This window comes from Sinorhizobium prairiense (assembly GCF_029201645.2).
Taxonomy (GTDB): Bacteria; Pseudomonadota; Alphaproteobacteria; order Rhizobiales; family Rhizobiaceae; genus Sinorhizobium; species Sinorhizobium meliloti_A.
Genome location: NZ_CP104131.1, coordinates 2,978,464 through 3,075,000 on the forward strand (window position 1 = coordinate 2,978,464; position 96,537 = coordinate 3,075,000).

85 protein-coding genes, 1 tRNA gene, 2 rRNA genes and 7 pseudogenes (2 of these 95 cut by a window edge) are annotated in these 96,537 nt (G+C 63.2%); 44 read left to right on the forward strand and 51 right to left on the reverse strand.

Translation table 11 applies throughout. The annotated features are described in order from the left end of the window. On the reverse strand, nt 1-459 hold the 5' portion of the coding sequence (locus N0Q91_RS17100) for an adenosine kinase (RefSeq protein ID WP_275597009.1). It extends 534 nt beyond the left edge of the window; 459 of the gene's 993 nt are visible here — the first part of the coding sequence; it begins with the start codon at nt 457-459; its stop codon lies beyond the left edge, outside the window. 138 nt (nt 460-597) lie between these two features. Beyond that, complete coding sequence (locus N0Q91_RS17105) at nt 598-1,023, reverse strand: VOC family protein (RefSeq protein WP_275597010.1); 426 nt, start codon at nt 1,021-1,023, stop codon at nt 598-600. Between the two features lie 67 nt (nt 1,024-1,090). Here N0Q91_RS17105 and N0Q91_RS17110 point away from each other — a divergent pair, with 67 nt between their 5' ends. Further along, complete coding sequence (locus tag N0Q91_RS17110) at nt 1,091-1,684, forward strand: TetR family transcriptional regulator (RefSeq protein ID WP_018093798.1); 594 nt, start codon at nt 1,091-1,093, stop codon at nt 1,682-1,684. Here the strand turns inward: N0Q91_RS17110 and nth are convergent. Continuing rightward, a complete protein-coding gene (nth, locus tag N0Q91_RS17115) occupies nt 1,678-2,451 on the reverse strand; it encodes an endonuclease III (RefSeq protein WP_275597011.1) in 774 nt (257 codons plus the stop codon). The genes N0Q91_RS17110 and nth overlap by 7 nt on opposite strands. A 22-nt stretch (nt 2,452-2,473) precedes the next feature. Here nth and N0Q91_RS17120 point away from each other — a divergent pair, with 22 nt between their 5' ends. Together N0Q91_RS17120 and N0Q91_RS17125 are read left to right on the forward strand one after the other, a co-directional pair. Next, nucleotides 2,474-2,971, forward strand: a complete 498-nt coding sequence (locus N0Q91_RS17120; protein WP_100669902.1) for a DUF2244 domain-containing protein — start codon at nt 2,474-2,476, stop codon at nt 2,969-2,971. A 72-nt stretch (nt 2,972-3,043) separates the two neighbouring features. Continuing rightward, nucleotides 3,044-3,916, forward strand: a complete 873-nt coding sequence (locus tag N0Q91_RS17125) for a methylated-DNA--[protein]-cysteine S-methyltransferase (protein WP_100669903.1) — start codon at nt 3,044-3,046, stop codon at nt 3,914-3,916. Between the two features lie 106 nt (nt 3,917-4,022). Here N0Q91_RS17125 and N0Q91_RS17130 read toward each other — a convergent pair whose 3' ends face one another. From N0Q91_RS17130 to mepA, 6 genes are all read right to left on the reverse strand, one after another. Beyond that, entirely contained in the window at nt 4,023-4,658 is a 636-nt protein-coding gene (locus tag N0Q91_RS17130; RefSeq protein WP_018093794.1) for a 2,3-bisphosphoglycerate-dependent phosphoglycerate mutase, read from the reverse strand. Between the two features lie 30 nt (nt 4,659-4,688). After that, the gene (gene dapB, locus N0Q91_RS17135; protein WP_275597012.1) at nt 4,689-5,507 is read right to left on the reverse strand and encodes a 4-hydroxy-tetrahydrodipicolinate reductase; all 819 of its coding nucleotides are present in this window, start codon (nt 5,505-5,507) and stop codon (nt 4,689-4,691) included. 16 nt (nt 5,508-5,523) lie between these two features. Continuing rightward, nucleotides 5,524-7,329, reverse strand: a complete 1,806-nt coding sequence (locus tag N0Q91_RS17140) for an ABC transporter ATP-binding protein (protein WP_100669905.1) — start codon at nt 7,327-7,329, stop codon at nt 5,524-5,526. 108 nt (nt 7,330-7,437) lie between these two features. Then, the gene (locus tag N0Q91_RS17145; protein ID WP_275597013.1) at nt 7,438-8,457 is read right to left on the reverse strand and encodes a glucokinase; all 1,020 of its coding nucleotides are present in this window, start codon (nt 8,455-8,457) and stop codon (nt 7,438-7,440) included. A 47-nt stretch (nt 8,458-8,504) separates the two neighbouring features. Further along, complete coding sequence (locus N0Q91_RS17150; RefSeq protein ID WP_275597014.1) at nt 8,505-8,885, reverse strand: methylglyoxal synthase; 381 nt, start codon at nt 8,883-8,885, stop codon at nt 8,505-8,507. Nucleotides 8,886-8,997: 112 nt separating this feature from the next. Then, nucleotides 8,998-10,065 (reverse strand): penicillin-insensitive murein endopeptidase, encoded by a 1,068-nt coding sequence (gene mepA / locus N0Q91_RS17155; RefSeq protein WP_100670053.1) that lies wholly within the window; start codon nt 10,063-10,065, stop codon nt 8,998-9,000. A 193-nt stretch (nt 10,066-10,258) separates the two neighbouring features. Between mepA and N0Q91_RS17160 the strand changes: the two genes are divergently transcribed. The 5 genes from N0Q91_RS17160 (at nt 10,259) to N0Q91_RS17180 (ending at nt 17,111) form a co-directional block, all read left to right on the forward strand. After that, nucleotides 10,259-12,109 carry an extracellular solute-binding protein gene (locus N0Q91_RS17160; protein ID WP_100669908.1) on the forward strand — a complete coding sequence of 617 codons (1,851 nt, stop codon included), beginning with the start codon at nt 10,259-10,261 and terminating at the stop codon, nt 12,107-12,109. A gap of 179 nt (nt 12,110-12,288) precedes the next feature. Next, nucleotides 12,289-13,371 (forward strand): microcin C ABC transporter permease YejB, encoded by a 1,083-nt coding sequence (locus N0Q91_RS17165; RefSeq protein WP_275597015.1) that lies wholly within the window; start codon nt 12,289-12,291, stop codon nt 13,369-13,371. Next, nucleotides 13,371-14,504, forward strand: coding sequence for an ABC transporter permease (locus N0Q91_RS17170; protein WP_275597016.1), 1,134 nt, complete (start codon nt 13,371-13,373; stop codon nt 14,502-14,504). The genes N0Q91_RS17165 and N0Q91_RS17170 overlap by 1 nt, the downstream gene beginning before the upstream one ends. An 8-nt stretch (nt 14,505-14,512) precedes the next feature. After that, complete coding sequence (locus N0Q91_RS17175) at nt 14,513-16,141, forward strand: ABC transporter ATP-binding protein (RefSeq protein ID WP_275597017.1); 1,629 nt, start codon at nt 14,513-14,515, stop codon at nt 16,139-16,141. 10 nt (nt 16,142-16,151) lie between these two features. Further along, a complete protein-coding gene (locus tag N0Q91_RS17180; RefSeq protein WP_275597018.1) occupies nt 16,152-17,111 on the forward strand; it encodes a 2-hydroxyacid dehydrogenase in 960 nt (319 codons plus the stop codon). Nucleotides 17,112-17,304: 193 nt separating this feature from the next. Here N0Q91_RS17180 and N0Q91_RS17185 read toward each other — a convergent pair. The 3 genes and pseudogenes from N0Q91_RS17185 to N0Q91_RS17195 form a co-directional block, all read right to left on the reverse strand. Continuing rightward, a pseudogene (locus N0Q91_RS17185) lies at nt 17,305-18,158 on the reverse strand (C40 family peptidase). An 8-nt stretch (nt 18,159-18,166) separates the two neighbouring features. Beyond that, nucleotides 18,167-18,511, reverse strand: coding sequence for a MarR family transcriptional regulator (locus N0Q91_RS17190; protein ID WP_275597019.1), 345 nt, complete (start codon nt 18,509-18,511; stop codon nt 18,167-18,169). An 88-nt stretch (nt 18,512-18,599) separates the two neighbouring features. After that, the gene (locus tag N0Q91_RS17195) at nt 18,600-19,991 is read right to left on the reverse strand and encodes a leucyl aminopeptidase family protein (RefSeq protein ID WP_275597020.1); all 1,392 of its coding nucleotides are present in this window, start codon (nt 19,989-19,991) and stop codon (nt 18,600-18,602) included. Between the two features lie 131 nt (nt 19,992-20,122). On the opposite strand from N0Q91_RS17195, the gene N0Q91_RS17200 reads away from it, so the two are divergent. Further along, nucleotides 20,123-20,947, forward strand: coding sequence for a tetratricopeptide repeat protein (locus N0Q91_RS17200; RefSeq protein WP_275597021.1), 825 nt, complete (start codon nt 20,123-20,125; stop codon nt 20,945-20,947). Between the two features lie 185 nt (nt 20,948-21,132). Here N0Q91_RS17200 and N0Q91_RS17205 read toward each other — a convergent pair whose 3' ends face one another. From N0Q91_RS17205 to N0Q91_RS17245, 9 genes are all read right to left on the reverse strand, one after another. Next, nucleotides 21,133-22,140, reverse strand: a complete 1,008-nt coding sequence (locus N0Q91_RS17205) for a type II secretion system F family protein (protein ID WP_275597022.1) — start codon at nt 22,138-22,140, stop codon at nt 21,133-21,135. A 7-nt stretch (nt 22,141-22,147) separates the two neighbouring features. Further along, nucleotides 22,148-23,158 carry a type II secretion system F family protein gene (locus N0Q91_RS17210; protein WP_275597023.1) on the reverse strand — a complete coding sequence of 337 codons (1,011 nt, stop codon included), beginning with the start codon at nt 23,156-23,158 and terminating at the stop codon, nt 22,148-22,150. A 48-nt stretch (nt 23,159-23,206) separates the two neighbouring features. After that, complete coding sequence (locus N0Q91_RS17215) at nt 23,207-24,673, reverse strand: TadA family conjugal transfer-associated ATPase (RefSeq protein WP_275597024.1); 1,467 nt, start codon at nt 24,671-24,673, stop codon at nt 23,207-23,209. Between the two features lie 62 nt (nt 24,674-24,735). Then, entirely contained in the window at nt 24,736-26,022 is a 1,287-nt protein-coding gene (locus N0Q91_RS17220; protein ID WP_275597025.1) for a CpaE/TadZ family protein, read from the reverse strand. Nucleotides 26,023-26,044: 22 nt separating this feature from the next. After that, complete coding sequence (locus tag N0Q91_RS17225; RefSeq protein ID WP_275597026.1) at nt 26,045-26,725, reverse strand: CpaD family pilus assembly protein; 681 nt, start codon at nt 26,723-26,725, stop codon at nt 26,045-26,047. Between the two features lie 55 nt (nt 26,726-26,780). Further along, a complete protein-coding gene (locus N0Q91_RS17230; RefSeq protein ID WP_275597027.1) occupies nt 26,781-28,316 on the reverse strand; it encodes a type II and III secretion system protein family protein in 1,536 nt (511 codons plus the stop codon). A 13-nt stretch (nt 28,317-28,329) separates the two neighbouring features. Further along, nucleotides 28,330-29,139: a Flp pilus assembly protein CpaB gene (gene cpaB / locus N0Q91_RS17235; RefSeq protein WP_275597028.1), complete on the reverse strand. Its 810-nt coding sequence runs from the start codon at nt 29,137-29,139 to the stop codon at nt 28,330-28,332. 126 nt (nt 29,140-29,265) lie between these two features. Further along, nucleotides 29,266-29,778, reverse strand: a complete 513-nt coding sequence (locus N0Q91_RS17240; RefSeq protein ID WP_275597029.1) for an A24 family peptidase — start codon at nt 29,776-29,778, stop codon at nt 29,266-29,268. A 96-nt stretch (nt 29,779-29,874) separates the two neighbouring features. Continuing rightward, complete coding sequence (locus N0Q91_RS17245; protein WP_275597030.1) at nt 29,875-30,087, reverse strand: Flp family type IVb pilin; 213 nt, start codon at nt 30,085-30,087, stop codon at nt 29,875-29,877. 251 nt (nt 30,088-30,338) lie between these two features. Between N0Q91_RS17245 and N0Q91_RS17250 the strand changes: the two genes are divergently transcribed. The 6 genes from N0Q91_RS17250 (at nt 30,339) to upp (ending at nt 35,307) form a co-directional block, all read left to right on the forward strand. Continuing rightward, entirely contained in the window at nt 30,339-30,755 is a 417-nt protein-coding gene (locus tag N0Q91_RS17250) for a pilus assembly protein N-terminal domain-containing protein (protein WP_100669922.1), read from the forward strand. A 243-nt stretch (nt 30,756-30,998) separates the two neighbouring features. Beyond that, nucleotides 30,999-31,613: a TadE/TadG family type IV pilus assembly protein gene (locus N0Q91_RS17255; RefSeq protein WP_275597031.1), complete on the forward strand. Its 615-nt coding sequence runs from the start codon at nt 30,999-31,001 to the stop codon at nt 31,611-31,613. A 7-nt stretch (nt 31,614-31,620) separates the two neighbouring features. Further along, on the forward strand, nt 31,621-32,205 hold the full coding sequence (locus N0Q91_RS17260) for a TadE/TadG family type IV pilus assembly protein (protein ID WP_275597032.1): 585 nt from the start codon (nt 31,621-31,623) through the stop codon (nt 32,203-32,205). Nucleotides 32,206-32,375: 170 nt separating this feature from the next. Beyond that, entirely contained in the window at nt 32,376-33,596 is a 1,221-nt protein-coding gene (locus tag N0Q91_RS17265; RefSeq protein ID WP_275597033.1) for a phosphopentomutase, read from the forward strand. Further along, complete coding sequence (locus N0Q91_RS17270) at nt 33,593-34,567, forward strand: adenosine deaminase (protein WP_275597034.1); 975 nt, start codon at nt 33,593-33,595, stop codon at nt 34,565-34,567. Before N0Q91_RS17265 ends, N0Q91_RS17270 begins: the two co-directional genes overlap by 4 nt. A 110-nt stretch (nt 34,568-34,677) precedes the next feature. Beyond that, nucleotides 34,678-35,307, forward strand: a complete 630-nt coding sequence (gene upp, locus N0Q91_RS17275) for a uracil phosphoribosyltransferase (protein ID WP_018093764.1) — start codon at nt 34,678-34,680, stop codon at nt 35,305-35,307. Between the two features lie 103 nt (nt 35,308-35,410). On the opposite strand, the gene deoA is transcribed toward upp, so the two are convergent. From deoA to N0Q91_RS17340, 13 genes and pseudogenes are all read right to left on the reverse strand, one after another. Beyond that, a complete protein-coding gene (deoA, locus tag N0Q91_RS17280) occupies nt 35,411-36,727 on the reverse strand; it encodes a thymidine phosphorylase (RefSeq protein WP_275597035.1) in 1,317 nt (438 codons plus the stop codon). Nucleotides 36,728-36,733: 6 nt separating this feature from the next. Continuing rightward, nucleotides 36,734-37,531 carry a purine-nucleoside phosphorylase gene (locus N0Q91_RS17285; RefSeq protein ID WP_275597036.1) on the reverse strand — a complete coding sequence of 266 codons (798 nt, stop codon included), beginning with the start codon at nt 37,529-37,531 and terminating at the stop codon, nt 36,734-36,736. Next, on the reverse strand, nt 37,528-37,923 hold the full coding sequence (locus N0Q91_RS17290; protein ID WP_003536146.1) for a cytidine deaminase: 396 nt from the start codon (nt 37,921-37,923) through the stop codon (nt 37,528-37,530). The genes N0Q91_RS17285 and N0Q91_RS17290 overlap by 4 nt, the downstream gene beginning before the upstream one ends. 2 nt (nt 37,924-37,925) lie before the next feature. Continuing rightward, nucleotides 37,926-38,897 (reverse strand): ABC transporter permease, encoded by a 972-nt coding sequence (locus N0Q91_RS17295; protein ID WP_018093761.1) that lies wholly within the window; start codon nt 38,895-38,897, stop codon nt 37,926-37,928. 1 nt (nt 38,898) lies between these two features. Then, nucleotides 38,899-40,032, reverse strand: coding sequence for an ABC transporter permease (locus N0Q91_RS17300; protein WP_127708786.1), 1,134 nt, complete (start codon nt 40,030-40,032; stop codon nt 38,899-38,901). Further along, nucleotides 40,029-41,564 (reverse strand): ABC transporter ATP-binding protein, encoded by a 1,536-nt coding sequence (locus tag N0Q91_RS17305; protein WP_275597037.1) that lies wholly within the window; start codon nt 41,562-41,564, stop codon nt 40,029-40,031. The genes N0Q91_RS17300 and N0Q91_RS17305 overlap by 4 nt, the downstream gene beginning before the upstream one ends. 275 nt (nt 41,565-41,839) lie before the next feature. Further along, nucleotides 41,840-44,059: a heavy metal translocating P-type ATPase gene (locus tag N0Q91_RS17310; RefSeq protein ID WP_275597038.1), complete on the reverse strand. Its 2,220-nt coding sequence runs from the start codon at nt 44,057-44,059 to the stop codon at nt 41,840-41,842. Between the two features lie 53 nt (nt 44,060-44,112). Then, nucleotides 44,113-45,420 carry a Gfo/Idh/MocA family protein gene (locus tag N0Q91_RS17315; RefSeq protein ID WP_275597039.1) on the reverse strand — a complete coding sequence of 436 codons (1,308 nt, stop codon included), beginning with the start codon at nt 45,418-45,420 and terminating at the stop codon, nt 44,113-44,115. An 87-nt stretch (nt 45,421-45,507) separates the two neighbouring features. Next, nucleotides 45,508-46,332 (reverse strand): sugar phosphate isomerase/epimerase family protein, encoded by an 825-nt coding sequence (locus tag N0Q91_RS17320; RefSeq protein WP_275597040.1) that lies wholly within the window; start codon nt 46,330-46,332, stop codon nt 45,508-45,510. Nucleotides 46,333-46,349: 17 nt separating this feature from the next. Beyond that, nucleotides 46,350-47,765, reverse strand: a complete 1,416-nt coding sequence (locus N0Q91_RS17325; RefSeq protein ID WP_275597041.1) for an enolase C-terminal domain-like protein — start codon at nt 47,763-47,765, stop codon at nt 46,350-46,352. A gap of 9 nt (nt 47,766-47,774) precedes the next feature. Then, on the reverse strand, nt 47,775-48,938 hold the full coding sequence (locus N0Q91_RS17330; RefSeq protein WP_275597042.1) for a dihydrodipicolinate synthase family protein: 1,164 nt from the start codon (nt 48,936-48,938) through the stop codon (nt 47,775-47,777). Between the two features lie 3 nt (nt 48,939-48,941). Next, nucleotides 48,942-50,089, reverse strand: a pseudogene (locus N0Q91_RS17335) (Gfo/Idh/MocA family protein). A gap of 122 nt (nt 50,090-50,211) precedes the next feature. Then, a complete protein-coding gene (locus N0Q91_RS17340) occupies nt 50,212-50,889 on the reverse strand; it encodes a TetR/AcrR family transcriptional regulator (protein WP_275597043.1) in 678 nt (225 codons plus the stop codon). A gap of 193 nt (nt 50,890-51,082) precedes the next feature. On the opposite strand from N0Q91_RS17340, the gene N0Q91_RS17345 reads away from it, so the two are divergent. The 7 genes from N0Q91_RS17345 to N0Q91_RS17375 are packed head-to-tail and all read left to right on the forward strand — an operon-like array spanning nt 51,083 to nt 58,067. Next, nucleotides 51,083-52,366 (forward strand): ABC transporter substrate-binding protein, encoded by a 1,284-nt coding sequence (locus tag N0Q91_RS17345; protein WP_275597044.1) that lies wholly within the window; start codon nt 51,083-51,085, stop codon nt 52,364-52,366. 5 nt (nt 52,367-52,371) lie between these two features. Beyond that, a complete protein-coding gene (locus N0Q91_RS17350) occupies nt 52,372-53,328 on the forward strand; it encodes a carbohydrate ABC transporter permease (protein ID WP_018093750.1) in 957 nt (318 codons plus the stop codon). Further along, nucleotides 53,321-54,208 carry a carbohydrate ABC transporter permease gene (locus N0Q91_RS17355; protein ID WP_100669939.1) on the forward strand — a complete coding sequence of 296 codons (888 nt, stop codon included), beginning with the start codon at nt 53,321-53,323 and terminating at the stop codon, nt 54,206-54,208. The genes N0Q91_RS17350 and N0Q91_RS17355 overlap by 8 nt, the downstream gene beginning before the upstream one ends. Nucleotides 54,209-54,230: 22 nt before the next feature. Next, nucleotides 54,231-55,247, forward strand: coding sequence for a Gfo/Idh/MocA family protein (locus N0Q91_RS17360; RefSeq protein WP_275597045.1), 1,017 nt, complete (start codon nt 54,231-54,233; stop codon nt 55,245-55,247). Nucleotide 55,248: 1 nt separating this feature from the next. Then, nucleotides 55,249-56,322: a Gfo/Idh/MocA family protein gene (locus N0Q91_RS17365; protein WP_275597046.1), complete on the forward strand. Its 1,074-nt coding sequence runs from the start codon at nt 55,249-55,251 to the stop codon at nt 56,320-56,322. Between the two features lie 24 nt (nt 56,323-56,346). Further along, nucleotides 56,347-57,429 (forward strand): ABC transporter ATP-binding protein, encoded by a 1,083-nt coding sequence (locus N0Q91_RS17370; protein WP_275597047.1) that lies wholly within the window; start codon nt 56,347-56,349, stop codon nt 57,427-57,429. Further along, the gene (locus N0Q91_RS17375; protein ID WP_275597048.1) at nt 57,426-58,067 is read left to right on the forward strand and encodes a glutathione S-transferase family protein; all 642 of its coding nucleotides are present in this window, start codon (nt 57,426-57,428) and stop codon (nt 58,065-58,067) included. Before N0Q91_RS17370 ends, N0Q91_RS17375 begins: the two co-directional genes overlap by 4 nt. 20 nt (nt 58,068-58,087) lie before the next feature. On the opposite strand, the gene N0Q91_RS17380 is transcribed toward N0Q91_RS17375, so the two are convergent. Then, nucleotides 58,088-58,972 carry an SMP-30/gluconolactonase/LRE family protein gene (locus N0Q91_RS17380; protein WP_275597049.1) on the reverse strand — a complete coding sequence of 295 codons (885 nt, stop codon included), beginning with the start codon at nt 58,970-58,972 and terminating at the stop codon, nt 58,088-58,090. Nucleotides 58,973-59,130: 158 nt separating this feature from the next. Here N0Q91_RS17380 and N0Q91_RS17385 point away from each other — a divergent pair, with 158 nt between their 5' ends. After that, complete coding sequence (locus N0Q91_RS17385; RefSeq protein ID WP_157813651.1) at nt 59,131-59,277, forward strand: hypothetical protein; 147 nt, start codon at nt 59,131-59,133, stop codon at nt 59,275-59,277. A gap of 5 nt (nt 59,278-59,282) precedes the next feature. On the opposite strand, the gene N0Q91_RS17390 is transcribed toward N0Q91_RS17385, so the two are convergent. Then, nucleotides 59,283-60,005: a FadR/GntR family transcriptional regulator gene (locus tag N0Q91_RS17390; RefSeq protein WP_100669944.1), complete on the reverse strand. Its 723-nt coding sequence runs from the start codon at nt 60,003-60,005 to the stop codon at nt 59,283-59,285. 77 nt (nt 60,006-60,082) lie between these two features. On the opposite strand from N0Q91_RS17390, the gene araD reads away from it, so the two are divergent. The 3 genes and pseudogenes from araD (at nt 60,083) to N0Q91_RS17405 (ending at nt 65,252) form a co-directional block, all read left to right on the forward strand. Then, the gene (araD, locus tag N0Q91_RS17395) at nt 60,083-61,807 is read left to right on the forward strand and encodes an L-arabinonate dehydratase (RefSeq protein WP_275597050.1); all 1,725 of its coding nucleotides are present in this window, start codon (nt 60,083-60,085) and stop codon (nt 61,805-61,807) included. A 63-nt stretch (nt 61,808-61,870) separates the two neighbouring features. After that, complete coding sequence (locus N0Q91_RS17400; RefSeq protein ID WP_275597051.1) at nt 61,871-62,656, forward strand: NAD-dependent epimerase/dehydratase family protein; 786 nt, start codon at nt 61,871-61,873, stop codon at nt 62,654-62,656. Between the two features lie 143 nt (nt 62,657-62,799). Beyond that, a pseudogene (locus N0Q91_RS17405) lies at nt 62,800-65,252 on the forward strand (phosphoketolase family protein). A gap of 128 nt (nt 65,253-65,380) precedes the next feature. Here N0Q91_RS17405 and purU read toward each other — a convergent pair. Further along, entirely contained in the window at nt 65,381-66,265 is an 885-nt protein-coding gene (purU, locus tag N0Q91_RS17410) for a formyltetrahydrofolate deformylase (protein ID WP_275598148.1), read from the reverse strand. Nucleotides 66,266-66,460: 195 nt separating this feature from the next. Beyond that, nucleotides 66,461-67,195 (reverse strand): helix-turn-helix domain-containing protein, encoded by a 735-nt coding sequence (locus tag N0Q91_RS17415; protein WP_275597052.1) that lies wholly within the window; start codon nt 67,193-67,195, stop codon nt 66,461-66,463. A gap of 388 nt (nt 67,196-67,583) precedes the next feature. On the opposite strand from N0Q91_RS17415, the gene N0Q91_RS17420 reads away from it, so the two are divergent. From N0Q91_RS17420 to N0Q91_RS17445, 6 genes and pseudogenes are all read left to right on the forward strand, one after another. Then, entirely contained in the window at nt 67,584-67,901 is a 318-nt protein-coding gene (locus N0Q91_RS17420; RefSeq protein WP_100669949.1) for a hypothetical protein, read from the forward strand. Nucleotides 67,902-67,909: 8 nt separating this feature from the next. After that, the gene (locus tag N0Q91_RS17425; RefSeq protein WP_100669950.1) at nt 67,910-68,293 is read left to right on the forward strand and encodes a hypothetical protein; all 384 of its coding nucleotides are present in this window, start codon (nt 67,910-67,912) and stop codon (nt 68,291-68,293) included. 13 nt (nt 68,294-68,306) lie between these two features. After that, a complete protein-coding gene (locus N0Q91_RS17430; protein ID WP_003532521.1) occupies nt 68,307-68,468 on the forward strand; it encodes a hypothetical protein in 162 nt (53 codons plus the stop codon). 14 nt (nt 68,469-68,482) lie between these two features. Then, nucleotides 68,483-69,880, forward strand: coding sequence for an APC family permease (locus N0Q91_RS17435; RefSeq protein WP_018099594.1), 1,398 nt, complete (start codon nt 68,483-68,485; stop codon nt 69,878-69,880). A 139-nt stretch (nt 69,881-70,019) separates the two neighbouring features. Further along, nucleotides 70,020-70,761: pseudogene (locus N0Q91_RS17440) on the forward strand (hypothetical protein); the annotation flags it as partial. Between the two features lie 27 nt (nt 70,762-70,788). Then, the gene (locus N0Q91_RS17445; RefSeq protein WP_100669952.1) at nt 70,789-71,052 is read left to right on the forward strand and encodes a hypothetical protein; all 264 of its coding nucleotides are present in this window, start codon (nt 70,789-70,791) and stop codon (nt 71,050-71,052) included. A 113-nt stretch (nt 71,053-71,165) separates the two neighbouring features. On the opposite strand, the gene glnT is transcribed toward N0Q91_RS17445, so the two are convergent. From glnT to N0Q91_RS17470, 5 genes are all read right to left on the reverse strand, one after another. Further along, nucleotides 71,166-72,473 (reverse strand): type III glutamate--ammonia ligase, encoded by a 1,308-nt coding sequence (glnT, locus tag N0Q91_RS17450; protein ID WP_018099595.1) that lies wholly within the window; start codon nt 72,471-72,473, stop codon nt 71,166-71,168. An 81-nt stretch (nt 72,474-72,554) separates the two neighbouring features. After that, nucleotides 72,555-73,883 (reverse strand): FMN-binding glutamate synthase family protein, encoded by a 1,329-nt coding sequence (locus N0Q91_RS17455; protein WP_018099596.1) that lies wholly within the window; start codon nt 73,881-73,883, stop codon nt 72,555-72,557. A gap of 14 nt (nt 73,884-73,897) precedes the next feature. Then, the gene (locus N0Q91_RS17460) at nt 73,898-74,584 is read right to left on the reverse strand and encodes a GltB/FmdC/FwdC-like GXGXG domain-containing protein (RefSeq protein ID WP_018099597.1); all 687 of its coding nucleotides are present in this window, start codon (nt 74,582-74,584) and stop codon (nt 73,898-73,900) included. 36 nt (nt 74,585-74,620) lie between these two features. Next, nucleotides 74,621-75,526, reverse strand: coding sequence for a class II glutamine amidotransferase (locus tag N0Q91_RS17465; RefSeq protein WP_018099598.1), 906 nt, complete (start codon nt 75,524-75,526; stop codon nt 74,621-74,623). Nucleotides 75,527-75,633: 107 nt separating this feature from the next. After that, entirely contained in the window at nt 75,634-76,608 is a 975-nt protein-coding gene (locus N0Q91_RS17470) for a GlxA family transcriptional regulator (RefSeq protein WP_275597054.1), read from the reverse strand. A 93-nt stretch (nt 76,609-76,701) separates the two neighbouring features. On the opposite strand from N0Q91_RS17470, the gene N0Q91_RS17475 reads away from it, so the two are divergent. From N0Q91_RS17475 to folD, 5 genes and pseudogenes are all read left to right on the forward strand, one after another. After that, nucleotides 76,702-77,952, forward strand: a complete 1,251-nt coding sequence (locus N0Q91_RS17475) for a sarcosine oxidase subunit beta (protein ID WP_275597055.1) — start codon at nt 76,702-76,704, stop codon at nt 77,950-77,952. Nucleotides 77,953-77,977: 25 nt separating this feature from the next. Then, nucleotides 77,978-78,256: a sarcosine oxidase subunit delta family protein gene (locus N0Q91_RS17480; RefSeq protein WP_100669955.1), complete on the forward strand. Its 279-nt coding sequence runs from the start codon at nt 77,978-77,980 to the stop codon at nt 78,254-78,256. Further along, on the forward strand, nt 78,253-81,216 hold the full coding sequence (locus N0Q91_RS17485; protein ID WP_275597056.1) for a sarcosine oxidase subunit alpha: 2,964 nt from the start codon (nt 78,253-78,255) through the stop codon (nt 81,214-81,216). The genes N0Q91_RS17480 and N0Q91_RS17485 overlap by 4 nt, the downstream gene beginning before the upstream one ends. Beyond that, nucleotides 81,209-81,742 carry a sarcosine oxidase subunit gamma family protein gene (locus N0Q91_RS17490; protein ID WP_275597057.1) on the forward strand — a complete coding sequence of 178 codons (534 nt, stop codon included), beginning with the start codon at nt 81,209-81,211 and terminating at the stop codon, nt 81,740-81,742. Before N0Q91_RS17485 ends, N0Q91_RS17490 begins: the two co-directional genes overlap by 8 nt. Before the next feature lie 22 nt (nt 81,743-81,764). Then, nucleotides 81,765-82,684: pseudogene (gene folD / locus N0Q91_RS17495) on the forward strand (bifunctional methylenetetrahydrofolate dehydrogenase/methenyltetrahydrofolate cyclohydrolase FolD). Nucleotides 82,685-82,796: 112 nt separating this feature from the next. On the opposite strand, the gene N0Q91_RS17500 reads toward folD, so the two are convergent. Together N0Q91_RS17500 and N0Q91_RS17505 are read right to left on the reverse strand one after the other, a co-directional pair. Beyond that, complete coding sequence (locus N0Q91_RS17500) at nt 82,797-84,347, reverse strand: arylsulfatase (protein ID WP_375341882.1); 1,551 nt, start codon at nt 84,345-84,347, stop codon at nt 82,797-82,799. Between the two features lie 367 nt (nt 84,348-84,714). Beyond that, a complete protein-coding gene (locus N0Q91_RS17505) occupies nt 84,715-85,011 on the reverse strand; it encodes a hypothetical protein (protein WP_345774910.1) in 297 nt (98 codons plus the stop codon). 280 nt (nt 85,012-85,291) lie between these two features. Here N0Q91_RS17505 and N0Q91_RS17510 point away from each other — a divergent pair, with 280 nt between their 5' ends. Beyond that, nucleotides 85,292-86,443 carry a CBS domain-containing protein gene (locus tag N0Q91_RS17510; protein ID WP_275597058.1) on the forward strand — a complete coding sequence of 384 codons (1,152 nt, stop codon included), beginning with the start codon at nt 85,292-85,294 and terminating at the stop codon, nt 86,441-86,443. 46 nt (nt 86,444-86,489) lie between these two features. Here the strand turns inward: N0Q91_RS17510 and N0Q91_RS17515 are convergent, their stop codons facing one another. Beyond that, nucleotides 86,490-86,846: a cupin domain-containing protein gene (locus N0Q91_RS17515; RefSeq protein ID WP_100669962.1), complete on the reverse strand. Its 357-nt coding sequence runs from the start codon at nt 86,844-86,846 to the stop codon at nt 86,490-86,492. Nucleotides 86,847-86,920: 74 nt separating this feature from the next. After that, nucleotides 86,921-87,772: a LysR family transcriptional regulator gene (locus N0Q91_RS17520; RefSeq protein WP_275597059.1), complete on the reverse strand. Its 852-nt coding sequence runs from the start codon at nt 87,770-87,772 to the stop codon at nt 86,921-86,923. A gap of 205 nt (nt 87,773-87,977) precedes the next feature. On the opposite strand from N0Q91_RS17520, the gene metB reads away from it, so the two are divergent. The 5 genes and pseudogenes from metB (at nt 87,978) to N0Q91_RS17545 (ending at nt 91,681) form a co-directional block, all read left to right on the forward strand. Continuing rightward, nucleotides 87,978-89,141 (forward strand): cystathionine gamma-synthase, encoded by a 1,164-nt coding sequence (gene metB, locus N0Q91_RS17525; protein WP_275597060.1) that lies wholly within the window; start codon nt 87,978-87,980, stop codon nt 89,139-89,141. A gap of 29 nt (nt 89,142-89,170) precedes the next feature. Next, on the forward strand, nt 89,171-89,848 hold the full coding sequence (locus N0Q91_RS17530; RefSeq protein WP_275597061.1) for a 5-formyltetrahydrofolate cyclo-ligase: 678 nt from the start codon (nt 89,171-89,173) through the stop codon (nt 89,846-89,848). A gap of 75 nt (nt 89,849-89,923) precedes the next feature. After that, nucleotides 89,924-90,555 (forward strand): annotated as a pseudogene (locus tag N0Q91_RS17535) (hypothetical protein). After that, complete coding sequence (locus N0Q91_RS17540; RefSeq protein WP_275597062.1) at nt 90,552-91,145, forward strand: hypothetical protein; 594 nt, start codon at nt 90,552-90,554, stop codon at nt 91,143-91,145. Before N0Q91_RS17535 ends, N0Q91_RS17540 begins: the two are co-directional and overlap by 4 nt. Then, nucleotides 91,142-91,681: a hypothetical protein gene (locus tag N0Q91_RS17545; RefSeq protein WP_275597063.1), complete on the forward strand. Its 540-nt coding sequence runs from the start codon at nt 91,142-91,144 to the stop codon at nt 91,679-91,681. The genes N0Q91_RS17540 and N0Q91_RS17545 overlap by 4 nt, the downstream gene beginning before the upstream one ends. On the opposite strand, the gene N0Q91_RS17550 is transcribed toward N0Q91_RS17545, so the two are convergent. Further along, nucleotides 91,632-92,948 (reverse strand): hypothetical protein, encoded by a 1,317-nt coding sequence (locus N0Q91_RS17550; RefSeq protein WP_275597064.1) that lies wholly within the window; start codon nt 92,946-92,948, stop codon nt 91,632-91,634. The two genes, N0Q91_RS17545 and N0Q91_RS17550, sit on opposite strands and share 50 nt — an antisense overlap. 64 nt (nt 92,949-93,012) lie before the next feature. Here N0Q91_RS17550 and N0Q91_RS17555 point away from each other — a divergent pair. Next, nucleotides 93,013-93,144, forward strand: a pseudogene (locus tag N0Q91_RS17555) (sugar-binding transcriptional regulator); the annotation flags it as partial. Nucleotides 93,145-93,257: 113 nt separating this feature from the next. Here the strand turns inward: N0Q91_RS17555 and N0Q91_RS17560 are convergent. The 3 genes from N0Q91_RS17560 to N0Q91_RS17570 form a co-directional block, all read right to left on the reverse strand. Continuing rightward, nucleotides 93,258-93,334, reverse strand: a tRNA-Met gene (locus N0Q91_RS17560). A 129-nt stretch (nt 93,335-93,463) separates the two neighbouring features. Beyond that, nucleotides 93,464-93,578, reverse strand: a 5S ribosomal RNA gene (rrf, locus tag N0Q91_RS17565). A 243-nt stretch (nt 93,579-93,821) separates the two neighbouring features. After that, nucleotides 93,822-96,537 (reverse strand): 23S ribosomal RNA (locus N0Q91_RS17570); it runs 147 nt beyond the window's last position.

The window sequence follows — 96,537 nt, forward strand, 5'->3', positions numbered from 1 at the left end:
GGTGACCTTCGACTGGGCGACGACGTCGTCCTCGACGTCCTCCGGGCCGAGCTCGACGCAGGCGCCGAGATAGGTGTTCATCGAGCGCTCGCCGTCCTCGGTCACGAAAATCATCGAGCGGGCCGTCGGGGGATGGCCGTCGAGCGGCTTCGTCTGAAAATGGACGCCCTGCGCGCGGATATCATGGGTGAAGATTTCGCCGAGCTGGTCGTCGGCGACCTTGCCGAAATAGGCGGCGCGGCCGCCGAGGCTCGCGACGCCTGCCGCCGTATTGCCGGCGCTGCCGCCGGAGGCTTCGAGCGCCGGTCCCATTCTCGAATAGAGCAGTTCGGCGCGATCGGCATTGATGAGGTTCATCGCGCCCTTGATGATGCCGTTTTCTTCGAGAAAGCTGTCATCGCAGCGCGCAATGATATCGACGATCGCGTTGCCGATCGTCAGAACGTCGTATTTTGCCATGAACTCCGTCCGGGTTTCCTTGGTGACCGGTGTTCGTTAATAGCGGTTTTCCGGCCATTTGGAAGACGCAACAGCGTTATGCGCTTCTTCAAATGCGGGAAGGCTCCCGCATGCGGCGGAATTCGGAGATGCCGACGATCACGTCGGCAGCGCCTTTGCGTCATAGGCGGCGGCGAACTCGGCGCTTGGCGGGATCGGTTTAATGATGTCGATCATCACGCCGTTCGGATCGGCCGTGATGAAATGACGCTGGCCGAAGTCTTCGTCGCAGATCGGCTTGAGGATGGGCAGGCCCGCGTCACGCATCGTGGCATAGAGCCGATCGGGATCTTCCACCTCGAAATTCAGGAGCAGGCCCTGCACCGGCGCCCGGTGCCGTTCGGGCACCGTCTCATGACGGTAATCGAGCACCGCGAGCGTCACATGTTCGTTTTCGGTCGACTGGAGGTGCATGTACCAATCGCTCACGAAAAGCGCCTCGAAGCCTAGATGCCTGACGTAGAAATCCGCCGTCTGCCGAACGTCCTGCGTCATGATCACCGGATAATAGCTTGTCGATCTCATCTTTCCCTCCGTTTTCCAATCACATACAATCTGCATGTATCCGCTCAATAACATACAGGCTGCATGTATGCAACAGAAAGAACCAAGACGCTCCAACCGGGAACGCTCCGATGCAACCCGCACGGCGATCCTTGATGCCGCACGCGCGCTCTTCGTCTCCAGAGGCTACGCCGAAACGGCGACGCCGGACATCGTTGCCGCAGCCGGGCTCACGCGCGGCGCGCTCTATCACCACTTCGAGGACAAGAAGGCGCTGTTTCGGGCGATCGTCGAACGGGAAGCACGTGACGTCGCGGCGACGATCGAGCAATTGGCCGGTGCTCCCCTCCCGCCCCGTGAGGCACTCCTTGCAGGAGCGGCGGGCTATTTCGACGCCATGGCCGTTCCGGGCAGGGTACGCCTGCTGTTGCTCGACGGGCCGGCCGTGCTGGGCGTCACCGAAATGGCGGCTCTCGACGCCGCCCATGGCGGCAGAACGCTGGAGGAAGGCCTCGCTGCCGCCATGGCTCCGCACCGTCTGGAGGAGAAGACGGTCAAGGCGATGGCATTCCTGTTATCGGCCGCCTTCGACCGCGCTGCGCTCGAGATCGATGCGGGCGCCGCACGGGCCGACTATGCCTACGCCATCGACAGGCTGATCGATCGCCTGATCGCTCAATGAGCGGCGAGCGAGATCGCTTGCGGCGGCAATTCCACGAGCGGGGCCGGGATGTCGCAGGTCTTTTCCGGCGATTTGCAGAGGTCCGCTATCACGCAGCGCTCGCATTCCGGCCGGCGCGCCTTGCAGACGTAGCGGCCATGCAGGATCAGCCAGTGATGGGCGTGGAGCAGATAGTGGTCGGGGATCACCCGCAGGAGGTGGGCCTCCACCTCGTCCGGCGTCTTGCCCGGGGCAAGGCGGATACGGTTGGCGATGCGGAAGATATGGGTGTCGACGGCCATCGTCGGCTGACCGAAGGCCATGGAGAGCACGACATTGGCGGTCTTTCGCCCGACGCCGGGCAGCGTCACGAGCTCCTCGCGCGTGCGCGGCACCTCGCCGCCGAAGTCGGTGATGAGCTTCTCGGAGAGAGCGATGACGTTTTTCGCCTTGTTGCGGTAGAGGCCGATCGTCTTGATATAATCGCGAACCCGTTCCTCGCCGAGCGCCAGCATCTTTTCCGGTGTATCGGCGACAGCGAAGAGCTGCCGGGTCGCCTTGTTGACGCCGGCATCCGTCGCCTGCGCCGAGAGAGCGACCGCCACGACGAGCGTGAACGGATTGACGTGCTCGAGCTCGCCCTTCGGTTCTGGACGCTGCACCGAAAATCGGCGGAAGATTTCCTCGACTTCCGCCCTGCGGTAGGCACTGCGCGGCCCCGTGCGGCGCGTTGTCGCTTTCGCCGGCTTCGGCGCTTGTGGTGGCGATTTGAGCTTCACGTTTTTCATGCTGCATCTATAGTCAAGGGTCATGATCAAAGGCAACGCTGCGCCAAACATCGATGACGAGCCGATCTTTGCGGCCGAACTCACCCCCTACCGCTCGCTGGGACATAGGGGCCTCAAGATTTTCCTGATGATCGCCGGCATCATGAGCCTGATGCACATCGTCGTGTTTCTGGTCATCGGCGCCTGGCCGGTCGTCTTTTTCTTCGGCCTCGATTTCATCCTGCTCTTCGGTGCCTTCTGGCTCAACTACCACACTGCGCGGGCCCGCGAGGAGGTCAGCGTTTCGCGCACCGACGTGTCGGTCAGGAAGTTCGCGCCCTCGGGAAGGATGATCGAGCACCGCTTCAACACCTTCTGGGCGCGCTTCAGCATCAAGCGTCATCAGGAGATCGGCATCGTGTCGATGAAGATCAGTGGCGGCGGCCGGCAGACCGATATCGGCTCCTTCCTCAACCGCGACGACCGCGAAACCTTCGCCGTCGCCTTCGCCCGGGCGCTGGCGACCGCCAGGTCGCGCTGAGCCGGTGGGCCGACAAGAATCGGGTGGTTATAGCATCGCCTGCATGATTATCTGTGGGACAAGGAGATGATCATGAACGTCGTTACATCCATTCCCACCGACATCACCCCGGAAGGCACCGACTACGACACGGTCAGGCGTGTGATCGCGATGCTGACCGAAGACTATCGCGAGCAGCCCTCGCTCGAGTCGCTCGCCCGGCACCTCGGCCAGTCGCCGACACAGCTCCAGAAGGTCTTCACCCGTTGGGCCGGGCTTTCGCCGAAGGCCTTCCTGCAGGCGGTCACCCTCGATCATGCCAAGCGGCTCCTGCGCCAGGAAGACATGCCCTTGCTCGAGACCAGCATCGAGGTCGGTCTGTCAGGTCCGAGCCGGCTGCACGATCTTTTCGTCACCCATGAGGCCATGTCGCCCGGCGAGTGGAAGGCGCGCGGCGCCGGCCTCACCATCCGCTACGGCTTTCACCCCTCGCCCTTCGGCACAGCCCTGGTGATGGTGACCGACCGCGGCCTCGCCGGCCTTGCCTTCGCCGATTCGGGCGAGGAGCGCGCGAGCTTCGAAGACATGGCCGCCCGGTGGCCGAACGCCGCCTATGTCGAGGACAGCGCGGCGACGGCGCGCTATGCGGCACGCATTTTCGACCCCGACCGCTGGTGCGCGGAAGAGCCGCTCCGGATTTTCCTGATCGGTTCGGATTTCCAGATCCGCGTATGGCAGACCCTGCTGCAGATTCCGCTCGGCAAGGCCACGACCTATTCCAAGATCGCCGAAAACCTCGGCCAGCCGACGGCCTCGCGTGCGGTCGGCGCCGCGGTGGGGCGCAACCCGATCTCCTTCGTCGTCCCCTGCCACCGTGCGCTCGGCAAGACCGGCGATCTCACCGGCTATCACTGGGGCCTGACGCGCAAGCGCGCGATCCTCGGCTGGGAGGCCGGGAAGGCTTGAAGGGAGCATTCCTGGTATGATGGGGTAGGAAACAGGCCCCTCCCAAACCCCTGCCCCTTGTGGCGAGGGGTTCGGGAGGGGTTAAAACCCCTGCCATCAAGCGCCCTCAATGCGCCCCGGACATATCCCCGAGCACTTCCTTCGAAGCGACCGTCGAATCCGCGTTCAGCTTGTAGACCATCGGCACTCCGGTCGCGAGATTGAGCTTGAGGATCTGCTCCTTGGTCAGCTTGTCCAGCACCATGACGAGGGAGCGTAGCGAGTTGCCATGGGCGGCGACGAGCACCTTCTCGCCCGAAAGCACGCGCGGCAGGATATCGGTCAGATAATAGGGCCAGACGCGGGCGCCGGTGTCGCGCAGGCTCTCGCCGCCGGGCGGCGGCACGTCGTAGGAGCGGCGCCAGATATGGACCTGTTCTTCGCCCCATTTCGCCCGGGCATCGTCCTTGTTGAGACCGGAGAGGTCGCCGTAGTCGCGCTCGTTCAAGGCTTGGTCGCGGACCGTTTCGAGCGACGACTGGCCGACGGCGTCGAGGACGAGCTGGCAGGTACGCTGGGCCCGGATGAGGACGGAGGTGAATGCGATGTCGAACTTGATGCCGTAATCGGCAAGCGCCTTGCCGCCGGCCTTTGCCTCCTCGATGCCGAGCTCGGTGAGGTCGGGATCGCGCCAGCCGGTGAAGAGGTTCTTCAGGTTCCAGTCGCTCTGGCCGTGCCGGACAAGGACGAGGGTGCCGCTCATTTCGATTTCCTCATTGTGAACTATCGGATGTCAGTCGAGCCCGAGAACGTCGAGCATTGAGTAAAGGCCGGGCTTTTGGCTCCGGCCCCAGAGGGCGGCAGCGACGGCGCCGCGGGCGAAGATGGAGCGGTCGGTCGCGCTGTGCGAAAGCGTGACAATCTCACCCTCTCCGGCAATCACAACCGAGTGCTCGCCGATGACGGAGCCGCCGCGAAGCGTCGCAAAACCGATTGACCCTTCGGGCCGCGCACCGGTGTGGCCGTCGCGGACCCGCACGGAGTGATCCGCAAGACCGATTCCGCGCCCCTTGGCCGCCGCTTCGCCAAGAAGCAGCGCTGTGCCCGAGGGCGCATCGACCTTGTGCTTGTGGTGCATTTCGAGGATCTCTATGTCCCAACCCCGGGCCGGAAGCGCGCGCGCCGCCTTTTCCGTAAGCACGCCGAGAAGGTTGACGCCGAGGCTCATATTGCCCGACTTGACGACGCGGGCATGACGGGCGGCGGCGCGGATCTTCGCCTCGTCATCCGCCGAGCAGCCGGTCGTGCCGATCACGTGGACGATGCGTGCCTGCGCTGCGAGGCCGGCGAATTCCACCGTGGCGGCGGGGGCCGTGAAGTCGAGGACGCCCTCGGCCTCGACGAAGGCCTCGAGCGGCTTGTCGGTAACGGCGACCCCCATCGGGCCGACACCGGCAAGCTCGCCGGCATCCCGGCCGATAACGGGCGATCCGGTCCGCCCGATCGCGGCATGAAGGCTCACCCCGGCCGTCTCGTGAATGATCCGGATCAATGTCTGGCCCATACGGCCGGCCGCGCCGACCACAACGAGCTTCATGTCCGTTTCGTTCATCTGAAAATCCCTTGTGCTACAGAATCTGGGCCTCGGCGACCGTATCCGCTCCGCTGCCCTGGAGATTGTGGAGGCGAGCGTAAAGACCGTCCGGACGCCGCGCAAGCTCCTCATGGGAGCCCTCCTCGACGACGGTGCCCTCCTTCATGACGACGATCTTGTCGGCGTTGACGACGGTGGAAAGCCTGTGCGCGATGACGATGACGGTGCGGCCGCTCATCGCCTCTTCGAGTGCCTTCTGGACGGCCGCTTCCGACTCGGTGTCGAGCGCCGATGTCGCCTCGTCCAGCAGCAGGACGGGCGCGTTGCGGACGAGCGCGCGGGCGATCGACAGGCGCTGACGCTGGCCGCCGGAAAGCGTCACGCCATGCTCGCCGACGGGCGTATCGTAGCCCTGCGGCTGCGCCAGAATGAAATCATGCGCATAGGCCAGCCGCGCCGCTTCCTCGATCTCGGCATCGGTCGCATCGGGCCGGCCGTAGCGGATGTTGTCGCGGATCGAGCCTTCGAAGAGATAGGGCTGCTGCGAGACATAGGCGAGGCCGGCCCGAAGCGATTGCTTGGTGACGCCGGCGATATTCTGGCCGTCGATCAGGATCTCGCCGGACATCGGATCGTAGAAGCGCGGGATCAGGCTGATGATCGTCGACTTGCCGGCGCCCGAGGGGCCGACGAGAGCGGTGGTCTTCCCGCCCTCCGCACGGAAGCTGACGCCTTTGAGTATCTCGTCGCCGGTGCCATAGGCGAAGCGCACGTCGCGCAATTCGACGGTAGCCTCGCCGAGCCTCAGCTCGGTGGCGTCCGGACGGTCGCGCTGGTGCGGCACCGTATCGAGAATCTCGTAAATCATGCGGGCATTGACGGCCGCGCGTTCCAGCGAAACCTGCAGGCGCGCGAGACGGCGAGCCGGATCATAGGCCATGAGCAGGGCGGTGACGAAGGCGAAGAACGCTCCGGGCGGCACGTTGTGATAGATCGTGCGGAAGGCCGCATAGGCAAGCACGCTGGAGATCGCCAGTCCCGCGAAGGTCTCGGTCATCGGCGCCGTGCGCTCGCTCAGGCGCGCGATGCGGTTTGCCCGGTTCTCGGCACGATCGATGATCGACTCGACCTTGCGCCGCAATTCGTTCTCCATCGTGAAGGCCTTGACGATGGTGATGCCCTGGATGGTCTCCTGCATGGCGCCGAGAACCCGGCTGTTGACCTCGACGGCTTCGCGCGTCGCCAGGCGCAGGCGCCTGGAAATGTAGCGGAGCCCGAGGAGCAATGGCGGCGCGACGAAGAAGACGATCAGCGACAGGAGCCAGTCCTTGCTGAACATGACCACGACCAGGCCGATCAGCGTCAGGAGGTCGCGGGCGACGGACGTGACCGTCATGTTGAGCACGTCGCGGATGCCGCTGACGTTCTGGCTGACTTTGGCGGCGAGCTGGGCCGAGCGGTGCTCGTGGAAATAGCCGACGCTGAGCGCCATCAGATGCGCATAAAGCCGGCGCTGATACCGCGCCACGATGTTGTTGCCGATCTTGGACAGGGCGACCGCCTGCCCGTAGGTCGCAAGCCCCCTGAGGACGAAGGCGGCGAAGATCGCACCGCAGATCAGGAGCACGATGTCGGCGCGCCTGTTGGCGAAAGCCTCGTTGACGACCGCCTCCATGATCCAGGCGGTGAAGCCGGTCGTCGCCGCCACCACGACAAGGCATGCGATTGCGAAAGCATAGCCACGAATGTGGTCGCGGCCGTTCTCGGCGATGACGCGCCTGAGGATTCCCGTGATCGTTTCGGAATCGACTGCGCGCTTGTTTCTATCCTTGGCGTTCAATAAGCCCGTCTTCCCTGAGCCCGCTCGCGTACCGCACCCCGGCATCGCTTTCGGGGGCTCTATAGTGCTTTGCTGCCGTTTTGGCGAGTCTCTGCGCCGGGCGCAGCGTCACCTTCTCCAGCGGCGTCCCTCCATTGCAACACCGAAGTCCCTCGGCGTGCGGGCAAAGGCCGCGAGGCCGGAGAGCGCCGCCATGGGGTGAATGACGGCGAAGGTCGGAATCGTCCGCATCAACGCCGAATGCGGCGCCTTGTCCTCGAAGGCCGCGCGAAATTCGGGTTTCGTCAGTGCCGGCAGTATCTTCTGCGAAATGCCGCCGGCAAGGAACACCCCGCCGCGCGCCATGAAGATCAGCGCCATGTCGCCGGCAACGCGCCCGAGATAGGTCGCGAAGAGCGACACGGTTTCGACCGCCGCCGCATCGGCGCCGGACAGGGCGCTCGTCGTCACGGCCGCCTGATCCGCAAGAACCGCTTCCTCGCCATTGGCCGCGCAGACCGCGCGATAGAGATTCATGATGCCGCGGCCGCACAGGATCTGCTCGCCGGCCATACGTCCCTCGATCGGTTCGAGGAAGGGCCAGATCCGGAAGTCGCGCTCCGTTCGGGGGCCAATATCGACATGACCGCCCTCGCCGGGCACGGGTATCCAGGTATGCTGCGCATAGACCAGTCCAGCGACGCCCAGACCGGTTCCCGGGCCGAGCACGACGCGCGAATGGAAGGGCCGGACGGCGCCGCCGCCAATCTGAACGACATCCTGATCGGCCGGCGCGGCAATGGCGAGCGCCTGGGCCTCGAAGTCGTTGATGACCAGCACGTCCTCCAGTCCGAGGCTGGCCAGCATGTCCTTCGGGCGAATCACCCAGCCGGCATTCGTCAGCGGTATCTCGTCGCCCTTGATCGGCCCGGCTACGGCGAGGATCGCCGAGCGCGGCTGGACGGAGGTCTTGTCGAGGATGCTTTTCTGCATCGCCTCCTCGATCGTGGCGAAATCGCCCGTTCTGATCGGGGCAAGCTGCTTCGGTTCGCCGTAGGCGTCGATGAGCAATGCGAACCGGGCATTGGTGCCGCCGATGTCGCCGATCAGGATCGGGAAGGGAAAGCTGAGTTCACTCGCATTGGGCATGGCAGAGGTCCGTCCTGATCGCGGCGTGAATGTCCGGGGTTTATGTATCAGTTGCGCCTGAAGTCGATCAACTGCTCGGCAGTCGCGCGGTTGAGCGCCATAGGGATGTCATAGACGATCGCGAGCCGCATCAGTGCCTTGACGTCGACGTCGTGCGGCATGGCCGTCAACGGATCGACGAAGAAGATCAGGCAGTCCACGTCCCCCGTGGCGATCAGCGCGCCGATCTGCTGGTCGCCGCCGAGCGGACCGCTCTTCAACCGGACGATGTCGAGCGCCGGACACACGTCGAGGACACGTGCGCCGGTCGTCCCCGTGGCGACGATCTTCCACTTGGAGAGGACCGCCTCGTTCGCCTTGGCAAAAGACGCGAGGTCATCCTTCTTCTGATCATGGGCGATCAGGGCGAGACATTTCCGATCTGCCATGCGAGAGCCCCCCGGCAAGGTTCATGGCGCACAGATGCAGCAGGCACACTCATGCGAACCGATTTAAATCGATTGAACGCCTATACATGAGCATCGGCAAATTGCAATGGCGCTACTGCAGGCCCGGCCGCGGCAAGGGTACGGGAATGTTCGCGGGCAACCCTTCGCCTGCCGCGCTGATTACGGCCTCTATGCTGGTCGCGGCAGCCGGAATGGCGGCAGGAGCACGATAGGCCGTTCCGTAGGTCGCCTCCTGTTCCGAAGCGGGTGCCGGACCGTTCAGCACGAGGGCGCAGGCCTTCGGCAGATCGGCGAGAGTCGCGAATTTCGGCTTCTGCGGCTTCGCGGCCGGCTTTTGGGTCGGCTTTGCCCAGGGCTCGTCCGTGAACCACCAGGCGAGCGACTTGTCGCAGCCGTCACCCGCCGGAACCACGGCCTGGTCCTTGCAGCCCTTGGAGCCTTCAGGGCATTTGATCCGGATGTGGAAATGATAGTCGTGGCCGTAGATCGGCCGGACCTTGCCGAGCGCCGAGCGGTCGCCCTTCCAGGTTTCACATAGCTTTTTCTTGATGGCCGGGTTGACGAAGACCCGCTCGACCTGCGGATAGCTCGCCGCCATCATGATCAGCCGGGCGTGAGAGGGTGTCCAGATGGAGGGATCGACCGTCAGAAACTTGCTCTTGTCGAGCATGGACGTCGCGGAAATCGTCTCCCGCTCCTGGTAGCTCAGCGTCCGCTGCGGCATCGGCGTCAACCAGATATCCGCATCGAGCCCGATCTGATGCGAAGCGTGACCCGAAAGCATGGGTCCGCCGCGCGGCTGCGAGATGTCGCCGAGCAGAAGGCCGGGCCAGCCGATCTTCTCGACGGCATCGTGGGAGAAGCGCTCGATCAGAGCGATCATCGCGGGATGCCCCCAGCGGCGGTTTCGCGACAGGCGCATCGCTTGCCAAGTCGGGCCGTCGGTGGGGATGGCGACCCCGCCGGCAAGGCAGCCCTTGGAGTAGAAGCCGAACGAAGCCGGCGCCGCCTGCATCGGCAAGTCCTTGGCGCCGAAGAGTTCCTTGGCCGGGGGAGCGTCGTTTGCAGCCGCCTCGGCGGAGACGAGGCTCACCCCCATGATCAGAGCCAGGACGGTCGAACCGCAGCGCCGAAGCGCAGCCCGCGCATCAAATCTCATTCCATTCCCCATGATCTTGCAGCGGAAGCCGCCGACCTCTCCTATCCTGATTCGCCGCAGTTGCATCAAGCTTGCGACTCACCGGGATGTGACCGAAGAAATCAGCCTGTTTTTTGGCAGGTCCTGTCAATCGCCCTGATTTCGCCTATTCTCATCGGGAGGATCAGCGGTAACTAAAGGAGAAACGGCTGGCATGCTGGATTTTGGCGGTACTGTAAGAACGAACCTCGTGGCCGCATGTCTGGCAATCTCCTTCCTACTGCCGCAAACCGGACACGCGCAGGAACCAACCTGGCATCACGGCCTGTCGCTCGTCGACAAGCTCAAATATGCGCCCGGCTTCGAGCATTTCAGCTATGTAAACCCCGACGCACCAAAGGGCGGCGACGTCAGGCTTTCGCAAGCGGGCACCTTCGATACCTTCAATCCGCTTCTCGTCAAAGGGGAAGTCGCTGTCGGGCTGGGGCTCGTCTTCGACACGCTCCTGAAGTCGGCCGACGATGAAATTTCCACCGCCTACGGACTTCTCGCGGAAGGCGTATCCTTCCCCGACGATATCTCCTCGGCAACCTTCCGTCTGCGGCAGGAAGCGAAATGGGCCGACGGAAAGCCCGTCACGCCCGAAGACGTCGTCTTCAGCTTCGAACGGGCTAAGGAATTGAATCCGCTCTACCAGAGCTACTACCGGCACGTGGTTGCGGCGGAGAAAACCGGCGACCGCGACGTCACCTTCCGTTTCGACGAAAAGAACAACCACGAACTGCCGCTCATTCTGGGGCAGATTCTGGTTGTGCCGAAGCACTGGTGGGAAGGCACGGGAGCGGACGGCAAGCCGCGCGACATATCACGGACGACACTGGAACCGGTCATGGGTTCCGGTCCCTATCGCATCGCATCCTTCTCTCCCGGCAGCACGATCCGCTATGAACGGCGGCCGGACTATTGGGGCGCCTCGCTCAACGTCAATGTCGGCCAGAACAATTTCGACTCGATCACCTATTCCTTTTTCGGCGATCGCGATGTCGAATTCGAAGCCTTCCGCTCCGGCAACGTCGACTACTGGGTCGAAAATCAGGCCGTGCGCTGGGTGACCGGCTTCGATTTTCCGGCCGCGAAGGAAGGAAAGGTAAAGCGCGAGGAAGTGCCTAACCCCTTCCGCGCGACTGGCGTGATGCAGGCCATGGTCCCCAACATGCGTCGCAAGCCCTTCGACGACGAGAGGGTACGGCAGGCCCTGAACTATGCGCTGGACTTCGAAGAGTTAAATCGCACCGTTTTCTTCAACCAGTATCAGCGCGTCGACAGCTTTTTCTTCGGTACCGAACTTGCCTCCTCCGGGCTGCCGCAAGGCAAGGAACTCGAAATCCTGAACGAGGTGAAAGACCTCGTTCCGCCGGAAGTGTTCACCACTCCCTATGCAAACCCTGTAAACGGCACGCCACAGCAGGCGCGCGCCAACCTGCGCAAGGCGATCGAACTCCTGAAGCAGGCCGGTTTCGAGCTCAAGGGCAATCGCATGGTCGATACGGCAACGGGCCGGCCCTTTTCCTTCGAGATCCTTTTGAGCAGTCCCGCACTGGAGCGCGCTGCCCTGCCCTACGCCCAGAACCTCAGAAAAATCGGCATCGAGGCGCGCGTACGCACGGTCGATGCCTCGCAATATACAAATCGTGAGCGGACCTTCGACTACGATATGACCTGGCAGGTCTGGGGCCAGACCCTGAGCCCGGGCAACGAGCAGGCCGACTATTGGGGATCCAGCGCCGCCTCGCGCGAAGGCTCGCGAAACTATGCAGGCATCGCCGACCCGGGCGTCGACAAGTTGATCCAACGCGTGATCTTCGCCGAGGACCGGGAAACGCTCGTCGCTGCCACCAAAGCGCTTGATCGCGTGCTCCTCGCGCACAACTACGTCGTACCGCTTTATTACAAGCTCAAGGCGAACATCGCCTATTGGGACAAGTTCGAGCGCCCCGCGGAACTACCGAAATACTCCATCGGCTTCCCCGACGTATGGTGGTTCAAGAGTGCCGTCGGCAAATGAAGCACTTGCGCTCGGGGCTCCGGTCGATTCCAAATGCGAATACCGAATCACTCAAATACGGAAACGAGCCGGCGGATTCGACCACGCCAGGGAGTTGGGCCATTGAGACGACATAAACGGCAAGCCAGAGCCTCGCGGATCGCGACGATCGGCGGCGCCACTCTGCCGAGGTTCGCCTGATGGGTGCCTATATCCTGCGCCGGCTTCTGCTGATGATCCCGACGATCGTCGGCATCATGGCAATCTCCTTCGCCGTGGTGCAGTTCGCGCCGGGCGGGCCGGTGGAGCAGGTGATCTCCGACCTCACCAACGCGGCCGGCTCCGACAGGCTTTCCGGCAATGCCGGCGACCTCGTGCCCAGCGGCGGTGGCGACGGCGGGCAGTATCGCGGGGCGCAAGGGCTCGATCCCGATTTCATCGCCAAGCTCGAAAAGCAGTTCGGCTTCGACAAGCCGCCGCTCGAGCGCTTCGTCACGATGATGTGGGACTATATCCGCTTCGACTTCGGCGAGAGCTTCTTCCGCAATACGCCGGTCATCGACCTCATCATCCAGAAAATGCCGGTTTCGATCTCGCTCGGGGTCTGGATCCTGATCTTTTCCTATGCGATCTCGATCCCGCTCGGCATCAGGAAGGCGGTCTCCGACGGTTCCACCTTCGACGTCTGGACCTCCGGCATCATCATCGTCGGCTATGCGGTGCCGAGTTTCCTCTTCGGCATTCTCCTGATCGTGCTTTTTGCGGGCGGATCCTTCTTCGACTGGTTCCCCCTGCGCGGCCTCGTCTCCGACAATTTCGACCAGCTTCCCTGGTACGAGAAGATCCTCGATTATTTCTGGCACATGACGCTGCCGCTGATCACGCTTCTGCTCTCCGCCTTCGCGACCACGACACTGCTGACCAAGAATTCCTTCATCGACGAGATCAAGAAACAATATGTGACGACGGCGCGGGCCAAGGGCCTGACCGAGCGGCGCGTTCTCTACGGCCATGTGTTCCGCAATGCGATGCTGATCATCATTGCGGGCTTTCCCGGCGCCTTCATCTCCGCCTTCTTCACCGGGTCGCTGCTCATCGAATACATATTCTCGCTCGATGGGCTGGGGCGGCTCGGCTACGACGCGGTCGTAAAACGCGACTATCCCATCGTCTTCGCGACCCTCTTCATCTATTCGCTGATGGGCCTTGTCGTCAGCCTCGTCTCGGACCTCATCTACACCTGGGTCGACCCGCGCATCGATTTCGAGCGGAGGGACGTCTGATGAGCACCGCTACCGACTATGCCGGCGCGCCGGAAAAGGGCTGGCTCACGCCGATCGGGCGCCGCCGCTGGCAGAATTTCAAGGCCAACCGCCGCGGCTACTGGTCTCTCTGGCTCTTCCTTCTCCTCTTCGGCCTCAGCCTGTTTGCGGAATTCATCGCCAACGACAAGCCGATCCTCGCCTCCTACAAGGGCGAGATCCTGGTCCCGGTGCTGATCGATTATCCGGAAGAGAAATTCGGCGGCTTCCTCGCCGAGACCGACTATCGGTCCGACTTCGTCCGCGACGAGATCGAGGCGAACGGCTGGATGGTCTGGCCGCCGATCCGCTATTCCTACCAGACGGTCAACTCCAGCATCCCCCATTCGGCGCCGACGCCCCCTTTCTGGCTGATGAGCGAAGAAGAGCGCTGCTCCGCCTATCCGCAAGGGGCCGACGACCCCGGATGCATAGCCGGCAACCTGAACTGGCTCGGCACCGACGACCAGGCCCGCGACGTGATGGCGCGGATGATCTACGGTTTTCGCATCTCGGTCCTATTCGGTCTCGCGCTGACCATCGCCTCGGCGGTGATTGGGGTTTCGGCCGGTGCCGTGCAGGGTTATTTCGGCGGCTGGACCGATCTGCTCATGCAGCGCTTCATCGAGATCTGGTCGTCGATGCCGGTGCTCTACATCCTGCTCATCATCGCCGCCATCCTGCCGCCGGGCTTCTTCATCCTGCTCGGCATCATGCTGCTCTTTTCCTGGGTCGGCTTCGTCGGCGTCGTCAGGGCCGAATTCCTGCGCGCCCGCAATTTCGAATATGTCAACGCGGCGCGCGCGCTCGGCGTCGGCAACGGCACCATCATGTACCGTCACCTGCTGCCGAACGCGATGGTGGCGACGCTCACCTTCCTGCCCTTCATTCTTTCGGGCTCGATCACCACGCTCACCTCGCTCGACTTTCTCGGCTTCGGCATGCCTCCGGGTTCCCCGTCGCTCGGCGAGATGATCGCGCAGGGCAAGTCCAACCTGCAGGCGCCGTGGCTGGGGCTGACCGCCTTCTTCGCCATGTCGATCATGCTGTCGCTTTTGATCTTCGTCGGCGAGGCGACGCGCGACGCCTTCGACCCGAGAAAGACGTTCCGGTGAGCGCGACGATGACAGATACCCTCCTTTCCGTGCGCGACCTCTCCGTCGCCTTCCACCAGGGCGGCGAAACCTCGCTTGCTGTCGACCGCATCTCCTTCGACATCAGGCGCGGCGAGACCGTGGCGCTGGTCGGAGAGTCCGGCTCCGGCAAATCCGTCTCCGCCAACTCGATCCTGAAGCTCCTGCCCTATCCCGCCGCAAGCCATCCGAGCGGCGAAATCCTCTTCAACGGGAAGGACCTCCTGAAGGCGAGCGACGACGAGCTCAGGCATGTCCGCGGCAACGACGTCACCATGATCTTCCAGGAGCCGATGACATCGCTCAATCCGCTGCACACAATCGAGCAGCAGATCGGCGAAATCCTGGATATCCATCAGCAACTCAAGGGTGCGGCCGCCCGCGCGAGAACGCTGGAGCTCCTCGAGCAGGTCGGCATTCGCGAAGCGGAGAAGCGGCTCGGCGCCTACCCGCATCAGCTTTCGGGCGGCCAGCGCCAGCGCGTGATGATAGCCATGGCTCTCGCCAACCGGCCGGAGCTCTTGATCGCCGACGAGCCGACGACGGCGCTCGACGTCACGGTGCAGGCGCAGATTCTCGAGCTTTTGAAGTCGCTCAAGGACGAGCACGGCATGTCCATGCTGTTCATCACCCACGACCTCGGCATCGTCCGCAAGATCGCCGATCGGGTCTGCGTCATGACCAAGGGCAAGATCGTCGAGACCGGACCGACCGCCGAGATCTTCGCCAATCCGCAGCACGCCTATACCCGCCACCTGCTTGCCTCCGAGCCGCGGGGCGAACCGCCCCCCTCGGACGCCTCCAGGCCGATCGTGATCGAAGCCAAGGACATGAAAGTCTGGTTTCCCATCAAGGCGGGCTTCCTGCGCCGGGTGGTCGACCACGTCAAGGCGGTGGACGGCATCGACCTGACGCTCCGCGCCGGCCAGACGCTGGGCGTGGTCGGCGAGTCCGGTTCCGGCAAGACGACGCTTGGCCTTGCGCTGACGCGACTGATCTCGTCCAAGGGCCGCATCGCCTTCGTCGGGGAAGACATCGACGCCTACAGTTTCCGCGAGATGCGGCCGCTCAGAAACCGAATGCAGGTGGTGTTTCAGGACCCTTACGGATCGCTGAGCCCGCGCATGTCGATCGCCGATATTATCGGCGAGGGTTTGAAGATCCACGAGAAGGCGCTGACGGACAGCGAGCGCGATCAGCGCGTCGCCGCAGCACTGGAAGAGGTCGGCCTCGATCCCGCGACGCGCTGGCGCTATCCGCACGAATTTTCCGGCGGCCAGCGCCAGCGCATCGCGATCGCGCGGGCGATGGTGCTGAAACCACAGTTCGTCATGCTCGACGAGCCGACCTCCGCCCTCGACATGAGCGTGCAGGCCCAGGTGGTCGATCTCCTGCGCGATCTCCAGCGCAAGCACAATCTCGCCTATCTCTTCATCAGCCATGACCTCAGGGTCGTGCGCGCGCTCGCGAACGAGGTGATCGTCATGCGGCTCGGCAAGGTCGTGGAACAGGGACCCGCCGAGCGCATCTTCGAGGCGCCGGCGGAAGATTATACCAAGGCGCTGATGGCCGCCGCCTTCAACCTCGAAGCGGTCAATCTCGCCGCCATTCATCAGTAGAGTTGCGTCCATGTCCGCCAAAAGCCCCGTAATCGTCGACCTGAAATTCATCCCCGAGGAGGTCGAAGCCGCCCTTGCGGGCGCCTTTCCCGGCCGCGAGGTGATCGATCTCGCCGACCCGGCGCATCAGGGGCGTGATCTCTCCGGCATCGACTATGCGGTAGTCTGGAAATCCGCGCCGGACCTCTTCTCCCGCGCACCCGACCTCAAGGTGGTCTTTTCCGGCGGCGCCGGCGTCGACCACGTGCTGACGCTGCCGGGCCTGCCGGACGTGCCCCTGGTGCGCTTCGTCGACCGGACGCTGACGACGCGGATGAGCGAGTGGGTGGTGATGCAGTGCCTCCTGCATCTTCGCCAGCACCGCGCCTACGAGGCGCTGGCGAAGAAGCACGAATGGCGCGACCTCAGCCAGCCGGAAGCAGCCGAGGTGACGGTCGGCATCATGGGCATGGGCGTGCTCGGTCAGGACTCCGCCCGCAAGCTCGCCGTGATGGGCTTCAAGGTGATCGGCTGGTCGCGAAGCAAACGGGTGGTCGAGGGTGTAGAGACCTACGACGCCGCCGGACTGGACGCATTTCTCGGCAGGACGGATTTTCTCGTCGGCCTGCTGCCGCTGACGCCGGATACCAAGGGTATCTTCAACGCCACCCTCTTCGCCAAGCTCAGCCGGAAGGGGCCGTTCGGAGCGCCCGTTTTCATCAATGCCGGCCGTGGCGGCAGTCAGGTCGAGGCCGACATTCTGGACTGCCTCGATTCCGGTGTTCTCGAAGGCGCATCGCTCGACGTCTTCGAACAGGAGCCGCTCTCCCCGGAAAGCCGCTTCTGGGACATGCCGGATGTCTATGTGACGCCGCATGTCGCCGCTTCGTCCGACGTCAGGGCGCTCTTTGTGCATGTGGAGCACCAGATCGCGCGCTTCGAGCGCGGGCTGCCCCTCGAGCATGTGGTGGATAAGGTAGCCGGCTATTGATTGCGCGGCGCAGCGACCGCCGCTCAGCCTAACACTCTCCCCGCGTGCGGGGAGAGGGGACGTGCGCCACGGCGCGCCTGTGGAGATGGTGCGAAGGTGAACCCGCGATTCCCTTCTCCCCGCCTGCGGGGAGAAGGTGCCGGCAGGCGGATGAGGGGCGGCCGCGACTCAAGAAAGCCGCAAAATCCGGGGATCAGGGCCGCCGGTATCCCGTCGGCTGCGCATAGAGCCACGCGATGCGCCGGATGGCGTCTTCGAGACCTTCGCGCGCCACCGTCATCGTGTGTCCGTTGGCATGCACCAGGGTCTTCTCGTCTTCCATGATCGCCACATGGCCCTTCCAGAAGACGAGGTCGCCGCGCGTGAGATCCTCGTGTTCGATGGGGCGGCCGAGACCGCTTGCCTGCATGTCGGAATCGCGCGGCGCATTGCGCCCCGCCATCTGCATCGCGAGTTGCACGAGGCCGGAACAGTCTATGCCGAAGCCGGAGCGGCCGCCCCAGAGATAGGGCGTTTCGAGAAAGCGGGTCGCGATTGCGACATAATCATCGGTAAGCGCGCCGGTTGCGGGGATGCAGTGATCGGCGACGATCGCCAGCCCGCCATCCAGCAGAAAATAGCGCGTGCCGCGCGTCTCGGCCTCACCGGCGACGGCGATCCGGCTTCCCATGGAAAGGGCAAAGGCCTGGGAAAGCGCAGATCCGCGCCGCGATAGACGAAGGTCCTCGGCACCGCCACGAGGTGCGTCGCCGGCGCTTGCGGGGGCTGCACGACATCCTCCGGTACGTAGCCGACATAACCGTCGAGATCGGACTTCACCCACGCCCATCCGTCGGCGACGTCGAGCACGCGCACCGTCTCGCCATAGAGAAGCTCTGTATCGGTCCCGCAGCCGGCCTCCGGCCTCGCCCGCAGCGGCGTCACCGGCACGGATACGGCCGCCGGCGTTCCATCCACGAAGCGCTTTGCCTCGACCATGCCGCGCAGGCGTTCCTCCGCGAGATCCTCGCGATAGGCATTCAGGCGGCGGTCGAGGACCTCGGACATGGATAAGCTCACATTTTCCGGCCCTGATCGATGATCAGATCGCCGAATTTTTCAAGATAAAGCGCGCCCTCGACGGTGCGCTTGATGATGACGTTGCGCCTGTCGCGCTCGTCGCTGATCCGGTCGACGAGGCCGAGCGCACCCATGGTGTCGAGCGCGCGCGTGATCACCGGCTTCGTCACCCCGAGCGCCGCGGCGAGGCCGCGCACCGTATGGGGCGGCGGCACGAGATAAATCTGTAACAGGATCGCCATCTGGCGCAAGGTCAGATCGCGGCTGTCGACGCGCACCTGTTCGAGCGACACGGCATGCCAGAGCCCCAGCGCCTGAGAAGGGGTAAGTTCGACCGGCAAAGGAAACTCCTGCGTGGATCACCTGTCCGGGAGCATAGCCGGCGATCGTTACGCAAGCGTTTCTTTTGTGGCTCGATCGCGCGAACGGCTACCCCGCTATCCTGCCGATGTGATGGTAAAGCGCTCGGATCGCCTGAGCTTCACCGCCGATCGGCGAATGCGGGCGCTCGGACTGTGCCCAGCCGAAGATGTCGAAATGGACCCAGCTTTTCGCGTTCGTCACGAAACGCTTGAGGAACAGCGCCGCCGTGATCGAGCCGGCCATGCCGCCCGAGGGGGCGTTGGTGAGATCGGCGATGCGGGCGGAAACATCCTTGTCATAGCCCCTGTAGAGCGGCATCCGCCAGACCGGATCGTCCACGGCCAGGCTCGCTTCGGCAAGATCATGGGCGAGGTCATCGTCGTCGGTGAAGAAGGGCGGCAGGTCCGGCCCCAGCGCCACGCGGGCGGCGCCCGTCAGGGTCGCCATGTCGATGACGAGGTCCGTCTTCTCCTCGTCCGCATAGGCGAGAGCATCGGCGAGGATCAGCCGTCCCTCCGCGTCGGTGTTGTCGATCTGCACTGTCAGACCCTTGCGGCTCTTGTAGATGTCGCCGGGACGGAAGGCATTCGCCGAGATCGAATTCTCGACCACGGGAATGATCACGCGCAGATCCACCTTGAGCTTTGCATCCATGATCATCAGCGCAAGGCCCATGACGTTCGCAGCGCCGCCCATGTCCTTCTTCATGAGCAGCATCGAGGACGCCGGTTTGATGTCCAGCCCGCCGGTGTCGAAGCAGACGCCCTTGCCGACGAGCGTCACCTGCCGGTGGCCCTTCCTGCCCCAGCGCATTTCAAGCAGCCGCGGCGCTTCGGCGCTGGCGCGGCCGACCGTGTGGACGAGCGGGAAGTTCTCGGTCAGCAGGGCTTCGCCGGAAATCACCGAGACGTCGGCCTTGTAATGGGCGGCCAGCGCCCGGAATGCGGCTTCCAGCGCTTCCGGTCCCATATCGTTGGTCGGCGTGTTGATCAGGTCGCGCGCCAGGAAAACGCCGGCGAGCTGCCGCTTGATATCGGTCGCATCCGAATCGGCCGGAATGAGCAGCGTCGGCGCGTCCGTCTTCGCCGGTTTGTAGCGCTCGAAACGGTAGGACCCGAGGCCGTAGCCGAGAGCCAGCCGATTGGCGGTGAGCGGCGCCGTTTCGATGTGCCATTTGCCAGCCGGGAGCGCCCGGGCGAGCTTGCCGGTCAGGAAGGGCGTGTCTGACGGGTTGGCGCCGAGCCCGAACAGCGCGCCTCCGAGATGACCATCCGCCGAGGGGATGAGCAGCACCGCGCCGGATTCCGCCTTGAAGCCGGCCTTCTTCGCCCAATCGAGCGCGATCGGATCGATGCTCCCCGTCTCGATATGCGCGGGCGTCACCGCAAAGATCGGCAGCGTCTTGCCGTTGCTGGTGTTGAACGGCGATGGCCGCTCGATGAACTGATAGGGAGCCATTGGAATCCTCGACTGGCGGATGCGAACAGGTGCGATTAACGCTCCGTTAGGGTTAACAGATTATTGCTGGAGTGAAAGTTGCGCCGCTTTTGTCTGGAGTTCCGGTGCAGGACTGGATGGCTGGGGCTTCGATGACGATGCAAGACACTTTCTCCCTATCCCTGTGCCGCCTCGCAACGGGGGTTGCCGTTGCGATGGTGGCGCTGTCGCTCTCCGCCTGCGCCGGACAACAGGGCAGGAAGGAGCTGACGACCGGATCGATCCCGAAGCTCACGAGGCCGGTGCAGTCGATGAACGCGACCGAACTCGCTGCCGCCGCCGAACGCATCGGCAAGGCCTATGAGCGCAATCCGAAGGACCGGGAGGCCGGGCTCAACTACGCCAATCTCCTGCGCATGACGGGCCGCAACGAACAGGCGCTTGCCGTCATGCAACAGGTGGCGATCTACCATCCGGCGGATCGCGAGGTGCTCGGAGCCTACGGCAAGGCCCAGGCCGCGGCGGGTCAGCTGGAACAGGCGCTCGCAACGATCAGCCGGGCCCAGACGCCGGACCGGCCCGACTGGAAGCTGAAATCCGCGGAAGGCGCCATCCTCGACCAGCTCGGCCGTTCCGGCGAGGCACGGCTGCGCTACCGCGAGGCCCTGGACCTCAAGCCCAACGAGCCTTCGGTTCTCTCCAATCTGGGCATGTCCTATCTGCTCTCGAAGGATCTGCGGACGGCCGAGACCTACCTCAAATCCGCGGCGAGCCAACCGGATGCCGGCAGCAGCGTGCGCCAGAACCTCGCGCTTGCCGTCGGCCTGCAGGGCCGCTTCCAGGAAGCGGAAGCCATCGCCCGCCAGGAACTGACAGCCGAGCAGGCGGAGGCCAACGTCGCCTATCTTCGCTCCATGCTGTCTCAGCAGGGCGCGTGGAAGCAGCTGGCAAAGGCGGATGCGGCGAAGGCGGATTGAAGGTTGACCGGCCGGCACCGCCGCCCGCCAGGGTGGCGGCACGCGCCCCTCATCCCGCTGCCGCGACCTTCTCCCCGCAGGCGGGAGAAGGGATATGCCGCCTTCTCCACTCCCCTCTCTGCGCGGGGAGAGGGGCTAGGGTGGGCAGTACAGCCCGTAAAGGCGGCAGTCCCTTTCAAGGGCGGTTAAACCACCTTTGCCTTTCCATCCTGAAACTTGTCCGCCACCTGTATCCCGGCGGGGCCGAGGATGACGGCGACGAGGACCGGCAGGAAGAACAGGATCATCGGCACCGTCAGCTTCGGCGGCAGTGCGGCCGCCTTTTTCTCGGCGGCGGTCATGCGCTGGTCGCGGCTCTCCTGCGCCAGAACGCGCAGCGCCTGAGCGACGGGCGTGCCGTAGCGGTCGGCCTGGATCAGCGCCTGCGTCACCGATTTCACCTCATCGAGACCCGTGCGCAGGCCGAGATTTTCGAGCGCGATGCGCCTTTCGGGCAGGAAGGAGAGTTCCGCGGTCGTCAGCACCAGTTCCTCCGCCAGCGGCTGCGACTGCACCGCTATCTCGTCGGCGACGCGGCGCATGGCGAGTTCCATCGAGACGCCGGACTCGACGCAGATGAGCAGGAGATCGAGCGCATCCGGCCAGGCGCGGCGAATCGACTGCTGGCGCTTGGAGATCGCATTGGCGATGAAGATGTTCGGCGCGTAGAAGCCGACATAGGCGAATCCGATGGCGAAGGACACCGTGACCATGATCGGCTTGTCGGCGAAATTTCCGAGCACGAAAATATAGAGAACCGCAACGGTCAGAAACAGGAACGGCAGGCAGAAGCGGGCGAAGAGGAAGGTGTTGAGCGCGTTCTGCGAGCGATAGCCGGCCGTCTTCAGGCGGTTGACGGTGTTGTCGTCCACCAGAGCCTTTCTGAGGTTCAGCCGCTCGACGATCTCCCGGACCGAGGTGTTGTGCTGTGCCCTGAGGCTTGCCCTGCCGGTGGTCGCCTCGGCATTGAGCCGGGCGCGCTCGCGGGCGCGAATCTGCTCCCGTTCGGTGGCGACCGACTTCATCCGCTTCGTGAGGTCTCCCCGCTCGAGCAAGGGCGCCACGAGCGAATAGAACGTGGCGAGCACGGCCATCGAGACGAGCGCCGCGACGATGATGTTCAGATCGGTAAGCGTCTCTATCCAGCCGGCCACGGGATCCTCAGATGTCGAAGTTGATCATGTTGCGCATCACCCAGATACCGATGCTCATCCAAACGGCGGAAGCGCCCATGATGATGTGGCCGCGCGGGTCGGTGAAGAGAATCATCATGTAGTCCGGTGAAGTCAGATAGACGAGGGTTGCGACGATGAAGGGCAGCGCGCCGATGATGCAGGCGGACGCCTTGGCCTCCATCGACAGCGCGCTGACCTTCGCCTTCATCTTCCTGCGTTCGCGCAGGACCTTGGAGAGGTTGCCGAGCGCCTCGGACAGATTGCCGCCCGCCTGCGCCTGAATGGCGATGACGATCGCGAAGAAGTTCACTTCCGGCAGCGGGATGCTGTGAATCATGCGGGCGCAGGCTTCGGGAACGTTGAGACCCACCTGCTGGGACTCGACGACACGGCGGAATTCGGTCCTGACCGGCTCCTGCCCGTCGCTCGCGATCAGCCGCAAGGCGTCGTTCAGCGGCAGCCCCGACTTGATCGACCGGACCATGACATCGAGCGAATTCGGAAACTCGTCGAGAAACTTTCTGCAACGGCGTTTGACCATCGAGCCGACGATCCACCGCGGCAGGCCGGCCGCGCCTATCACGCCGACGCCTGCGGCAATGATCAGTCCGGCCCCTCCCAGGAGGACGACAAGGAAGGCGAACAACCCGAAAAGCGCACTGAACAGATAGAACTGAGCGATCGATATCGAAAGACCGGCCTGCAGCAGGCGCTTCTTCATCGAAGGCGCCGCATTGGCGGATTTTTCCTGCTGCTTCTTCTCGAGGTCCTTCAGCGAATCCTGAACGGATTTGCGACGCTTCGACATCTCGTTGACGCGGTCGCGCGCCGCCTTGATCTTGGTGCGGTCCGTCTCCGAGGCGCTGACCCGGCGCAGGCGGCCCTCCGCCTTTTTCTCGGTCTCGAGACGGGGATAGAGCACACCATAGGCGAGTGCTGCTGCCGCCAGGGCGACGAGGCCGGCCAGTCCCAGGACGGTGATGTCTATGCCGAACATCGCTCGGTCTGTCCTTTACTCGGAGCGGCGGGACCGCAGCCGTTTCGCCTATTGCTTTTCCATCGCGTCGAGGGTCGCAGCGAGCCGCTTGTCCTCGTTGAAGTAACGGGCCCGGTCCCAGAAATGCGGCCGGCCGATGCCGGTGGAGACGTGGCGACCGACGATGCGGCCATTGGCGTCCTCGCCGTCGATCTCGTAGCGCATCAGGTCCTGGGTGATGATCACGTCGCCTTCCATGCCGGTGACTTCGGTGATGTGGGTGATCCGGCGCGATCCGTCACGCAGGCGCGAGGCCTGGATGATCACGTCCACCGAGCCGGAGATGATCTCGCGAACGGTCCTGGCCGGCAGGGTATAGCCACCCATGGCGATCATCGATTCCATGCGGCTCAGGCATTCGCGCGGGGTATTTGCGTGGATCGTTCCCATCGAACCGTCATGGCCGGTGTTCATCGCCTGCAGCAGGTCGAAGACTTCCGGGCCGCGCACTTCACCGACGATGATGCGCTCCGGGCGCATGCGCAGGCAGTTCTTCACGAGGTCGCGCATGGTGATCTCGCCCTCGCCCTCGATGTTCGGCGGGCGCGTCTCGAGCCGGACGACATGGGGCTGCTGCAGTTGCAATTCGGCAGAGTCCTCGCAGGTAATGATCCGCTCGGTGCTGTCGATATAGCGCGTCAGGCAGTTGAGCAGCGTCGTCTTGCCGGAGCCGGTGCCGCCGGAAATGACGATGTTGCAGCGGACGCGGCCGATGATCTGCAGCAGGACGGCGGCCTCGGGCGTGATCGATCCGAAGCGCACCAGCTGCTCCAGCGTCAGCTTGTCCTTCTTGAACTTGCGGATGGTGAGCGCCGTTCCGTCGATCGCGAGCGGCGGCGCGATGACGTTGACGCGTGACCCGTCCGGCAGACGCGCATCGCAGATCGGGCTCGATTCGTCGACGCGGCGGCCTACCTGGCTGACGATGCGCTGGCAGATCGACAGCAGTTGCCCGTTGTCGCGGAACCGGATCTCCGATTCCTCGACCTTGCCGCCCACTTCGATGAAGGTTTGCCCGGCGCCGTTGACCATGATGTCGGCGATGTCGTCGCGCGCGAGCAATGGTTCCAGCGGTCCGTAGCCGAGCACGTCGTTGCAGATGTCGTCGAGCAGTTCCTCCTGCTCGGAGATCGACATCGCGAAGTTCTTGATGGTGATGATATCGTTGACGATGTCGCGGATTTCCTCCCGGGCGCTCTCGATATCGAGCTTGGAGAGCTGCGACAGATCGATCGTATCGATCAGCGCGGAGAAGACCTGCGATTTCGTGTCGTAATAATCTTCCGCCCTCGGCGCTCGGCGCCGCTGAGGCGGCGCCGCCGCTTGCGGGCGGGATGGCGCAGCGATCGTTTCGCCGAGAACGGGCGCGGCGGAACGCTCCACCGGCACCAGCTGGACCGCGGGCATCGGGGGCGCAGGCGAGAAGCCGCGCGCACCACCCTTGCCAGAACCTTCATTTCCGCGTTTGCCAAACATCAGTTCATTCCAGTTGCTTCATCGATCCCCGCCCCTTCGGGTGCGGGATCGGAAATAGTCCGCTACCGCCTGCCGAGCTTCGCCAGAACCTTGCCGAGGCCGCCCCGTCTGGCCTTCTTCACGGTGGTGCGCCCGGTCAAGAGGTGGGACAGCTGCGAGAAGGTCTCGGCGGCCGGCGACTTCCGGTCGATCTCCGCGATCATGCGTCCGCTGTTGGAGGCATTGCCGAAGAGGGCCGCATCGAACGGAATGATCGCTGCGGCTTCGATCTCCAGCGACGCGCAGAACTCATCGGGAGCGATCTCCGGACGCTTGGGCACGCCCACCTGGTTGAGCACGAGATGCGGTGTCTTGTCGTTCGGCCTCAACTTCTTCAAGGCATCGAGCAGGTTCTTCGCGTTTCTGAGGCTTGCCAGGTCCGGGGCGGCGGTGATGACCACCTCGTCGGCCGCGGAAAGCACAGAGCGGGTCCAGTCGGTCCAGCCATGCGGCAGGTCCAGAACGGATACGGGCGCGCTGCGCTGGAGGACTTCCAGGATCGGCTGAAACGCACCCGTCTCGAAGTCATAGGCGCGGTCGAGCATGGAGGGGGCGGCGAGCAGCGACAGATGATCGGAGCATCTGGTCAGGAGCCGGTCGAGAAAGACCTCGTCCAGCCGATCCGGTGCGAATACGGCCTCGGCGATCCCCTGCGGGGGGTCCTGATCGAAGTCGATATTGGCGGTTCCGTAGGGCAGATCGAGATCGGCAAGGATCGTCTCGGTCGAGAAAAGATTGGAAATGCCCCAGGCGCAATTATGGGCGATGACCGACGAGCCGCAGCCGCCCTTCGCGCCGATGAAGGCAAGGCTGCGTCCGAGCGGCTCCGCCTCCGGATCCACGAAGATCGCCGAGACGGCGCTCAGCATATCCGCCATCCCGACCGGCGCGACCATATATTCGGAAATGCCGTTGCGGATCAGCTCGCGATAGAGAGCGATGTCGTTATGGCGGCCGATGACGATGACCTTGGTGCTCGGATCGCAGACCTCCGCGAGCGGCGCCAGCTCCGAAAGCAGCGAGCCGGTCTCGGCCGCGGTTTCGAGAATGATCAGATTGGGCGTCGAGACGCTGGTAAAAGTGGTCGCGGCGGCGGCGATGCCGCCACCGGTGATGCGAAGGCTGACCTTCGCCATGCGGCGGTCCTGGCCGCAACGCTCCATGAGCCGCTGCACCGCTTCGCTCTCGCAGAAGGCGTGAATCGAGATGCGCGGCAGGGGCCGGAGCTGCTCGAGGTCGCCGGGGCGCGACCCGTCCGCGGGCCAATCGCCGGCAGCGCCGCTTTCGATCGTGTATTCAATCGCGTTCATCGCTTTTCCTCGAAGGCCCGTTTCAGTTGAAGACGATCGTGGTTCCGCCGTCGCCCTTTTCCGTCCCGCGCCAGCTGTCGATCACCTGGCCCCGCTGCTCAGCGTCGATCGGCGACATCTGGCGCGGGCCGACGAGATCCGTCGGATTGGCGATCTGAGCGGCGAGATTGGACTGGGTGGCACAGCCGAAATTGTAGTAGTTGCGGTTTTCCAGCGTATTCAGCGCCAGATCTTCCGGCCACGCACCGCAGGGTGCGGTCTGCGCCGTTATCGCGACATAGCTCAGGCGGATCGGTGCGGCATCGCCCGTCACCGAGGCATCATAGGTGGTTTCGATCATCTTCTTCGGTGACACGCCGCCCGCTGCCAGCACGCGACGGATATCCTTACGGACGATCTGCGCGGCATGGCCGTTCACCGATCCGCGCGGCAGCATGATCTGGATGACGCCGCTCGACGCATTCCGATATTCGGCGGCAAAGCCGCGGATGACGTCGCGGGTCCCCTGGGTGAGCCGCGTGTCGCCCGAGGCGACGGGAATGTCGATCGTCCGCTCGCCCTCGGTCAGCACGATCGGGTGGCGAGTGCGGTAATCGTCCGGAAGAGCACCGGTCGCGAGCCTGTCCTTGTTGGCGCAGCCAGCCAGCAGCAGGCCGACGAGCGCCCCCAGGGCCAGGCGATACGGAAAGCGGTTCAGGGCCATCGGAGGCTGCCTTTCGGGACTGTTTCGAGCTGCTCTTCGCTTCTTCATGGCCGGCCTATTTGTAGATGAAGCCGACATTGCCGTGATAGCGGCCGGCCGGCGGCTGAGCCTCGGGGCGTCCATAGATCCGGTTGACGCGGCCGAGGAAAAAGCTTTCGAGATCGTTCGCCGGATTGAAGTTGTCGTCCGGGCGCGAGATCGCGCTGCGGGCAACCGGCCGGACGAGGTAGGGCGTGGCGATGATGACGAGTTCCGTCTCGCTGCGCTGGAAATCCTTGCTGCGGAAGAGCGTGCCGAGGATCGGGATCTTCGATGCGGCGGGCAGGCCCGACATCGCCTGGCGGATATTGTCCTGGACGAGGCCGGCGATCACGATCGAGCCGCCGGACGGCAGCTCGACGCTGGTCGAGGCCTCGCGCCGGCGGATGCCGAGGAAGGTGTTGCCGGGGATGCTGGCCATCCCATTCCCGGTGACCACCGAACCTTCATAGGTAGGCTCGGAAACATCCGTTTCGATCTGCAGGCTGATACGGCCGGGACCAAGAACCACAGGCTTGAAATTTAGCCGAATGCCGTATTCAACGTCATTCACTTCGCGTGAGACGGTTGGTTCCCCCGTCTCCTCGTCCGCCGAAACCTCCTGCACGCCGGCAAGTCGGAACTCGCCGCCGACATAGAACTTCGCCTCCTGGCCTGAAATGGCCGTAAGGCTCGGCTCGGCCAGGGTGCGCATGACGCCGGCCTGTTCCATCGCGTTGATATAGCTCGAAATGGTTGTGGGACCGATCGAACCCTTGATGAGGGCGTTCGTGCCGACGGCGATGGCGTCGCCGAGGTTGGCCGGATTACGGAAGGTAATGCCGCTTTCGCCGTCGGAGACGCGGCCGTTGAAGCCGAGCTGCTTCAGTACCTGGCGGCTGACCTCGGCGACGGTCACCTTCAGCGTCACCTGATCGTCGCCCTCGATCGTCAGCAGATTGACGATCTGCGAGTTCTGCCGGTCCTCGGCGAAGATATCCGCGTCGCCGTTATTGCCCTGCGCGGTGATGTTGCGCGTGGTCGCCTCGCCGCCTTTCAGGAAAGCGCGTGCGAGATCGACGGCCCTGGTCGAGTCGAGCGGCGTGCGGACCGTGCCTGTCAGCACCACGTTGTCCGAGATGATTTCGACATTGATATCCGCATCGGGAATGAAGCGACGCAAATTGGATTCGAGACCGGCGACGTCGCGCTCGACGGCGACCTCCAGGCTGACGATCTCCTCGCCGCCCGGTCCGAAGACGAAGATGTTCGTCTGGCCGACGGACTTGCCGAAAAGATAGATGCGGCGCGAGGTGCGGGTGATCGCGTCGGCGAGCGACGGGTCGGCGACAAGGATGTCGTGGGCGTCGCTCGGCAGGTCCACGACGACCGCCTTGTTGAGGCCGAGATTGATGGTCTTGCGGGCGCCGGGGCCGCTATCGACGATCCTCACCACCGAGGAGGAGGCGGCCTCGGCGGCCGGGAGGGTCGGCAGCGCCATGCCCGAAAAGGTCAGGCAGAAGGAAAGGCCGGCTGCGACAGACGCCCGAAACTTTTTTGCGATCGGTTTCACCTTGCGCCCCGCCTCACTTCTGGTTCTGGAGGGCCACACCGTCGCCCTTGACGATGGAGCCCGACTTGATGACCTGAATGCTCGGCCGGCCGTCGCCGTTGAGAAGGTAGTCGGCAGCCGTGGTGTCGGGCTCCTGCGCGTCGGCGACGCTGCGCAGTGCCAGCGAGATGCGGTCCGCCATCTGCTGCGCAACCGTCATGACCTTCGATTGATCCGGCGTCAGCTCCAGCGTCGCGGTCGTACCGACGACCGCTTTGGAGCCGTCTTCCTTCTCCTCGATCTGCTGGTCGATCGCCAGCACGCGGACGTTGCTCAGCACCGTTTCGGTCAGATAGAAATCGCCGTCGGACTTGCGCACCATGATCACGTCGACACGATCGTTCGGCAGGATGAAGCCGCCCGCCCCGGTCGCAACCGTGATCTCCGTGGCGACGGCTCGCTTTCCGGCGGGCAGCAACGACGACATGATCCGGTTCGATGCGTCGGCGATCTTTTCCTGGCGGACCGGCTCGCCGGTGAAGATCGGCAGGCGGACGACCGCGCCGGCAAGATCTTCGACGGCGGCGGGACGGTTCTCCTCCGTTATCATGCCCTCGGCGACACCATCCTTCGGCCAGGCCTTCCAATGGATGGAATCGGCACCGAGACGGGAGCCGACCGGCAGGCTCTTGCCGGCGACCAGCACGTTGATGGTCGGTGCCTGCTCGATGACGGGTTCCGCCGTCTGCGGGGCGGGCGCGCGGGTGAGCTTCATCGCCAACAGCCCGGCCAAGGCAGCCGAGCCGACGGCCACCGCCAGAATGATAATGCGCACCGGTTTCATGATCGCCCCAACCCCCAAGAATTGCCCGGGATCAGGTTGATCAGGAATTGGTGTAATTATGGTTAATGCAATGCTTATGCAGATGGTTAACGGAAGGCTACACCTCCGTCCCGCGCCGAACGCGCGTCAGGGGAGTTGCACGAAGGCTGCCTGCATGAGCGGCGAAGAGGGATAGGCGGCGAACCCGCCGAGGGCTATGGCGATGCCATAGGGGATTTTCTTCGCAGTCAGCAATAGACGCGGAACCGGGATGCGAGCGGCAAGAAGCAAGTTCTCTTGACGGCGCAAGAGCAGGACGAGCAGTGTCAACAGCCCGCCGAAAACCGAGACATACAAAAGGAAGGCAGCGAGCGAGGCGTCGAAACCGAACCAGATGGCACTGGCAGTCAAGAGTTTCGCGTCCCCACCGCCCAGCACGTTTGCAGTAAAGAGACAAAAGCAGACGGCGAAGACAGCAGCCGCCGCGGCGATATGAAGGCCGATCTGCACAAGATCAAAGCCCACAAGGGAGCCTATCAGAAGAAATGAGACAAAGAGGACCGCCGAAACGCGATTGGGGATTGTCATCGTAAGCAAATCTGAGAACGCCGCTAGTGTCAGACAAAATGGAAAAAGCACTAAGATGGCTGCGTCGATCATCCAGGTTCCCTCTCGTCTTCGTTTAGCTTCCGCTCGGCTTGGGCAAAGAGAAGGCCGCCTTCAGGCGAAGGCGGCCGATAGACTCGTGGGCTTCGATTAGCCCCCGGTTGCCGGAGGAGTCGCCGGAGGAGTTGCGCTACCGGTATACTTAAGCTCCTTGGAGATATTTTCGAATTGCGTGTTAAGCTTACCACCGAGCGCGCTCGCGCCGCTGATCAGCGCCACCGAGATCAGAGCTGCGATCAGGCCGTATTCGATTGCGGTTGCGCCGGACTCGTCCTTCATCAGGCGTGCAAAAATGGTCTTCATGACTATTCTCCTCAAACTTCACTTGTTGTTCAGCACGTCCGTCAAACTGTTGCCGTTGATCGGATACCCTGAATTTAGCGGGGGCTAATTGCTTTCCGCTTAAGGAAACCGGTTATCGTGAGGTTAAAGGAAACTCGCTTTTTCCTGGGTAAATGTGCGGAAAATGGATGCCTTAAATTGCGCCGCATCGGCGTAACCATTCATTCACCAAAAGGCGCCAAGATGCGGCAGATAGACCGTCAGGACGCGCCATGAACACGCCCTCAGCGACCCCACGGGCCGCACTGCTTGCAACGACTGCATTTCTGGCGATCGCCGCACCGGGCGGCGCCCGCGCGGCTGAAGAAATGATGCGCGTCTATATGGACCACGCCCGCGTGCTGAAGCTCGACCGGCCCGTCAGCAAGGTGATCATCGGCAATGCGGAGGTTGCCGACGCGACCGTAGCGGATGCGAAGACCATCGTGCTGACCGGGCGCAATTTCGGCACCACCAATCTCGTCATTCTCGACCAGGACGGCAACGCCATGGTCGACGAGCGCATCCTGGTATCGATCGACGAGGGCAACACGGTGCGCGTCTATAAACAGACCGTCCGCACCGTTCTCTCCTGCACGCCCAATTGCGAGCGTGCGGAACGGCAGGCTTCCGCTTCGAGCGGCAATTAAGACCGGGAAATTCGCCCTGCCCTCACCCTAACCCTTCCCCGCGTGCGGGGAGAGGGGACTTGAGCCGCAAAGCGAGCCGCTTGCCCCTTCTCCCCGCATGCGGGGAGAAGGTCGCGGCAGCGGGTTGAGGGGCCGTTCCGCCCTCAGCTTCAGAACCACTAAAATTCTCCGGGTCCTCGAAAACGAATCTTCAACAGTCGCCATGTATTTTGCGCCAACCAGTTGACATGATGGAACGGCGCGATGTCGATCGACGAGAAAGCATCCACTCCCCGGGCTCGCTCCCCGCGCGGCCTGTTCCGGCGCTTCATCGGCGACCGGAAAGGTGCGACGGCGATCGAATTCGCGATCCTTGCACTGCCCTTCTTCATCGTCGTCTTCGCCTCGATCGAGACATTCGTCGCTTTTGCCGGGGAGCAATTGCTGGCCAATGCGACCGATACGCTGGCGCGGAAAATCCGCACGGGTGAAATCACTACCGATACCGGCAAGCCCGGCTTCACGACAGAAACCCAGTTCCGCCAGGCCTTCTGCGAGGAAATCGCGATCATGATGACCTGCTCGGCGACCGAGGCGACGCAAGCCTCGAAACTCTATCTCGACGTCCGCAAGCTTCCCGCCGATCTCAGTGTCTTTCCGGAAGCGGTGCCGCGGATCGGCTCCGATCTCGACACCAGCGGCTTTACTTTCGCCCCCGGCGGCCCGAACGACTACACCATGGTACGCGCCTATTACCGCTGGACCGTGATCACCGATCTCGTTCGTCCCCTGGTGACCAAGCTCAGACCCGCCGGCGACAGCATGCCTCGCGATTATCTGATGGTCTCGACCGCCACCTTCCGCAACGAAAACTATTGAGGCCGCCATGGAACGCCTTCCTGCATGCAAACGGCAGCTGTGGGGGGTCTTCCACGGACTGTTGCGGGACCGGCGCGGCGCCGGGGCCGTGGAATTCGCCATTGTCGCGCCGCTTCTGATCGCGGCCTATATCGGCGCTTTCGAGCTTTCGCTCGGCTTCACCGTGGCGCGCAAGGTCGGGCGGGCCTCGAGCGCGGTGAGCGACATCGTCACCCAGGAGCAGCAGGTGAACAAGGCGTTTCTGGACGACATGCGAAACGTCGCAAAAAACATGCTGGTGCCCTATGACGGCTCCGACTACGACCTCAAGATCACCGGTATCCAGGTGAACGGCACGACCGAAGGCAAGGTCGCCTGGTCCCGGGGCTGGTCGGACGCGAGCGACGGTGCGACGGTCCCCTATGCGGTCAATTCCGTGGTCAGCGTTCCGGCGGATCTCGACGCGGTGAATGCCTTCGTCGTGCGCACCGAACTCGTCGTCAACCACCAGATTTCCCTGTTCGGCTCGGACGCCGGCGGCACGATCCCGCTCTCCCGGACCTCCTACTACCGCCAGCGCTTCGGCACGACCATCAACTGCACCGATTGCTGAGGCTTCCCTCCCGGCACCCACGCGGGGTGGGTCCTGGGCGGCATGCATCAATTGCAATGGACAAGGCGGCGCGCTATTTCTGCCGGATTGTGCGGCGACGGCCGCGAAAATCTTAATGGCACCGGCTCGCCGCTTATCGCGCTCGCGCTCGGGATCAGTCAGGGTGTTTCATGGCGCGTGCGTTCCTTTTCGTCCTCGATTCCTTCGGCATCGGCAATGCGCCGGACGCAGAGGCTTTCGGCGATCTCGGCGCCGATACGCTCGGACATATCGCGGAATTCTGCGCGGCGGGAGCGGCCGACCGGGCGGGTCTCCGGGAAGGGCCGCTTCATCTGCCCAACATGTCCGCGCTCGGCCTCATGCATGCGGCACGGCTCGCGACCGGGCGGCTGCCCGCCGGCATGGCGCTGCCGGAACGCGTCTACGGGATCTACGGCGCGGCAAGCGAAGTCTCGCGCGGCAAGGACACGCCGTCCGGTCATTGGGAAATCGCCGGCACGCCGGTGACCTTCGACTGGGGCTATTTTCCGGCCGAAGGCGACGCCTTCCCTCCCGAACTGGTGGAAGCGATCTGTCGCGAGGGCGATGTGCCCGGCATTCTCGGCAATTGCCATGCTTCGGGTACCGACATCATCGCCCGCCACGGCGAAGAGCATATGCGGAGCGGCAAGCCGATCTGCTACACCTCGTCCGATTCCGTCTTCCAGATCGCCGCGCATGAACAGACCTTCGGGCTGGAGCGCCTGCTGAACCTCTGCGAGGTCGTCCGCCGGCTCGTCGACGACTACAATATCGGCCGCGTCATCGCACGGCCCTTCGTCGGCAGCGACCCGGGCAACTTCACGCGAACGGGCAACCGTCGAGACTATTCGGTGCCGCCGCCCGAACCGACCGTTCTCGACCGGCTGCAGGAGGCCGGACGCACGGTGCACGCGATCGGCAAGATCGGCGACATCTTCGCCCACCAGGGTGTGACCAGGCTCACCAAGGCCAACGGCAACATGGCCCTCTTCGACGCCAGTCTGGAAGCCATCGAAGAGGCCGAAGACGGGGCGCTCGTCTTCACCAATTTCGTCGACTTCGACATGCTCTACGGACATCGCCGCGACGTGCCCGGCTATGCCGCCGCGCTGGAAGCCTTCGATGCACGCCTGCCCGATCTCGACCGCCGGCTGAAACCCGGCGACATGGTGATCCTGACCGCCGACCATGGCTGCGATCCGACCTGGCGCGGCACCGACCACACGCGCGAGCGCGTGCCGGTGCTGATGTTCGGCCCGACGCTTCGCAGCCGCTCCTTCGGCATCGCCGACAGCTTCGCCCATATCGGCGAAACCGTCGCAAGACATCTCGGCATTGGCGCCGGCCCACATGGGAGAAGCCTCCTTTGACCGCTCATCTGAAGAAAGCCGAACTGCATTGCCATATCGAGGGCGCGACGCCGCCTGAACTGGCGCTGAGGCAGGCGCGCAAATACGGCGTCGACACCAGCGCGATCATCCGCGACAGGGCCTATGTCTGGGAGGATTTCACCAGCTTCGTAAGGTGCTACGACGCCGTCGCCTCGCTGTTTCGCACCGAAGGCGATTATGCGCTTCTCGCCGAGACCTATCTGACGGAGCTTGCCGAAGCGGGTACGATCTACAGCGAAATCATCGTCTCGCCCGACCACGGCGAAACGATCGGGCTCGGCGCCGACGCCTATATCGAGGGCCTCGCCGCCGGCATGGAGGCGGCGAAGGCGAAGACCGGCATCGAATCGCGCATGCTGATCACCGGCATCCGCCATTTCGGTCCCGACTCCGTCATCAGGACCGCCGAATATGCAGCGATGCGCCGGCATCCGCTCGTGACCGGCTTCAATCTGGCCGGCGAGGAGCGCATGCACAGCGTCGCGGAATTCTCCCGCGCCTTCGACACCGTCCGCGATGCCGGCCTCGGCCTCACCATCCACGCCGGCGAACTTTCCGGCGCCTTCAGCGTGCGTGATGCGCTGGACCATGTCCGCCCGGCCCGGATCAGCCACGGGGTCCGGGCGATCGAGGACGGCGATCTCGTGAAGCGCCTTGCCGACGAGGGCGTCGTGCTCGAAGTCTGTCCCGGATCGAATGTCGCGCTTCAGGTGTTCCCGGATTTTGCCTCGCATCCCCTTAGGCGGCTTTACGAAGCCGGCGTCCGCGTGACGCTCAATTCCGACGATCCTCCCTTCTTCCACACGTCGCTCGCGCAGGAATACGAAATCGCCTTCCACGCGATGGGCTTCTCCGACAGCGAGATCGACCGGATGACGAAGACCGCGATTGAAGCCGCCTTCGTGGACGAGCCGACGCGGGAGAGGTTGCTGGCCGCGTTGCATGTCTAGTTGCGCGGATGAGCGGGCCTAGCTGCACAACTTCCACCTACACTCTTGCGGCCCCCGCCCTTTCCATGGAAAAGAGGGTGGATAGCCAATTTTCGCGGGGAAGATGAGCCATGGACGGCGTAACGGTGATCGGTCATCCGCTGGTGCAGCACAAGCTGACCATCATGCGCAAGAAGGAAACGTCGACTGCGGGCTTCCGCCGGCTGCTCAAGGAAATCTCGACGCTGCTCTGCTATGAGGTCACGCGCGATCTGGAGCTGACGACCGAACGGATCGAGACGCCTCTCGTGGAAACCGACGCGCCGGTGCTCGAGGGCAAGAAGCTCGTCTTCGCTTCCATCCTGCGCGCCGGCAACGGCCTGCTCGAGGGCATGCTCGAACTGGTACCCTCGGCGCGCGTTGCGCATATCGGCGTCTACCGGGACCACGAGACTCTGCAGGCGGTCGAATATTTCTTCAAGGCGCCGGACAACATCAACGAGCGCCTCGTCATCGTCGTCGACCCGATGCTCGCCACCGGCAATTCCTCGATCGCGGCCATCGAGAAGCTCAAGGAGCGCGGTGCGCGGAACATCCGCTTCCTCTGCCTCCTTGCCGCTCCGGAGGGTATTCGCAACTTCCAGGGCGCCCATCCGGACGTTCCGATCTTCACCGCCTCGATCGACAGCCATCTCAACGAGAAGGGCTATATCGTGCCGGGCCTCGGCGATGCGGGCGACCGCATGTACGGAACGAAGTAGGGCTGTCGGCCTGTCGTCCTGCCGCTTCGGAAAACGGCGCCGCATCTCGTCAACGAGTCCGATAAGGTGCGGGATGCGGGCGGAAAACCGCGCACGCTTTTCCTCATCCCGCTCTCAGCTTCGAAACGACCACCGGCCGTTGCGCCGGCTCCTCGTCCGCGATCGCATAGAGCGTGGCAACCCGCTTTGCGATCGCCTCGGCCTGGCTTCGGTCGGCAGCATGGACGAAGGCGATCGGCTCGCCCTTTTCGACTTTCGTCCCGAGCGGTCGCAGGCCGGTAAAACCGACGCGATGATCGATCCGGTCATCCGGGCGGGTGCGCCCGCCGCCGAGTGCGATGACCGACATTCCCAATTCGCGCGTCTCGCAGGACGCCAGATAGCCGTTCCGGCCCGCCGGCACGGCAAGGACCGCGGGCGCCCCGGCAAGATAGGCGCCCGGGCGATCCACGAAATCGGCAGGTCCGCCGAGCCGCCGGATCATGAGGCCGAAACGCTCCATCGCCTCCCCGCTCTCCAGGACGCGCCGCGCCATGGCTTCGGCTTCGGCTTCATGCGCCGCAATACCCGCTGCAACGAGCATTTCCCCAGCCAGGGCCATCACGACCTGATCGAGGCGGGTTCCCGCTTTCTCGCCACGCAGATAGGCCAGGCAGCTCTCTATTTCGAGCGCGTTGCCGGCCGCGTCGGCCAGTGGCTCGTTCATGTCGGTGATCAGCGCAGAGGTGCGCACGCCCGCGCCATTGGCGACCTCGACCAGCGAACGCGCCAGGACTTCGGTTTCGGCGGGATCCGTCATGAAGGAGCCATTGCCGAGCTTGACGTCGAGGACCAGCGACCCGAGCCCTGCGGCGAGCTTTTTCGAAAGGATCGATGCGGTGATCAGCGGCACCGAATCGACGGTGGCCGTCACGTCGCGGATCGCATAGAGGCGCTTGTCGGCCGGCGCGAGATCGGCGGTCTGGCCGATGATGGCGCAGCCGACCTCATCGACCACCAGCCGAAAGAGCTCGGGCGATGGCTGGATGTCATAGCCGGGAATCGATTCGAGCTTGTCGAGCGTCCCGCCGGTGTGGCCGAGCCCCCTGCCCGAAATCATCGGCACGGCCGCACCGCAGGCGGCGACGATCGGTGCCAGCATCAGCGAGACATTGTCGCCGACGCCGCCCGTCGAGTGCTTGTCGACGATGGGACGTGCGAGATCGCTCCAGTCGAGCGTTTCCCCGGAATCGCGCATCGCCAGCGTCAGCGCCACGCATTCGTCGCGATTCATCCCGGAAAACCAGACCGCCATGGCGAAGGCGGCCGCCTGCCCTTCCGAGACCGAGCCATCGGTCACACCCGCGATGAAACCGGCGATATCCGCCGGATCAAGCCGATCGCCGTCCCTTTTCTTTCGTATGATTTCCTGCGGAAGCATGGCCGTTCAGCCTTCGCTCGCGATCATCTCTTTCAGGATTGCCGCCAGCCGCGTGCCGCCGAGCGGTGCCATTTGCTTGGTTTCTTCATGGCTGAGTTCCGCCCCGGTCATGCCGGCGGCAAAATTGGTGACGACGGAGGCGGCGGCGACCTTCAGTCCGAAGAACCGGGCGAGAATGACCTCCGGCACCGTGGACATGCCGACCGCATCGGCACCGAGGATACGGGCCATGCGGATTTCGGCCGGCGTCTCGAAGCTCGGCCCGGAGAACCACATATAGACGCCGCGCGCGAGCGGGATGCCGAGGCGTTCGGCGGCCTCCTCCATCCCTATCGCCAGCGCCGCGTCATAGGCATTCGTCATGCCGACGAAGCGCTCGTCGCTTTCGACGCCGATCAGCGGATTGGCGCCGGCAAAGGTGATGTGATCGGCAATGCGCATGACCGAGCCCGGCGGCATGTCTTCGCGTAGCGAACCGGCGGAATTGGTGAGGATCAGGTTCTCGACGCCGATCCGCTTCAGCGTCTCGATCGGCACGCGCATGGCACTGGCGTCGCCGCGTTCGTAATAATGGGCACGGCCGGAAAGCACGGCGACGGGAGTGTTGCCGATCCTGCCCGCCACGAACTCGCCGGCATGGCCGGAAACGCCGCTCACCGGAAAGCCCGGAATCTCCGCATAGGGGATGCGCAGCGGCTCCGCCACCGAGTCGACGAGCGAGCCGAGGCCGGAACCGAGCACGATCCCGTAGCGGGGCGCAAGCGCTCCGAGCTTGCCCCCGAGGAAGTCCGCCGCCGCCGTCATCCGAGAATCTCCGTCTCGAAGCTGTGCGGCAGCAGGTCGGAGAGCGCCAGCGTCTTCCTGATCCCCGTTTCGTCGCAAAGATAGATGCGGGTGCTCGCGCCGGAAAATTCCGCAAGCCGCTGACGGCAGCCGCCGCAGGGCGGGCAGAGCGCGAGTTTCTCGGCCACCACCGCGACCTCCGTGATCTTGCGCTGGCCGGCCATTACCATATGGCTGATCGCCGTCGTCTCGGCGCACCAGCCCTCCGGAAAGGACAGGTTCTCGATGTTTGCGCCCGTATAGATCCTGCCGTCCTCGGCGCGAATGGCGGCGCCGACCGGAAACTTGGAATAGGGCGCATGCGCCTTCGCCATGGCTTCACGCGCCGCGACAAAGAGTTCGTCCTTGGACATGATTAGCGCTCCTTCACATAGGGTACGCCGCCCGCCTTCGGCGGAATGGCCTTGCCGATGAAGCCGGCAAGCAGGATGACGGTGAGGATATAGGGCAGGGCCTGCATGAGCTGCACCGGAACCTGGCCGATAAGCGGCAAGGGCGTGCCCTGCAGACGGATCGCGAGCGCATCGAGGAAGCCGAAGAGCAGGCAGGCGAACATGACGTTGAGCGGCCGCCATTTGGCGAAGATCAGCGCCGCAAGCGCGATATAGCCCTTACCCGCCGTCATGCCCTTGACGAAGCCCGCCGTCATCGCCAGCGAAAGATAGGCGCCGGCAAAGCCGCAGAGAATGCCGCAGCAGATGACAGCCCGGTATCTGAGCCAGATCACCGAGATACCAGCGGTATCGACCGCGCCCGGATTCTCGCCGACGGCGCGCAGCCTCAGGCCGAAGCGGGTGCGGTAGAGAATCCACCAGCTGATGGGCACCATGGCGAAGGCGAGATAGGTGAGCAGGAAATGGCCGGACAGGAGGTCCGCATAGACCGGCCCGAGGACGGGAATTTCGCGGATCATGTCCGCGTCGGGGAAGTTGATCGTCTGGAACCGCGCGCCTTCGGCGAGCGCCGGCGTGCGGCCGCCTTGCCGGAACCAGGCCTCTCCCAGGATCACGGTGGAACCGGCAACGATGAAGTTGATCGCCACACCCGAGACGATCTGGTTACCGCGCTGGGTGATCGAAGCATAGCCGTGGACGAGCGACAGGGCCACGGAAACGAGGATCGCCGCAACGAGCCCCACCCAGACGGACTGCGTGACGGCTGCCGCCGCCCCGGCGGCAAAGGCCGCACCGAGCATCTTGCCCTCCAGGCCGATGTCGAAGACGCCGGCGCGCTCGGTGAACAGGCCGGCAAGGGCTGCGAAGACCAGCGGCACGGAGACGCGGATCGTCGATTCCAGGAGCACGACGAGAACGTGGAAGAAGTCCATTTCAGGCTCCCTTGGTCTGCACGACGGCGGCCGCGCGCTGGCCGCGCATCGCGAAGGCGCGCGTGATCGCCGGGCGGAACATGTTCTCGAGCGCCCCGGCAAAGAGGATCACGAGACCCTGGATGATGACGATCATGTCCCGGGAGATCGAAGGCATCTCGAAGGCGATCTCGGCGCCGCCCTGGTAGAGCACGCCGAAAAGGATCGCGGCGGGAATGATGCCGCCCGGATGCGAGCGCCCCATCAACGCGACCGCGATGCCGACGAAGCCGGCGCCTTGCACGAAATCCAGCTGCATGCGGAACTGCTCGCCCATGATCGGGTTCAGCGCCATCATGCCGGCAAGGCCGCCTGATATCATCATGGCGACGACGGTGATGCGGCTTTCGCTGATACCGGCATAGCGCGCGGCAGACGGGCTATGGCCCATGGTGCGCATCTCGTAGCCGAGCCTGGTGCGCCAGATCAGCACCCAGACCGCGAAGGCGGCCGCCAGCGCCAGGAGGAACGAGATGTTGAACGGCGCCGTGCCGATATTGAGGCCGAAGATCGACAGCAGCCAGTCGAGCTTCGGCAATTGCCCGCCTTCGGCGAAGGTGCGCGTCTGCGGCGCCATCGAGCCGAGCGGCTTCAGCACGCGTGTCAGCAGATAGACCATCAGGCTGGAGGCGATGAAATTGAACATGATGGTGGTGATGACGATATGGCTGCCGCGTTTGGCCTGCAGCCAGCCGGGCAGGAACGCCCAGAGCGCGCCGAAGAAGGCGGAGCCGACGATGGCGAGCGGGAAGACCACGTACCAGGGCATAGTCTGGTCGAGCCAGAGGCAGGCGAGCGCCACGCCGATGCCGCCGACATAGGCCTGGCCCTCGCCGCCGATGTTGAAAAGACCGGCATGAAAGGCGACCGCCACCGCGAGCCCGGTGAAGATGAAGGTCGTCGCATAATAGAGCGTGAAGCCGATATATTCGCCGCGGCCGAAGGCGCCGTTGATGAGATGATAGGCGGCTTCGAGCGGGTTTTCGCCGACGAGGAGAACGACGAGGCCGGCGACGAGGAAGGCGACGGCAAGATTGATCAGCGGGATGAGGCCATATTCCACCCATACCGGGAGTTTCGCATAGGGCGTACTCATTCTGCGGCCTCCTTGCGGCCTTCGACACCGGCCATCAGCAGGCCGAGCTCGCCTTCGGTCGCCTCGGGGCTGCGTTCGCCGACGACGCGTCCGGCAAACATCACGAGGATGCGGTCGGAAAGGGAACGTATCTCGTCGAGCTCGACCGAAACCAGCAGAACGGCCTTGCCCTGGTCGCGCATCTCGATGATCCGCTTGTGGATGAATTCGATCGCGCCGACGTCGACTCCGCGGGTCGGCTGGCCGATGATGAGGACGTCCGGATCCCGCTCCATCTCGCGCGCAAGCACGACCTTCTGCTGGTTGCCACCGGAGAAATTGGCCGTCCTCAGCCGCGCATTCGGCGGGCGAATATCATATTTGGCAATCTTCTCCTCGGCATCCTTGCGGATCGCATCGATGTTCAGGAACATGCCGTTGGAGAAGCGCGGGTCATGGTGGTAACCGAGGATCGCGTTTTCGCACTCCTCGAACTTGAGCACGAGCCCGACGTGATGCCGGTCTTCCGGCACATGCGCCAGTCCGCGATCCCGCAGTTTCGCCGGGTCCGCGTTGCCGGTCACGTCCACCGGCTTGCCGTTGAGGAGAACCGTCCCGGAGGCGGCCTTGCGGATGCCGGCGATCGCTTCGAGCAGTTCCGACTGGCCGTTGCCGGCCACGCCGGCGATGCCGACGATCTCGCCTGCACGAACCTCGAAGGAGACGTTATCGACCATGGTCACGCCGCGGCTGTCCTTGACCGTCAGCCCCTGGACGGCGAGCTTCACGTCAACGGGATTGCTCTCGCCCTTCTCGACACGCAGCAGCACGCGCCGACCGACCATCAGCTCGGCCAGTTCCTCGACCGAGGTTTCACGCGTCGTGCGCGTCGCCACCATTTCGCCGCGGCGCATGACCGACACCTCGTCGGTGATCGCCATGATCTCGCGCAGCTTATGGGTGATGAGGATGATCGTCTTTCCCTGCGCCTTGAGCTGGCCGAGGATGCGAAACAGGTGATCGGCCTCGGCCGGCGTCAAGACGCCGGTCGGCTCATCGAGGATCAGGATATCGGCCCTTCGATAAAGCGCCTTCAATATCTCGACGCGCTGCTGGAGGCCGACCGGCAGCTCCTCGATCAGGGCGTCCGGATTGACCTCGAGCGCATATTCCTTCTCGAGCCGTTTCAGCTCCTGCCGCGCCTTGGCGATGCCCTTGTTGAGGATCTGGCTGTCCTCGGCGCCGAGCATGACGTTTTCGAGCACGGTAAAGTTCTCGACCAGCATGAAGTGCTGGTGGACCATGCCGATCCCGACGGAGATCGCCGCATTCGGATCGCGAATGGAAACAGGCTTGCCGTCGACCAGGATCTCACCGTTGTCGGCCTGATAGAAGCCATAGAGGATCGACATCAGCGTCGACTTGCCGGCACCGTTTTCACCGATGATGCCGTGGATCGTGCCCTTGCGAACCTTGAGATTGATGTTCCTGTTGGCGTGGACCAGCCCGAAGCTCTTGTCTATTCCACGCAATTCGATGGCAATATTGTTCATATTGGCCTGCGATCCCCTTTTTGCCCGCTTCGGCTCATCGCAGAAACCGTGCCGACAATTTTTTTACCATTTGGTATAAGTTTATCATCGATTTTCAGGCGCGAAAGCCTGGGCGACGAAATCTCCTTATACTCTCATAGGATCGCCGGTGAGAGTCCAGCGCGAATATACACAGGGAGATTGCATCCATGGCGCGGGTGCGTGAAGCCGCTTCCCTCCCCTTTGAGGGGAGGGTTTGGGGGCCTTGCGGAGGTCGCGGGCTGAATCCCGGCCAACTAACGCAGCAGCCTCAATGCGTTGATCGTCACCAGGACGGTCGCGCCGGTATCGGCGAGGATCGCCGGCCAGAGGCCCGTCACGCCGGCAATGGTCGTCGCCAGGAACACCGCCTTGAGCCCGAGTGCGATCGTGATGTTCTGGTGAATGTTGCGCATCGTCACCCGTGACAGCTTCACCATCTCCGAGACGTCCGAGACGCGGGCATGGAGGCTGGCGGCGTCGGCCGTTTCCAGCGCCACGTCGGTGCCGCCGCCAACGGCGATGCCGACATCCGCCGCCGCCAGAGCCGGCGCGTCGTTGATACCGTCGCCGACCTTCGCCACGACGAGACCTTCGGCCTTGAGCCCGCTTACGATGCGCTGCTTGTCCTCGGGAAGAAGCCCTGCATGCGCCTCGATGCCCCCGAGCCGGCCGGCGATCGCCTCGGCCGTCGCCCGGTTGTCGCCGGTGAGCATCACCACCCGCAACCCCTGAGCGGCGAGCGCCCTCAGGCCCGCCGCGGCATCCGCACGCGGTTCGTCGCGCATGGCAAGCGCTCCGGCTGCCCTCCCGCCGACGACGAGCACGGAGACGGTCTTCCCCTCACCCTGCAGGGTTTCGATCCGAGCAAGTTCATCCGCGGCCAGCGGCGCGCGCTCCCGGACCGCCTCGGGCGAGCCGAGGAAAAGCTCGACGCCGTCCGCGGAAGCGGCAACGCCCTTGCCCCCGATCGCCCTGGCGCCTTCGACGGGAAGGAGCGCCAATCCATCGGCTTCGGCACGCGAGAGGACGGCACGGGCCAGCGGATGGCTGGATCCCTGTTCGAGCGCAGCGGCGTAGTCGAGCACCTCCGCTTCCGATCTGCCGAAGGCGACGATGTCGGTCAGCTTCGGCCTGCCTTCGGTGAGCGTTCCGGTCTTGTCGAAGGCGACGGCTGTAATCCTGCCGAGATTTTCGAGGACGGCGCCGCCCTTGATCAGAAGACCGCGGCGTGCACCTGCCGAAAGACTCGCCGCGATCGCGGCCGGCGTGGAGATGACGAGGGCACAGGGGCAACCGATCAGGAGAAGCGCGAGCCCTTTGTAAATCCAGTCCTGCCACAGGCCGCCGAAGGCGAGCGGCGGGATGATCGCGACCAATGCCGCGACGAGCACCACGCCCGGCGTGTAATATCGGGAGAAGCGATCGATGAAACGCTCCGTCGGCGCCTTCTTCTCCTGCGCCTCTTCGACAAGCCTGATGACTCGCGCGATGGTGTTGTCGGCTGCGGCGGCGGTGACGCGGACCCGCAGCGCGCCGTCACCATTGACGGTTCCGGCAAAGACGTTCGCGCCGGCTTCCTTCAGGACGGGCGTGCTCTCGCCTGTCACCGGCGCCTCGTCGACGCCGCTCTCGCCGGAGACGATGATACCGTCGGCGGGAAGCCGGTCGCCGGGACGGACGAGGACGATGGCGCCAGGGGCCAGGCTTTCGGCGGGGACCTCCACGGTCATGCCGTTTTCTTCGAGGAGCGCCGATTTCGGCACGAGCGCCGTCAGCGCCTGTATGCTCGCCCGTGCCTTGCCCGCGGCAACACCCTCGAGCAGTTCCCCGATCAGGAACAGGAGGACGACCATGGCCGCCTCCTCGCCGGCGCCGATGAAGACGGCACCGGCTGCCGCAATGGTCATCAGCATCTCGATCGAGAAAGGCGTGCCCGAAAATGCTGCCATGAGCGCGCGTCTCGCGATCGGCACCAGGCCGACGAGCATGGCGAGGATGAAAATCCGGGGCTCGGTACCGGGAACGAACTGGCCGATGGCATAGGCTGCGGCAAGGGCAACGCCGCAGGCGAGCGTGAGCCTGCCTTTTGCCGTTCGCCACCATGGCAAGGGCGTCCTGAAATGGGACGACGGCTTCGTGCCTGCCGGAAGGATTGTCGGATGGCCGTGATCGTGGTGCGGGCCGCCTGCAACATGCCCGTGGCCGCAGCAGGCGTGCTCGCTCTGAGCCGGCTGCCGTTCCGTCGCAACGTCAAGCGGCGTAAGCCCGTAGCCGAGTCCGCCGACCTTCCGCATCACCTGGGCGCCGATATCGTCGCGCGCCACATGCCGGACGGTCATGGTGCCGGCGGCCACCGAGACATTCACGTCCTCGACCCCCGCAACCCGCCTGACGGCCGTGTCGATCTTGGTCGCGCAGGACGCGCAATCCATCCCATCGACGCGGAATCTCGTTTCCCGAAATATGCCTGTCATTCCATGCTCCTTACGAAACCGGAAGCAAGCTAAGTCCTCTAGCAACTAGAGGTTCAAGAGGGAAAATGCGCGGTCCACCCGGCATTCGCCGCGAGCTTGCGCTCCGCCTGCCCGTCGGTGAACAATTCCGGCATCAGATCGGCCAGGCTGACGATCTTGCCCGTACGCGAACTCTGAAGCGCCGCAATGCCGCAAAGGACCGACATGGCGCCGGCCCGCGCACCTGCGCGCTGTCCAAGCGGATCCTTCGCATCCGGCGCAAAGAGCGTATTCCGCAGCCGGTCGTCGCCGCCATAGTGTCCGCCGGGAAAATGCGGCACCGTGATCCGTTCGATCGCCGCCTTGCCCTTCGGAAAGTTGCGGACGAGCAGGATCATGTCCTCGGCCGGCGTCTCCCACGGCTGGTCCTCGTACTGGCGAAGCTCGATCCTGCCCTTCGTACCGTTGAAGGCGATATGATGGCCCTCGATCGGCTGGAAGGTGTTGAGCGAATAGGAGACGTGGACGTCGTTGCGGTAGCGGATATTCGCGACCATCGTGTCGGGGATGTCGATATCCTCGCGGAAGACGCAGCCGTCGCGGAAATAGCCGTCGATTTCGGAAGGTTCCTCATAGAGCGAGTCGAGAAACGGATCGGCTTCGAGATCGAGGTAGAAGTCGCACTCGCTCTTGTGAGGACAGAGCTTGCAGCGAGGACCTCGAAACGGTCCCTTGCGGCCGTACATCTGCAGGTCGGCAAAGGCGCTGACCGCGTCCGGATCGCTGTCGAGATACCAGTTCAGGAGGTCGAAATGGTGTGTCGCCTTGTGCACGAAGAGGCTGCCCGATCGTTCCGTATAGGCATGCCAGCGGCGGAAATAGTCGGCGCCGTGGCGCGTATCGAGATACCAGTGGAAGTCGACCGAGGTGACGCGACCGATCTCGCCGGCATTGAGGAGTTCCTTGATGCGTGCTGCGGTCGGCGCGAAGCGGTAGTTGAAGGAAACGTCCACCCGGCGCCCGGTCCGCTTCTCCGCGTCGAGAATGCGGCGGATCTTCTCGACCGTGGTCGACATCGGCTTTTCGGTGATGACGTCGGCGCCGGACTCCAGGGCGCGCACGACGATATCGTCATGCGTGTCGTCCGGGGTGCAGACGATGACGAGATCGGGGCGCGTTTCGGCAAGCATGGTATCGACATTGCCGTAAACAGGCGCATTGGTGGCGATCATCGTGCGGGCGCGCTCGGCCCGCAGCGCGTTCGTATCGGCAATGGCGACCAGATCGACGAGGCCGCGCCAGCCGGCCAGAAGATCCCTGCCCCACATGGTGGTTCCGCGGTTGCCGGTGCCGACCAGCGCAAAGCGACGCTTGTTGTCCATCATACCCTCACGCAATCCCTGTCATATTTTGCCCTGTCATATTTTGCCCTGTCATATTTCGTAGGAGACACATCCTGCCCCAGCATATCAGCAGCAGTTCCGGTAGCGTTCCACACAGGTCGCGATCACCTCCTCGGCCGGACGCTTCCACCAGTTGTCTGCGGAGAAGATCTCGACCTCCTGAGCCCCGTGGAAGCCGGCCGCCTCGATCCGGCGCCGGATACCCTTGAGGTCGATGACGCCGTCGCCCATCATGCCGCGATCCGTCAGCATGTCCTTGGTGGGGACGAGCCAATCGCAGATGTGATGAGCGAGGATCGCCTGCATTTTGCCGGCCCTCGCGATCTGCTCGTCGAGATCGGGATCCCACCATACGTGATAGACGTCGATCGCCACGCCGACGCCCGGGCCAAGGGTGTCGCAGATATCGAGAGCCTGTCCGAGCGTGTTCACGCAGGCGCGGTCGGCGGCATACATCGGATGCAGCGGCTCGATCGCAAGCGGCACGCCGGCCGCGCGCGCATGCGGCAGCACCGCCGCGATCCCTTCCAGAACCATCCGCCGGGCCGCGTCGATGTTCTTCGAAGCTCCCGGAAGGCCGCCGACGACCAGTACCAGGCAATCGGCGCCGAGTTCCGCTGCCTCGTCCACCGCGCGCCTGTTGTCGTCGATCGCCTTTTCGCGTCCTGCGGCTTCCGGCGCCGGAAAGAAGCCGCCGCGGCATAGCCCGGTGAGCTTCAGACCGTTGGAGCGGACGACACGCACGGCCTCGTCGAACCCGATCGCCGCCACCTGGTCCCGCCAGGGCGCAATCGCCGTGATGCCGTGCTTTAGACAGATATCCACGGCTTCGGCGAAGCCGCACTGCTCCCGGATCGTCGCCAGATTGATGGAAAGCCCTTCGACCAGCATATGTTTTCCTCCCGATTTCAGGACACCGTCGCCGCCCAGCCCGGCTCGACGGATGAGCCGAGACCGACGGACCGCAAGACGGTGGAAAAGGTGATTTCGCCGCCGCGGATCGCCAGCCGCGCCCGTTCGCCAGCGCTTTCGTAGAGATCGCCATGACGCGCGAGATAGGCGGCCTGCTCTGCCGCCGGGGCGCCGGCCATGCCGTCGACATAGTGGTGGCCGTTGCGTTCGACGTGGCCGGCGCCGATAAGCGCTGCCAGCACGAGGTCCTGCTGGAGCGCCAGGCCCGACTGCGTGGTCAGGTCCTCGGCGGACATGAAACAGCATGCGGTCCCGGCCTCGGCGTTCCACATCTCCACGCGAGCGCGGTTGATGAGTGCCCGGTAGAAGCCTTTGCAGGACTTCGAGGAGATGCCGGCATAACCGAGCGCGCGGGCACGGAGAAACGCGCCGATATCGCCATCGGACTCGTCGATTTCGAGCGGCATCCGCCGGGCGACTTCCGTGACCGGTTTCGACAGCGCCTCGGCGCGAGCGATCGGCTGCTCGAAGAAGAGCGCCGAGGCGCTCAATTTTTCGAGACGCGGCTCTTCGGCGATCCGGTCGAGAAGATCGGCAACGGCATCGGCATTTTCGAACTGTTCGTTGCCGTCGAGCGTCACCCGATACGCATCGACGCCCTGGTCGAGGATGGCGGCGATGGCGAGCAGACGCTCGGTGTCTTCGGCCGGGCGCCCCGATACCTTGATCTTGAAATAGCGGTGGCCATAGGCGGCGATCACCTCTTCCAGCGTCTGTGGCAGGCCGTCCTCCAGCCGCTGCCCGGGCGCGAAATCGGCCGCCGTCAGCGCGTCTGCAAGGCCGATCGTGTGGCGAACGGCCAGCCTGGGGCCGGGTTCGAGGCGCGAGAGGAACCGCGCAAGGTCGAAGCCTCCCAGATCGGGCGCGGTGGCGTCGGTGATGCCCGGCAGGTTGCCTCTGACCGCCTCGGCGGCGCTTGCTCCGGTCATGCGGGACACCGCGTCGAGGATGGCGCGATCAAGGAGCGCCAGGCCGTAGGAGGCGACAAGGGCTGGCAGGCCATGCCCGGCTGCCGCCCGGTGGTGATCACCCTCGGCAGCCGCGTGCAGTCCAAAGGGGGTCTGCGCCTGCAGCGAGGTCAGCCCTTCGACCGCCAGACGCAAGGAGGCACGCAGCTGCTCGACATTATCCTGCGGCGAAAGACCCGGGTTCTTGTCGAACCATTTCGGCATCATCATCTCTGCCGCCCAGCCGATGGCGGACCGGCCGCGCGCATCCTCCACCCGCACCCGGACGAAGGCCTGCGGCGCGCTCGCAACGCGCGCCGAGCCGAAGCGGAAAGGAAAACGGAATTCGACCGGCCGCTCGAAAACCTCCGCTTCGGCCAGCCTGACGCGCGGGGCTTGCGTCATCGCAAAGCCTCACTCGACGCCGTGCACGGCGAGCACGCGCCGCATGCGGGCGGCGGCAAGCTCCGGATCGGCCAGGACCCCGGCTCTGTCGGCAAGGCGGAAAAGCTCGGCGACATGGACGAGCGATCGGGCGCTCTGCTGTCCGCCGATCATGACGAAATGGTCCTGAAGGCCGTTCAGATAAGCAAGGAAGACGACGCCGGTCTTGTAGAAACGCGTCGGCGCCTTGAAGATGTGGCGCGAGAGCGGCACCGTCGGCTCCAGCAATTCGAAGAATTCGCCGTTTCGCCCGCTGCCCAGCGCTTCCAGCGCCGCCGAAGCCACCGGCGCGATGACATCGAAGATGCCGAGCAGCGCATCCGAATGCCCTTCCTCGTCGCCGGCGATGAGTTCGGCATAGTTGAAGTCGTCGCCGGTATACATGCGCACGGCTTTGGGCAGTTGCCTCCGCATCACGATCTCCTTTTCCTTGGAAAGGAGCGAAATCTTGATCCCGTCGACCTTTGCGGCATGCGCCTCGAGGACCTCGAGACAGGTCTTCATCGCCGCCATGTGGTCGCCATTGCCCCAGTAGCCTTCGAGCGCCGGATCGAACATCTCGCCGAGCCAGTGGATGATCACCGGCTCCTTCACCTGGGAGAGAACGCGGTCGTAGACGCGGATATAGTCCTCCGGGCCCTTCGCCGTGGCGGCAAGCGCACGGCTCGCCATCAGGATGATCCGGCCTCCTTCTGCCTCGATCGCCTCGATCTGGCTCTCATAGGCCCGGAGAATATCGTCGATCGACACGTCCGGCCCCGGCGCCAGATGGTCGGTGCCGGCGCCGCAGGCGATCAGCGCGCCCTGGCGGCCGCGCGCTTCGGCAAGCGAGCGGCGGATGAGTTCGCGCGCTTCCGGCCAGCCGAGGCCCATGCCGCGCTGGGCTGTATCCATCGCTTCGGCAACGCCGAGACCGAGATCCCAGAGGCGGTGACGAAAGGCGAGCGTGCGCTCCCAGTCGATCGCCGGCGCCAGCCAGGGATCGTTGTCGGCGAGCGGGTCGGCGACCACATGGGCGGCGGCGAAGGCTACCCTGGAAAAGGCCTTGGCGTCACGCCTGTTGAAAGGCACCGGCCGACCCGTGAGGTCGTAGCTGGCAAGCCTGCCTTCGATTGGAAGCTTGATGCTGACCATGGCTCAGAGCTCCAATTCCGGAACGTCGAGCCAGCGGCGCTCCGCCCAGGATTTGAGGCCGAGTTCCGCAAGCTGTACGCCCTTGGCGCCGGCTTCGAGCCCATAGGGCCAGGGGCCGTCCTCCGCCACGTGGCGCAGGAACATTTCCCATTGCGCCTTGAAGCCGTTGTCGAAGGCCTGCGTATCCGGCACCTCGTCCCATGTCCTGTAGAAATCGATCGTCTGCGGCTGATCGGGATTCCAGACCGGTTTCGGGGTGTTGACGCGGTGCTGCGTCCAGCATTTCGTGAGTCCGGCGACAGCGGAACCATGGGTTCCGTCGACCTGAAACGTCACCAGATCGTCGCGCCGCACGCGCACCGCCCAGGAGGAATTGATATGCGCGACGATGCCGCCTTCGAGTTCGAAGGTGGCATAGGCCGCGTCGTCGGTGTCGCAGTCGTAGGCGCGGCCCTGTTCGTCGATACGGCTTGGGATATGGGTCGCGCCGAGGCAGGAGACGGCCTTCACTTCCCCGAAGAGATTGTCGAGGACGTAGCGCCAGTGGCAGAGCATGTCGAGGATGATGCCGCCGCCGTCCTTTTTCGGTAGTTCCATGAGGGCCGCTGGGCCGGAACGCCCCAATCGCCTTCGAACACCCAGTAGCCGAACTCGCCCCGCACCGAGAGGATCTTGCCGAAAAAGCCCGAATCCCTCAGCAGGGCCAGCTTGCGAAGGCCCGGCAGGAACAGCTTGTCCTGCACGACTCCATGCTTGAGCCCGGAGGTGCGCGCCTTCCGCGCCAGCTTGACCGCCGTCCTCAGATCGTCGGAGATCGGCTTCTCGCAATAGACGTGCTTGCCGGCGTCGAGCGCGCGGCCGATGAGCTCGGCACGCATCAGCGTCGTGCCGGCATCGAAGAATATCTGGTCGTTCGGATCGGCAAGCGCCGCGTCGAGATCGGTCGACCAGCGGGCGATGGCATGGCGCTTGGCCAATTGCTCCATCTTGTCGCGATTGCGACCGACAATGATCGGATCGATCTCCAGCCTTTCGCCCGACTGGAGCGTGATCCCGCCCTGATCACGGATGGCCAGGATCGAGCGCACCAGATGCTGGTTGTAGCCCATGCGGCCGGTGACACCGTGCAATATTATACCCAAACGCGGCATGCCGTTCCTCCCTGAGAGGCCGGTGAGGGGAAGAACCAGCCCTCCCAAGCCAGTAACTAATCGGTTACTTTGTGGCAGAGGAGAATCGCACTTGTCAACAAAAAAAACGACATGTGCCTGGATCAGCGCCGGATCGACGCCAGCGTGACATGGACGATATGGCGCTTCCAGACGTCGAGATTGCTCTTGTCCATGAGGTCGCGACCGAAGATCGTCGAGAGCGTGTACTGGTTGGAAAGGTAGAAATAACCGAGGGCGGCGATCGTCAGATAGAGGTTCAGCGGATCGACATCGGGCCGAAAGAGCCCCTCGCCCTTGCCGCGCTGGAGAAGGTCGGAGAGCTTGTCTATAAAGCTCGAATGCAGCTCCTTTAGACGCGTCGACTGACGCAGCCAGCGGGCCCGGTGCAGGTTCTCGGTGCCGAGGAGACTCAGGAATTCCGGATGCTCCAGGAAGTAGCCCCAGGTGAACATGGCGAGCTCGGCAATTCCCTGCTCGGGCTCCAAGTCGCTGAGATTAAGGGATTTTTCCGCCGTTCTTATCCCCACATAGGCCTCTTCCAGCACGGCGAGATAAAGCTGTTCCTTGTCGCCGAAGTAGTGGTAGAGCATGCGCTTGTTGATGCCGGCCCTCTCGGCGATGGAATCGACGCGGGCGCCGCCTATGCCGTTTTCGGCGAACTCCCGGGTCGCGGCGGCGAGGATCGAGGCACGCGTGCGCTCGGGGTCGCGCTGAAGCGCCCGCTCCGCCCGTCCCCCGGACCCGCTCCTCCCTTTCGCCTCGCCTCTTATCTTGTCCATCACGCGCAACCTCCGCAACCTCTTGCCTTTAACGGCCTTCGGTGCAACTTTGTCAAAATAATTTACAAGCCAATGACAGTTCGGCACACAACTGCTTGACAGGATCACTGCTTCTCCATAACTTGTAACCAAATAGTTATTTGTTGCAAGAGGCCGGAACGTTGTGGAGGCGTTCCGAAGGGAGGAGGAACAGATGACGCATAAGATCAGCAGGCGAAACGTACTCGCGGGAGGGGCGGCACTTCTTTCGATGTCCGCACTGGGGCCCGCCTTTGCGCAGGAGGCGCGGCTGCGGGTGCTCTGGTGGGGTTCACAGGCCCGTGCCGACCGCACGAACAAGGTCAATCAGCTCTTCCAGGAACAGAACGCGGGCGTCGCCATCAACGGCGAATTCCTCGGCTGGAGCGACTACTGGCCGCGGCTTGCCACCCAGGTGGCCGGGCGCAATGCGCCCGACATCATCCAGATGGACTATCGCTACATCGTCGAATATGCCCGGCGCGGCGCGCTCGCGCCCCTCGACGATTATCTCGGTTCCGTGCTCAAGGTCGAGGATTTCGACCAGGTGCAGATCAAGGGCGGCAGCGTCGAAGGCAAGCTCTACGGCATCAGCCTCGGCGCCAACTCGGCAGCGATGATGGTCAATGCCGCCGCTTTCGAGGAAGCCGGCATCGAACTTCCGACGCCGTCGACGACCTGGGAAGAGATGGCGCGGACGGGCGCCGAGATCACCAAGGCCGGCAAGCGCAAGGGTTTCTATGGCCTCTCCGACGGCAGCGCGGTCGAGCCGCTGTTCGAAAACTGGCTGCGCCAGCGCGGCAAGGCACTGTTCACCGCGGACGGCAAGATCGCCTATGATGCGAACGATGCGGCCGAATGGTTCGCCATGTGGCAAAAGATGCGCGAGGACAAGGCCTGCGTCCCGCCGGACATCCAGGCGCTCGACCAGTACAATGTGGAGACGAGCCCGCTATCGCTCGGCAAGGCGGCCGCTTCCTTCGCGCACTCCAACCAGTTCGTCGCCTATCAGGGCATAAACAAGGACAAACTGGCGCTGAGAAGCCATCCACTGATCGACAAGGATGCGAAGGGCGGCCATTATCGCAAGCCGTCGATGTTCTTCTCGGTCTCGGCCCAGACCAAGGACCCGGAACTCGGCGCAAAATACGTCAACTTCTTCGTCAAGGACCCGAAAGCCGCCGAAATCCTGGGCGTCGAGCGCGGCGTACCGGAATCGGCAGCCGTACGCGAGAAACTGGCGTCGACGCTCGACGAGCTCGGCCGCGCCATGCTCGACTATGTCTCGGGCCTCGGAGCGCTTGCCGGCGATCTGCCGCCGCCGCCGCCCAGCGGTGCCGGCGAGGCGGAATTCGCTCTGCGCAACGTCGCCGAACAGGTCGGCTTCGGTCAGCTCGACGCCAAGCAAGGAGGCGAGACGCTGGTGAACGAGGTCAGCCAAATCCTTGCACGAGGTTAAGGAGGATGGCGGCCGTGCAGGACACCGCTGTCGCAGTCGGCACGGGCGCGTCATCGCGCCCGGCCGCACAGGGCCGCTTGGCCAGGACATGGGCAAGCCATGGAGCCGGCTACATGTTCCTGTTGCCATGGCTCATCGGCTTCTTCGGCCTGACGCTCGGGCCCGCCATCGCCTCGCTCTATCTTTCCTTCACGAATTTCGACCTGATCCGCGCGCCGGAATGGATCGGCACCGCAAATTACGTGCGCATCGCGACGGCCGACCCGAAATTCGCCGCGGCGATCAAGGTGACCTTTCTCTATGTCGTGCTTTCGGTGCCCTTCAAGCTCGCCTTCGCGCTGCTCGTCGCGATCCTTCTCGACCGCGGCGTCCGGGGGCTCACCGTCTATCGGGCGATCTTCTACCTGCCGTCGCTGCTTGGCGGCAGCGTCGCGATCGCCGTGCTCTGGCGACAGCTCTTCGCCGGCGACGGCCTGATCAACAGCCTGCTGGCCCAGTTCGGCATCGAGGGGCCGAGCTGGATCTCGCATCCGGACTATTCGATATGGACGCTCGTGGTCTTGAGCGTCTGGCAGTTCGGATCGCCGATGATCATCTTCCTTGCGGGCCTTCGGCAGATCCCGACGGACATGTACGAGGCGGCGAGCCTCGACGGGGCGTCCAAGTTCCGTCAGTTCTACAAGATCACGCTGCCGCTCTTGACGCCGGTGATCTTCTTCAACGCGGTCGTGCAGACGATCGACGCCTTCAAGGCCTTCACACCCGCCTTCATCATTTCCGGCGGCACCGGCGGGCCGATCAACTCGACGCTGTTCTACACGCTTTACCTCTACCAGGAGGCCTTCGGTAATTTCCGCATGGGCTACGCCTCGGCGCTTGCCTGGATTCTCGTGCTGATCATCGGGCTGTTCACGGCCTTCTCGTTCCTCACCTCTCGCTACTGGGTGCACTACGATGACTGACGCGACCATGAGCTCGGTAACCGCCGCGCCGCCGGTCCCGACGGGCCGCCGCGGCCCTGTGGGATCGGTCCTCGTTCACGCCGCCCTGATCGCCGCCTCGATCGCCATGATCTATCCGCTCCTGTGGATGATCTCGGCATCGGTCAGGCCGGAGGACGAGATCTTCGCCTCCACGTCGCTTTGGCCCTCCTCGGTGGATTTCTCCTCCTATCTGCGCGGCTGGTTCGGGCTCGACGTCAGCTTCGGGCGGTTCTTCTGGAACTCGCTGGTCATCGCGGTCCTCACCGTCGTCGGCAATGTCGTCGCCTGCTCGCTCGCGGCCTATGCCTTCGCAAGGCTGCGCTTCGCGGGGCGGAATTTCTGGTTCGCGATCATGCTCGGCACGATGATGATCCCCTATCACGTGACGCTCATTCCCCAATATGTGCTCTTCCTCGATCTCGGCTGGGTGAACACCTTCCTGCCGCTGGTGGTCCCGAAGTTTCTTGCCAGCGATGCCTTCTTCATCTTCCTCATGGTGCAGTTCTTCCGCGGAATCCCGCGCGAACTGGACGAAGCGGCGATGATGGACGGCTGCGGCGCCTGGCGCATCTACTGGAAGATCATGCTGCCGCTATCGCTTCCCGTTCTGGCGACGGCCGCCATCTTCTCCTTCATCTGGACCTGGGACGATTTCTTCGGGCCGCTGATCTACCTCAACGACATGAACAGCTACACGATCCAGCTCGGCTTGAGGACCTTCGTCGACTCGAGCAGCACCTCCGACTGGGGCGGGCTCTTCGCCATGTCGACGCTCTCGCTCGTGCCGGTGTTCTTCTTCTTCCTCTTCTTCCAGCGCCTTCTGATCGAGGGCATCGCCACCACCGGCATGAAACGCTGAGCGACGGAGCTAGAAAACCATCATGGACGAATTGCGTTTCGCTGCCGTCGGGCTCAACCACAATCACATCTACGGCCAGGTCGACTGCCTGCTTCGGGCCGGCGCCCGCCTCGCCGGTTTCCACGAGAAGGACGATGCGCTGGCCGCGGAATTTTCCGCCGTCTACGCAGACGCCCCGCGCATCGCGACGGCAGAGGAAATCCTCGAGGACGAGAGCATCGGCCTCATCGTCTCGGCCGCCGTTTCGAGCGAGCGCGCGGAACTGGCGATCCGTGCCATGCAGCACGGCAAGGACGTGCTTGTCGACAAGCCGGGCATGACGAGCTTCGACCAGCTCGCCAAGCTGCGCCGGGTCCAGGCCGAGACGGGCCGCATCTTCTCGATCCTCTATTCGGAGCATTTCGAGAGCCCGGCCACGGTCAAGGCCGGCGAGCTCGTCGCCGCCGGCGCGATCGGCGAGGTGGTGCACATCGTCGGCCTCGGCCCGCACAGGCTGCGCCGCGAGACGCGGCCCGACTGGTTCTTCCGCCGCGCGGACTATGGCGGCATCCTGACCGACATCGCATCGCACCAGTGCGAGCAGTTCCTGTTCTTCACCGGCGTCAACGACGCGACCGTGCTTTCGGCGAGCGTCGGCAACCGGAGCGTTCCCGACGCTCCCGAACTGCAGGATACGGGCAGCATCCACCTCGCGACGGGGCGGGCCACCGGCATGATCCATGTGAACTGGCTGACCCCGGAGGGAATGCCGACCTGGGGTGACGGCCGGCTCTTCATCGTGGGCACATCCGGAACGATCGAGGTCCGCAAGGCGGTCGATCTCGCCGGGCGCGAAGGCGGCAACCACCTGTTTCTCGCGGACCGCAACGGCGTCGAACATATCGACTGCTCCCGCGTCGACCTGCCCTTCGGGCGTCAGTTCCTCGCCGACATCCGCGACAGGACCGAAACCGCGATGCCGCAGGAGCGCTGCTTCAAGGCCATGGAGCTTGCGCTTCAGGCGCAGGCGATCGCCGAACAGAACGGGGACAGGAACTGACATGAGCGTGAAGACAGTCGCCATCATCGGCTGCGGCATCGGGCGTTCGCATATCGTCGAGGGCTATCAGCCGCACCCGGACAAGTTCCGAGTCCAGGCTCTCTGCGACCTCAACGAGGAACGGATGAACGAAGTGGGCGACGAGTTCGGGATCGAGCAGCGGACCCGCTCCTTCGAGGAACTTCTCGCCGACGATGGAATCGACATCATCGACATCTGCACCCCGCCAGGCATCCATCTCGAACAGGTGCTGGCGGCCCTTGCCGCCGGCAAGCACGTGGTCTGCGAAAAGCCGCTGACCGGATCGCTGAAGGGCGTCGACGCGATCATGGAAGCCGAGAAGCAGGCACGTGGCGTGCTGATGCCGATCTTCCAGTATCGCTACGGCGACGGCATCGAGAAAGCCAAGCGCATCATCGAGGCCGGCATCGCGGGAAAGCCCTATGTCGGCTCGGTCGAGACTTTCTGGCTGCGCACGCCCGAATATTATTCCGTCCCCTGGAGGGGCAAGTGGGCGACGGAGCTCGGTGGCGTGCTCGTCACCCACGCGCTGCATCTGCACGATATGATGCTGCATCTTCTCGGCCCGGTGGCGCGCGTGTTCGGCCGGGTCGCGACCCGGGTCAACGACATCGAGGTCGAGGACTGCGCCTCCGCGAGCCTGCTCATGAAGAACGGCGCCTTCGTTTCGCTTTCCTGTACGCTCGGCTCTCAGGAGCAGATCAGCCGGCTGAGGCTGCATTTCGAAAACGTCACCTTCGAGAGCAGCCACGAACCTTATGCGCCGGGTAAGGATCCGTGGAAGATCATCGCGGCAAATGACGAAGTGCAGGCGCGGATAGACGAAGTGACCGGCGACTGGCGTCCGGTCTCGCCGCGCTTCACCACCCAGATGGCGCATTTCCACGATTTCCTGAGCGGCAGAGGACCCCTGCCCGTGACGACGCAGGATGCGCGCCGCGCGCTGGAACTGGTCACCGCGATTTATCAATCCGCCGATACCGGCCGCGAAATAGAGTTGCCGCTCGGGCCGGACAGCCCGAAATATGCCGATTGGCGTGCGAATACCCGATAGAGGGCCGCAGGGAGGAACTTTGACATGGCGACGAGCGTCGTTCTTCAGAAGGTCGAGAAGCGCTACGGCGCGCTCGATGTGATCCACGGCATCGACCTGACCATAGACCCCGGCGAGTTCGCCGTTTTCGTGGGTCCGTCCGGTTGCGGCAAGTCGACGCTGCTCAGAATGATCGCCGGACTGGAGGAGATTTCCGGCGGCACGCTGATGCTTGACAGCGACCGTATGAACGAAGTGGCACCCGCCAGGCGCGGCATTGCCATGGTGTTCCAGTCCTATGCGCTCTATCCGCACATGTCGGTCTACAAGAACCTTGCTTTCGGCCTCGAAACGGCCGGCTTCAAGAGGGCCGAAATCGAGCCGAAGGTGCGCCGGGCGGCCGAGATCCTGCAGATCGAAAAGCTGCTCGACCGCAAGCCGAAGGCGCTCTCCGGCGGTCAGCGGCAACGCGTGGCGATCGGCCGCGCGATCGTGCGCGAGCCGCGGATCTTCCTCTTCGACGAGCCGCTTTCCAACCTCGACGCCGAACTCCGCGTGCAGATGCGCGTGGAGATCTCAAGGCTTCATCGGGATCTCGGCAACACCATGATCTATGTGACGCACGATCAGGTGGAGGCCATGACCATGGCCGACAAGATCGTCGTCCTGAATTCCGGCCGGATCGAGCAGGTGGGCGCACCGCTCGATCTCTACAACAATCCCGTCAACCGCTTCGTCGCCGGCTTCATCGGCAGCCCCAAGATGAACTTCCTCAAGGCGCGGATCGCGGACGTCACCGAAAGCGAAACGGCGATCGAGGTCTGCGGCGGAACGATCCGCCTCCCCCGTCGCCTGAACGGTGCGACCCAGGGGCAGGACGTCACATTCGGCATCCGGCCGGAGCATCTTTCCGCGCGCGAGGGCGGTATCGAGCTCGCTTCGGTCAATGTCGAGATCGTCGAGAATCTCGGCGGCGAAACCATGCTCTACGGGATCACGCCGGATCGCCAGCAGCTGACCGTCGCGCTGGAGGGGCAGCAGAAGGTCGAGCGGGGCTCCAATCTCGCCGTCCACTTCGACCCGTCGCGCTGCCACGTCTTCGGCGCCGACGGAAGGGCCATGCGATGAAACTGTTCTACAGCCGCAATCCCAACCCGAGGCTTGCCGTCGCGGTGGCACGCCATCTCGCAGCCGAGGTCGAGTTCGAATTCGCCTCACCCTTCGCGCCGGGGCAGGCGGAGCGGTTTCGGCCGCTCAACCCCAACCTTTCGCTGCCGATACTCGTGGAGGCCGGAAAAAGCCTTTGGGAGGCCGACGCGATCGCCTGCCGGCTTTCCCGCAAGGTGCAATCGGATTTCTGGCGCATGGGCGACGACGAACCCGACATGGTGCGATGGATCAGCTGGGGCAAGGAAAACTTCGTAAGAGCTTGCGACATGGTGCAGTTCGAGCGCGGCACGAAGCAGCGCTATGGGCTCGGCCCGATCGACCAGCAGCTGGTCGAGGAGGGGCTGAGCAGGTTCCGTACGGCAGCGGCGATACTCGATATCGAGCTTTCCGGGCGGAACTGGCTGGTCGGAGACGCCGTATCCCATGCGGATTTCCGAATGGCGAGCTTTCTGCCCTTCAACGAAGCCGCCCGACTGCCGCTTGGCGATTATCCCAACATCTGCCGCTGGAGTGACCGGCTCGAGGAGATCGACGCCTGGCGCGATCCCTTCAGGGGTCTGGATGCGCCCGAACTGCCGCCGATTCCGGAGCGCTGATCAGACCGCAGACGCCAGCCTCAAATCCAGCGATCGTCGAAGCGGTGGACGGCCACACCCGCCACGGGGCTTCTTGCGACGAAAATGCCGCCGGAGCGGTTTTTCTCGCCGATGCCCGCGGGCCGCAGCGACGTGACGAGAAGCGTCTTCAGGCCCGCTCCGGCGAAGCAGGGCATGGTCGGCGCCGGCACCGGAAAGCGATGCGTCCCGACAAGGCGACCTTCGGGCGAGAAGCGGTTGACGATGCCCGCCGACACGCCGGCGCTCCAGTAATGGGCTTCCACGTCGGTTGCGGCTCCGTCCGGTCGGCCGCTCGCCTCGTCCAGGCTTGCCAGCCGCCGGCGCCCGGAAAGCGCGCCCGTTGCGGGGTCGAACTGCCAGCGGTCGACCCAGGCGCCGCGCGAATCCGAGTGAAACAGAAGAGCACCGTCGCCGCTCCAGGCAAGGCCGTTGGAGCAGACGATGCCTTCCACCTTGCGTTCCACCGCGCCGTCCGGCGAGACGCGGTAGAGCGACGCGACGGGCCGGCGGTCGGGCACATCGTGCATCGTCCCCACCCAGAAGGCGCCGTCCGGTCCGACCTTGCCGTCGTTGAGGCGCGTATCCGCAACGTCCGGCTCGACCGCGGCGATTTCCCTGGTGATCGCGCCGACATCGGGATCGAACAGAACCACGCGATCGCGCTGCGCCAGCACGAGGCGTCCGGAGCGCGCGAGGCCGGCGCTGCAGGCGCCGCCCTCGACGGTCCATTCGACGTGGCCGGCGCCCGAAAGCTCGACGCGATGAAGGGCGCTGCGGCCGATATCGACGAAGAACAGGCAGTTCCGGCGCTCATCGAAAACCGGGCTTTCGGCGACGTCGCAACGCGAATCCAGAAGACACTCAAATGTTAAATCGAAAGACATGTTTCACACCATGGGCCCGGGCCGCCGCCACAAGATGCGCCCAGAGGCGCTTAAACTCCCATTTTTGAATTCGTTGCCGCAGTTGCCAGCTCTATCATTGCTCTTGCCCTCGCTCAACTTGTAAAATAAAAATACAAGAAACCGGCCGGGAGATCTGCATGAAAACGCCCCTCGTAACCCGCGACCCTGAAGGCCTGCCGCTCGGCGCGGTGCGCCGCGGCAGCGTGTCGCCCGAAGGCGGAAAGCGTGTCCGCAAATGGTCGAGCCGGGCTACCGGCGAGCGCTTGAAGTGGATCGGAGCATGACCGGATCAGAGATCGCCATGGGAGCCGGTGATACGGGCGCGCGATTCCGTCAGATGGTAGCGCATGTAAAGGCGGGCGAGATCCCGGTTCTGGCCCGAAATGGCAGAGTAGATCTTGCGGTGTTCTTCGAGGACACGGCGGCGGCGGTCATCGGAGCCCTGCCGCGTCAGGCCGAGCGCCATGCGCATCGAGCCGCTGAGAATGTCACGCAGCTCTTCCAGAAGGCGTGGAAAAAGTTCGTTGCCCGCAGCTTCCGCTACCGCGTGGTGAAAGGCGAAGTCCTCTTCCCATCCGGTTTCCCCGCGCGCGAAGGCGCCTTCCAGCGCCGCCAGCGCCTCGCCGATCTGGTTGAGCTGAGCCTTGGTCCGGCGCATCGCGGCAAGCCCCGCGCATTCCGTCTCGAGCGCGAGCCGGGGCTCGAAAGCCCTGAGATAGATCGCGATCTCGGCCGAGGCGGCGAGACTGGTGAGCTTGTCGGACGGACGCGATTTCACGAAGGTGCCGATGCCCTGGCGCGAAACCACGAGGCCGTCGGCCTGCAGCCGCATCAGCGCCTCTCGCACGACCGGACGGGAAACCTGAAAGTCGCGGCAGATATGCGCTTCGGACGGCAGCTTGGCCCCCTCGGCCATCTGGCCGCTGGCGATCTGCTCGAGAATCTGCCCGTAGAGAACATCGGCAAGCCGCTCCCGCCGCGCCGGTTTCAGTTTCAACGTTACGTCGTTCAAGGGTCTGCCTTCACCTGTCATTTTTCTGTACAGGCGCAATCTAGCCGACCCACCCGCAAATGCAAAGGAGGCTGCCGATGACCGGGCGCAAGAAGCCGGAGGAATTTCGAAGCTTTCGCTGGTTCGGCGTCAAGGACCTTCGCGCCTTCGGTCACAGATCCCGCCTTTATCAGATGGGCTACGACCATGCGGAACTCGCAAACAAGCCCGTCATCGCGATCATCAATACCTGGAGCGACATCAATCCGTGCCACGCGCATCTGAGGACTCGGGCGGAGGAGGTCAAGCGCGGCGTCTGGCAGGCGGGCGGCTTCCCGATCGAGCTGCCGGCCATGTCGCTGGCAGAGACCTATGTGAAGCCGACGACGATGCTCTACCGCAACTTCCTGGCGATGGAGGTGGAGGAGCTCATCCGCTCGCATCCGGTCGACGGCGTCGTACTGCTTGCCGGCTGCGACAAGACCACGCCGGGAACGATCATGGGAGCGATCCAGGTCGACCTGCCGACGATCTTCGTGCCGGCCGGGCCGATGCTGCGCGGCAATTATCGCGGCCGGATGCTGGGTTCCGGATCGGACGTCTGGAAATACTGGGCGGAAAAGGAAGCCGGCCGCATCACCGAGAACGAATGGAGCGAAATGGAGCGCGGTATCGCCCGCTCCTTCGGCACCTGCATGACGATGGGCACGGCCTCGACCATGACGGCGCTGGCCGACACGCTGGGGCTTTCCCTGCCCGGCGCCTCCGCCATCCCCGCGGCGGATGCCGGCCATGCGCGAATGGCCGCGCTTTCCGGCGCGCGCATCGTCGAGATGGTCTTCGAGGACCTGAAGCCGTCCGACATCATGACGGCGAAGGCATTCGAGAATGCGCTCGCGGTGCACATGGCGATGGCCGGCTCGACCAATGCGATGATCCATCTTATCGCGATCGCGCGGCGCTGCGGCGTTCCTCTGACGCTCGATGATTTCGACCGCGTATCGGCCCAAGTCCCCGTTCTCTGCAACATCCGGCCGACCGGTGAATTCCTGATGGAGGACTTCTACTATGCCGGCGGTCTGATCGCGCTCTGGAAACAATTGAAGCCGCTCCTGCATACCGGAGAACGCAATGTGATCGGCACGATCGGCGGCGCTCTCGACAAGGCCGAAGTCCATCTGCCGGAGGTGATCCGCCCGCTGGACAGGCCGGTGGCCGCGCGCGGCGGCACGGCAATTCTCAAAGGCAACCTCGCGCCGCAGGGCTGCGTGATGAAGCCCGCGGCCGCCGACCCTGCCCTGCTCGAACACCGCGGCCCGGCCCTCGTCTTCGACGATTACGACGCTATGATGAGAGCGGTGAACGACGAGGATCTCGACGTCACAGCCGACACGGTGATGATCCTGCGCAATGCCGGGCCGGTCGGGGGACCGGGCATGCCGGAATGGGGCATGCTGCCGATCCCGAAGAAGCTTTTGAAAGAGGGCGTGCGCGACATGGTGCGCATTTCCGACGCCCGGATGAGCGGCACCAGCTACGGCGCCTGCATCCTCCACGTGGCGCCGGAGGCCTATGTCGGCGGCCCGCTGGCAGCGGTCCGCAACGGCGACATCATCGCGCTCGACGTCGATCGCCGCACGATCACGCTCGAGGTCGACCAGGCCGAGATCGAACGCCGGCTCGCCGAATGGAGGCCGCCGGAGCGCGATTATTCGAGGGGCTATCTGAAGATGCATGCGGAGAATATCCAGCAGGCACCGGAAGGCTGCGACTTCACCTTCCTGCAATCGCCCCATAAGCTGCCCGAACCCGAGATTCATTGATCACCGTGACGACTGGTCATTGGAGCCGAAGTCATCACGATCCGTGCGAAGCAGGTTGTACGCATGACGACGCGACTATTGATAACCGGGGCCGCAGGCGGCCTCGGCCGCTATGCCCGCGAGGGACTGAAGGGCTGCGCCGATGTTCTGCGCCTTTCGGATGTCGCCACGCTTTCTCCCGCCGGAGAAGGCGAGGAAGTCGTGCATTGCGACCTCGCCGAGCGCGAGGCGGTCGACCGACTCGTGCGCGGCTGCGATGCGATCCTGCATCTCGGTGCGATCTCGGTGGAGTCCGACTTCGACGCTCTTCTTCAGGCCAACATCCTCGGCACCTACAATCTCTACGAGGCGGCGCGAAAGGCCGGCGTGAACCGCGTTCTCTTTGCGAGCACCAATCATGTGACCGGCTTCCATCCCGTCGGCGAGACGCTCGACCACCTGTCGCCGCGGCGGCCGGACAGCCTTTACGGCGTGAGCAAGTGCTTCGGCGAGGATCTTTCCCGGCTCTATTTCGACAAATACGGCATGGAAACCGCCTGCCTCAGGATCGGCAGCTGCTTTGCCGAACCCACGAACCGCCGCATGCTCTCCACCTGGCTGAGCCCGCTCGACTTCCTGGCGCTTGTGCGCAGGCTTCTCGATGCCCCGAAAATCGGCCATCTGGTGCTCTACGGCGTCTCCGCCAACCGTGACGTCTGGTGGTCGAACGGGCATGCGGATTTCCTCGGCTGGCGCCCGCAGGAGAGCAGCGAACCTTACCGGCACGCGATTGAAGAGCGTGAGGAGGCGCCTTCGGAGGGCGTGCGCTATCAGGGCGGGCGACATGCGGCGGCGAAGTTGCCGGGTTAAGGCAACGGTCCGCAAGACCACGGTTCTCCATCCCCGCCGCTGCTCGGCATTGCCCTGGCGCGGCACCGCCATAGATTCTGCAGCGGCAGCTTCGGCAGCTCGTTGCGCCGTCGCTATCCGAGCTCTCGCTTCAGGAGGAATACATGACTTCCCCCAGGACGGCAGGTGACGTTTCCGGCCAAAATCCATTATCCGCCAATCCGCTCTCCGCAGATGAACTTCGGCGGATGGACGCCTACTGGCGGGCGTCGAACTATCTCTCCGTCGGCCAGATCTACCTGCTCGACAATCCGCTTCTCAGCGAGCCGCTGAAGCGGGAGCACATCAAACCGCGGCTTCTCGGCCATTGGGGTACGTCGCCGGGCCTGAACATGCTCTATGTCCACCTGAACCGGGTGATCAAGCGTGACGATCTCGAGATGATGTATGTCATCGGGCCCGGGCATGGCGGGCCCTCGCTCGTCGCCCACGCCTATCTGGAGGGCACCTATAGCGAGGTCTATCCGGACATCAGCCAGGACGCCGAGGGCCTGCGGAAGCTGTTCAAGCAGTTCAGCTTCCCCGGCGGCATCCCGAGCCATGTCGCGCCGGAAACGCCTGGCAGCATTCACGAGGGCGGCGAGCTCGGCTACGCGTTGAGCCATGCCTACGGTGCCGCCTTCGACAATCCGGAGCTGATCGTCGCCTGCGTCGTGGGCGACGGGGAAGCCGAAACGGGTCCGCTCGCGACCGGCTGGCACGGCAACAAGTTCCTCAACCCGGCGCGCGACGGGTGCGTCCTGCCCATCCTGCACCTCAACGGATACAAGATCGCCAATCCCTGCTTTCTCGCACGCATACCCAGAGAGGAGCTGCAGAAATTCTTCGAGGGCATGGGCTATGCGCCGCTTTTCGTCGAAGGTCATGACCCCGCAGACGTGCACCAGCAGCTGGCGGGCGCGCTCGATAGCGCGCTTGCCGATATCAGGCGCATTCGGGCCGACGCCCGGGTCAACGGCAATCTGAAACGCCCTGCCTGGCCGATGATCGTCTTCCGCACACCCAAGGGCTGGACCTGCCCGGCCGAGATCGACGGCAAGAAATGCGAGGGTTACTGGCGATCGCATCAGGTGCCGATGGGGGACATGGACAAGCCGGAGCATGTCCGCATCCTCGAAGGCTGGATGAAGAGCTATCGGCCCGAGGAGCTTTTCGACGGTGAAGGGCGGCTGACGGCGGAACTGGCGGAGCTTGCCCCAACGGGCCGCCGCCGGATGAGCGACAATCCGCATGCCAATGGCGGGCTGTTGCTGCGCGACCTGAAGATGCCCGACTTTCGCGATTATGCGGTTTCGGTTCAGAGCCCCGGAACGGCCACGGCCGAGTCGGCCCGCGTGATGGGCAGCTATCTGCGCGACGTGATGAAGCTCAACCTGAAGTCCGGGAACTTCCGCCTGTTCAGTCCGGACGAAAACAACTCGAACCGGTGGCAGGACGTGCTCGAGGTCACGGATCGCTGTTTCATGGCGGACATCTATCCGGAAGACGACCATTTGTCGCCGGACGGGCGGCTGATGGAGGTCCTGAGCGAGCATCAATGCCAGGGCTGGCTCGAAGGCTATCTGCTTACCGGACGCCACGGCTTCTTTTCCTGCTACGAAGCCTTCATTCACATCATCGACTCGATGTTCAACCAGCACGCCAAATGGCTGAAGGTCTGCAACGAAATCCCGTGGCGGCGCCCGATCGCTTCCTTGAACTATTTCCTGAGCTCGCATGTCTGGCGCCAGGACCATAACGGCTTCAGCCATCAAGATCCCGGCTTCATCGACCACGTGGTCAACAAGAAGGCGGACATCATCCGTGTCTATCTGCCGCCGGACGCCAATACGCTGCTGTCGGTGACGGACCATTGCCTGAGGAGCCGCAACTACATCAACGTCGTCGTTGCCGGCAAGCAGCCCTCTCCGCAATGGTTAACCATGGACCAGGCGGTGAAGCATTGCACCGAAGGCCTCGGCATCTGGGAATGGGCAAGCAACGACAAAGGCTGCGAGCCTGACGTGGTCATGGCATGCTGCGGCGATGTTCCGACGCTGGAGACGCTTGCCGCAGTGCAATTGCTGCGCGAGCACCTGCCGGAATTGAAGGTACGGGTGATCAACGTCGTCAATCTGATGAAGCTGCAGCCGTCGGGGAGCACCCGCACGGCCTGCCGGACCGCGACTTCGACGCCCTGTTCACCAAGGACAAACCGATCATCTTCGCCTTCCATGGCTATCCCTGGCTGATCCACCGCCTCACCTATCGCCGCACGAATCATGCCAATCTGCATGTCCGCGGCTACAAGGAAGAGGGGACGACGACGACGCCCTTCGACATGGTGGTGCTCAACCATCTGGACCGGTTCCATCTGGTCGAGGACGTCATCGACCGGCTGCCGCAACTCGGCGCCCGCGCCGCATATTTCAAGCAGGCGATCCACGAGCGGCTGATCGACCACAGGCACCATATCGAAAAATACGGCGAGGACATGCCGTCGATCAGTGGCTGGAAATGGGGCGCCGGCAGCGCCGGGACGGCACAGGGAACATCGACCGAAGGCGACAATGTCTGAGAGACGCACTTCCGCGGCCGGACCTACCATCACGAAAGGCCCGCCGAAGCGGGCCTATTTCCGTGTTTCGATCACGGGTCCGATGCAGAGCGTGCCTCTGATGCGATGGCTCTCGGCCTCTATCGGCCTCAGCCCATCCGTTCCGACGCGTAGGAACCCGGGCTCGGCGGGAAGACGACGACGCGGTTGCCGTTGATGAAGCAGCGGTGGTGGATATGGGCGTGCACGGCGCGGGCCAGCACCTGGCTTTCCACGTCGCGGCCGATCGAGACGTAATCCTCGGCCGACTGGGCATGGGTGATGCGGGCGATATCCTGCTCGATGATCGGACCCTCGTCGAGATCGGCGGTGACGTAATGGGCCGTCGCGCCGATCAGCTTCACGCCGCGCTCATAGGCCTGCTTATAGGGGTTCGCCCCCTTGAACGAGGGCAGGAAGGAGTGGTGGATGTTGATGATCTTCCCCGACATCTTCTTGCAGAGCGCATCGGAAAGCACCTGCATGTAGCGGGCAAGCACGATCAGCTCGGCGCCGGTCTGCTCGACGACGTCCATCAGCTGGGCTTCGGCCTTGGGCTTGTTCTCCTTCGTCACCTTGATGCAGTGGAAGGGGATGTCGTGGTTGACGACCACCTTCTGGTAGTCGAAGTGGTTGGAGACGACCCCGACGATGTCGATCGGCAAGGCGCCGATCTTCCAGCGGTAGAGAAGATCGTTCAGGCAATGGCCGAAGCGCGACACCATGAGCAACACCTTCATGCGCTCGGACTGTTCGTGGAGCGCCGTCTCCATCTCGAACTTCGAGGCAATCGGTTTCAGCCCTTCCTTGAGAGCCGCAAGGCCAACCCGCTCCTCCGAGATGAAGCTGGTGCGCATGAAGAACTTGCCGGTACCCAGATCGTCGAACTGCGAGCTGTCGGCGATATTGCAGCCCTGCTCGGCCAGATAGCCCGATAGCGCCGCAACCACGCCGCGCATCGACTTGCAGGATACGGTCAGAACGAAATTCTGCATCTTCATTTCTCTCCCCTCGCCGTTGGTAGCGCGCACGGGTGTCGATCCATCCCTGTTGCCGACGCCGCAAATTGCTACCAGAGCAGATCGATGGAATCAATCTTCAGGAATATATATTTCTCCTGAGGCAACTTTTGCTTTCGCAGCTTGGCGGGAAATCGCGCGTAGGCGAAAAGGGATGAGCAGAAGCTTTCCTCAGTCCTCTCCGCGGCCGCGCGGATAGGAAATGATCGACAGATACCGGATCGGCAGCGTGGTCAGTTCTTCCGGCCCGTGCGGCGCGTCGGCGTCGAAGAACAGACTATCCCCCGGAGTCATCCGGTAAAGATTGTTGCCATGCCGGTAAACCACCTCGCCTTCCAGCATGTAGAGGAACTCCAGACCATCGTGTTGAAACGTCGGAAAGACGTCCGAGTCTTCGGTCAGCGTGATGAGATAAGGCTCGACGACGACGCCGGAGGTGTTCGATCCGATATGGCCGAGGAGGTTGTACTGGTGGCCGGCGCGGGTGCCGCGCCGCTCGACGTCGACGCCCTCCCCCGCTTTGACGAACACGGCGCTATGCTCCTCCTCGAAACGGCGGAAGAAGGCGGTGATCGGCACGCCGAGTGCCCGGGACAGCGTCTGCAAAGTCGTGAGCGACGGCGATGTGTTGCCATTCTCGATCTTCGACAGCATGCCGACCGAAATATCGGTCGCGGAGGCGACGTCGGCTACTGTAATGCCGAGCTTCTTGCGGAAGGCACGCACCTCATGACCGATCGCGACTTCCAGCACCTTTTCACGAGTATCGCGGATGGCATGCGGATCCTGAGTGAGCGGCGTGACACGCGCCAACTCTGCAGCCGTCTTGCGCACGCCGTCGGCGCCCAGGGACCCCTTGCCGTTCTTCTTCGAGTTCCGATGCTTTTCCGCGTTTTCCCTGCCCATGCCGATCTCGCCTTGTTTTTACTGATAGTAAATATTTCTGGGTCTTCCACAACGCCATAAGCGCGCGGCCGAGGAAGTATTCTGCCCTGAGTAGAAGATCAACTCTCGCTCCAACCTATGCCTGCTCCGGCGATGTGTTGCGCGTAACGGGGCGTGACCGCGAACACGCTGGAATGCGCCCGCGCGTCCATCGGCCCCCCCGCCTCACTGTCGCTCGATCGCCCGGGCCCGGCTCGGTCGGGACGGCGTCACTTGACAGTGGTCTCGCTTTGCCTGACATTCCTGTTAGGCAAATATTTTTCTAAGCAGAAAAAGGCCGGCTCCCGGCACCGAAATTATAAGGAACGAAAAACTACCCGGAGGAAGAACCATTGGAGGAGGAAAGCGAATGGAAGCGACACTAAGCAAGCTTGGCGAAGATGCGAGCTTCAGCCAGCGTATCGATGCAATGCACAGACGTGACCGTGTCTGCCTTACGGCCTTCGTCGTGGTCCTCTGGTGCACCCTGCTCTTCGCGCTGTTTACCGTTTGGCCCTACATCGCAACGCCGGCCATCGCCGTCATCCTGACGGTCGCCTGCGGCCTGGTGCTGCTCTTCAACACAGCGGCCATCATTGCCATGCTGCGCCATTACGAAGAAGACAAGCACTTCATCTACAGCCTCGATCTCAAGCATCTCGACGAGATGCGCCCGCAAAGCCGTTAGGAGGTATCATGGCATACGAACCTCCGAAACAGAGCTTTGCAGGCCAGATCTTCGACGTGATCACGTTGCTGGTGCTGACCATCGGAGCCCTCTACATACCGCTCTATCTTGGCCTTGCGGGCGCGGCCAAGGTGCCCGATCCGATCGCCGATCCGACCTGGGAAGCGCTCGGCCAGAACGCCACCGAGCAGCAGCAGTGGGCCGCGCTCGGCATCACCGATCCGGCGGCCGCCAACGACATCATCACCGCGCGCTTCGACTATAGCTTCAGTTGGGCCTCGCTCGTCGTCATGGCCGTGCTCGTCATCGGTTACTTCGTGATGGTGGTCCGGCTTTCCGACAGGGAGTACCGCGAAGTGATCGAAGAACGCTTCGGCACGAAACGACGCTAGGGAGGCGGCGGCCATGTGGGACATACTCGAATACGCGGCCTGGGCGCTTTCGGCGCTGTTCGGCGTGCTGATGCTCGCCGATCTCGTTCGCATCGACACCACTTACGACAACGAACTGCTGATCTCCTCTCGCGAAGGCGAGATCGAGGCGACGGCAGAGCGCCACGAGATCTGAGGGGAGGACGGCAAATGGACGATACTACATCCGCCGTAGCCGAGCCGGACCGGCTGCGCCTGCTGAGGGTGCTCGGGCCTGCGCACGTCTGGGCACTCGGCGTCGGCATCGTGCTCGTCGGCGAATATATGGGCTGGAATTTCTCGGTGGGCAAAGGCGGCATGATCGCCGGCCTGTTGGCTTGCTGGGTGGCCGGCCTGCTCTACACCTGCGTCGCCATGATCGACTCGGAAGTGACTTCGACGGTCGCCGCGGCCGGCGGCCAGTACGCTCAGGCCAAGCACATCGTCGGCCCTCTGATGGCCTTCAATGTCGGCCTCTTCCTTGTGATGGCCTATACCATGCTCGAAGCCGCCAACGCCATCACCGTCGGCTTCCTGCTCGACACCGTGGCCGGAATGCAGGGCCAGGCCGGGCTCAACCAGCAACCCTTCATCGTTCTCGCCATCATGTTCCTGGCGTGGCTCAACTATCGCGGCGTGCTCGCGACCCTGACCTTCAACCTGGTGATCACCGCCATCGCCTTCCTTGCAATCGTGGCGTTGTTCGTATCGGTGCAGTTCGGCGCCTCGGCGGTGCCGCTCGATTTTTCGGCCATCACCTCCGATCCGCTACCCTATGGCTGGGTGGGCATCGTGGCATCGCTGCATTTCGGGCTCTGGTACTATCTCGGTATCGAGGGTACCTGCCAGGCGGCCGAGGAGGTGCGCTCTCCTGCCCGCTCGCTTCCCTACGGCACGATGGCCGGCATCATGACGCTGCTGATCGCGGCCACCATGACCTGGTATATCTGCTCCGGCCTGATGCCGTGGGAATATCTCGGCCAGGCCGGCACGCCTTTGTTCGACGCCGCCCGCGTCACCGGCAGCACCGGACTGATGGTCCTGCTCTTCGTCGGCACGGCGTTCGCCACGCTCGCCTCCGCCAACGGCTGCATCAATGACGCTTCCCGCGCCTGGTTCTCCATGAGCCGTGACCGTTATCTGCCAAGCTGGTTCGGTGCCGTCCATCCGGTCTACCGCACGCCCTATCGAGCGATCGTATTCCTGGTCCCGATCGCGCTTATCTTCGCACTCGGCGCCCCGCTCGACCAGGTCGTGACCTTCTCGATCCTGTCGGGCCTGCTCGGCTACACCTTCATGACCTTCAACATGGTGATGTTCCGAAACAAGTGGCCGCTTGGCAAGATCAAGCGCGGCTACGTGCACCCGTTTCATCCTTTACCCACGGTCGTGCTGCTCATTCTGTGCTCGACCGCCTATTTCGCCGTGTTCCTGGGCTACGGCACGCAGCTCAGCGCGATGATGTGCTTCTACATCGTGGCTTCGCTGTGGTTTCACTTCCGGCGCTACAAGTTCGTACGCCGCGGCGATCAGTTCACGATGCCGTGGCCAAAGCCACAAGGCTATTGATCGGGTCGGGCCGGCGGCGCCTGCGAGCCGCCGGCCTTCAAGGGGCGCGCACTGCCCGTTCGGCGCGCGCCGCCCGCCCTCACGAAACTGTCCGGAGCGCTTCCCGCGCAGAAGCCGGCGACCAAGCCAGGGCGATCGTATGATCACCACAATTGCCTTCTCTGCCTTCGCAATAGCTTCCGGCGTATGGATGAGCGTTCGCGCGGTCCGCGACCATCGGGCGGCCATTACCGCGCGCCGCGGCCTCCTGGACGACACGGCGCGGCACTTTCCGGGAGCCCGCATAACCCACGGCGCAGATCACTTTCCGATCCTCGCCGGCAGGCTGGACGACGGGCGGCAGGTACGGGTCGAATTCGTCCCCGACACGCTGGTCTGCCGACGATTGCCGCAACTGTGGCTGAAGCTCACCCTGCTCGAAACCAGCCCCTGTGCCAGGCCGAAGATCGGTGCGCTGGCGCGGCCGACCGGCGCCGAATTCTACTCGCTCGTGCACGAGATGCCGCATCTGTTGATCCCACCGCCCAGCGACGCCGCCCTCCTGATGCGCGGCGACGGCAATGCTTCGCGTCGGCAGGTCGAACGCGCCGCAGCCATGTTCGGCAAGCTGTTCGCCGATCCCATGCTCAAGGAGGCCGCGATTACTCCACGCGGCGTGCGGCTGGTCCGCCAGGCGGCTCAGGGGCAACGCGGCGCCCATCTGCTGCTGCGGCAGGCCCAGTTTTCAATCACGGCCATTGCGCCCGAGGTGATACGCCGGACGATCGCCGAAGCAGAGGCCCTGAGCGGCTCGCTGGCGGACGATGAGCCCGCTTATTCGCTGCCGCCGTCGGCGGGAGCGATTCCAGAAGGTATTCAGCGGTTTTCGGACCGGGAGTGCGCAGTTTCAAAGTGCTGAGGAGGCCGCCGTGGCCAAGCCGATCAATCCCTATCTCGTGCTGATATTGGCCACGATGCTGCCCGGGGCCGGCCATGTCGCCCTGCGCGATGCGGCTCGGGGCCTGGCCTTCGCTTTTTTCGTCGTTTTCTTTTCGGTGATCACCTACATGACGACGCCACCGGACCGCTCCTTCATCGGGCGGCATGCAGGCGGCATTTTCGTCTGGGCCCTGTCGATCCCCGACGCCTACCGCCGTGCGCGCATCCGCACGGTGATGGCCCGGAAGAGCTGAAGCGACCTGCAGGTCACGGCCGGGACGTCGGCCGAGGCGTTTCCAAGATCGTTTCACTGTCTTTCAACAACGAAACGATCCGGTTCTTTTAAGCTGACGGACAAGCCCTGGTGCTACACGTCGAGCGTGGTCTGGTGCTCCCATTCGGTGAATTGCGAGCAATAGGTGTTCCACTCGCCCTGTTTCAGCTTCAGATAGGCGGCGGAGAACTCGCGTCCCAGGGCCTCCTGCAGCTCCTCGTCCCGATTGTATTCCCGCAATGCGTCGAGCAGGTTCAGCGGAAGCTTCGGCGCGTCGGTTACCTTATGGCCGTCCTTGTACATGTCGATGTCGTAGTGACGGCCGGGATCGGCCTTGGAGCGAACGCCCGAAAGGCCGGCCGCAATGATGATCGCCTGCAGGAGGTAGGGATTGACGGCGCCGTCCGGAAGGCGCAGCTCGAAACGGCCGGGGCCGGGAACGCGCACCATGTGGGTGCGGTTGTTGCCGGTCCAGGTCACCGAATTGGGCGCCCAGGTTGCTCCGGAGATCGTGCGCGGCGCATTGATCCGCTTGTAGGAGTTGACCGTCGGATTGGTAACCGCGGCGAGCGCGCTTGCATGTTTCATGATGCCGCCCAGGAAGTGGCGTCCCTCGGCTGAAAGGCCGAACTCCGCTTTGCTGTCGGCAAAGGCATTCACTTCGCCTTCCAGGTCCCAGACCGAAATGTGGCAATGGCAACCGTTGCCCGTCAGACCCTTGAACGGCTTCGGCATGAAGGTCGCGCGCAACCCGTGCTTCTCGGCGACCGACTTCACCATGAACTTGAAAAAGGAATGCTTGTCGGCGGTCCGGAGCGCGTCGTCATACTCCCAGTTCATCTCGAACTGGCCGTTCGCATCCTCATGGTCGTTCTGGTAGGGCTTCCATCCGAGTTCCAGCATGTAGTCGCAGATTTCGGCGATCACGTCGTAGCGGCGCATGATCGCCTGCTGGTCATAGCAAGGCTTTTCCGCCGTATCGAACGTGTCGGAAATCTTCGATCCGTCCGGAGAGATCAGGAAGAACTCCGGTTCGACGCCGGTCTTGACGCGAAGACCTTCCTGGGCGGCCTGAGCGACGAGCTTCTTCAGCACCACGCGCGGTGCCTGTTCCACGGGCGCGTCGTCCATGACGCAGTCTGCCGCCACCCAGGCGACATCCTTCTTCCAGGGGAGTTGGATGGCCGCGGACGCATCCGGGAGAGCGAAGAGATCGGGATGTGCAGGCGTGAGATCGAACCAGGTGGCAAAGCCTGCGAAGCCCGCGCCGCCCTTCTGCATGTCGGCGATCGCCTCTGCGGGAACCAGTTTGGCGCGCTGCCCGCCGAAGAGATCGGTGTAGCTGATCATGAAATATTTGACGCCCTTTTCCCGGGCGAATGTGGAGAGATCCAGTGTCACTTTGTTCCCCTTTTGGATTCCGACACTCAATTTCAAACGAAAGGGCCGCACCCTCTCAAGTGCGGCCCTTAACCCTTTCATTCAAAAGGTACCTTTGCCAGGATACCAGCTCGTTCCCGCAAGCGGCACCTGGGCCATGGCTGCGGCTTCCATCGTCAGCGCGCACAGATCCTCCGGCTCGAGATTGTGGAGGTGGTTCTTGCCGCAGGCACGGGCGATGGTCTGTGCTTCGAGCGTCATCACCTTCAGATAGTTGGCCAGCCGCCGGCCGGCGGCGACCGGGTCGAGGCGCTTCATCAGTTCGGGGTCCTGCGTCGTGATGCCGGCGGGGTCCTTGCCCTCGTGCCAGTCGTCATAGGCGCCGGCTGTCGTGCCGAGCTTCTGGTATTCTTCTTCCCAGTGGGGGTCGTTGTCGCCGATGGCGACCAACGCCGCGGTGCCGATGGCCACCGCATCGGCTCCAAGTGCCAGCGCCTTGGCGACGTCCGCGCCGGATCGGATACCCCCGGACACCACGAGCTGTACCTTGCGGTGCATGCCGAGATCCTGGAGCGCCTGGACGGCCGGCCGAATGCAGGCAAGCGTCGGCATGCCGACATTCTCGATGAAGACGTCCTGCGTCGCCGCGGTCCCGCCCTGCATGCCGTCGAGCACGACGACATCCGCACCGGCTTTTACCGCGAGCGCCGTGTCGTAATAGGGCCGCGCACCGCCGACCTTGACGTAGATCGGCTTCTCCCAGTCGGTGATCTCGCGCAATTCGAGAATTTTGATCTCGAGGTCGTCCGGCCCGGTCCAATCGGGATGACGGCAGGCCGAGCGCTGGTCGATGCCCTTCGGCAGGTTGCGCATGTTGGCGACCCTGTCGGAAATCTTCTGGCCGAGCAGCATGCCGCCGCCACCGGGCTTGGCCCCTTGCCCGACCACCACCTCGATCGCATCCGCGCGGCGCAGATCCCTCGGGTTCATGCCGTAACGCGACGGCAGGTACTGATAGACGAGCGTCTGAGAATGACCGCGCTCCTCATCCGTCATACCGCCGTCGCCGGTGGTGGTCGACGTTCCCGAAGCGGTCGCACCGCGTCCGAGTGCTTCCTTGGCGGGGCCGGAAAGCGCTCCGAAGCTCATCCCGGCGATGGTGATCGGAATCTTCAGATGGATCGGCTTCTTCGCGAAGCGCGTTCCCAGGACGACCGAGGTGTCGCATTTCTCGCGATAGCCTTCGAGCGGATAGCGCGAGATCGATGCGCCGAGAAAGAGAAGATCGTCGAAATGCGGAACCTTGCGCTTGGTGCCGGCGCCTCTGATGTCATAAATGCCCGTCGCAGCCGCACGGCGGATTTCCGCAAGCGTATAGTCGTCGAAAGTCGCGGACTTGCGCGGCGGGGTATAGGGGTTGTGATAGCTCATACTGGTCCCTGCCTTTAATACGCGTCTGCGTTGTCGATGTTGAAATTGTAGAGCTTGCGGGCCGAGCCGTAGCGCTTGAACTCTTCCGGACGGACATCCTTGACATCGGCCTTTTCCAGGAGCTCGGCCAGCTTTTGCAGATGCTCCGGACGCATCTCCTTCTCGATGCAATCGGCGCCGAGACTCTTGACCGTGCCGCGTACGAAGAGCTTGGCCTCGTAGAGGCTGTCACCCAAGGCATCGCCCGCGTCGCCGAGCACGACGAGGTGGCCCGACTGGCCCATGAAAGCCGACATATGGCCGATATTTCCATGGACGACGATATCGATGCCTTTCATCGAGATGCCGCAGCGCGACGCCGCGTTGCCCTTTATCACGAGCAGGCCGCCGCGGCCGGTCGCGCCCGCATACTGGCTGGCATCGCCCTCGATGACGACTGTGCCGGACATCATGTTTTCCGCGACACCCGGGCCTGCCGAGCCATGGACCGTGACCGTTCCGCCGTCGTTCATGCCGGCGCAATAGTAGCCGACGGAGCCGTTCACATCGACCACGACGGGACCGTCGATCCCGACGGCGACCGCATGGCTGCCGCGCGGATTGGCGACCTCGAAGGACAGATCGTTCGAGCCCTGCTGAATATTATGGAGGGACCTATTGAGTTCACGCAGCGGCGTGGTGGCGAGATCAATAACAGGCATACTTGAAAAATCCTTGGAAAGGGGCCGAAATACCCGTCAGGCGGCCTTCTGATGGTCCCAGAAGTAAACGGTCGCGGGCTCCGGCTCCCAGATGCGCGCGCTCTCGATATCCGGCAAATTGACCAGCGCCCGGTATTCGGAACCGAATGCGACATAGCGATCCGTTTCAGCCATGACCGCCGGCTTGCACGCGATCGGGTCACGCACGACGCCGAAGCCCGACTTGGTACCGACGACGAAGGTAAAGAAACCGTCGAGGTCGTCGAGCGCGCCGGTCAGGGCCTGTCCGAGATCCTTGCCCTTGGCCATTTCCGCCGTGAGGTACGCGGCAGCGACCTCCGTGTCGTTCTGCGTCTCGAAGGCAATTCCTTCGCGGATCAGTTCCCGGCGCAGATTGTTATGGTTCGACAACGATCCGTTATGCACGAGGCACTGATCCGACCCGGTGGAAAACGGGTGTGCGCCAAGTGTGGTCACGGCCGATTCCGTAGCCATTCGGGTGTGGCCGATGCCATGCGAACCGCCCATCGAGCGCACATCGAACCGTGCGACGACATCCTTCGGCAGGCCGACTTCCTTGTAGATTTCGACACTGTCGCCGGCGCCCATGATGCGTACATCCGGACGGATGGCGGCGAGAACGGCACGGACATCCGCGAGCCTGGCGGCTGCGATCCCAACGACCGCATGGGTGCTCTTGACGGCAACGCGTGCCGGCACGCCTGCTTCGGCGAGATCCCGTTCAAGGTCTGCGAAGTCAATCTCGGGCTTCGCAGACTGGATCGTCACCTTCGCCTTCCCCTCGGTAGCCGAGCCGTAAATGGCCAGCCCGGCCGAGTCCGGACCACGGTCCGTCATGGTGATCAACATGTCCGAAAGAAGCTCGCCAAGCTGCGGCTCGAGCCTGCTGTCTTTCAGAAACAAACCAACAATGCCGCACATTCGCGTAGTCCCTCCATTCGTGCATGGAACGATGCTAGCACGCAGTCGCGGGACCATCAACTGTGGAGAATATTTTTTTCTTACTAGGCAATATCAGAAGCGTCAGCTCATGAACCGTTGCGGCGGCGCAGGCTTCCCGGAGTCTCCGAAAACAGGCGTTTGAACGCATTCGAAAAATGTGCGGGGCTCGAAAAGCCCGTGGCGTAGGCGATCTCCGGGATAGAGAGCGGGCTCTGCTGCAGGAGCCGGCGGGCGTGCCGCAGCCGGATCTCCCGGTAGGTGTCGAGAAAGCCGGCACCGCGATGCTCCCTGAAAAGCCGGTCGAGATGCCGCGGGCTCACCCCGGCCAGACGCGCCATGGCAGTCCGGTCGAGCGGCCGTTCGATCGCCGTTTCCATCTTCTCGAGAACCGCAAGCAGGGCGGGATGATTGGTACCGAACCGCTCTGCGGCCGAACCGCGCTGCGGCGCCGCCGGCTCGGCGACGGCCGCGTGCAGATACCAGTCGCTGACCCGGCGGGCAAAGTCGGTTCCTAGGCGTTCGGCGATCATCGCATGCATCATGTCGAGCGGCGCCACCCCGCCTCCGCAGGTGGCAATTCCGCCGTCCAGCACGAAGCGCGCATGTCTCGGGTTGAGATGGGGAAATGCTTCCTTCAGTGCAGGCGCGTGCTCCCAGTGAATGGTGAAGTCACGGTTGTCGAGCAGTCCCGCGGCGGCAAGCACGAAGGCTCCGCTCGATATGCCGCCGACGCGAATACCGAGGCGCGAGAGCCGCCGGAGCGTCGTGTGGGACGCAGCCGTATCCGCCCAGTCGGTTGGCTCTCCGCCCGCGCAAACGAAGACGGTATGGCAGGCTTCCGCTTCACTCTCCAGATCCGCACAGCCGACCGACAGCCCGGAGGATGAAGAGACGGTCCCTCCTCCCTGCGCAAGCGGGACGACCTGGTAGAGCGGCCGGCCGGCGAGGAGATTGGCCGCACGCAGGGGCTCCGTCGCCGATGCGTAGCTCATCAGGGCAAAATTGCGCACCAGCAAAAATCCGATCCTCTGCACGTTCTTGCTGTCGGAAGATGCTGTCATGACCGATTCCTACATCGAAAAGTCCTAAAATTGCAAGTCTCCGGAGGATTCGGATGTTAACCTGCCCCTCGGTTTACTTATGGGGCGGCATCCATGCGCTACTCTGCACTTTCCATCCTCCTGAACGGCCTGCGCGGCAACCGGAACTGGACGCCGGCATGGCGCCAGCCCGACCCGAAGCCCCATTACGACGTGATCATCGTCGGCGGCGGTGGCCATGGCCTGGCGACGGCCTACTATCTCGCAAAGGAGTTCGGCATCGCCAATGTCGCGGTGCTGGAAAAGAACTATATCGGTTCGGGCAATGTCGGCCGCAACACGACCATCATCCGCTCGAACTACCTGCTCCCCGGCAACAATCCGTTCTACGAGCTCTCCATGAAGCTCTGGGAGGGGCTGGAGCAGGATTTCAACTTCAACGCCATGGTCTCGCAGCGGGGCGTTCTCAACCTCTTCCATTCCGACGCTCAGCGCGACGCCTATACGCGGCGCGGCAATGCGATGCGGTTGCACGGGGTGGACGCCGACCTTCTCGACCGGGCGGCCGTGCGCAAGATGCTGCCCTTCCTCGATTTCGACAATGCCCGCTTCCCCATTCAGGGCGGGCTCCTGCAGCGCCGCGGCGGCACCGTGCGTCACGATGCCGTCGCCTGGGGCTATGCCCGCGGCGCAGACAGCCGCGGGGTCGACATCATCCAGAATTGCGAAGTGACCGGGATCAGGCGGGAAAACGGGCGCGTCATCGGCGTCGAGACCAACCGCGGCTTCGTCGGTTGTGGGAAGCTGGCGCTGGCGGCGGCCGGCAATTCCTCGCAGGTCGCCGAAATGGCCGGATTGCGCCTGCCGTTGGAGAGCCACGTGCTCCAGGCCTTCGTATCGGAAGGCCTGAAGCCGTTCATCGACGGCGTGGTCACGTTCGGCGCCGGGCATTTCTACGTCTCGCAATCGGACAAGGGCGGCCTGGTCTTCGGTGGCGATATCGACGGCTACAATTCCTATGCCCAGCGCGGCAACCTCGCGACCGTGGAACACGTGGCGGAAGCCGGCAAGGCGATGATCCCGGCCTTGTCCCGTGTGCGCGTGCTGCGTTCCTGGGGCGGCATCATGGATATGAGCATGGACGGCTCGCCGATCATCGACCGCACCCCGATAGACAATCTCTACCTGAATGCCGGCTGGTGCTATGGAGGGTTCAAGGCCACTCCCGCCTCGGGATTCTGCTTCGCCCACCTTCTCGCCCGGGGCGCGCCACAGAAGACCGCCGCAGCTTTTCGTCTCGACCGTTTCGAGCGCGGCTTCCTCATCGACGAAAAGGGACAGGGCGCTCAGCCCAACCTTCACTGATTTCGCGCACCAAGGAACATCCGAAATGGCAAGCCTCGTGCCCTGCCCGAATTGCGGGCGAAGACCCAAGGAAGAATTCACCATCAAGGGCGCGGCCCTGTCGCGACCGGCGGCTGACGCGGAACCGGCCGATTGGTTCGACTACGTCTATCTGCGCGACAACCCGCGCGGCGCCTACGAGGAATACTGGCACCACACGTCCGGGTGCCGCCGCTGGCTCGTCGTTGCCCGGGACACCGTGACGCATGAGATTGCGGCGTGCGACCATGCGGCCGACCGCTCTCGATCGGAGGCGCGCAAATGAGCTCCTACCGTTTGCCGAAACGCGGTCTCGTCGACCGCAACGCCCCGCTCTCCTTTACCTTCGACGGTCGCCCCCTGCAGGGCCTCGAAGGCGACACGCTCGCTTCGGCATTGCTTGCGAACGGGCGGATGCTCGTCGGCCGCAGCTTCAAATACCACCGGCCCCGCGGGATCCTGACGGCGGGGGCCGCCGAACCGAACGCGCTGGTCACGGTTGGCCGCGGCGGCCGCGCCGAGCCGAACACGCGCGCCACCATGCAGGAGCTCTACGAGGGCCTCGAGGCGCGGAGCCAGAACCGCTGGCCCTCGCTCGACTTCGATATCGGTGCGCTGAACGGTCTACTTTCACCCTTCCTCGGCGCCGGCTTCTACTACAAGACTTTCATGTGGCCGGCGCCGCTCTGGGAGAAGCTCTACGAACCGGTCATCCGCAAGGCTGCCGGCCTCGGCAAGGCAAGCTACGAAGCGGATCCCGACGCCTATGAGAAGAGCTGGGCGCATTGCGACCTGCTGGTCATCGGCGCCGGCCCGACGGGGCTGGCCGCTGCACTTATCGCCGGCCGCGCCGGCGCACGGATCATTCTCGTCGACGAGGGCTCGCTGCCCGGCGGCTCGCTCCTGTCCGATACAGCGACGATCGGCGGCAAGGCGGCGGCTGATTTCGCCCGCGACGCAAGCGACGAATTGCGGTCGATGCCGAATGTCCGGGTCCTGATGCGGACGACCGCCTTCGGCTGGTATGACGGCAACGTCTTCGGCGCGGTCGAGCGCGTGCAGAAGCATGTGCGGGAGCCCGCCAGCCATCTGCCCGTCGAGAGGCTGTGGCGGATCGTTGCCGGAAAGGCCCTGCTTGCGACAGGTGCCGAAGAGCGCCCGCTCGTCTTCGGCGGCAACGATCGGCCGGGCGTGATGATGGCAGGCGCGATGCGCGCCTATCTCAACCGCTACGGCGTCGCCCCGGGCCGGGCGACCGCCATCTTCACCACCAACGACAGCGGCTATGCGCTCGCGCAGGACCTCGAAGCCGCAGGCGTCGACGTTGTCGCCATCGTCGACAGCCGCCCTGCGGCCGGCGTCGGCTATCGCGGCAAAGCGCGCCTCGTCCGGGAAGCGGTCGTGTGCGGCACCAAGGGCGGCAAGGCGATCTCGGCGATCGAAGTTCATCACGGCGGTCGAACGGAAACGATCGCGGTCGATGCGCTCGCCATGGCGGGCGGCTTCGACCCGGTCATCCACCTTGCCTGCCACCGAGGCGGCAAGCCCGTCTGGTCTGCGGAAAAGGCGGCGTTTCTCGCGCCCGGGAGCTTGAAGGGGCTCGAGGCTGCAGGCGGTGCCGCAGCGACGACGGGCCTCGCTGCCTGCCTCGGGGAAGGCGCCGCACGAGCTGAAGCCATCGTCAAGGAGTTCGGTCTGCCCTGCCCGCCGGTCGCCCTTCCCAAGGTCGAGGGCGACGAAGGCAGACATTCCCCTACCCCGCTGTGGTCGATCCCCGGGGTCAAGGACAAGGCCTTCGTCGACTTCCAGAACGACGTGCATCTCAGGGATATCGGTCTGGCCGTCCGCGAAGGCTACAGCCATGTCGAGCTTGCCAAGCGCTACACCACCACCGGCATGGCCACGGACCAGGGCAAGCTCTCGAACGTCAATGCGATCGGGTTGATCGCCAAGGCACGCGGCGTCTCGCCCGCCGAGGTCGGGACGACGACCTTCCGCCCTTTCTACACGCCGGTATCCTTCGGTGCGCTGACCGGCGCGCATACGGGCCATCATTTCCAGCCGGTCCGCAAGTCGCCGCTTCATGACTGGGCAAAGAAACACGGTGCCGTCTTCGTCGAGACGGGTCTCTGGTATCGATCCTCCTGGTTCCCGCTGAACGGTGAGCGGACCTGGCGGGAGAGCGTCGAGCGAGAGGTCCTGAACGTACGGAAGAATGCCGGACTCTGTGACGTCTCGATGCTCGGCAAGATCGAGATAACGGGAAGCGACGCCGCCGAATTTCTCAATCGCGTATACTGCAACGCCTTCCTCAAACTGCCCGTCGGAAAGGCGCGTTACGGGCTCATGCTGCGCGAGGACGGCTTCGTCTACGACGACGGCACGACGAGCCGACTCGAGGAGAACCGCTTTTTCATGACGACCACCACCGCCTATGCGGCCGGCGTCATGAACCACCTCGAATTCTGTGCGCAGGTGCTCTGGCCGGAACTGGACGTGCGTCTTGCCTCCATCACCGACCACTGGGCGCAAATGGCGATTGCCGGTCCGAAAGCACGCATGATCCTGCAGAAGATCGTCGACGAGGATATATCCGACGCGGCGTTCCCGTATCTTGCAGCGAAGGAGGTTTCGCTGTTTGGCGGCGCCCTTCACGGCTGCCTCTTTCGGATTTCCTTCTCCGGCGAGCTCGCCTACGAACTTGCGGTTCCGGCCGGTTACGGGGAAAGCGTCGCCGATGCACTCCTGGAAGCGGGGAAGGATCACGGCATCATGCCTTACGGCGTCGAGACGCTCAGCGTTCTGCGCATCGAGAAGGGCCATGTGACGCACAACGAGATCAACGGGACCGTCGTGCCGGCCGATCTGGGCTTCGGGAAGATGGTTTCGGCCAGCAAACCGGATTTCGTCGGCAAGGCGATGCTTCAGCGGGAGGGGCTGACTGCGCCCGACCGGCCGCAGCTGGTGGGCCTCGTGCCGCTCGATCCGCAGCAGTCGTTCCGCAGCGGCTCGCACATTCTCGCCAAGGGGGCGGCTGCCACCCTCGAAAACGACGAGGGCTATGTCACCTCGAGCGCCTATTCTCCGCATGTCGGATCCACCATCGCGCTGGCGCTCGTCAAGAACGGCCGCAACCGTCACGGCGAAGAGGTGCTGGTCTGGAGCGGCCTCCACGGACAATCCACGCCTGCACGCCTCTGCAATCCGGTTTTCTTCGACCCTCAGAACGAGAGGCTCCATGTCTGAATTCCGTCCAACCCTTCGCCCGGCGCTCGGCAGCAAGCAGACGGTCGCTTTCGCCGATTTCAGGCTCTCGCCACTTCCGGAAGGCACGATCATCCATGTTCTCGCCCGGCCGGGTCAGGAGGACATCGTGCCCTTTCTCGGCAGGTTCACCGACGCGGCTCCGCACGCTTTGCGCCCGGTTTCGCCCGACCAATGGTTCATCATCAGCGACGCACCTATCCCGCATCAGGAAATGAAGAGCCTCTTTGCCGCCCTCGAACCGCGCGCCACCGGTGTCGATCAGAGCCACGGCCGCGTCCGTATCCGGATCGAGGGAAAGATGGCGCATCGCGCGCTTTCGAAAGGCACGGCGCTCGACCTCGATCCGTCCGCGTTCCCGATCGGGCAGTGCGTGGTGACGCTGATCGGCCATATCGCGGCCCATGTCACCCGCGTCGGAGCGGAAACCTTCGAGATCATCGTGCTGCGCGGCTTTGCAGAGAGTCTTTGGGACGACCTTGCCCGAATGGGCCTGGAATTTGGCTGAACCCCACTGTCGGATAGCGAACATGACGACGATCATCGACGGCAAGGCCGTAGCGGCTTCCATCAACGGCGCGATAAAAGACGCAAATGCCGAGCTGCAGCAGCAGACGGGCAAGAAAACCGGACTTGCCGTCATTATCGTCGGCGACGATCCCGCAAGTCATGCCTATGTCGGCGCAAAAAGCCGCATCGCCAAGGCGTGCGGCTTCTTTTCGGTCCAGCATACGCTGCCGAAGGAAACGACGCAGCAGGAGCTTGCGGACCTGGTGCATCAACTGAACGGCGATGACTGCATCCATGGCATTCTCGTGCAACTGCCCTTGCCGGAACATCTGGACGCAGATGCCATCATTCAGTCGATCCGGCCCGAAAAGGACGTCGACGGCCTGCATGTCGCCAATGCCGGAAAGCTCGCAACCGGCGATCTGGAGAACGGCTTGATCTCCTGCACCCCGGCAGGCGCGATGGTCTTTGTGCGCCGCGTACACGGTCGCGATCTTTCCGGCCTGAATGCGCTGGTCATCGGTCGTTCGAATCTCTTCGGCAAGCCGATGGCACAGCTGCTGCTGAATGCCAATGCGACCGTGACGATCGCCCATTCCCGCACCACCGATCTGGCTTCGATCTGCCGCAACGCCGATATCGTGATCGCTGCGGTCGGCCGGCCCGAGATGGTCAAAGCGGACTGGTTGAAGCCGGGCGCCACCGTCATCGATGTCGGGATCAATCGTGTTCCCGCACCTGAGAAGGGGAGAACAGGACGAGGCTGGTCGGCGACGTCGCCTTCGCGGAGTGCGCACCTTTTGCATCGGCTATTACGCCGGTCCCCGGCGGCGTCGGGCCGATGACCATCGCCATGTTGATGGCCAACAGCGTGATTGCAGCTCACAGAGCGTCCGGCCTGAAGGTGTCCGACCAGCTCTCGAAGCTGATATCCGGCTGAGCCCGCGCCCAGTACCGTCGATCAATACGGTCCCACCGAGCGGTGTAAATCCTTCGATGAATAGTCCAGCGACGGTCCGCCAAAGGGATCGGACCGTCGCTGGCTCATTTAGCTATTTGCCTCCGCCGGCTGAGCGCAAAGCAGCTTCGATCTTGCTCAGATTGAACGAACCAGGCGATTGGCTGGGAGGATAATCCTTCATCGTCTGCAGGAACTTCGCTGCCATGCCTTGGATCGGCACGATGACGAAGACGCGCTCCAGGAACCAATCATTGTAGGTGTTCGAATTGTGCTGCGCTTTCTCGAAGGGATCACGGCGCAGGTGAAAGAGCAGCGGCACACGCAGCTCGGTGAAGGGTTCGCGCCAGACACCGAAGGCTTCGCCCCGATTTTCCAGGAAGACAACTTTCCAATCGTCGTAACGCGCCGCCACGACCTGACCATCGTCGTTCACGTACCAGAACTCACGACGCGGTGACTCGTTGACCTTGCCTTCCAGATAATCGAGCTGGTTGTGGCCGTCGATGTAGTTGCGGTAATGACGGCCGTTCAGATCGACCCCGTCAAGAAGTTTTTCCTTGATGTCCGGTGCCCCCGCGATGGCGGCGAAGGTCGGCAGCCAATCCTCGTGCGAGACGATACCGTTCAACGTCTTTCCGGCCGGGAAGCGACCGGGCCAGCGCACAAAGGTCGGAACGCGATAGGCTCCTTCCCAGTTCGAGTTCTTCTCGCTTCTGAAGGGCGTCGTGGCGGCATCCGGCCATGTATTGTAGTGAGGCCCATTGTCGGTGGAGTACATGACGACGGTGTTTTCGGCGATGCCGAGATCGTCCAGAAGCTGCAGCAGTTCGCCGACCTGCATGTCATGCTCGACCATCCCGTCATGGTACTCGTCGCCGCTCGGTCCCGATATCCCGGTATTGGACTCTTTCACATGCGTACGAAAATGCATCCGCGTGGCGTTCCACCAGACGAAGAACGGCTTCTGCGCCTCATGCTGACGTGAGATGAAATCCCGGGCCGCAGCGAGGGTTTCGGCATCGACCGTTTCCATCCGCTTTCTCGTCAGCGGCCCGGTGTCCTCGATCTTTCCGTCCGCGCTGGCCTTGATGACGCCGCGCGGGCCGAAATTCTTTCGAAAGTCCGTGCTTTTCGGATAGTCGCGGTTCTCAGGCTCTTCCTCGGCGTTCAGGTGGTACAGATTGCCGAAGAACTCATCGAAACCGTGGTTGGTCGGGAGGTGTTCGTCGCGGTCGCCCTGGTGGTTCTTGCCGAATTGACCCGTGGCATATCCTTGGCTTTTCAGGACGGTGGCCATCGTCACGTCGCTCTCTTGCCAGCCTTCCTTCGCACCCGGTAGACCCACCTTCGTCATGCCGGTGCGAACGGGGACGTTGCCGCCGATAAAGGCGGCCCGACCCGCTGTGCAGCTTTGCTGACCGTAGTAATCCGTGAACGACAAGCCTTCCTGGGCAATCCGGTCGATGTTCGGGGTCCTGTAACCCATCATGCCACGATTGTTGTGGCTGATATTCCAGGTACCGATGTCATCTCCCCAGATGACGAGAATGTTGGGCTGTTTCCCGCCGGAAGCTGCCGGCTGTTGCTGAGCCTTTGCAGTGCCAACGCCCGTGACACCGCTTGCGGCAGCTGCAGCAAGCATCGTGCCGCCGAGCAGGAGGCTTCGACGATCTAAAGACAAGGAATCCTGCACTTTCTCGCGCTTTTCGGCATCTGGAGGGCTCATGCTTTGCTCCTGAATAGATAAATAGGTGTTTTCCGATGCGCGGCTTGCATCCCTGCACATCAAGGCGTGGCCTTGCCGTGACAGCTTCCTGGAGCTGGAAACCGTTCCCAAGCTCGAGTGCCGGCACACGTAAGCCGGCCAGATTATCGGTCGGACGTACGGGCATGAGAAGTTGGACCAAGGGGCAATGCGACGGCGAGAGCCCGCCCGAGTAGACCTCCGGGCGTTACGGCGTGAGGAAAATGGTTTCCACCGGCGCACGCGACGTGAGAAAGGAAATTCTCTAGAGATACATGCCCAGGCAGAGAATCGAAACGGCCAGCATCGACAACCGTCGACTCTTCACGCGAAACATGGGGGCGATTGCGAGGGCTGCGAGAGAGACGACCGCTGCGGCAAGAACGCTTCCGGCAGAGAGATACAGACCCAATGCTCCGACGAAAACCGCGGCTCCGACAGTCGTCTCGGCCGCGGATTCCCAGTTAAGGGATCCAGTGCGAAAAGCGGAAAGAAACGCAGGGCCGCTCAAGCCTAGAGCGAGCCAAATCAGCACAGAAGAGGAGAAGCCGAAGAAATCCAAGTTGCACCCGTACCCGACTGTGGTCGTGTTAGGGCAGCAATTTACGTGCCAACTTCCAGCCTCCCCTGGAATGGGCCGCAGCAGCGAACGAAAACGCGCGATGCGATAGTGATCGCTACGCCGAGGCACTTCTCCTCGATCCGCGTCATCGCGCCCGGTCACACTGGCCCATTTCCGAAATGTCGCTGGAACCACACAGAAATCCGTCCGTGCTATTGCTTCGCCCTTTTTATAGGCACATAAGCTTCGAAAAATAAGCAACTGCATCCGACGCTCCCGAATGATTGTCCCCCCTCCGCCACACGAAGTTCGAAAGTCCGGCCGTTTGCCGAGATTCAAGCTGTTCTCGCCGATTCTGGCGGGTGCAACGCTGAAAGAGCGCTTGATCGGCTGTATCGGAGCGTTGATCGGGATTTGTGTCACCGGCCTGGTTTGCGGGTTCGTTTTTGGAGACGACCCCCAGCTGCCGCTGATCGTTGCGCCCATCGGCGCCTCTGCCGTCTTGCTCTTTGCCGTGCCGGCCAGTCCGCTTGCGCAGCCTTGGTCGATCATCGGCGGGAACACGATCTCCGCCCTGATCGGCGTCTCCGTGACCTATATCGTGACGGACCAGATGCTTGCCATCGGCCTCGCAGTCGCTCTGGCGATTCTTGCGATGTCGCTCACGCGATCGCTTCATCCGCCAGGAGGCGCCGCCGCGCTGACGGCTGTCATCGGTGGAGCCGCGGTCGCGCGCTCAGGTTTTTGGTTCCCGTTCATACCCGTTGCGATCAACTCCCTGATCCTCGTCGGATTGGGCATTGTGTTTCATAGGCTGGCCCGCCGCCAATATCCTCATCGACCCGGAATTGCGCCGGTGAATACACATGCGACGGCGGATCCCCCACCTGCGCTTCGTGTCGGCTTCAATTCCGAGGACATAGACTCGGCAATCGCGCGGTTGAATGAAACACTCGATATCAGCCGGGAGGACATCGATGCCCTCTTGAGGGAAGTCGAACTGCAGGCCCTCGTCCGACAGAGGGGAGAGTTGACTTGTGCCGACATCATGTCCCGCGACGTCGTAACCGTGCCCGGCGACACGACCCCCGAGCATGCACGATACCTGTTGTTGAAGCACGACATTCGTACACTTCCAGTGCTTGACGAGAACGAGAAGCTTCAGGGTACGGTGGGCCTGCGGGAGCTCGCCGGCAAAGAGCCCGGCAGCAAACTGCCGATAAGCGCGGCAGCTACCGCCAGGCCATCCGACCCTGCGATCGGCCTGCTCCCCCGCCTGACGGACGGGGCGACACACGCCGTCGTCATTCTCGACGACGGCGGCAAGGTTGTGGGCATCATATCCCAGACCGATCTGCTCGCGACTTTGGCCAAGAGTCTCTCGCATAATGGTCTGTCCGAAATAATGCAGGGCAATGGGCAGGGTATCTGAGGCGTCGAGCCGTGGAAATTATATGCAGGACCAGGTCGTCCGGGCGCTAGATGCGTGTTTTTGGCGCCGGTGCTCGGTCCGAGTCACCCGAATTGGGTTCTCCCTTTGGCTCGATTAGAAGAACCTTGACCTCCGTCTCTGCCCGAGGACGATGCACAACGCCTTTCGGAACCACAAACAGCTCGCCAGCTCTGACCACCTGAGAGGGTTTCCCTTCGATGTCCATAATCATTTCGCCCTCCAGGACGTAGAAGAAATCGTCTGTGGTCTCATGCTTGTGAAATGGGTATTCCCCTTTAAACTTGACGACCATGACATCGTTGTCGTTGTAATCGGACACGACGTGCGGATCCCAATGGCTCGAAAACAGAGCCAGCTTCTCGGAAATATTGATTGGTTTCATCGGATATCCTTTCGGCTGTTCGCCGCAACTATCGGTGAAGGTGATTTGATCCGACGCGAGTTCTCCGACCCGCTTCAGACGCCGGCACTGGATGCGGCGGCCCTCAATCCCGCCCGAATGCGATCCAGCATAGACCGATCTGCCTTAGCTGAGGAAACGAGATAAGCGGGGTAGGCAAATTCCGGACTGTTGGGAACGAGCTCGAGACTGCCGTCCGCAAGATAGGGCCGAACGAAGCCCTGCCGAAAATATCCGGATCCGCCGACTGCCAGAATGTAGTCGAGAGCAAGCGGCCCATAACTGATCGCCACCACCGGACTCGGACCGCCCGGAAAAGCCGCCCTATAGCTGCCGGCAAAATCCTCTCCCCAATCGATGCCAACGAGGTCTTCCGGTCCGGGCGGCTGCGGCATGACCGTCGTGCGGACGAGAACGAGTTTTTCCTCGAAAAGCAGCTCCGTAAGCGTGCCTGGACGATTTGGCGCTCCATAAAGGACCGCCGCGTCAAGTGAACCGTCCTGCACGAGCTCCATCAGCCGCTCCGATCTGTCGATCGACGTTCGAATGGCCACGCTGGGGCATTCGCGGCGCATCCAAAAAAGCCAATGCTTCAACAGTGGATCCCACAGACTGAGCTCCGCACCGATCGTCACCATGGCCTCGCGCCCCGGGGGCAAAGCGACCGTGGTTCGCGCCGCCTCCCATACTTGCACCAGGCTCGTCGCAAAACGGAAAAACTGCTCTCCGGCGGGGGTCAGCCTGGCACCGGCCTTGTTCCGAATGAACATGGGCCTGTCGAGTTGTTCCTCGAGCACGCGAATTCGCGCACTGACTGCGGTCTGGGAGATGTTCAGATTGGCAGCGGCATTCACGAAACTTCCTGTCTTGACCACCTCGAGGAACGTACGCGCAATGCTGATGTCCATCTTCGCCCCGCGCAAATAGCGTCGCCACGTCAGCCTGACTGCCAGCGGCACGCACTCATCAAATAAGTGCAGAATATTTGCGGTTAACCAGCAATTCAATTCGTTTGTCAGCGGAATTCCCGCTTGCCATCCTGGTCCGCGTGCCTCGGCTGATCCCGACCAGCCACGCTGCTTTGCTGCCATCTGATGAAGGGCCCTACTGCCGATGTTCGAGCGAAAATCCTCTGACAGAGCCGAAACCACGGCTGCAGCCCACGGGGTCGCGACCGACCCGGCATTCGGCTCCGTGGTGCCGCCACTATACTTGTCCAGCACCTACGAGTTCGCCGGTTTCGACACGCCGCGCGCCTATGACTACGGCCGCTCTGGAAATCCGACCCGTGACTTGCTGGCGCAAGCACTTGCGAAGCTCGAGGGAGGCGCCGGCGCGGTCGTCACGCCGAGCGGCATGGCCGCGCTCGACCTCCTGTTAGGGCGCTTGAGGCGAAACGATCTCGTGCTGGCACCACATGATTGCTATGGCGGTACATTGCGACTGCTGAAGGCGCGTGCCGATCTGGGGCACCTCACATTCCGGCTTACCAACCAGAGGGATCTCGGCGGATTCGAGGCCGCACTAGCGGATGCTCCGGCTCTCGTCCTCATCGAGAGCCCCAGCAATCCCCTGATGCGCGTCACCGACATTGCCCGATTGTCCAGTCTCGCCAAGGCGGCAGGCTCCGCCGTGGCCGTCGACAACACGTTTCTCTCCCCCGCTCTCCAGCGGCCCCTTTCTCTCGGAGCCGATTACGCCATTCACTCGGCGACCAAATTCCTGAACGGGCATTCGGACGTCATCGCCGGTGCGGTGATCGCTGCCGAGCCACAGGAGGCACGTGATCTCAAGCGCTGGGCCAACGTCACCGGGGCAGTCGCTGCACCTTTCGATGCCTGGTTGACTTTGCGCGGGCTGAGAACGTTGTTTGCGCGAATGTCCAGCCAAGAACGCAGCGCCATGACGATCGCCGAATATCTCGACGCCCATCCTGCGGTGCGGCACGTCCACTACGCGGGGCTTCCGGATCACGCAGACCACGAAGTCGCAAGACGGCAGCAGCGCGGCTTCGGCGCCATGATGAGTTTCGAACTTGAAGGGGGCGTTCCCGCCGTTCGGCGGTTCCTGGCACATGTTGGCTGCTTCACATTGGCCGAGTCGCTTGGAGGGGTCGAAAGTCTCGTAGCTCATCCGGCCACCATGACCCATCTCGACATGGGGGCTGAAGCCAGAGAGAGCGCGGGTATTCGCGACGAGCTTCTCAGACTTTCGATCGGGCTGGAACACATTGACGATCTTCTGGAAGGACTTGAACTTGGATTGGGCGCCTGTTGAGCGAAGATCGATTGAGGAGGTAGACAGGGATGGACATCGACGATGATATTCCGCCGACTTTTGCGTCGCCACCCTGCTTGATGCACGAACTCGACCCGGCCTATGCGGGCCTGTCATCCGACCGGTCGATCTGTGCCGATGTCAGGCGGTGGCGGACAAGCGAACGGGCTCGCCTCATCGCGCAACGCCTGGCCATATCTCCCGACCTTCGGGCCGCTTGCGAAGCGCAGATCGTCAGCCGTCTACTTGCCGAGATCGGACCCGTGCGCGGCCGTGTGGTCAGCGTCTACTGGCCGTTTCGGGGTGAGCCCGATCTCAGACCGCTGATTCGGCAAATAGCCGATGACGGCGGCCGATGTGCGCTCCCGGTCGTGGTCGAAAAAGGACAGCCTCTGGAGTTTCGCATCTGGCGGCCAGGCGACAAACTCGTCCGTGGTATCTGGAACATACCCGTCCCGGCCAGGCCTGTTTCATGCACCCCCGATATCGTCGTCGCCCCGGTCGTGGGCTTTGATCCGTCGTGCTATCGGCTTGGTTATGGCGGGGGCTATTACGACCGGACACTGGCGGCAATGGCGGCGACGCGCCGCGTGCTGGGCGTTGGTTTCGCACAGTCGAGGATAAGGACTATTTATCCTCAGGCGCATGACATCCGGATGGACGCCGTGGTGACCGAATCGGGCACAGATCATGCTAGCGTGCGTTGAATTCCGATTGGGCAGCGGGCATCGAATCGAGAACGTGGCGCCTTGGCGAAAATTGTTCTAGGTTTCTCCGCGGGCTTGGGTCGACTTGTGAACGGCTGCGGATCGGGTGTCGCGATGGACGAGCAACGACGGAGCTACCGGCAACGGCTCATTGCGCTGGCCGCCGCCAGTATCGGCACTCTGGCGGCCAGTGCGATCTCCTACGGAGCGGCGATCTATCGCGCCGCCAATCCCGAACCCCTGCGCGCCGCCGGGCCGGGCGAGACGGTCGATACCGGGCGATGGCATGTGACGATCGCCGGAGCCCGCGTGAGCGATGTCCCCCTTCCGGCAGGAGACCGCCCGAGCCGAAAACTTTCCTGCTTGTCGATTTCGAGGCCGGCAACCGCTCGGCGGCGACCGCCCACCTGCCGGCGAAACTGCTCACCTTTGCCGGCCTGGAGGCGAAACTTGCTTCCCCCACCTTCTATTTGACACGGGACAAGGCGTTCAGCCCCGGCCTGCACCCGGGCATGCCGGAGAGTTTGACCGCCGTATGGGAATGGCCGGCGGGGGAAATGCCGCCGCGTGAGCTGAACCTGCTGATCGGGAGCCAGATCTACAAGAAACGCGACAATCTCTATGGCGCCTCCAACTGGTTCGACCGTGATCCGGTGGCGGTAGTGTCCCTGACTGTTGAGCAGGAAGCGGCGAGGGCAAGGCAATGACGGCCCTCGCAAATATCGTCGCCCTGCTCCTGGCGACGGCGGCGCTCTACGGCATGCAGCACTCGACGCCCTCCTACAGCGAAATCCTGTCGCCCGTGGCGGTGCCGGCCGCGCAGGGAAAACCAGCGCAGGCCGAACGCTTCGTCTTCGGGGTCGCCAAGGTGCATCTCGCCCGCCAACTGGTCGCTTCGCATTTCGGCGAGCCGCGTACCTACACCACCTCCGGAAAATGGCTTGTCGTCGAAGCGGCGGCGAAGGCGCAAGACCGATCGGTATCGCTGACCTCGGCTGCGTGGCGCGGCCCTTCCGGCCTGCGCTTTGCCATGAGCACGCGCATCGGCAGTTCGCTCGGGCTGTTGGGTGCCGAGCGCCTGGAGCCCGGGATTCCACGCCCGGTTCTGCTGATATTCGAGCTGCCCGAAGACCAGATCGAGGGCGGTACACTGCTGGTCGCCGAGACCGCACTGACTCCCCTGTCCGAGCAGGTGGAGATCGCCATGGACAGCGTGCCGCCGGAAAGCAGGCACGAGTCCCTCACCCTTGCACGCGGCGGCCGCATCATGCCCTGGTCGCTGGAGTTTCAGCAATGAGCGCACGGGCTTCGTCACGGGAGAGAACGAGCTACTGGATCAGCCTCGTATCGCTGCTCGCCGCCGCGCCGCTCGCGGTCCTCGTCGGGTCCCGGGGCGAATTCGCCGCATGGCTGCAACGGCGCATGCAACCACCTGTGACCGTCGAGCGCGACGGCAGCGGGCAAGGCGCCGGCGGCAGCTGGCGGCTCACATCGCTGCGCCGCCTGCCGGGAACCTTGCCGGACACGAGCCTCATGCTGGCGGAAATCGCCGTCTCGGTCCAGGCAGCGGACGTCTTGAAGCAGGCCTTGCCCTGCGCGCTCTCGCTGACGGATGGCGCTAACCGCCGCTGGGACCCGCTGCCGCTGCCCGGCCGTCTTTTACGCGAGGCCGATCCGGCGATTGCCGACAGGCCGCAATGCACGACGCTGACGATCGGTGAGGCCGGCGAGGCGTCGCTTCGCGTGGTCGAGCTCTTTCTCGTGCCGCGGCAGGCAGACGGGTTCACCCTGTCGCTTGCCCTGACCGGCTCGCCCCCGATTCTCTTGAAATAACGCTTTTCCGGTGACCATAAGCTTGTGGGACGCCGGCTTCGCCGGATCGGGATACGGCGTATTCCAGCATGGCGGCCAGCAGGGCGATCCGCACCGGACCGAAAAGGATTCCGCCGTCGAGCTCGGTCGGGCTGCCGACGAGAACGGCCAGGACGTCGCCTATCCGCTGCCAGGTTTCGAGGTCGTGCGGGCCGAGATGACGGGTTGCGCCGTACCACGCCCAGGCGGGGAGCCAGCTGGTGGCGCGGTAAAGCACGACGAAGGCGAGCAACGTCCCGAGACCGGCGCCGAGCACCGTGCGCAGGCAGGCCCAGACCGGCCGGTAGCGGGTCCGATAGCCTCCGAGGAAGTGGGCGGCGAAATCGGCCAGCCATTTGCGTAGCGTGGTGGCGCGAGCGGGCGGCGGCGGAGCGGCGACGGGTTTTGCCGAAACGTCGTAGCCATAGACGATGGCAGCCATTACGAGCCAGACGAGCGGCAGGAGGGCGTAGAAGAACAGCTCCTGCGCCTGCGTGACGAGTCCAGGTTCCTGGAACTCCACCGCAGTGCCGCCCGCTGCCGCGTGTGCTTCCATGGAAAATCCGACGATGCCGGCTTCCACCGCATCGAGAAACGCGCCCGCGCCGAGCCAGCTTATGAAGTCGTCCTTCCATCTGTCCAGCGCATAGAGCCCGATGAAGATCCAGCTCGCGTCCGCCGCCACGATGACGAAACGCAGCCACGGCAACTGCAGGCGCCCGTTGGCGCGCTTGGCAAGCCATCGCACGAACCAGCAGGCGAGGATCGCCGCAATCAGGCTGCGCGAGCGCAGGAGCTCGAAAATCTGTAACCGTTCTCCCAGTGTCACCCGATCCAGGGCGAGACGCGAATACTCGCGCACCGTGTCGCCAAGGAAACCCCACGCGGCGTAATAGGCGAAGAACGGCAAGATGGCTGCGGAGGCAATCACCAGAAGGCGATTCAACTGCCGTTCCTTCTTCGTCGAGCCGGCAGCTGGCGCCACGCCGCGCAACGCGGCGAGCACCGGCAGGCCGGGACGCAGGATCGCGAACATCGCAATGACCACCAGCAGCTTGACGAGGACGACAAGCGACAGCGTTACCATTCCGCCAAGGGGGGTTTTCAGGCCGACGCCGACCGCAGCCTCGAGGAGCAGGACACGCGCGATATATCCGAGCGTCGCGGCAAGCAGAAGCTGCGGCCAGAAACGCGCAAGAAGGCGCGCCGTCAATGCCGCCAGTCCGCCGATATCCTTGAGCATCCCCATGCCCCGAACCTAACCATAACTTTCCGGGCGCTCAACCGGGCAAATAGATGGAAAAATGGCGGTCCGCATCCCCTGCCGCATCGTCGCCTCGGGCGGTTCGCAGAAGCACGACATTCTCCTGGCCCTGGCACGGGCGAGGCTGCCGACGATCATGATCACCGACGCCGACAGCGCCATGGCGATGCTGCAGAGGTGATTGACCGGAATCCGCATTGGAGGACGGCCGCCGCATTGGCGCTGGGGAAACCCAAAACGCGAAAAGGCCCGCTGATGCGGGCCTTTTCGTGTGTATGCGTATGTATATGTGTTTGGTTGCGGGGGCAGGATTTGAACCTGCGGCCTTCAGGTTATGAGCCTGACGAGCTACCGGGCTGCTCCACCCCGCGTTATCCGAGTTTTGCGCGGCAAAATCTCGTTATTCGTCCGAGTTTTGCGTAGCAAAGGTCGGTTTGTTGGCCGGTTTGTTTCGGCCGTATGAGAGAAGATGATCGGTTTGTTTCTCTTGCGATTTGCAGACCTGGCAGCGACCTACTCTCCCGCGTCTTAAGACGAAGTACCATCGGCGCTGGGGCGTTTCACGGCCGTGTTCGGAATGGGAACGGGTGCAGCCACCCCGCCAGAACCACCAGGTCGGCAAAGCGCAAGATTTGCGCCTTAAGGGCGCAAACCGAATTGAGAAGCTGGTGAAGCGGGCGGTTTAACGCTCGACTTCTTTTGAACACGTCATTGACGGTGCTTTGGGCGTATATCGGAGCGTTTGCTCCGCAAGGCCAAAGGCCGTCGCGCCTTTTGGCGCGCCCTCCCGGAGGCATCCGCGTGAGCGGATCGCCGTGAGGGCTAAAAGCTCATCTTTGATGAGCATAAGCAATGGGAACGATCAAGCCGATCGAACGATTAGTACCGGTAAGCTTCATGCGTTGCCGCACTTCCACACCCGGCCTATCAACGTGGTCGTCTTCCACGGTTCTCAAGGGAATACTCGTTTTCAGGTGGGTTTCCCGCTTAGATGCCTTCAGCGGTTATCCCTTCCATATATAGCTACCCTGCTATGCCCTTGGCAGGACAACAGGTCCACCAGAGATATGTCCATCCCGGTCCTCTCGTACTAGGGACAGATCCTGTCAATATTCCTACACCCACGGCAGATAGGGACCGAACTGTCTCACGACGTTCTGAACCCAGCTCACGTACCGCTTTAATTGGCGAACAGCCAAACCCTTGGGACCTGCTCCAGCCCCAGGATGCGATGAGCCGACATCGAGGTGCCAAACAACCCCGTCGATATGGACTCTTGGGGGTCATCAGCCTGTTATCCCCGGCGTACCTTTTATCCGTTGAGCGATGGCCCTTCCACGCGGGACCACCGGATCACTATGACCGACTTTCGTCTCTGCTCGACTTGTCAGTCTCGCAGTCAGGCGGGCTTATGCCATTGCACTCGACGAGCGATTTCCGACCGCTCTGAGCCCACCATCGCGCGCCTCCGTTACTCTTTCGGAGGCGACCGCCCCAGTCAAACTACCCACCATACACTGTCCCGGATCCGGATGACGGACCGCGGTTAGACATCCATGACGATAAGGGTGGTATTTCAAGGATGGCTCCACGAGAACTGGCGTCCCCGCTTCAAAGCCTACCACCTATCCTACACATGCCGACACGAATGCCAGTGTAAAGCTATAGTAAAGGTGCACGGGGTCTTTCCGTCTGACCGCAGGAACCCCGCATCTTCACGGGGAATTCAATTTCACTGAGTCTATGTTGGAGACAGCGGGGAAGTCGTTACGCCATTCGTGCAGGTCGGAACTTACCCGACAAGGAATTTCGCTACCTTAGGACCGTTATAGTTACGGCCGCCGTTTACTGGGGCTTCGATTCAGAGCTTGCACCCCTCCTCTTAACCTTCCAGCACCGGGCAGGCGTCAGACCCTATACGTCGTCTTGCGACTTCGCAGAGCCCTGTGTTTTTGATAAACAGTCGCTACCCCCTGGTCTGTGCCACCCCATCCTACTTGCGTAGAAAAGGGTCACGCTTCTTCCGAAGTTACGCGTGCAATTTGCCGAGTTCCTTCAACATAGTTCTCTCAAGCGCCTTGGTATACTCTACCTGACCACCTGTGTCGGTTTCGGGTACGGTCTATACGGTGGAGCTATTTCCTGGAACCGCGTCCCCGCCCGGACAATCCAATAAGTCCGGACAAGTTGAGCAATCCGTCACTACCACCAGGCCCACGAATATTAACGTGGTTCCCATCGACTACGCGTGTCCGCCTCGTCTTAGGGGCCGGCTAACCCTGCTCAGATTAACTTTAAGCAGGAACCCTTGGTCTTTCGGCGAGAGGGTCTCTCACCCTCTTTATCGTTACTCATGTCAACATTCGCACTTCCGATACCTCCAGGACCCCTCACGGGTATCCCTTCACTGGCTTACGGAACGCTCCGCTACCCCTATACACCTAAGTGTATAAGCCTCAGCTTCGGTGCATGGCTTCAGCCCCGTTACATTTTCGGCGCAAAGACCCTTATTTAGACCAGTGAGCTGTTACGCTTTCTTTAAATGATGGCTGCTTCTAAGCCAACATCCTGGTTGTTTTGGGATCCTCACATCCTTTCCCACTTAGCCATGACTTGGGGACCTTAGCTGGAGGTCAGGGTTGTTGCCCTTTTCACGACGGACGTTAGCACCCGCCGTGTGTCTGCCGACTAGTACTCCTCGGTATTCGGAGTTTGGTTAGGATCAGTAAGACGGTGAGTCCCCATAGCCCATCCAGTGCTCTACCCCCGAGGGTATTCGGTCGACGCACTACCTAAATAGTTTTCGCGGAGAACCAGCTATTTCCGAGTTTGATTGGCCTTTCACCCCTAGCCACAAGTCATCCCAATCTATTGCAACAGATGCGGGTTCGGTCCTCCAGTTGGTGTTACCCAACCTTCAACCTGCTCATGGCTAGATCACTCGGTTTCGGGTCTAATGCGACATACTAAACGCCCTATTCAGACTCGCTTTCGCTACGCCTACACCTACCGGCTTAAGCTTGCATGTCACACTAAGTCGTTGACCCATTATACAAAAGGTACGCCGTCACCCTTGCGGGCTCCGACTGTTTGTAGGCATCCGGTTTCAGGTTCTATTTCACTCCCCTTGTCGGGGTGCTTTTCACCTTTCCCTCACGGTACTTGTTCGCTATCGGTCATGCACGAGTACTTAGGCTTGGAGAGTGGTCTCCCCATGTTCAGACAGGATTTCACGTGTCCCGCCTTACTCAAGGACAATGAGTGTTATACGTGTACGGGGCTGTCACCCACTGCGGCAGACCTTTCCAGATCCTTCCACTTCATTCCTCATTGCCACTGGCCTGGTCCGCGTTCGCTCGCCACTACTTGCGGAGTCTCGGTTGATGTCCTTTCCTGCAGGTACTTAGATGTTTCAGTTCCCTGCGTTCGCTTCTTATCCCTATTGAATTCAGGATAAGATACCTTTCAACAATGCTTGGAAACCACTTTGGTTTCTTGACGCCGGATAACCGGCGACGGCCTCTGGCCTTGCGAAGCCTTAAGGCTTCGATACCAGCTGCCAACCAAAATGATT

What these genes read in the sequence shown, in the direction of transcription:
- N0Q91_RS17105 (WP_275597010.1), bottom strand. Translation starts at nt 1,023, where the DNA reads ATGAGATCGACAAGCTATTATCCGGTGATCATGACGCAGGACGTTCGG.
- N0Q91_RS17110 (WP_018093798.1), top strand. Translation starts at nt 1,091, where the DNA reads ATGCAACAGAAAGAACCAAGACGCTCCAACCGGGAACGCTCCGATGCA.
- nth (WP_275597011.1), bottom strand. Translation starts at nt 2,451, where the DNA reads ATGAAAAACGTGAAGCTCAAATCGCCACCACAAGCGCCGAAGCCGGCG.
- N0Q91_RS17120 (WP_100669902.1), top strand. Translation starts at nt 2,474, where the DNA reads ATGATCAAAGGCAACGCTGCGCCAAACATCGATGACGAGCCGATCTTT.
- N0Q91_RS17125 (WP_100669903.1), top strand. Translation starts at nt 3,044, where the DNA reads ATGAACGTCGTTACATCCATTCCCACCGACATCACCCCGGAAGGCACC.
- N0Q91_RS17130 (WP_018093794.1), bottom strand. Translation starts at nt 4,658, where the DNA reads ATGAGCGGCACCCTCGTCCTTGTCCGGCACGGCCAGAGCGACTGGAAC.
- dapB (WP_275597012.1), bottom strand. Translation starts at nt 5,507, where the DNA reads ATGAACGAAACGGACATGAAGCTCGTTGTGGTCGGCGCGGCCGGCCGT.
- N0Q91_RS17145 (WP_275597013.1), bottom strand. Translation starts at nt 8,457, where the DNA reads ATGCCCAATGCGAGTGAACTCAGCTTTCCCTTCCCGATCCTGATCGGC.
- N0Q91_RS17150 (WP_275597014.1), bottom strand. Translation starts at nt 8,885, where the DNA reads ATGGCAGATCGGAAATGTCTCGCCCTGATCGCCCATGATCAGAAGAAG.
- mepA (WP_100670053.1), bottom strand. Translation starts at nt 10,065, where the DNA reads ATGAGATTTGATGCGCGGGCTGCGCTTCGGCGCTGCGGTTCGACCGTC.
- N0Q91_RS17160 (WP_100669908.1), top strand. Translation starts at nt 10,259, where the DNA reads ATGCTGGATTTTGGCGGTACTGTAAGAACGAACCTCGTGGCCGCATGT.
- N0Q91_RS17165 (WP_275597015.1), top strand. Translation starts at nt 12,289, where the DNA reads ATGGGTGCCTATATCCTGCGCCGGCTTCTGCTGATGATCCCGACGATC.
- N0Q91_RS17170 (WP_275597016.1), top strand. Translation starts at nt 13,371, where the DNA reads ATGAGCACCGCTACCGACTATGCCGGCGCGCCGGAAAAGGGCTGGCTC.
- N0Q91_RS17175 (WP_275597017.1), top strand. Translation starts at nt 14,513, where the DNA reads ATGACAGATACCCTCCTTTCCGTGCGCGACCTCTCCGTCGCCTTCCAC.
- N0Q91_RS17180 (WP_275597018.1), top strand. Translation starts at nt 16,152, where the DNA reads ATGTCCGCCAAAAGCCCCGTAATCGTCGACCTGAAATTCATCCCCGAG.
- N0Q91_RS17195 (WP_275597020.1), bottom strand. Translation starts at nt 19,991, where the DNA reads ATGGCTCCCTATCAGTTCATCGAGCGGCCATCGCCGTTCAACACCAGC.
- N0Q91_RS17200 (WP_275597021.1), top strand. Translation starts at nt 20,123, where the DNA reads ATGACGATGCAAGACACTTTCTCCCTATCCCTGTGCCGCCTCGCAACG.
- N0Q91_RS17210 (WP_275597023.1), bottom strand. Translation starts at nt 23,158, where the DNA reads ATGTTCGGCATAGACATCACCGTCCTGGGACTGGCCGGCCTCGTCGCC.
- N0Q91_RS17215 (WP_275597024.1), bottom strand. Translation starts at nt 24,673, where the DNA reads ATGTTTGGCAAACGCGGAAATGAAGGTTCTGGCAAGGGTGGTGCGCGC.
- N0Q91_RS17220 (WP_275597025.1), bottom strand. Translation starts at nt 26,022, where the DNA reads ATGAACGCGATTGAATACACGATCGAAAGCGGCGCTGCCGGCGATTGG.
- N0Q91_RS17225 (WP_275597026.1), bottom strand. Translation starts at nt 26,725, where the DNA reads ATGGCCCTGAACCGCTTTCCGTATCGCCTGGCCCTGGGGGCGCTCGTC.
- cpaB (WP_275597028.1), bottom strand. Translation starts at nt 29,139, where the DNA reads ATGAAACCGGTGCGCATTATCATTCTGGCGGTGGCCGTCGGCTCGGCT.
- N0Q91_RS17240 (WP_275597029.1), bottom strand. Translation starts at nt 29,778, where the DNA reads ATGATCGACGCAGCCATCTTAGTGCTTTTTCCATTTTGTCTGACACTA.
- N0Q91_RS17245 (WP_275597030.1), bottom strand. Translation starts at nt 30,087, where the DNA reads ATGAAGACCATTTTTGCACGCCTGATGAAGGACGAGTCCGGCGCAACC.
- N0Q91_RS17250 (WP_100669922.1), top strand. Translation starts at nt 30,339, where the DNA reads ATGAACACGCCCTCAGCGACCCCACGGGCCGCACTGCTTGCAACGACT.
- N0Q91_RS17255 (WP_275597031.1), top strand. Translation starts at nt 30,999, where the DNA reads ATGTCGATCGACGAGAAAGCATCCACTCCCCGGGCTCGCTCCCCGCGC.
- N0Q91_RS17260 (WP_275597032.1), top strand. Translation starts at nt 31,621, where the DNA reads ATGGAACGCCTTCCTGCATGCAAACGGCAGCTGTGGGGGGTCTTCCAC.
- N0Q91_RS17265 (WP_275597033.1), top strand. Translation starts at nt 32,376, where the DNA reads ATGGCGCGTGCGTTCCTTTTCGTCCTCGATTCCTTCGGCATCGGCAAT.
- upp (WP_018093764.1), top strand. Translation starts at nt 34,678, where the DNA reads ATGGACGGCGTAACGGTGATCGGTCATCCGCTGGTGCAGCACAAGCTG.
- deoA (WP_275597035.1), bottom strand. Translation starts at nt 36,727, where the DNA reads ATGCTTCCGCAGGAAATCATACGAAAGAAAAGGGACGGCGATCGGCTT.
- N0Q91_RS17285 (WP_275597036.1), bottom strand. Translation starts at nt 37,531, where the DNA reads ATGACGGCGGCGGCGGACTTCCTCGGGGGCAAGCTCGGAGCGCTTGCG.
- N0Q91_RS17290 (WP_003536146.1), bottom strand. Translation starts at nt 37,923, where the DNA reads ATGTCCAAGGACGAACTCTTTGTCGCGGCGCGTGAAGCCATGGCGAAG.
- N0Q91_RS17295 (WP_018093761.1), bottom strand. Translation starts at nt 38,897, where the DNA reads ATGGACTTCTTCCACGTTCTCGTCGTGCTCCTGGAATCGACGATCCGC.
- N0Q91_RS17300 (WP_127708786.1), bottom strand. Translation starts at nt 40,032, where the DNA reads ATGAGTACGCCCTATGCGAAACTCCCGGTATGGGTGGAATATGGCCTC.
- N0Q91_RS17305 (WP_275597037.1), bottom strand. Translation starts at nt 41,564, where the DNA reads ATGAACAATATTGCCATCGAATTGCGTGGAATAGACAAGAGCTTCGGG.
- N0Q91_RS17310 (WP_275597038.1), bottom strand. Translation starts at nt 44,059, where the DNA reads ATGACAGGCATATTTCGGGAAACGAGATTCCGCGTCGATGGGATGGAT.
- N0Q91_RS17315 (WP_275597039.1), bottom strand. Translation starts at nt 45,420, where the DNA reads ATGGACAACAAGCGTCGCTTTGCGCTGGTCGGCACCGGCAACCGCGGA.
- N0Q91_RS17320 (WP_275597040.1), bottom strand. Translation starts at nt 46,332, where the DNA reads ATGCTGGTCGAAGGGCTTTCCATCAATCTGGCGACGATCCGGGAGCAG.
- N0Q91_RS17325 (WP_275597041.1), bottom strand. Translation starts at nt 47,765, where the DNA reads ATGACGCAAGCCCCGCGCGTCAGGCTGGCCGAAGCGGAGGTTTTCGAG.
- N0Q91_RS17330 (WP_275597042.1), bottom strand. Translation starts at nt 48,938, where the DNA reads ATGGTCAGCATCAAGCTTCCAATCGAAGGCAGGCTTGCCAGCTACGAC.
- N0Q91_RS17340 (WP_275597043.1), bottom strand. Translation starts at nt 50,889, where the DNA reads ATGGACAAGATAAGAGGCGAGGCGAAAGGGAGGAGCGGGTCCGGGGGA.
- N0Q91_RS17345 (WP_275597044.1), top strand. Translation starts at nt 51,083, where the DNA reads ATGACGCATAAGATCAGCAGGCGAAACGTACTCGCGGGAGGGGCGGCA.
- N0Q91_RS17350 (WP_018093750.1), top strand. Translation starts at nt 52,372, where the DNA reads ATGGCGGCCGTGCAGGACACCGCTGTCGCAGTCGGCACGGGCGCGTCA.
- N0Q91_RS17355 (WP_100669939.1), top strand. Translation starts at nt 53,321, where the DNA reads ATGACTGACGCGACCATGAGCTCGGTAACCGCCGCGCCGCCGGTCCCG.
- N0Q91_RS17360 (WP_275597045.1), top strand. Translation starts at nt 54,231, where the DNA reads ATGGACGAATTGCGTTTCGCTGCCGTCGGGCTCAACCACAATCACATC.
- N0Q91_RS17365 (WP_275597046.1), top strand. Translation starts at nt 55,249, where the DNA reads ATGAGCGTGAAGACAGTCGCCATCATCGGCTGCGGCATCGGGCGTTCG.
- N0Q91_RS17370 (WP_275597047.1), top strand. Translation starts at nt 56,347, where the DNA reads ATGGCGACGAGCGTCGTTCTTCAGAAGGTCGAGAAGCGCTACGGCGCG.
- N0Q91_RS17375 (WP_275597048.1), top strand. Translation starts at nt 57,426, where the DNA reads ATGAAACTGTTCTACAGCCGCAATCCCAACCCGAGGCTTGCCGTCGCG.
- N0Q91_RS17380 (WP_275597049.1), bottom strand. Translation starts at nt 58,972, where the DNA reads ATGTCTTTCGATTTAACATTTGAGTGTCTTCTGGATTCGCGTTGCGAC.
- N0Q91_RS17385 (WP_157813651.1), top strand. Translation starts at nt 59,131, where the DNA reads ATGAAAACGCCCCTCGTAACCCGCGACCCTGAAGGCCTGCCGCTCGGC.
- araD (WP_275597050.1), top strand. Translation starts at nt 60,083, where the DNA reads ATGACCGGGCGCAAGAAGCCGGAGGAATTTCGAAGCTTTCGCTGGTTC.
- N0Q91_RS17400 (WP_275597051.1), top strand. Translation starts at nt 61,871, where the DNA reads ATGACGACGCGACTATTGATAACCGGGGCCGCAGGCGGCCTCGGCCGC.
- purU (WP_275598148.1), bottom strand. Translation starts at nt 66,265, where the DNA reads ATGCAGAATTTCGTTCTGACCGTATCCTGCAAGTCGATGCGCGGCGTG.
- N0Q91_RS17415 (WP_275597052.1), bottom strand. Translation starts at nt 67,195, where the DNA reads ATGGGCAGGGAAAACGCGGAAAAGCATCGGAACTCGAAGAAGAACGGC.
- N0Q91_RS17420 (WP_100669949.1), top strand. Translation starts at nt 67,584, where the DNA reads ATGGAAGCGACACTAAGCAAGCTTGGCGAAGATGCGAGCTTCAGCCAG.
- N0Q91_RS17425 (WP_100669950.1), top strand. Translation starts at nt 67,910, where the DNA reads ATGGCATACGAACCTCCGAAACAGAGCTTTGCAGGCCAGATCTTCGAC.
- N0Q91_RS17430 (WP_003532521.1), top strand. Translation starts at nt 68,307, where the DNA reads ATGTGGGACATACTCGAATACGCGGCCTGGGCGCTTTCGGCGCTGTTC.
- N0Q91_RS17435 (WP_018099594.1), top strand. Translation starts at nt 68,483, where the DNA reads ATGGACGATACTACATCCGCCGTAGCCGAGCCGGACCGGCTGCGCCTG.
- N0Q91_RS17455 (WP_018099596.1), bottom strand. Translation starts at nt 73,883, where the DNA reads ATGAGCTATCACAACCCCTATACCCCGCCGCGCAAGTCCGCGACTTTC.
- N0Q91_RS17460 (WP_018099597.1), bottom strand. Translation starts at nt 74,584, where the DNA reads ATGCCTGTTATTGATCTCGCCACCACGCCGCTGCGTGAACTCAATAGG.
- N0Q91_RS17465 (WP_018099598.1), bottom strand. Translation starts at nt 75,526, where the DNA reads ATGTGCGGCATTGTTGGTTTGTTTCTGAAAGACAGCAGGCTCGAGCCG.
- N0Q91_RS17470 (WP_275597054.1), bottom strand. Translation starts at nt 76,608, where the DNA reads ATGACAGCATCTTCCGACAGCAAGAACGTGCAGAGGATCGGATTTTTG.
- N0Q91_RS17475 (WP_275597055.1), top strand. Translation starts at nt 76,702, where the DNA reads ATGCGCTACTCTGCACTTTCCATCCTCCTGAACGGCCTGCGCGGCAAC.
- N0Q91_RS17480 (WP_100669955.1), top strand. Translation starts at nt 77,978, where the DNA reads ATGGCAAGCCTCGTGCCCTGCCCGAATTGCGGGCGAAGACCCAAGGAA.
- N0Q91_RS17485 (WP_275597056.1), top strand. Translation starts at nt 78,253, where the DNA reads ATGAGCTCCTACCGTTTGCCGAAACGCGGTCTCGTCGACCGCAACGCC.
- N0Q91_RS17490 (WP_275597057.1), top strand. Translation starts at nt 81,209, where the DNA reads ATGTCTGAATTCCGTCCAACCCTTCGCCCGGCGCTCGGCAGCAAGCAG.
- N0Q91_RS17500 (WP_375341882.1), bottom strand. Translation starts at nt 84,347, where the DNA reads ATGCTTGCTGCAGCTGCCGCAAGCGGTGTCACGGGCGTTGGCACTGCA.
- N0Q91_RS17510 (WP_275597058.1), top strand. Translation starts at nt 85,292, where the DNA reads ATGATTGTCCCCCCTCCGCCACACGAAGTTCGAAAGTCCGGCCGTTTG.
- N0Q91_RS17515 (WP_100669962.1), bottom strand. Translation starts at nt 86,846, where the DNA reads ATGAAACCAATCAATATTTCCGAGAAGCTGGCTCTGTTTTCGAGCCAT.
- N0Q91_RS17520 (WP_275597059.1), bottom strand. Translation starts at nt 87,772, where the DNA reads ATGGACATCAGCATTGCGCGTACGTTCCTCGAGGTGGTCAAGACAGGA.
- metB (WP_275597060.1), top strand. Translation starts at nt 87,978, where the DNA reads ATGTTCGAGCGAAAATCCTCTGACAGAGCCGAAACCACGGCTGCAGCC.
- N0Q91_RS17530 (WP_275597061.1), top strand. Translation starts at nt 89,171, where the DNA reads ATGGACATCGACGATGATATTCCGCCGACTTTTGCGTCGCCACCCTGC.
- N0Q91_RS17540 (WP_275597062.1), top strand. Translation starts at nt 90,552, where the DNA reads ATGACGGCCCTCGCAAATATCGTCGCCCTGCTCCTGGCGACGGCGGCG.
- N0Q91_RS17545 (WP_275597063.1), top strand. Translation starts at nt 91,142, where the DNA reads ATGAGCGCACGGGCTTCGTCACGGGAGAGAACGAGCTACTGGATCAGC.
- N0Q91_RS17550 (WP_275597064.1), bottom strand. Translation starts at nt 92,948, where the DNA reads ATGGGGATGCTCAAGGATATCGGCGGACTGGCGGCATTGACGGCGCGC.